This is a genomic window from Spiroplasma endosymbiont of Andrena trimmerana, assembly GCF_964019575.1.
GTDB lineage: Bacteria > Bacillota_I > Bacilli_A > Mycoplasmatales > VBWQ01 > Spiroplasma_E.
In genome coordinates this window covers 807402-922744 of sequence record NZ_OZ026455.1, presented here as the reverse complement: position 1 = coordinate 922744, position 115343 = coordinate 807402, and the positions used below count along the sequence as shown (strand labels likewise).

Here is a 115343-nt window from a genome sequence, read left to right as displayed (position 1 = left end):
AATCGAAAACAATCACATATTAGTTTTCATAAGTTTAAAAATAAGAATTTAGTAAAATATGTACAACAAAAATTACTATTAGGTTGATCACCTGAACAAATTTATGGCAGAATTAAAAATTTTCATAAAGAATGAGTTATTAGTTTTAAAACAATTTATACTTGAATTTATTTTGGAATGCTTGATAAAGTTACTAGTAAAAATTTAAGAAGAAAAGGTAAAAAACGAAAATCTAAAGAAAATCGTGGCAAGTTTAATGGTAAATCAATTAAAGAACGAGATATAAATGTTAATGATCGTATAACACTTGGTCATTGAGAAGGAGATACTATAGTATCATCACGAGGTAAAAGCAAATCATGTTTAATAACTTTAGTTGAAAGAGTATCACGATTTACTTTAGCAATATTAGTTAAAAACAGAACTACTAAAGTTATTAATAAAAATGTCAGTTATTATTTATCAATTCTTCCTAAAAACATTGTTAAAACTATTACTTTTGATCGTGGCAAAGAATTTTCAAATTGACAACAACTTGAAAAAAATTTAGATGTAAAAATTTATTTTGCCAATCCATATTCACCTTGACAAAGAGGTACTAATGAAAATACTAATGGTTTAATTAGAGAAAAATTTCCTAAAAAATTTATTTTTTCAAAAACTAATAAAAATGAAGTTCATAAATTTATATTGTCTTTAAATCAAAAACCGAGAAAAATACTAAATTATCTTTCACCAATCGAATATTTGGATAGAAAAATAATTTAGTTGCACTTACCTTTACAATTTAGCAAATTTAAAACAAGTAATATAGAAAATTCAAAAATTGAAGAAACTATTAAAAAAATGATTAAAGAACAACCACTATTTAAAGAACCAATTAATACAGGTGGTAAACAAGAAACAATATTAACAAATCAAGAAACTTCAATAAAAAGTAGTTTATTAGATTATAAAAAGAAAAATAATTTATAAAAGAAAGGAAAATTTAAAATGCCAAATCCAGTGCCATTTAAACAAAATTTAGATAATACTACAAAATTAGTAGAAACACCTGAATTTATAGAATTTTATAAACAATCAAATAGTCCATGAGCAAGTTTTTTTCCAATTGAAATGGTTAATTCTACAAAAATTGAATTTATAGTTAAAAAACCAAAAGACCCAACATTCAAAATACTTCATTGAAATGATAAAAGTAAAGGATTAGAAGTTGGTTATGTTGATACTGATAAAATTATTAAAGAAATTACAAAAGAAGCTAGTACAGGAGAAATGATTGGTGAAGTTGATTTATTTGCAGATAATGGGCAAAATTTACTAGAAAGTATGCAATATGAAGTTGCTAATGATTTAGCAGATTATTTAGCAAATAATGATACAAATACAATTCCTAAATCTGCCAAAAAAGTAATCATTACTGATACAACACCAGTAGGATATTTAAAATCAATGTTATCAGCATGAAATACTTTATTTCAATTAAGAAATAGTAATAATTGTAAATTTTTTATAACAAATAGTCTTTATGATACTTTAGTTTATTTAGCAGATAATAAAGGTTTAATTACTGATAATCAACTAGCACAACAATTAAGATTAAATGGAACAAATTTATATATTAAAGGTGTATTATGTCAAATTGTTATGGATGATTATATGACATTTAAAAATACTGAAAATAAAAATCAAATTATGAATTTTGTTTTAGCAACACCAAAAGCAATGAAAAGATATATGTTACAACAAACTAGTATATATGTTGAAGATATTAAAGATGGTAAAGTTCCAAAAAGATATTTAGTTGGTGGACAAGTAACAGGAGAATCTATTCCTTATATGTCAAACTCAGAAACAGAATCAAGATGAATGTTATGTGGTATTGTTAATAAAAAATATTTAAGTGAAGAAATTACAACATTAACAACTAATATTACTGCTGATACTACTAAAAAGAATAAATTATTAGATACAACAATTAAAAATACAACTGAACTAAATAATTTAAATCCAAATTTAACAACTCCAATTATTAATTATTTTAGTGATGCCCAAGGTCAAGTTGATGTAAGTAATCAAAACCAAAAAGCAGGAGATTTATATGTAGTAATCACTACTAATGACACTGATAAAAATTATCAAGGTTCAACAAATCCTATAAAAATAACTCTTAAATAAGGATAATTATTATGCCAATTGGTACAACTAGTACAGCAATACTTTTAAACATAAATAAACCAAAACATACTAGAACAAGTCAACAACAAGAACATAAAAGTTGATGATGAGAAATTTTAGAAATGATTGGTGTACAAGTAATAGCAGTAGCACTTGCTAGTATTAGTGCTGTTGGTGTAGAGTTTTTAACTGATTTTACTATTAATCAAGTTTATGATTATTTAAAAGGAAATGTTACACCATTAAATGCTTTTTTTAATATATTACCTGCATTTGCTGGACTTAATAGAATTAGTCGTGGTTATCGTACAACTAAATTTATTAGTTTAGCAGAAAAAACTAAAACATTAGAACAAATTGGTATTAAAAAAGCAAAAAATTTACAAGAAATCATTAGTCAAGTAAGTGAAAAACAATTTTTAACAGATAAAATTATTGGAAATAAACGTTATTTATTTAATTATAACCATGCTCCAAATCGCGAAACAATAATACAAAATTTAGGTTTTGTTGCTGAAAGACAATATAAAAATAATTTTGCAAAATTAGAAGTACAAGAATTAAAAAATTATTTATTATTACAAAATGAATTAATAAAGTTAAGTCCACAGTTAACTCCTAAATTTAAAATTAAAGATATTGATAAAGCAAACAATTTTTTACAAAAATATAATACTGATTTAAAAGAAGTATTAAAAATGAACCAACATGACTGATTAAATTTAGTTCATACAATACATGCAGAAAATAGATATGGAAAATCTTTAATTTTAGATTTACAAAAAATTCGTGCTAATGCAATTAAATTTAATTTTAAAAATAGTTCAATTCATAAATTAGTATTAAAAGCAAATCAAACTTTTAAATATTTTGATATTAAATTTTATTTTAAAAAAGGTTTAAATAAATTTTGAAAAGATACTTCATATTTTGAAAAAATAAGAATAAATATTTATAAATTACAAGAGAAATTCGAAAAATTAGAAAAACAAGCATTTGAAAAAATTAATAAATTAAAAGAAAAAACAATTGATGTATTTACAAGTGCTGAAAAGAAAGCAATTAAACACGCACAATTAATTCCATTAAATTCACCAGTATTTATGGCTTGTAAAATTCAACCTTTATCATTAGATAAATGTGGAATTACTATTTATCATCGTAATCCTAAATATAAACCAATTGTAGTTATTGATAGTATTATCAAAGCAGAAACTTTTGTTATTCAAATACATCCATTTCATTGATATAGATGATATAGCGGTTGATATATTGGATATGGAGTTAGTCAAAATAAATGATTAAAAAGTATTGCTTTTGCTCCACCAGTTGTACAACAAATGATTAAAGATAGTTTTAAAATTTATAGGCAAATATTAAGGACAATTAGAACTTATCATAAAGTAGTTAATGTTATTAATAATCCTATTGATAATGTCAATAAATCATTTAAAAGGGTGGGTTTAAAATTCTCAGTTAATACTGTATTTGGTACTGGATTGTTAAGACATTTAGAAAAATTTGCATATAATCAAGTTGTAAAAAAAGGAAAGAAAAAATTACAAAAAGAAATTATACATATATCACATAGAAAAACTAAATCAAAAACCAAACGTTATAAAAAAGCATTTTTTAAGGAATGATAAAATATGATTAATAAACTTTGAACTGGTGTCAGTTTAGAAAATTATAATAACTGATATCCATTAACTGGAACAATTACAGAAACACCACGACAATATATAAATACATGACCAAATGTTGATGATTGATTTAAAACATTTGCTATTCGTGCTCAAAATGATATTAATGCTTATCTTGATTTTATTTTATCTAAATTTCCTTTTGATAGTTTTAAAGATGAATTAATTAAAGAAACTTTAAGAGATATGGTTTATGTTATGGTTGAACATTGAGTATTTAATCGTACACCAATTGAATTTAATGTTGATGCTACTATTCAATTTAATAATGGTAATCAATTTAGTGCAAGTAGTACTCCTACGATTAATATTTGAGATTTAGCACCTAGTAGAATGAAAATATGAGCAAGATTAACAGAATTAAAACAAATATTTTCAAATTATAATAATGATGAAATAGATGTTGAAAAAATTGACTTAAAAGCATTTTATACTAGAAACCAAGTTAATGAATTAATTCAAGAACAAAAAGAATTTACATTATCAAAGCAAATAAAATTATATGATGATACCATTAATGGTAATAAAAATGAAACATATAGGGGACCAGTTACAAATTTAATAAATAAAGGTTATGTTGCAACAGAATATGATCCAAAAACTGAAACTATGATTTTAGATTGACCTAATGAAATTGGAACATTACCACCTGATGTTTTACAAAACAATCCACAAATTGGTGATTATACACATGCACCAACTTGTGATTTTTCTGCTAAACAACAAAAACGAATTACTACAAATGAAAATGAAATTACCAAATTAAATAGTGAATTAATTAAAACAAACGAAAATATTAATGATGTTAAAAATAATTGATTTAATATTGAAACTAGTCCCTTATGAAAAAAAGTTGAAAATAATAATATAGAAATATTTAAATGATATTTTATTAAAATCAGTTATCAATATTCAACAGAAAATAACTTTATGAAATTTTATAAAGTAATTAAAATTTATTTAAATAATGTTTTTAACGAATTTGAATTGTTAAATGTTGATTCCATGACTTATGGAGAACAAATACAAAATAAAAATATTTAAAATATTGGAACTATTTACTATAACAATAAAAAGAAACAATTTAGTGGTGGTGGTAATTCTTATCCTGAACTTGGAAAAATTAATTTAATTGGTGATATAGAAGAAATATATCAATATCAAGGAATAGATACACCAACTGAATTTATAGCAGAAGAAAATACTGAACATGATTATTATACAAAACTAGAAACAAATCAATTATTAGATAAAAAACAAGATAAGTTAATTGCTGGTGAAAATATTAAAATTGATGAAAATAATAAAATTAGTGCTACTTGCGGGAAAACTGATTTAACTGATTATTATAAAAAAGAAGAAGTAGATAAAAAATTAGACAATAAAATGGATAAAGACCAATTCAAATATGCTTTTTCTATAAATACTATTGGTACTGAAATTCCTAATTTAGAAACTACTGATAAAACTGTTGCTGGTGCTATTAATGAAATTATCAAAAAACAACCACAACCACAACCAATTCCTCCAAGTAGTTCAATTTGAAAAGAAGTAGGAATAAGAGAAAAAAATAAATGAGATAATTGACAAATTACTTATGATTTTATAGTTAATAAAAGATATAAAGTTTATTATTCTTGAAATATATATAATAATGTTTTTGCAATTAAAGAATTTATTATAACTAATACAAAAATAGCAGGTGTACCAATAGAAGTTTTTAACAATAATACTAATGTCTTAGTTTTATCAGTACAACACTCAAAATTTATTACTATTTATTCTTTAAAAGGTAGCGATAAAGGTAATACATGAAAATTAGAAGAATTACAGGAATAAAATTATGATTTGAAAAATTATAAAAATTATTTTAAGTTTAATTGGAGTTTTATTATCTTCTGCTGTTGCTGGTTTAATTATATTTATTATAGTAAAAATTGTCTTAAAAATTAATCAAATATTTTAGAAAGGAGAAAAAAATGAAACCTTTTTGACCAAGAAAAGATAAAACAAATATTAATAATAATGAAGAAAAATCTAAATTAATTTTTTTAGAAAATAAAAGTACACACACTTCTATTTTAAGTTATTTTGGTTTTAATGATTTTAATCATGAGACTTATTTTACTGATTTTGTTGCTGAAAATAATGCTAATTTATATAATGCTCCATTGGATATTAATAATGAAACTATTAAACAATATTTAATTAAACAAGAATTTTATAGAAAGAATTGAAATTCTATTTTTAAATTAAGCAAATTAGGAATTAGTGGTTATTTAATTTATATTGCTAATGATGATTTATATTTTCAAGTAGTAGATATACAGCAAAGAATTTATGATATTACTGGTAAATTAATTCAATGTACTATTTTTTATGATAGTTATCAACAAAATGCACAAACAGTAAGATTATTTGAAGTTTATAAATTAAATAATGAACAAGTAACTATTAATCGTGCAATTTATAGTATTAGTGATAATAAAAAACAATTTCCTTTACCTTTTAAACAATATAGTAATAATCCTAATTTACAACAAGAACAAACATTAAATATCAATTATATTCCAATAGCAATTATGAGAAATAAAGCAAATGAGTTAGCAGATTGTAATAAAGTAATGGATAAAATTAAAGCATTAGATGTTATTTATGAACAAATTGTTTTAGATACTATTTTAAACTCACCAAAATTTATTTTTGACCAAACTTATGGTAATGCTAAATCTACAATGGATGAAGCCGTAAGAATATTAGTTACTAACAATTATATTTGAAAAACTACTGGTGATAATAATGAAAAAAGTGAAAATATCAATATGACAAGTAGTAATTTTAAAGGTAAAAATTTAACTGATATATACGATTGAAATGTTAATGAAATATTTAAACGTTGTGGTATTCATATACCAAGTCAAAAAAAATCTGCACAACAATCAGTTCCCGAAAGTACAGCAGTAAATATTTCAACTATTAATTATATTGAACAAAAATTATGACAATTTAATATTGATATTCTTAAATTTATTCAAATATTAGTACGTTTAGATAAAGATTTATTAAATAGTAAAACATTTAATATTAATGATGAACAAGAAATTAATAACTTAACAGTTAAATTAAAATTATTTAATCCCGAAAATAACCAATTAATAGGAGAAAACAATGGAAAACAACAACAAAGCACAAACGAAGTTTCCACAGAAACAAACTAAACTTAATCAAACAGAAGTAGAAAATGATTATTTAATTGATAATATTCCTTATGATTTTACAAATATGATGGGTGCTACTAGTGACCCTGATATTAATAGAGCATATGATGAATTTAAAAAAAGAACAATTTATATTTATGAAATTGAACGTTTATTTAAAAATAATGAAAATAATAGTTTAAAATTTTCAGCAAATACTATTAAAATAGGTTTTATTGATATTGATAAAGTATTAACAACTACTGCTGTTGAAACATCTGATTTTACTATGCAATTAAATCAAAGAGCAAGTACTAATATTAATGATAATACTATTGAATATAGTATGACTGATATTAAAAACTTAATATTCCAAGAAATAAATTTATTAAATCAATTTAAATTATATGCTGTATCTATTAATGAACCTTTAACTGAAAATAATATTGATAATTTATATATCATTAATAATTATTCACAACCTTATCAAAATCCAAAAACAAGAAGTACTAAAAGTATTACTATTATTAAAATTAAAGATTTTAAAACAAGATATGGTTATCCAATCATTATTAAATTACAAAAACCATTAGATAAAGACACAAAAGTAATTGGTTTAAAAATTAAATCACCCAGAAGCATGATTTTTGGCAATATAAAGGTACTTGGTGAAGTTGATAATATGGAAGTATACCCAAAGTTATTTGTCAAAGATAAGATAGCATTTCCGCTATTATCAATGCCTATTGAAACTCAACCAAAAGTTAGAATATTACAACAATGATTTAGTGAACAAATTTTACCTTGAAAATTAGCAAAACAATTTATAGGGCAAGAAAAATCAGTTTTAGATTTAATTGCTATTGGTGGTGGTAGAGAAACAAGAAAAGAAATTATTAATAATGCCAGAGTAACTAATGCTTGATTAGGTTATTTTATAAGTTCTCATGATTTTGGACAATGACCATTAAAAGAAAAACGAGAACTGAAAGATAAAGAAGTATGAAAAATTCATGATGCATTAGGTACAACATATACAAGTATTGCTACAAATGATGAATTTAAAGATGTTGAATTAGAAATAAAAGATAAACCACCAGTTGATAGTTTACAAAAAGTATTATTAGATATGCTAACTTATACATATAATTATAATAGAAACTTTGATGGTGCTATATATGAAAATGGAAATCCTAAAAATAAAATAGCAGAATTAAGACAAAAATTTGAAGGACAAAAACCCGATGATGTTATTACTAATTTATTCAAACAATGAAAATTAGATTATCCAAATTATATTAACTTAGAGCAAGTAAAAATATTTAAACAATTAATAATTATGTTATCACATAATATTTATTCAAATATGTCAATTAATAAAGGTTTAAATGATGATAATAAAATTTTATTACCATATTATTTCGAATTAAAATCAAATCCTATACATACAAATAGTGGTGAAGTTTGAAATTTTAAAGATGCAAAAGTAACATTAAAATCTGCATATTTTGATTTTATAGATATCAATAATATTAAATTAAAAAATATTGATATTAGTCAAAATGAATTATTTAAATTAGATGATAATCAATTTAATTGATTATCTATTACAAATGAATTAGAAACTAATAATATACCGTCACTAATCCCAGCAGATTGAACATTAGGTAATGGTGAATATGGAAAATATTTTACAAGAGTAGTTATTGATAAAAGTAAAATTGAAAATTCTTTAAATTTATATGGTTCAAATAAATTTCAGTTATTTTCAAAATTAGAATTTTATAAAGAAATTTCACAAATTGATAATAATAATAACGAATTTGAATTGCAAATTGAAAATCCGATTAATAACTTAAATCGAATTGAAATTAGTGGAATATTTGGTGCTGGTAATTATGATTTAATTTTAATTACTGATAAACAAGAAATAAACTTACAAAATATTAATTTATTTGATAAATATAATAAAAATATTTCTTATATAAATCTAGAAATTTAATTACTAAAATATCCAGTAGTATAATTTCCATCTCATTTTACGTCTTCTTTATTAGTAGGTTTTCATGCAAAATATAATTCTGTTTTATTGGGGCTTATTGCTTTATTTCATCATATAATACTTGTTCCATATATTGCTTTTCCATCTGGTGTTAAATAATATTTAAGTTTAGTATTTTCATGGGTAAGCACCCCCCCATGATTAATCCTATTGTTCCGGTTGTAGCACCAGTTAGTGCTAATGCTAATGTTATTTTACTTAAATTTGTTTTTATTCATGTTTTCATATTAAATTACTCCTTTTTTCCTTGATTTTACTTATAAATTATACTATTTTTGATTATTTTTACAAGTATGCTTTTAAAAGCAAAATAACGCCTAAATTAAAGGTTTTTATTTTTTGATACCTATACTATTAATTGAATTGTATTTGTTTATTATATAGCAAATGTGAAGATACTTTTTTTCACAGTAGCATTATTTTTACCCCTAATTACATTTTTATATGGATACAGTGAATAAAACAAAGCATCATATGGGTCTTGATACATATTTTTGTCAGGAATATTAGTTTTTGTTTCATCATAACGTAATTCTTCTAAACATTGAGTTGTTTTTGGTAAATCATCTTTATTTGCATAAAAATTTCCATAACTCATAATATTTCTCATTCAAACCACTCTATTAGTTAATCCTGCTTCTTGATTTAAATTTGAAGCATGTTTAATAGCAGTTTGTGTTATTAGAATAGTATTATGTTCATCGATTAATTTTTGATTTAATCAATCAATGGCAGTTCGTGCTTTATCATCATAAAAATAAATTGCTTGTTCAAAATTTTCAAAATTATCCATTAATCCTAAAATTTCATTAACATAAGCATTAATTTTTTCATTTTCATTTATAAAGTCATTTGGTGTAACTACTAATTCACAAATAATATAAGCATCATAATAACCAGTATTATTATATTCTTTAAAACCAACTACCATAAATACAGTATGGTCTTTTGGTCCCGTAGCTCAATCAATACCAACACTATAAAAATCAAATTTATACATTTCTTTTTCTTGATTATAAAATTGTTTTAAATCATATGATTGTCAATATTTTACTGTTTTTTGAAATGGGAAAATTGTTGCATCGCTATCTAAAAATTCAAAACCATAATAAACAGTATTATATTCATCTGGATTACTTTTTTCCATTTCTAATAATGTTCTTTGTTGAATGTCAGGTAATTTATTTCAAAATGGTTGAATAGTAAATCTTAAAACAAATAAACCTAAACCACTAAACATATCTTTATTTTCATAATAAACTTTACCAACTTTTTTAAGATTTTTCATGACTTCATCATTTAATGGTAAAAATGGTGTACAGTATTTTAAATAAAATGGATGATATTTATCATAAGGATTACATGTAAAAGTAATGAAAAAACTTTTATAAAAATAACGAGTAATCTTTTGTCCAAAGGTAGAACTATATATATTTTTATCAATAAATGTTCAACTTCACTCTTTAATAGGTTTATTTGATACTTTAATACGATTATTTCTAAACATAGAGTTTTGTAAACGTTCATATCGATATGTTAATTGTTTTTCAGTTAATGTTTCTTTTTCTTCTGCCATAATAATTTCATCTGTTCTTGAACCTAAAAAACTTGACCCACCTGCTTCTTTTCCAAAAATCTTATTACCATTAGCATAACCAATAAAGTCAATTTGTTGATTACTTGGAAAGATAATACATCCCCCATCCTTAGTAATTTTTCATTTAATGCCATGTGGATTATTAGGTAATAAATTAATATTATATGTATCTAATTAAAACTTGACAAACATTCATTAAAGCACCAATTGTAGTTTCACTATGAGTATTTTCATATCTTCTTACTTCTTGAACACTACTATCTCTAAAATTACAACATATAAATAAATCAAATGCTAAACAGTTTCAAGTTTTTCTTGTTCCACGTGCTGTTGGAACAAAACGATAAAAACAATTAGTAGTAAAATATTCTGCTCATTCATCACCAACAAATTCTTTAAAAATATCTCAACTAAAACCATAATTATTATCACTAAAATTAAGATTATATTTTTTATTTAATTGTCCATAACTACTAATAAAAGCCATATTTACTCCTTATTTTTTAAAAAAAATTAAACTTAAATTATTAACAAACAAAAATTAGAAAGGAACATTAAAAATGTTTATATTACCATTCGCAAATCATTTTGATTGAGACAAACATGATTTTAATCAAGATGAATTAAGTTTAAAACAAACAGAAGAATTATTTGCAAAAATAGATGATTATTTATGAAGTATATGTGATAAATCTGAATATAAATCATATAGATTTAGACAACGAAAATTAAAAGCAAAAAAAGGTTTATTAACTTATAAACGACGTATTTGTACACATTATAACACAAAAACACAAAAAATGGAGTATGTATCATTATTAGATAATTATCTTGGTGTTAAAAAATATAGTAAACTTGCACCTAACGTTATTAAACAAATTTTAAAATATTTTGCTGATGGTAAAAAGTATCGTGATGTTTGTGATACTTTTATTGAAGATTTAATAAGTAATAGTAAGTTTGTAGAACATATCAAAAATTTGAATTACCAAAAGCAAATATTCCCAAAATACCATTACAACCAAATCAAAATTTATATGTAAATATTGATGATGGTCATCGAAAATTTAAGTTTAATGAAAAACGCAATACTAAAAATTGTAAAAAATGTTCGATGAGATTAATAGTAATGTGTACTGGTAAAAAGAAAAATGGAAAATTAATTAATAAAAGAGCTGTATGTAAAATAAGAGTTTCAAAAACAGAAATTGATGCTGAAAAAACCGCAAAATTAATAGAAAAATATGGTAATTTATTTTTTGAAAACTTTGACCAAGCAAATTTAATAGTTTGTGGAGATAGTGCAAAATGAATTAGAAAAACTGCTACAATTTTAAATGCTAAATTTATTTTAGATAAATTTCATGCTTTTCATGTTTTATTTCTTGGTATAATGGCAGGAAGAAGAAAAAATCAAATTGCTAAATTACACTATCAAAATGCAATAAATTTATTTGCCAAAGGTCAATATTATGAATTAATTGATTTTTTACAATCATTAACTTTACAATATAAAAAATTAAAAGTTGGTTATTTTATTAATGCAAAAGATGGTGTATTAAACCAAGCATTAGTTGAAAATATTGGTTGCTTTACTGAAACTAATATTAAACAAATTTTAAAGCATATGATTGGTGATAGAACTTATAACATTGATATGTATACAAAAATGGTTAATTTTAAATGTTATCAAATAAATACAATTATCCAGTTATTATAAATTAAAACTTAAATTTAAAAAATAAATAAAAATAAAATAAAACTTATTAAAGAAAACTTTAATAAGAATTTTTGAGTTATAAAAGTAAGTATTATTGTGTCAATATCGAGTGAAAATTTCCCAAAAATATTTATCAAAAAAAATAAAAAAGAAGTAAAATTTAACAAATAAAAGTTGCTTTGTTTTGAAAGTAAATATAAAAATATTTACTTTCAAAGGAGAACAAAATTATGAAATATTTTAGTCCAAGTTATTGATTTAAATTGTGAGTATTAACTGCTCCACTTTTAAATAATAAAATACAAGGTATTAATGGTAAGTCAATTGATAATTCAAATATTAAAAATTGAGTTAGAAAAAATACGACTAGTTTAGATTTAGTAAATCAACAATTAAATTTTGCAAGTAATAATCAAACAGATTTTATTATTAACAACCCAACAACAAATAGCAAAATAAATATGAATAAACATCGTCATGAAAAACACAGAAATCGATTAAAAAGAACATTAAATGGTAAAAACGAAATAAGGGGTAGTTGAGGTAAAGTAACTTGTTCATTTACACCAAAAACTTTTGAAGGAATAATAGCTGATTATCATTATTGAAAAGATAATCCTGCATGAGAACTTGGCGAAAAATTTAAAGAGGATATGATGCAACGATATAATTCTAATGATATTTCAATTACTGCAATTTTTCCATGAACATGAAAAGAAATACAACAAGTAGGTAAAACAATTTGAGATAATTTTTCAAAAATTGAAAAAGTATATACAGATAGTTCTAGAAAAGAACGTATAGAAATTGTACTTTATGAAAAACCATTTAATTGATTTGATTTTGAATCAGTAAGAATAATAACAGAAGATGAGAAATATTATCCAAATAATCGTCTTGATAATTTAGAAAATGATTTTCCAGATTGAAATAAAGATATAAAAATTAATTTAGGAAAAATTAATCATAACGTTGATAACGAAATTAAAAGTGCCATAAAGAAAAAATATCATAATTTTAAATTATCAGAAGTTTATTTATTGGATAAATCTAATTACTCACACTTTATTGGCTATTTTGAAAAAAAATAATTGTTGGTACTTTTAGTCCCTATTCTTATGGTTTGACAAAACCAACTTTTACCTATGTAACACAAGATAAATTTAATGAAATTTCAAATATTATAGCAAATGATTCAAAAGTTAAACAATGATTTGCACATATAAATGAATGAAATTCTACTTTACCACAAGCAATCAATAATTCTAAAACATTTAATCCTCAAGCATTATATAATTGAAAAAGACAAGAAAAAGAAATAATAAAAGGTTATATAAGAGATTGAAGTTATATTTCAACTTTAATTGAACATGAATTAAAGTTAGATGAATTAAACAAAAATATTCAAGGAATCAAAGCAGATTTTGAAACTTTAAAAAAACAAGTTAATGAACTTGACAACAGACTTCTAAATCTAGAAAATAAATCAAATTTAAATTGTGAAAACACATTAACTATTGTTAATGGTGCTTTAAATACTATTCCCATAATTGGTAATGTTGTTGGTGGTATTACAACAATGGCTTCTGGTGCTTGTGCTATTGGTGGTGTATAATTTTATTTTTTATATCTTTAAAATCAATTTTAAGGCATCAAATTTGCTGCTCGACAAACGATTTAAAATTTTATATAGTTAAGTATTCACAAAAATAATCTTTTATAAAAAGAATTTTATCTAATTTTAATTTGGTATTATTAGTATCCACATCTTCAAGGATGGTTTTTATTTGGTATATAAACCTTTTTAGTTTTTATCAAATCTTCTTTGATAATTGGTTTTGGTGCTATTTCTTTTAATTCATATATTACTAAGATATAACTCATTAATAAACGATTTAAGTACAATTACATCAGTTCTAGGTTGTATGTATTGAACTTTGCTATTTTTATAAGGAAAATACTTTTTACCATAATATGTTATAGTTGAACCACTATCCGTTTTTCTTTTAGAAAATCTTGAAAGATAAATATTTATTTCTTCTTGGTTTGGAGCTTTAATCATAGCAGATTTATTATTATCAATAGGTAAGGCAAATTGCTTATTAAAAATACTTATATATATTTTAAGAAATTGATTAGCTTCTTCTAAATTTTTAATTTTATTAAGTCTAAGTTCACTAATTAAGCGACTTTGAAGTGTTCCAAATAAGCGTTCGATTCTACCCTTAGCTTGTGGAATGGAAGTTCTAATAATTTCAACACCTAAATCATTACAAGACTTTTGGAATTGAGTATAAGTATCATTTTCCGTGTTTATTTTGCCAGCATCGATTTGTTTTTTATATCCAAAAACTGTTCTATTATCAGTATAAAATGTTTTTGGTATGCCATATTTAGTTAAAATTTGATAAAAAACATTATAATAACCATCTAATGTTTCTTGATGATCAAATCATAGTCCGACAATATTGCCTGTAGCATCATCAATTGCAGCATGTAAAAAAGCTTTTGGTTTATCCTTACCAAATCAATGATGATTACTTGCATCCATTTGAATTAATTCACCAAAATTTGTTCTTCGGTTTCTTGTAGGATGCAAGTTATTTTTCTTATTTTTATGTCTTTTTGGTGAAGTAATTTTTTCTTTAATTAATATAGTATAAAGTGTACTATATGAAATTTTAATTTTTTCTTCATTGTTTAATTTCTCATGGAAATGTTGAAAATTAAAATTATAATATTTGGTTTTATATAAATTTATAATCTTAATTTTGATTTCAAAATTTGTTGTTTTATTAGAAATTTTATTTCGGGATTTATGAATAAAACCAACTTTACCTTCTCTATTGAAAATTTGAATTAATTGGTTAATTCTTCTAATAGTTAGGTTAAGTTTATTCTTAGCTTGATGTTTAGATAATTTATTAATAATAATGTCATTTATAATATTAAACTTATATTTTTCTTTCATAGTCATGCTTCTTTCCATATTTATCACCAAGTATATTTAACTTTACTTTTGGGAAATTTTTGCTCGATAACTAATAGGAAATTATCACTAAATAATGACAAATAGTATTATTTTACTGTCAATATCGAGTGAAAATTTCCCAAAAATATTTATCAAAAAAAATAAAAAAGAAGTAAAATTTAACAAATAAAAGTTGCTTTGTTTTGAAAGTAAATATTTTTATATTTACTTTCAAAGGAGAACAAAATTATGAAATATTTTAGTCCAAGTTATTGATTTAAATTGTGAGTATTAACTGCTCCACTTTTAAATAATAAAATACAAGGTATTAATGGTAAGTCAATTGATAATTCAAATATTAAAAATTGAGTTAGAAAAAATACGACTAGTTTAGATTTAGTAAATCAACAATTAAATTTTGCAAGTAATAATCAAACAGATTTTATTATTAACAACCCAACAACAAATAGCAAAATAAATATGAATAAACATCGTCATGAAAAACACAGAAATCGATTAAAAAGAACATTAAATGGTAAAAACGAAATAAGGGGTAGTTGAGGTAAAGTAACTTGTTCATTTACACCAAAAACTTTTGAAGGAATAATAGCTGATTATCATTATTGAAAAGATAATCCTGCATGAGAACTTGGCGAAAAATTTAAAGAGGATATGATGCAACGATATAATTCTAATGATATTTCAATTACTGCAATTTTTCCATGAACATGAAAAGAAATACAACAAGTAGGTAAAACAATTTGAGATAATAACAGAAGATGAGAAATATTATCCAAATAATCGTCTTGATAATTTAGAAAATGATTTTCCAGATTGAAATAAAGATATAAAAATTAATTTAGGAAAAATTAATCATAACGTTGATAACGAAATTAAAAGTGCCATAAAGAAAAAATATCATAATTTTAAATTATCAGAAGTTTATTTATTGGATAAATCTAATTACTCACACTTTATTGGCTATTTTGAAAAAAAATAATTGTTGGTACTTTTAGTCCCTATTCTTATGGTTTGACAAAACCAACTTTTACCTATGTAACACAAGATAAATTTAATGAAATTTCAAATATTATAGCAAATGATTCAAAAGTTAAACAATGATTTGCACATATAAATGAATGAAATTCTACTTTACCACAAGCAATCAATAATTCTAAAACATTTAATCCTCAAGCATTATATAATTGAAAAAGACAAGAAAAAGAAATAATAAAAGGTTATATAAGAGATTGAAGTTATATTTCAACTTTAATTGAACATGAATTAAACAAAAATATTCAAGGAATCAAAGCAGATTTTGAAACTTTAAAAAAACAAGTTAATGAACTTGACAACAGACTTCTAAATCTAGAAAATAAATCAAATTTAAATTGTGAAAACACATTAACTATTGTTAATGGTGCTTTAAATACTATTCCCATAATTGGTAATGTTGTTGGTGGTATTACAACAATGGCTTCTGGTGCTTGTGCTATTGGTGGTGTATAATTTTATTTTTTATATCTTTAAAATCAATTTTAAGGCATCAAATTTGCTGCTCGACAAACGATTTAAAATTTTATATAGTTAAGTATTCACAAAAATAATCTTTTATAAAAAGAATTTTATCTAATTTTAATTTGGTATTATTAGTATCCATATCTTCAAGGATGGTTTTTATTTGGTATATAAACCTTTTTAGTTTTTATCAACTCTTCTTTGATAATTGGTTTTGGTGCTATTTCTTTTAATTCATATATTTGATGATTATAACTAAGATATAACTCATTAATAAACGATTTAAGTACAATTACATCAGTTCTAGGTTGTATGTATTGAACTTTGCTATTTTTATAAGGAAAATACTTTTTACCATAATATGTTATAGTTGAACCACTATCCGTTTTTCTTTTAGAAAATCTTGAAAGATAAATATTTATTTCTTCTTGGTTTGGAGCTTTAATCATAGCAGATTTATTATTATCAATAGGTAAGGCAAATTGCTTATTAAAAATACTTATATATATTTTAAGAAATTGATTAGCTTCTTCTAAATTTTTAATTTTATTAAGTCTAAGTTCACTAATTAAGCGACTTTGAAGTGTTCCAAATAAGCGTTCGATTCTACCCTTAGCTTGTGGAATGGAAGTTCTAATAATTTCAACACCTAAATCATTACAAGACTTTTGGAATTGAGTATAAGTATCATTTTCCGTGTTTATTTTGCCAGCATCGATTTGTTTTTTATATCCAAAAACTGTTCTATTATCAGTATAAAATGTTTTTGGTATGCCATATTTAGTTAAAATTTGATAAAAAACATTATAATAACCATCTAATGTTTCTTGATGATCAAATCATAGTCCGACAATATTTCCTGTAGCATCATCAATTGCAGCATGTAAAAAAGCTTTTGGTTTATCCTTACCAAATCAATGATGATTACTTGCATCCATTTGAATTAATTCACCAAAATTTGTTCTTCGGTTTCTTGTAGGATGCAAGTTATTTTTCTTATTTTTATGTCTTTTTGGTGAAGTAATTTTTTCTTTAATTAATATAGTATAAAGTGTACTATATGAAATTTTAATTTTTTCTTCATTGTTTAATTTCTCATGGAAATGTTGAAAATTAAAATTATAATATTTGGTTTTATATAAATTTATAATCTTAATTTTGATTTCAAAATTTGTTGTTTTATTAGAAATTTTATTTCGGGATTTATGAATAAAACCAACTTTACCTTCTCTATTGAAAATTTGAATTAATTGGTTAATTCTTCTAATAGTTAGGTTAAGTTTATTCTTAGCTTGATGTTTAGATAATTTATTAATAATAATGTCATTTATAATATTAAACTTATATTTTTCTTTCATAGTCATGCTTCTTTCCATATTTATCACCAAGTATATTTAACTTTACTTTTGGGAAATTTTCACTCGATAACTAATAGGAAATTATCACTAAATAATGACAAAAGTAAGTATTATTGTTGACTAATATTTTTGAAGTGTTAAGATTAACTACAATTGCATATTGAAGTCTAAATTATTCTCGTCTAAACTTATAATTTAAAGACAAATTTGAATATTATTGACAACATCTGTATGCTCCCATATTATTTTAAAACAAAAAATGAAGCAATCATATTTTTGAAAAAATACAAGAAAATCTATGAGCAACGAATAACAAAAACTAAAGAAAAATATGGAAAATCAATACCATTATTAAATGGTTTGCAACTTAATCAAGAACAAGCACTATTAAAAGAAACAAACTTAATAAGCACAATATCATTAAAAAATAACAATAATGTTTTAATAAAAATTAAATTAACTGAACAAATTGAAAATATATATACAAGTCTTTTCATAACAAATAATCAAAAAAGTGATACTACAAGTCTTTTAGAATTTGAAGATCGACAAGCAGACACGTTAACGCTACTTTCTGATATTTACTATGATAGCACACCAACCCAATCACAACAAAATTTAAGTTCTTTTATTATTGATACTAGTACAAACATTAAAGAACAAAGTCCTGAAGAAATAGAAGAAATAAAAGATGAAAAAAAATATGAGTTTCTTAATTCTGAAAACTCACAAATAGTAAAAAATAAACTAGCACAAAAAGTAGTATATAACATATAAAAACTTTTAAATAAATTAACTAATGTTATTCTTTTTTTAATTTAAAAGAATAACATTTTTAATAACAAATTAAAGATTGACTACTATCATTTAATTCTGAATTATTATCTCAATTATCCAACATATCATTAATTGCTCTAATTGAAATAGGATCAAATCTAATTAATTGATTATTAACATCAATAATTAAATTATCTACCATTCTTTCCAATTCTCAATGAAACATTAATGGTTTTTCTTTATTTTGTAATTCTTCTTTTTTATTGTTCAATTTTGTTAATATTTCCATTAAGCTAACTGTACTATTTTCATTTCAGTTATTATTTATATTTACAAAATCATTTCTTAAATTTTCAATTTCACTAATAGTTTTATTTATATACCTTGCTTCTGCTCTCTTTTCATATCATTCAGGAAATAATTTTTTGTGTACAAATGGCCCCATAATAAATAATACTAATAATGAACTAGTAGCAGCACCAATTAGCATTCGAATTGGTAATGAAAATAAATTTTCATTACTACCAAGTGCTTTAACAATTTTTTCATTACATAAATATGTTATACCAATTCCTGGTATTGTACTAAGCAAAAACCCACTACCAATAATACCCACTTTTTCTCATATATTTAATCCTTGATAATTATATATTAATTGTTGTCTACTATCTTCTGATATTCTTTCTTGTCTTATCATAATTTACTCCTATTTTTCTAATTTGAGTTAATAAAATTAATTATTAATATCTTAACATAAAAACTAACATTAATATTTTATTAAACAATTAATTAATATATTTAATATTCTAAAATAAGAATAATAAAAACTAATTAATGGAAATAAGTTTATTAAATATTAAAATAATTAAAGCTTCTTTTCATTATTAATATACTCTCATATATTATCCTTTCAAAGTTGCTAACATTACAGCTTTAATAGTATGTAAACAATTTTCTGATTGTTGAAATACCTTTGATGCAGAAGATCGAAATACTTCATCAGTAACTTCTAATTCACCTGTTCCACCATATTGTTTAACAATATCTTGAGTAATTTGTGTATTACCATCATGAAAACTTGGTAAAGAATGTAAAAATATAACATCTGATTTTGCAATTTTCATTTTTTCATCATTAACTTGATATGGCATTAATTCTTTAATTCGTTGTTTTAATAAAATTTTATCTTCACATACAGATGTTCAAACATCAGTAGCAACTACATCAGCATCTTTACTTGCTGTTTTATAATCTTCTGTTAAAATAATAGAACCACCCGTTTCTTGAGCAATTTCTTGACATTGTTTTAATAGTTGAGGATATGGTCATAAATTTTTATTAGTACAGATTACTAAATTCATTCCTAATTTTGCACTAATAATCATATAACTATTAGCCATATTAAAACGAGCATCTCCAAAATAAACAAATTTAATACCTTTAACATCTTTATTTTTTTTACACTCTTGAATTGTCATAATATCAGCTAGCATTTGTGTTGGATGATATAAGTCAGTTAAGCCATTTCATATCGGAACACCGGCATTTTCAGCTAATTCTTCAACATCAGTTTGTTTATATCCACGAAATTGAATACCATTATAAATTCTACCAAGAAATTTAGCGGTATCAATAATTGATTCTTTAACTCCTAATTTACTACTAGTTGGATCAAAATATGTTGAATGCATTCCTAAATCACAAGCAGCAACTTCAAACGCGCTTCTTGTTCTTAATGAATCTTTTCGATATAATAAAGCAACACTATAGCCTTTTAATGGCTGTTTTTCTATTCCTTTTTGTTTTGCAATTTTTAAAGTAGCAGCTAATTCTAATAAGTAATAAATTTCTTCTGAAGTAAAATCTAATAAACAAATAAAATTTCTGCCTTTTAAATTAATAGCCATGATATGTTTTCTTCCTTTCAGTTCCTAATATCTTTATTTAATTTAACATTAATATACAATATGGGCAACACTCTGGCCACATGACAATTCAGAATTAGTAATTTCATAAACATGGATATGTATTATTATATTTAATTTTTAACTCAAATTTATTAACAGCAAGTAATTATTTTGTTAATAAATTATTGAACTGAAAGTTGTTTTAAATATTTTTCTAGTGAAATAATATATTCTTTTTTAGAATTCCATTCTTTTAAAATTTGATTGATTAAGTAAGAACATATTTTTTTATCTTGGATAATACTCATTACAACAAACTTTTTAATATAAAATACTCCAATACCATTTCTGATAAAAATTTTAGCAAGTAATAAAACTATTTTTAATTTATTAATTTCTGAATATATATTAATAGCAGACTTACTTTGCATTCAGTATTCTCCTTAACTTAAAATATTCTTTTTTCTCTCTCATAGTTAACATTTAAAACCTTTTTTTATATTTTTGCAATAAATATACAAAAAATTACTAATGAATATGTATATATTAAATTAATAAGTGTATTTTATTGTATATTTAAAATTTAAAACTATCAAAATAAAATTTTAAATATACAATAATAAATGAAAATGAAAAATATTAGTTTAGTAATTAAATGTAAAATTAAAAAAACAAAACTTTAAAACTTACTAAAATAGAATATTTTATAAAAGTTTTGAAAATAATGTTTTATCAATAAAACTTAATATAATTTTAAATTTAAAATTTGTACCTATAATTTAGGTACAAATTTTTATTATTTCTCATTTTGCTGTGTGTACATCACAATACGTAAAATAAGTTGTAATATTTCATAAATCATACGAATCAAGTAATAAATAAACTTAATTTGGAAAATTCAACTAATAGCACGTATTTCTTTTTCATTTAAAATACCAACAAGATTTTGACAAATTTCTTTTCTTGATTTAGCATAAAAAATCATTTGCATTGAAGAAAAAAGAATTAATAAAATACTACCTAAAATTGATAAAACAATTGAAAGTATATTTGCGCTCGCTGCTGATAAAGTAATTCAAGAATTAGCAGGTGAAAGAGCAAATAGAATAGCAAGTGCAAAAGGAATTAAAACAAAAAATAATGTTATTTTACGAGAAAAATCTCATCAAAAAGTATTAAAACGACTACTATTTGAACTACTTACTGCCCAAGTACTTTCCATTGCCATTGCTAAAGTATAAATAGAACGACGGTGATAAGTTCATGGTAATAGTCTTAAAGTAAAATTACCATTATTAAATAAATATGGCCTTAAATAAAAAAACCTAGGTTCAACAGTAATACTATTAATATTACCAAATCCCTTAAATTTTATTCTTTTTGCATTAATACCGTATGTTTTTAAATATTTTTGAGATAACTCGCCACCAGTTAAATTAGCACTATTTTCACGATGGAATCAAGAATACTTAATTCAAGTGAAAAATCAAATCATAGTAACAACAAACAAAATCACACCAACAATAGCTAATAAGCTTGCTAAAACAATTAAACTAGTTGATCAAGTCTTTGGATCATTTGGATTAACTGAGGATAATAATAAATTAGTCATAATCTTCTCCTTTCTAACTATTTGAATAGAGTCTACAATATTATAACATAGTATTATTCCACCACGAAAAGAAAGTTATAAACTTCTTGATCACCATCAACAATTTCATATTCAATATCATAATCTTCATCTAAAATTTTTTTCATAAAATTAATTTGATCTTTTGAATAACCTTTACCTTTAAAAATAGTAATTATTTCTGCACCATCTCAAATTAATTTAGTAAACAATACTTTAATTACATTAAATAAATTTTCATTTGAAGCAATAATTTTTTCTTTACCATCTTTATTACGAAAACTAACAGCAGAAAAAAAGTGTTTTTTTCCAATTTTAATACCATCTATTTCAACATCACGATCAGCAACTGTTACATAACCAAAAGCAGCATATTTAATTTCACTTCACATATTTTTATTATTTTCTTTTGCACTTAATTCAGGATTGAAATTTAAAGCGGCACGCATACCTTGAGCAATATTTTTAGCAGGTAATACAAAAACTTTTGATTTTTTTTCTAATTTTCTTGCTTGTTCTGCTGCTAAAAATAAATTACTATCATTTGGCAAAATAAAGACATTTTTTGCATCGACAATTTCAATTGCCTTTAAAAAGTCATCTGTTGATGGATTAATTCTTTTTGAATACATAATAATATTGTTAACCTTTAATTCATCTCTAAAAAAGGTTTCAATTCCTCTACCAGGAACAGCAGCAATTAAAGCAAATTTATTATTTAATTTACGAATTGGTTTAATAGTTTGTGTATGTGCTTTTGCCTGTTCGGTCATATTTTCAATTTTTACTTTTAAAATTTCACCAAATTTCTGAAAATAATTTAAAATTTGACCTGGTTTTAAAGTATGAACATGAACTTTGATTAAATCTTCATCATCTACTAAAACTATTGATTGACCATCCATTGTTTCTAAATCAGTTCGTGTTTTGCTTAAATTAAAATCTAACTTACTAACTTTATTTAGTTTTACAATAACTTCTGAACAATAACCAAAGTTTTCTTGATTTAAAACCATTTCTAATTTTGCTGTATCTTGTTGTTCTAATTTTTTCTTTGGTGAAATAGCTTTACCATGCTTTAAACCATACACCATACCTTCAACAATATAAACTAAACCAGCACCACCCGAATCAACAACTCCTACTTTTTTTAAAATTGGCAATAAATCAGGTGTTCTTTTTAATGATTCATTCATTCCTTCTAGTAATTTTTCAAAAATATAAAGCGAATCTTTGCCTGTTATTTCTAATTCATTAATATAATTAGCACCATCTTTAATAATAGTAAGAATAGTACCTTCTACTGGTTTCATAACTGCACGATATGCATAATCTTGCGCACTTTTTCAAAATTTTAATAAATCCTCATTACTAATGAAATCATTTTTTAAATCTTTTGTTTTTATAGTTTGAAAAAAACCACGAAAAATTTGAGATAAAATAACTCCAGAATTACCACGCGCACCCATCATTAAACCACGAGAAAAAGTAGTAGCAAATGTTTTTAAACTATCATATTCTTTGCCATTTAATTCTTTTATACCATTCATCATTGTTAAATTCATATTTGTTCCAGTATCACCATCAGGTACTGGGAAAACATTTAATTTATCAACTTCAAAATGATGATTATAAAGATTATTAGCACCGCTAATAAGCATAACTTTTAAGGTTTTAATATCAATTTTTTTCATTTAATTTCACCTTATATTTTCTTTTATTCTTCAATTAAATCATGAACAAAAATGTTAAGTACTATATAGTCTTGATGTTTAATAATCTTTTCAACAATATATTTTAAATTTTTCTGAGTTTGATTCATAATATTTCAAATATTATTATTAAAAAAACAAACTATATTAATATCAATAATTCAACCTAAATCAGACTTGTTAACTTTAATTCCATAATTATTATCTTTTTCATAAATATTGGCAACACCTGGTACAGATAAAATACTTTCTGATAATGCTTTTTTAATAATGTTCATAATATCTTTATCTTTCTCCACATAATCACCCCTATTATATTAATAATAAATTAAATTTATATAAAATAAAATCTCTTATAATTTTTATAGTCTCTTATATTATACCTAATATAATATATCAAGACAATAATAATCTTAAAGATAAAGATATTATATATTGATAATGGTTTTTTCTATATAAAAACATAATTAAGAAAAACTAAACTACCTAATTATTAAATATAAAATACTATCTATAATTTTAAAAATTAATATTAATATTACTTTTAGTAAAGTAATACAATAATAATTAAATAATTACTTATTCTTAACTGTCTTATTTTTATACTTAAACATTATATAATAGAAAATAATAAAATTTAAAATATATAAAATACTAACTAACCAAAAGTATAATTAATAATTAAACTATACTTCAAAAATTTACTATATAAATTTTAGGAATTTTTGTGTTTTTAATCGTAATCTTATTTTTTGCAGAAATTTCAATTACAATTTTCATAATAACAATTACATATTTCAATAAATTACCTCCTATTTTATATAAAAAGATTATCACTTTTTAAAATAAAAATTAATTTAATGATAACGAAAATATATTAACTTCTTAATAACTAAATTTAATGTTCAACCACTTATTAACAATTGTAATTTTATATAATATAAGCTGAGTTATACTTGTAAGTGCAAGTAAATAAAATTGCAAAAAATTCTCATATAAAAATTTCATAATGCTAAATTTAGTTTAGAAAAAAGTAAGGAGTTTTTATATGAGTTATAAACATCTTGGCATAGATGAAAGAATTTATATTGAGAATCAATTGAAATTTAAATTTAAAATTAGTGAAATAGCTAAAAATCTTAATCGAAGTATTAGTACTATTATTCGAGAAATTAATAGAAATAAAGATAATAATCATTATTTTTCATTAATTGCACAAAATAAAGCTGAAAATCGAAAACAATCACATATTAGTTTTCATAAGTTTAAAAATAAGAATTTAGTAAAATATGTACAACAAAAATTACTATTAGGTTGATCACCTGAACAAATTTATGGCAGAATTAAAAATTTTCATAAAGAATGAGTTATTAGTTTTAAAACAATTTATACTTGAATTTATTTTGGAATGCTTGATAAAGTTACTAGTAAAAATTTAAGAAGAAAAGGTAAAAAACGAAAATCTAAAGAAAATCGTGGCAAGTTTAATGGTAAATCAATTAAAGAACGAGATATAAATGTTAATGATCGTATAACACTTGGTCATTGAGAAGGAGATACTATAGTATCATCACGAGGTAAAAGCAAATCATGTTTAATAACTTTAGTTGAAAGAGTATCACGATTTACTTTAGCAATATTAGTTAAAAACAGAACTACTAAAGTTATTAATAAAAATGTCAGTTATTATTTATCAATTCTTCCTAAAAACATTGTTAAAACTATTACTTTTGATCGTGGCAAAGAATTTTCAAATTGACAACAACTTGAAAAAAATTTAGATGTAAAAATTTATTTTGCCAATCCATATTCACCTTGACAAAGAGGTACTAATGAAAATACTAATGGTTTAATTAGAGAAAAATTTCCTAAAAAATTTATTTTTTCAAAAACTAATAAAAATGAAGTTCATAAATTTATATTGTCTTTAAATCAAAAACCGAGAAAAATACTAAATTATCTTTCACCAATCGAATATTTGGATAGAAAAATAATTTAGTTGCACTTACCTTTACAATTTAGCATAAAATAATATTTAATTGTTAATATTCAAAAGTGTTAACTATAATAAGTATTGAAATTTTATATACATAAAATTTAATGATTTTGAAAGGAACAATAATATGTTAAAAATATCTACTAATTATTTACCAGATCCCACTGAATATGCTAAAGTTTTTTGTGAATATATATTCAAAACTTTAATAGAAAAAATTATATATTTTTATACAACAGTCAATGGGTTTCTAGATCAAAAATTTATTACATTTTTGACTAATGAAAAAATTGCTAATGAATTTAATAAAACAAAAAATATGGATTTAGAAACATTAATAAAAGAATTTTATGATACACATCATAAAATTAAAATTCCACTAATAACAATAAATAAAAAATTAACAAAAGAAATTGAAAAAGAAGTAAGTGAAGTATTTAATAATACAACTACTTTAACTATAATTTTTTATAAAATTTGTATAAAAGATAACGCAACTAATAGTGATATTAGTGATTTTTTTATTGAAAAATATACAAAAAAATTATTAATACTTTTAAAAATCTCTATTATATTTTTTATTACTATAACTATATCAAACATTTTAGAATTAGAGATAACAAAAAAAAGAAACATATTTCAACAAAAAACTATCAAGATAATTTAAATATACAATTAATTAAAGAAATAAAAAAAAGTCTTGAATATGCCATTTTAATAATAAACAAAATGGATACAAATATTTATAAGCGAAATTTAAAAATAACACCAGAAGAAAATTTACAAAAAAAAGCACAAGATGCAGAAAATGAAAAATATGATGCATCATATTTACATAAAAAAACTAATGCTAATAATTGTATACTTTCATAAACGTTTTCTTTAATCTTTATTTTCTGTTACGTCAATAATAACTTCACTATTATCATCAAGAATTTCTTTAGTTATAAATTGACCAACGCTTTCAGCACCAGTTTTATCAGCAACCGTTTTTAAACGACTTAATTGTTTTTCCAACGGAACTAATGTTTTATTAATGCCAACATAAAGATCGTGATTTTCTACTAAACACTGTAAAAAATTATTATTTAATAACTGAATATGAACGGAAATATTATATGTATGATTACTATTTCTTTCAATACCAACTTTAGCAATCATATCTTTTTTAATATATTTAGAATACTTTTCTTGTAAATAATTAAAATTTTTATCAACAGCATTTTTAATTTCATAAGTAATATTAATATTTTTTCCATGGACAATAACTTGCATGATTAATTGCTCCTATCTTTTAATTATTATATACATTTTCCCATAAACAAATAAATTTTAAAAGATGATAGTGTAATTAAATTTAAATTATTAACAACTAAGCAAAATACCAATTATATTTATAATATGCTTAATATCATCTTCAGTTAAATTAATGATTAATACTCTATTTTTTATCTTTTCATGATTTTTGTTTTAAAAAATTTTGTTTTCCATTAAAAGTAATAGCTGTTTTTCAACGTGGATAATTATTACCTTTAGTAATAGCATTAGTATTATTCATTGGTTGTAAATTACTAATATCAGAAGTGCCTCCATGAAATAAAGGTCGTTGATGTATAATAGTTCAATTATAACTTTTAGGATCATCATTAAGTTTAACATTACTAATAAAGTTATTTTTAAACATTAGCGCACCCGCATAGTCTTTTCGATATAACTGTGGATTATAATCATCAATAATTTCTCCTTTATTTCATACTTCTTCAATTTGTTGTGGTGTTCAAGTTACTTCACTATTAACAACATTACTACTGTTATTACTACTGTTATTAGTTTGAACAGGATTTGGATTACTAGTTACTTGATTATCAAGTAATTTTGATTGTGGAAGTGCACCTCCACCAGTATTATTAATAACTATATTTATACCTTGTGTTGATTTATCATGTTCATTAAAAAATCGATCTGTAAATGATGGTCCAATAGTTTGTTCACCAAAAAGAGAATTTTGTTCAACACTTGCGGGTATTTCTGTTGCTGATAAAGCATTATTATTTGTCAATGATAATGCTTTTTTTGATTTATTTCTTAAATTAGCCATTATTAATCATAAAGAAAAAAGTACTAAAAAGAAACTACAAATTAATGCAAAGCCTCAAGGTAAAATAAAAAATAAAACATTAATAATTTTTTTGTCCATAACATAACTATAAATTTTTTTATAACCATAACTTATTAATAATCCTGAACCAATAAGTAAGACAAGCGAAATTACTACTACTATTAATGCTCATACTAAAGTTATTATTCCATATTTATTTAAAAAAATAAATGGAATTGTAATAAACACTAGAGTAATAACCGAAAAAATTAAAGTAAAAATTGTTAAAATCTGAAAAGTAAGAGTAAATGTAATGCCTTTACTATTAATTACTTCAGTTAAAATTGCTAAAATCTCATTAACATTAGTACGATAAAGTATAAGTCATAATACTCAACTTATAATCAAAGTTATTGCCATTAATCCCGAACTAACAATAATTCCTCAACGATTATGAGAATTAATGTTTCTATAATTCTCTGCTGACACTTCCATACTAAAACCTCACAACTCTAAAATCTCATATATTAAATTCTATCATAAATGATGATTAACATGTTTAACGACAATTATGAAATATAAATGAAAATATAACCTTTATAAAAATACTTCTTGAAAATTAAAATTTAGATTTAACTTAATAAAAATGTATCATAATATTTTTAATAAACTTTAAATTTGCAACTTTCTTGCAAATAATTTTTTGTTAAAGATTGTTGATTTTGTGATTCTGATTTATTAATTTTTTCAATATTTAATCTTTCATCTAATGATTCATCTTCAAAAATTTCCTTCTACTCTCTTTTTTTGCTAATCTATTTTTTTCTAAAATATCAAATAAACTTTCTACTTTTAATGTACCATTTAATTGAGATTGTACTAATGTTTTATCTGTTTCTAACGTGGTAGTCATTTCTAATTTTGCAAGGTCTAACTGCTTAGTTAAAATATCTTGTTGTACCCTACTTCTTTCTAGACTTAATTGTTCAAGTTCTTTTTCCCTAATCAAATTTTCTGCTTCTATCTTCCTTTTTTCTAATTCTATTTTTTTATATTCTATTTGTTTAGTTAAAATAATTAATTCTTTTTCATTTATTTCTAACTTTAATTGTTCAAGTTCTTCTTGCTTAATTAAATTTTCTGCTTCTAATCTTTCTTTTTGTATTTCTGATCTTATTTTACTAATTTCTAATTCCTTATTTAATTTTTTATTTCATTCTTGAAAAAATTTTTTGACATTTTTTCTTCTTTTTCTTTCTGCTCAAATTGAAAGTGTATTACCAATTATTACACTTCCAGAAAAAATAGATATTGGTACTAACCCAACACCACTTACAAACAAGCCAGTAATAGCAGCAGTACTTATAACAGCTTGAATACCAGTTTTTCAATAAAATTTTTTATTTTCTTTATCTAAAGTTTTTTTTTGCAATAACAACAGTTTCATTATTACAATCATTTAAATTTTACAATTCTGTTTTCATATCTTTTATCCTTTTCAATTGTTTATTTACATTTTTATATATATGTACTTATTTTTTTATGAATTGATAATGAACAATTATTACTTGTTTCTACATTTACTACTTTTGCTAAATTTAATTCTTGAGGGATCGGTGATGAAGTAATATTTAAACTAGTTATGTTATTAAGTTTTGCTAATTTTTCTCTTGCTTTAACTAATTCAAGTTCAACTTTAGTTCTTTCTAATTGTTTTTTAAGAATTTTTGCTCCTACTGTTTCTAATTGTAATTCTTCTAATTTTCTCTGAAGAATACTTGATTTTTCATTATTGTCATCTTCTAATTCTACTTTCTCTTGTTTATTTTGTTTAATCGTAGCTTTAATAACTGCACCCATCATAGCAGCAGATGTACCTGCACTAGCTGCTATTCCTAAATCAGAACATTGAAAGCCATCAATTCCACCAACCGCTAATGTTACTACTGTAGCAGTACCGGCAGTTATTATAGGTAAATTTTTTACAAAATTTTTTTTAAATTTCTTTCGAAAACTTTTTTTCTTGATAGTGAAGGTTTAACAACTTCCACTACATAATTATTTTCATCTTGCATTGAAGAAGCAAATGAAGATTTACTAATATCCATTTTTATTTCTCTCTTTCTAATCTATGAAAAATATCCTTCTGATTAATATAATTTAATAAAAAACTAATATAAATAAAAAATACTTATATTAGTAATGAACATATATTAAATTATTAATAATACTATCACAAATATTGATTTTAATAAAATTTAATATTTCATTTTATTACTAAAATAATTTCTTATAATAAATATTACAAATAAAGTAATTTCTCGTTTACAAAAAAATATTAGATATAATACTTGTAAACTAAAGATATAGTTTTTGACCTATTGTTTTATTTTTTAACAAATAGGTTTTTATTTTAAAAGGGGGACAAAATGAAAACAATTAAAAAAGAACAAATATTTACTAACAAAGCATATTTAATAAATTATGAAACTGTAGAAAAAATTAAAAAACAATTACTAAATTTAAAAGGAGAAAAAATAAAACTTATTGAAAAAAGTGAGAAAATTGAAAAAGAAATTAATAATTATCAAAAAACTATTCAATTTTGAATTAAACAAAATAAAGAAATAGAAGATAAAGTATTTCAATTTAATATTCAAATCTATAAATTAAAGGAACAAAAAATTAACAAAATTAAAAATTTTTTATTAATCGCTAAATTGTAAAGGTAAGTGCAACTAAATTATTTTTCTATCCAAATATTCGATTGGTGAAAGATAATTTAGTATTTTTCTCGGTTTTTGATTTAAAGACAATATAAATTTATGAACTTCATTTTTATTAGTTTTTGAAAAAATAAATTTTTTAGGAAATTTTTCTCTAATTAAACCATTAGTATTTTCATTAGTACCTCTTTGTCAAGGTGAATATGGATTGGCAAAATAAATTTTTACATCTAAATTTTTTTCAAGTTGTTGTCAATTTGAAAATTCTTTGCCACGATCAAAAGTAATAGTTTTAACAATGTTTTTAGGAAGAATTGATAAATAATAACTGACATTTTTATTAATAACTTTAGTAGTTCTGTTTTTAACTAATATTGCTAAAGTAAATCGTGATACTCTTTCAACTAAAGTTATTAAACATGATTTGCTTTTACCTCGTGATGATACTATAGTATCTCCTTCTCAATGACCAAGTGTTATACGATCATTAACATTTATATCTCGTTCTTTAATTGATTTACCATTAAACTTGCCACGATTTTCTTTAGATTTTCGTTTTTTACCTTTTCTTCTTAAATTTTTACTAGTAACTTTATCAAGCATTCCAAAATAAATTCAAGTATAAATTGTTTTAAAACTAATAACTCATTCTTTATGAAAATTTTTAATTCTGCCATAAATTTGTTCAGGTGATCAACCTAATAGTAATTTTTGTTGTACATATTTTACTAAATTCTTATTTTTAAACTTATGAAAACTAATATGTGATTGTTTTCGATTTTCAGCTTTATTTTGTGCAATTAATGAAAAATAATGATTATTATCTTTATTTCTATTAATTTCTCGAATAATAGTACTAATACTTCGATTAAGATTTTTAGCTATTTCACTAAATTTAAATTTCAATTGATTCTCAATATAAATTCTTTCATCTATGCCAAGATGTTTATAACTCATATAAAAACTCCTTACTTTTTTCTAAACTAAATTTAGCATTATGAAATTTTTATATGAGAATTTTTTGCAATTTTATTTACTTGCACTTACAAGTATAACTCAGCAATCTTTTTTCATTTGGAAAAATAAATAAAAATAAAAGTATTAATAATTTAATTGAAACAGAAGAAATAAATTGTGAATTATTTAAAAAAACAAAATTAAATAATCAACAAAAAATTAATATTTTAAATTCAAATTATATTGAAAAACAAACAAAATACGCAAATTTAATAACTAATATTAATCAAATAACTGAACATGAAAACAAATTATTAGAAGATAAAAATAATTTGTTAAATAATAATAATTTATTAATTGATTTAATAAATCAAAAAGAACAGCAAGAAAAAGAAACAATTGTCGAAGTCAATGAGCAAATGGTTGAACAATTTGAATTAGAAATATTTCAACTTAGTGAAAAAATTTGTGATTTGGAAAATCAATTATTATCTAACAGTAGTGATGAAGGCTTTAATTCAAAATCTACATCAACAGATTCTTTAAATTCAGATATTTCAGTACCTCTAAAATACAACCAAAACCACAAATATCTAACCCTATTAATAAACAAAAAGAAAAAGACATCCCTTGAGAACAAACACTACGTAAATATGAAAATGATATTCCAACAAAAAATTATAAGCAAAGAATAAAGCCAACTAATTCAAGAATAATAAAATTTTAAAAATTAAACATATTTAGAAATTAGCAATATCAACTTTATCTTTTGCTTTTGGTATATCAATTACTGGTGGAGATTCTGGATATACTTTATTCATACTACTTGCTAAATTTCTTACTCATTTACCACGATGATAAATAAATAAAGAAATAATCATTTTAATAACATCACAAGAACGCATAATAGCATAAATATAAACAATATCTAAAGGACTATAATGTACCTCAATAAATAAAATTAATATTGAAAAACATCAAGTAAAACAACTATCAACAAGTAAAACAGTAATTGCTAAGCCACCAGCACGAAATGCATAAATACAAGTATACAAAATAGTATAAGCACTAAAAACTATAGCATCAACACGCATCATTCAACTAGAAATTCGTAAGGCTTCTGTTGTTGCATTAAATAATAATTGTGGTAAAAAAAATGAAGATAAAACTAATAAGCCAGCAAAAAATAATGATACAAAAAAGCCTAACCTAATTAAATGTTTAGCATTATATTTAGCACCAATCAAATCATCGGCACCTAAACGATTGGCAATTAACACCGAAGAAGCAATACCAAATCCAATATATAAAGTATAGAGCATGGTATTAATCGTGGAAGCAATTGCCGAACCACTTAATGTTTCAAAGCTTCATTGCGAAATTAATCTAATAATCATTGTCGTAGCAACTGCAAATAATAAATCATTTAACATTAATGGCCATGTTTTAATTATAATTTTTTTAAATAAATCACCCCTAATCTTAAACATTTTCAAAACTTTTGGTTGAAATTCATATTTCTTTCATATAATAAAACTACTAATTAATGCCAACTGAGCAATTCTCGCTGTTAAAGTAGCAACTGCTGAACCTCGTGCTCCAATTCCTGCAACTGCACCAATACCATTAATTAATAATAAATTTAATAAAAAGTTAATAAATACTGAAACAAAAGCAAAGTTTATTCCTAACAATGGATAAGAAAAAACAATTCATTGATTATAATCAATACCTTGTGCTGTTGCTAAAGATGCTGAATGAAATTCATAATAACGTAAAATAATTTGTACAAATTGGGGATCGTTTTTATCAATATTATGAACATTCATAAAATTAATAAGTGAATTTTCATCAAAAGCATGATTATAATTTAAAATGTCCTTTAACTCATTAATATCATTAAGAGTTAATCCTTTAGCAGCACATAATTGATTAAATTTATCCAATGCACTACTAGGACTAGTAGTATAAGAAATTAAATATTCACCCACTGTATAAGATAAAATAATAACTATCACTCCAATTAAAAATCCAAAAATAATTCTCATTCTTACTGTTTGTCTTAAAGAACCATATCTTCCAGCTCCATAAAATTGAGCACCGTAACTCCCGAAACAGCAATTTGTCCTGCTGAATATTGCAAATGATAAAAATGTTCTAAACCATTATCTTTTCATCAACTTCAATTATCTCAAAGTCCTAATGAAGTAAAAATATCCCTAATATGTTCATTCATTGGCTTTAAATCACTAATAAAACTATCCTTTAATTCTCCAACCATAATATTATCTAGTAAATTCATTGATGCTGATAATATTTGTTGCAATACTGCCGGAATAATAATCATTAATGCTAATAAATACCATTTTTTAGTAGCAAAAAAATTACTAATTTTATGTGGATTTGCTCTATTATTAATTTTAAATCCACTAATTTTCATAATTTCACCCTTATCATTAATTTGCTCTATATTATAATAATAATTTTACATCATTTAAATAATGAGGTTTGAAATTTAATATATAAAAAATACTAAACTGCTAAGTAAAATCTCTACGATTAAATACTAATCATGAAGCACTCAATAAACCAATACCAAGCAAAACATACACAGTCAATAAAACTGGAAAATTAAGAATTTTACTATTAGTTGCTTTATTGGTATCAACTTGATAATTTGTGTTAACTTTATTAAAACTAACTAAATAAGGATCTGCTGTCATAGCATACTCACTTGGATAAGCAAAGATTGAACTTTGTTCAGTCGATATTCCATCTCAAATATATTTTAATTGATAAAAAATATTTAAATAACGCATTGCTTTAACTTGTGATGTCTTAGTATTAAGAGCATCATATTGTGATTGAGAAAGAGATGTATTTAAACCCGTAATCATAAGATTTACTGAATAATCAATATTATTGCTACCAACACCATTTGATCTTTTGGGACCAAGGTTATCTAGTCCAACTTTTTTACCTGTCATTAATTCTTCAAAACTTTGTTCTTTTCATTGACGAAAAGCATTACTAATATTGTAAATATGAGTAACTAAGTCCTTAGGAGCATCAGTAGTTGGTGGAGTACTAGTACTACCATTCTTAATTGCTAATACTATTGTTTGTTCTTTTTGATAATCATAATTATTAGGATACTTAACTTCTTTAATATATGTATCGTAAATACTAAACATAGCCTTTTGAATAGATTCAATAGTAGTTGTTGGGTCTTTTCTATATACGTCATTAATTCAATCAATATCAGTTTTATCTAATTTAGCTTTTACATTATTATAAACTGCTAATGACTGTGAAACAACATAATATGTAGGATCAAATGTTACTAAACTATTAATTAATGTCGCAAAAATATTGAATAAAGCAGCCATTCCAATCATAATTGCAACTAAAGCCTTAGCATTTAAAATTAATGAAAATAAAATAGCAATTGAAGAAATAATTAAATCAAAAATAATAGCAACACCAAATAAAATTCATAAATAAGGAAATACCGCATTATAAATAGTTGAGCTACCAATGCCAGGAATAGTAATAACAAAACTAGCAATAAAAATAGATAAAAATAAATATAAAATAATTACCACTTGTAAAGATAATAACTTTTCAGTTCAAATTCTAGTTCTACTAACTGGCTTTGATACTAAAATCAATAAAGTACCATCATCAATTTCATCACGAAAAACTTGTGTTGCTTTAACTGAAATAAATACAAAAATCATAATTGATAAAAGTACCGAGAACGATAATACTTTTCATTGTGGTACATAAAAATTTAATGCTTGATCATAAGTTAATTGTTTTATTGCTTCAGAACCCACAAATAACGAAATTAAAGACCAAGATAAAGCAAGAAAAATTAAAGTTATAATAAAAATAATTCAAGTTGAAGGAGTAGCAATCATCTTTTTAAAAGTATAACGAAATATTGGCATTATTTTTCTCCCTTCTTATTTTTATCATTAGCTTCCATAACAATTCGTTCATACATTGTTTGCAAATCAACAGTATATGGTTTTAAATAAGTAATGATGATATTAGCACTTAAAGCAATTGCTAATACTTCTGCAACTTGTGCTTCAGTTTTAATATTTACCAATAAACGATTTTCATTAACATCTACTGAAAATTTTTTATCTATTAATAACTTCATTAATTTATTATTGTTATTATTAGAACTTATTTCATATAATGAATCAGTTTTATTAACCAATCCTGTATAAACAACTTTACTATAATTTAAAACAGTAACTTCATCGGCTAAATTTTGTAATTCAGATAAAATATGTGATGAAATAAAAACAGTTTTACCTTGTTCACGAAGCTTTCTTAAATCATTAAACAGTTCTGTTCTTGCTGTTGGATCAAGATTAGCGGCTGGTTCATCTAAAATTAAGACATCTGGATTATTTAATAGTGATTGTGCTAATAACACCTTTTTCTTCATACCCGAAGAATAAGCATTAGGGTTGCGTTTTTTAAATTTCCATAAATCTAATTCCTTTAAAATCATTTCTGTCTTTTCCTTAGCAATTTTATATTTCAAACCACTAATTTGTCCCATTGAAATTAAATAATCATAAGTAGTAATTCGTTTAGGAAATCTTGCAGCTTCTGGAATATAACCTACTTGTTTTTTTGCTTCAACTGTTCATGAACGCTTACCATGAATAATTAAATCACCGTGTGTTTCAACCATAGCGCTAATTAAACACTTAATAGTAATAGTTTTACCTGATCCATTTGGACCAATAAAACCATGAATAGTACCTTTTTTAACTTTAATAATAGCATTATCAACAGCTTTAAATTTTTTAAACTGTTTAGTAAAATCACGAATTAAAACTGCATATTGAGCATCTTTGGGATTAACTATTACATTACGGTTATAATGATTACGTCAGTTTTTAAAATATGATTTAATAAAATTTAGAAATTTATGTTTTTCTTTTGATTTAGCATTAACATCATCTTCAACTAAAGAACTATTAATAACTGGTTTTAATATTTCTTGTTTTTTCATACTCATTCTCCTAACTACTTAAATATAATAATTACTATATGGTTAATATACTTAATACTAATATACTGATATATTATATATTAATTTATAATTCAAAAATAAAAAAAATTAATAATATAAAACATACTAAAAAAAATAACAATTACTAAAAACCTATCACTAATTAAAATATCTGATTAATCATAGGTTTTTAATATAACTTTTTATATTCTTAATAAATCAATTGATTTACATCTTTATTATAATTTTTAATTTGATTTAAATAAAAAAAATAAACAAAACTGTTTATTTCATAATTTCACATATAATGGTGGGACTAAATGGACTTGAACCATCGACCTCACGCTTATCAAGCGTGCGCTCTAACCAGCTGAGCTATAGTCCCAAAAAGAGCAACAGAGATATTATATATTTGTTCAAGCACGATTGCAATATATAATAACAATATTTTATTTAATTTTTATTTAATATTCTTATAATAAAAATTTATATTTTTAAAAGTAAAAAAAATTTTTTGTATAATTTATTCATACAAGGTTTTTTATTAAGAGGGGATTCAGAATGACAAAGATTAAAATACATATCTTAAAAATTGAAAAATGAAATCAAAATTTAGGAAAAGAAGCAACACTAAATGATGATGATATAAAAGATATAAATGAGAATGAGAATATAGAGAAAATTAATGATGATATTATTGCAAAATCACTTACGTTTTCATAATCATATTTTTATTGTATATTTATTAAAATTTTTTAATAAAAAATACTAAATATGAATTAAGTAAAATGATATAATTTATATATAATTTACTTGTTAAATTATATAAGTTTGAGAGGTAAAAAAATGAATGGCAATAAAAATGAAATGAAAATAAAACTCAAAGAAATTTATTTATTAAAATATAAAACAAATCAAAGTGATGACATAAAATATAAAGCATTTGAAACATTAGAATTAGCAACACTATTTCATCTAAGTTTTAAAGAAATAGTGACAAAATTTGGATATCCTAATCGCGAAATTATTCACTATGAAATTATTGTAATACCATTTAATTTAGATGCAAGTAGAATATTGAATCAAATTAATAAATCAAAATAATATTAAGAAAATATTTGAATATTTTCTTAATATTATTCATTTATATAATTAATTAAAACTTTGCTTATACAATCAATAATTGTAAAAACAATATAAATTTGTTATCATTTTTACATAAAATAATATAGTTCTTAACTTATTATTTTTATTATCTAAAAATGTTTTTTTTATATTTAAAGAGGTATCAAAATGAAAAAAGTTAAAATATTACAGTTAACAACTATAATATTATTTGCAATCACGGTTTTAATTACAATTACTGGTTTATACTTAATTTGATTTAGTAACTTTTATTTTAAATTCGATAATAAGGAACAATGTCATTCAAATTTTAAAGATGGATATACAATATTAAAACATTTTGGTTTAAATTATACTATTAGCACTTCGGCAAGTTCTTTCTGTAACTTAAATCATTTTCCTGATAATTACTATCCTTGAATTCAATTACAGATTGGAGTTATCTTTTGTATAATTATCGTTCCAATTTTATTATATACAGTATTTCTATTCATAGTAATTATTTTTATTTTTAAAATAAAAGAAAAAAATAATAATTTTTGAGATGCAATCGAAAATTGTGAAATTATTAATAATTACTATGTTCATTAATTTTTATTAATATACTTTATCTTATTAATAATTTAAAAACTAAATATTTTCTAAATATTATAATATTTTTATTATAATGTTTTTTATTTTTGCTAAATTGTAAAGGTAAGTGCAACTAAATTATTTTTCTATCCAAATATTCGATTGGTGAAAGATAATTTAGTATTTTTCTCGGTTTTTGATTTAAAGACAATATAAATTTATGAACTTCATTTTTATTAGTTTTTGAAAAAATAAATTTTTTAGGAAATTTTTCTCTAATTAAACCATTAGTATTTTCATTAGTACCTCTTTGTCAAGGTGAATATGGATTGGCAAAATAAATTTTTACATCTAAATTTTTTTCAAGTTGTTGTCAATTTGAAAATTCTTTGCCACGATCAAAAGTAATAGTTTTAACAATGTTTTTAGGAAGAATTGATAAATAATAACTGACATTTTTATTAATAACTTTAGTAGTTCTGTTTTTAACTAATATTGCTAAAGTAAATCGTGATACTCTTTCAACTAAAGTTATTAAACATGATTTGCTTTTACCTCGTGATGATACTATAGTATCTCCTTCTCAATGACCAAGTGTTATACGATCATTAACATTTATATCTCGTTCTTTAATTGATTTACCATTAAACTTGCCACGATTTTCTTTAGATTTTCGTTTTTTACCTTTTCTTCTTAAATTTTTACTAGTAACTTTATCAAGCATTCCAAAATAAATTCAAGTATAAATTGTTTTAAAACTAATAACTCATTCTTTATGAAAATTTTTAATTCTGCCATAAATTTGTTCAGGTGATCAACCTAATAGTAATTTTTGTTGTACATATTTTACTAAATTCTTATTTTTAAACTTATGAAAACTAATATGTGATTGTTTTCGATTTTCAGCTTTATTTTGTGCAATTAATGAAAAATAATGATTATTATCTTTATTTCTATTAATTTCTCGAATAATAGTACTAATACTTCGATTAAGATTTTTAGCTATTTCACTAATTTTAAATTTAAATTTCAATTGATTCTCAATATAAATTCTTTCATCTATGCCAAGATGTTTATAACTCATATAAAAACTCCTTACTTTTTTCTAAACTAAATTTAGCATTATGAAATTTTTATATGAGAATTTTTTGCAATTTTATTTACTTGCACTTACAAGTATAACTCAGCATTTTTTAATAATTTTATTTTATTCTTTTAAAAAATAACTTCCCTTGATAATTTTGATTAGTTTTATCACTATAGTTTTTGCTTCCAATATATAAATTATTATCTGCAAGTAATAAACTTACTACCGCACCATAATCTTTATTTCAACCAAATACTTCAGTAAAAGTAATACCACCATCAGATGACTTATATAATCCACCTTTAAAAAATTTATTATCAATAACTTGAACTCTACTTCCAACATATAAATCATTATTAACAACAGCTAAACTTCAAATCTCACCATAATTTTTATTATTTCTTCAACCAATAGTTTCTGTTATTTTTTCTCCTTTAAGAGAAAGTTTAAATAGTCTACTTTCATATAGTTGATTTCTACTTCCAATATATAAATCATTACCAAAAACTATTAAACTCCAAACTTCACCATTATTTTGATTTCATTTTTTTAACAATTCTAATATTCCATTAGGCTTAAATATTAATAAATTTCCAGTATATGTACCAGTTTTAGTACCAATATACAAATCATTATCAATAACCGCTAAACTTCTAACTTCACCATATGTTTCAATTCAATCCTTAATTTCTGATACTTTTTTATTAGATTCAATCATAAATAACTTACCATAACAATCAGAAGTTCTTGTTCCAACATATACATTATTACCCATAGCTACTAAACTATAAACTTCTCCTGTTATTTCTGATATTTGTGTCAAAATATTTTGTTCAGGAGAATATCTAAAAAGTCCATTAGCAAAAGTTGCTACATAAACAGTTCCATCATTAGTAACAACTAAACTAGAAATATAACCATTAATACCACTAATTGGTGTTATTATTTTGTCTTTTGTATTACTTGCATTATCTTTAATTTTATATACACCATTACTAGTTCCGACATATAAATCATTATTTATATTTAATAAAGTTGATATTGCACCATAAGATTCAGGTCAATTAAAAATATTTAATTTTTCTTGATATACCCCCTCATTTTGAACTAATATTTCAGAAATTGCTATAATACCCCCGATTAATCCACCAGCCAAAACTGCCCCACCAACCATTCCTACAATAACTTTTCTTTTTCTTTTAATTTCTTTTGGCATAAATTAAAATCTCTCCTTAATTTTATTAAATTTTTTGTAAATTAATTTTACATTATTATTAAAACAAATTATTGATATTCTTATTTTACACATATATAGTGTTTATAATAAAAACACCTCTAATTTATTTAAAGAAATACAAATTTTAAAAAAAAGAAAGTTATATAAATAAAAAAGTAAATTATAAACAAAAATAATATATAAAATTCTAGTAATACTATAATAATAAAAAAATATTAGATAATAGTAATAAAAAAAGAGTCTGAGACTCTTTTTTTATTATATTAACGTTTTGAAAACTGCGGTGCTTTTCTGGCTGCTTTTAAACCATATTTTTTACGTTCTTTTTTACGTGCATCACGAGTTAATAATCCAAATTGTCTTAATAATACTCGATAATCTTCTGACACCTTAACTAAAACATTAGATAAAGCTAAACGTGCTGCACCAGCTTGACCAGTTCTTCCGCCACCTTCAACTTTGATATTAATTTCAAAGTTTTCTAACGTATTAGTTACTTTTAAAGGTAATAACATATCTTGAACTAAGATTTCTTGTTCTAAATATTTTAAAGGCTCAAAACCATTAATTAATATTTTTGATTGACCAGTATTTTTTAAATGAACACGGGCAGTTGACGTTTTACGGCCGCCTGAACTTGAATAAGTTACGGGTTTATTAGATGTTGTCATAAAAGTCTACTCCTATTGGCCTAATATTAAAACTTCGGGGTTTTGGGCTTGAAGTTGATGTTGATCATGGTTATAAACATGAAGATGTGTAAATTGCTTACGACCTAAGGTAGTATTTGGTAGCATACCTTTAATCGCTATCTCTACTAATTCAGAAGCATCTTTAGCAATCATACTTTGTGCATTACGTACACGTAATCCACCAGGATATTGTGAATGGTTATAATACTTCTTATCTTGTAATTTATTACCTGTTAATTTAATTTTGTTTGCATTAATAATAATGATATAATCTCCACAATCTAAATGTGGTGTAAATGAAGGTTTATTTTTACCACGCAATATCATTGCAACTTTAGTTGCAAGACGTCCTAAAATTAAACCACTGGCATCAATAACATATCACTTTTTTTCAATGTTACTGAAATTCATTGTTGTTTGACGCATTTTTTTCTCCTTACAGTGTAATTTTTACCGGGACTACATTGCTTAAAGCATTAATAATTATATAGAAACTTATTTAAAAAAACAAGTATTATCAAAGATTTAATAATTATTTTTACACAAAATTATCGATTACAAAATAAATAATTAAAAGTTATAACTAACTCTTATAAAAATATTTATTTTTTAAAAATAATTACATTAAACATTTTTTTATTATATATTATTTTTTTCAATTATAAACTTAAATTAAGACTTATTTAAAATACTTTTTAAATAAGTCTTAATTTAATTCTACAAAAATACAAATTAAAAAATATATACGCTAAATTGTAAAGGTAAGTGCAACTAAATTATTTTTCTATCCAAATATTCGATTGGTGAAAGATAATTTAGTATTTTTCTCGGTTTTTGATTTAAAGACAATATAAATTTATGAACTTCATTTTTATTAGTTTTTGAAAAAATAAATTTTTTAGGAAATTTTTCTCTAATTAAACCATTAGTATTTTCATTAGTACCTCTTTGTCAAGGTGAATATGGATTGGCAAAATAAATTTTTACATCTAAATTTTTTTCAAGTTGTTGTCAATTTGAAAATTCTTTGCCACGATCAAAAGTAATAGTTTTAACAATGTTTTTAGGAAGAATTGATAAATAATAACTGACATTTTTATTAATAACTTTAGTAGTTCTGTTTTTAACTAATATTGCTAAAGTAAATCGTGATACTCTTTCAACTAAAGTTATTAAACATGATTTGCTTTTACCTCGTGATGATACTATAGTATCTCCTTCTCAATGACCAAGTGTTATACGATCATTAACATTTATATCTCGTTCTTTAATTGATTTACCATTAAACTTGCCACGATTTTCTTTAGATTTTCGTTTTTTACCTTTTCTTCTTAAATTTTTACTAGTAACTTTATCAAGCATTCCAAAATAAATTCAAGTATAAATTGTTTTAAAACTAATAACTCATTCTTTATGAAAATTTTTAATTCTGCCATAAATTTGTTCAGGTGATCAACCTAATAGTAATTTTTGTTGTACATATTTTACTAAATTCTTATTTTTAAACTTATGAAAACTAATATGTGATTGTTTTCGATTTTCAGCTTTATTTTGTGCAATTAATGAAAAATAATGATTATTATCTTTATTTCTATTAATTTCTCGAATAATAGTACTAATACTTCGATTAAGATTTTTAGCTATTTCACTAATTTTAAATTTAAATTTCAATTGATTCTCAATATAAATTCTTTCATCTATGCCAAGATGTTTATAACTCATATAAAAACTCCTTACTTTTTTCTAAACTAAATTTAGCATTATGAAATTTTTATATGAGAATTTTTTGCAATTTTATTTACTTGCACTTACAAGTATAACTCAGCATACCAAAATATATCATTATTTAAACAATAAATTAAAAACTAAAAATAAATTAAAAGGAGAATAAATAACTATGAAAAATTTAATAAAACTAATGACAACATGTTCTTTATTAATGACAAACATAATCTCAACATTAAGTAATGCAAATTATAATACAAGTAATTTTCAAAATAATTTTTATACTTTAGGAGACAGTTTATCAGATGTAGGAGCATTGGTTGGTGCAGGAAGTCAATTTTTTCAAAATATTCCCCTCCCAGAGGAACTTATGAAATCTCATGATGTACAATTAAAACCTCCTTATTATCAAAATCGATCTTGATGTAATGGCCCTGTTGCAACCGAATTAATTAGTAAAAAATTAAAACAAAAAGTTACAGCTGGATGAGACTTTATAGCATTAAATGGTCAACATTTTTCACAAATAGGTACTAACTACGCTGTTGGTGGAACATTTATAGAAAAAGTTTATGGTCTTGAAGGTTTATTTTTAAATAAATTTTCACTTGATGAGCAAATAAAATCATTAATAAAACAACATAGTGATTTTTATAATGATGATTTAGTTTTTATAAACATTGGAACTAATGATTTAATGTGAATAATTGATCATAACATTACTGATATTGATAATGCTATTAATAAAATTATTAATAAACTTGATGAAGATTTAACAGAATTAATTAATAAAAATATTAAAAAAATAGTTATAACAAATATTGCTGATATGGGATTAATTCTTAACTATAAAGAAACTATTAATCAACAACCAATGACAAATCTTGTAAATAAATTTAACTTAAAATTAACTGAAGAAATTAAAAAAGCAAATAAAAACTTTGAAAAAACAAATATTAAAGAGTATGATGTTTTTTCAAAATTTAATAAACTATTTGAACAATTCAAAAATAGAGGAAGTCAATACCAAGATTCAAATGCTACTAAAATTGATATAAATACTCTTGGAAAAAATGGAATATTACAAACTCAATATGTTTCTGGTGCAAACTCACAAAATATTGATAACTATTTTTTTTAGATCAATTTCATCCAACAAAATGAGTTCAAGAACAAATTGCTAATGATTTATACAAATTTTTATACAAATTTAATAATAAAAATCTATTTGAAGTAGATTATCGTCCTGCTGCACATGATTGAATAAAAGTAAAAATTAGTTATGATAACTTTTTACATATCCAAAATATCTATAATACTGAAAAACAAGAAAATTTTAAACAATTATTTTTTAAAATTATCAATAAATTTGCAAAAGAAGACGATACTGGATTGGGTGGTAGTATAAGTCAAGATGATATTTATACAACAATAAAAGTTATTATTGATCATTTTCAAGAAATAAATAATTTTTTTAAAAGACTACCAGAAGATCAAGGAATAAGGCTTGTTACAAATAGAATTGGTTCATGAGATAAAAATGATAGTATGGGTGTTTTTAGTCAATAAATAAAAAATGGTATTAAAAATAAATAATTAAAAATTTTAATCAAGTTTACTCATAATAATTAACATTAAATATTTTTTATTGTATATTAATTTTTTCACATATAAACTTTAATTAAGATTTATCAAAACTATATTGCTTATCTTTAATATCATAATTATGAACTTAAATAAAAATATTATTATAAATTAAAAGTAAATATTTTTAAATAAATCTTAAGATAATAATAAAAAGTTATATAAATTCATAAATATAAGTTTAAAATAATAAGTCTATCAATTATATTTATCTAAAAAATATTAAAAGTAAATAAAAAGGGGGTTTTATTAATGAAAATATTATTAAAAACATACAAAACACAACAAGATACAATTTACAAAAATAAAAATGGAGAAGAAATAAAAACTAATATAGAAGATTTGTCAAATATAGAAAGTAAAGAGGTTGTTCAAATTGGTTTTTATAAAAATCAACAAGGTGAAATTCAAGTGGTTAAAATGCCAAGAATAATTGAAAAAGTACCTGACAAACTACCATCAGAAATAACATCATTGCAAGAAATGTTTTCTGGTAGCTCAAAATTCAACCAAGACATTTCAAACTGAGACACTTCAAAAGTGACAAACATGACATCAATGTTTTCTCTTACACAATCATTCAATCAAAATATTTCAAAATGAAATGTTTCAAATGTAACAACTATGCATAATATGTTTGGTGGTGCTTCAAAATTCAATCAAGATCTTTCAAAGTGAAATACTTCTAATGTAACAAATATTAGTTACATGTTTTACTATGCAAAATACTTTAATGGAAATATTTCAAACTGAAATACTTCTAAAGTAACAGATATGAGTTACATGTTTTGTAACGCTCTTGAATTTGATAAAGAGCTTTCAACATGAAATGTAGAAAAAGTCATAGAATATATTGACTTTTTCTGGAATTCAGGAATAACTGATGACAAAAAATACCAAAATTCAATAACTAACTTTTTTAAATTAAATACTAAATTTTATTATATAAATTTAAATTATTTTTTAAAAAAATAATAACTAAAATTTAATGATATTTAATTGCAAAAATGAAAAATAATATTTGACAAATAACATTACTTATCCTATAATTAACAAGCATTCACGAAAGCAGCAAATAAGTATTATTAAGTTGCAAATAGTTTACCCTCAAAGATTATTCTTTTTATTAGTAGAATTTTCTATTAATCTTAATAGTAACCAGTGCTGTTCTGGCGAATTGTAAACTATCTTAATGAGAACTTATTAAAGTCTCTTTGTGTTTGTATACATTCCAAGGAGGTTTTTATTATGTCAAGATATACTGGTCCGGTTTTTAGAAAATCAAGAAGATTAAACTTCTCAATTCTTGAATCTGGTAAAGAATTTGCAAAAGGAAAAAAGCGAACATTCGCTCCTGGACAACACGGTCAAAAAAGAATTAAACTTTCTAACTATGGATTACAATTACAAGAAAAACAAAAAATTCGTTTCACTTATGGTTTAAATGCTCGTCAAATGAAAAATTTATTTGATGAATCAAAAAAAACTCATGGTGTTACTGGTACTAACTTGTTGGTATTCTTAGAATCAAGATTAGATAATATTGTTTTTCGTTTAGGTTTATCTTTAACAAGAAAAGGTGCTCGTCAATTAGTAAATCATGGTCATGTTTTAGTTAATGGTAAAAAAGTTAATATTCCTTCATATCGTGTTAAAATAGGAGATAAAATTACTATTACTGAAAAAGCACAAAAAAATGCAAAAATTATTGAAGCATTAAGCGCTAATGCTTCAACATTACCATTTATTGAATTCAATAAAAAAACATTTATTGGTACATATGTACGTCATCCACTACGTGACGAACTAAATACTGATATTAATGAAGCATTAGTTGTTGAATCATATGGACGTGCTTAAAATTAATAATTAATTTAAAATCTGTTATCAATTGATAACAGATTTATTTTTTAGATGGTAAATATCAATAAAAGCATTTATTATTTTTTTTATTTTTGAAAAAATAAAATATAAATTAATTATCTATTAATCAATTTCCTTAAAACAAAAGTAACAATTAATTTTCTACAACTACTATGTCAATTAAATTAAATGATATAATGTTAATTATAGATGAGTAAAGGAAGAATAAAAATGATTAAAAATGAAATTTCTGAAAAAATAGTTAGTATTACTTTTGTGATAGCTGTTATGATAACAGCTATTGGCTGATTAGGAATTAGTAAAAACAAAAAGAAATATTTAATTTTATGAATAGCTATAATTCCTTTAATTTTTAGTAACATATTTTCATTTTTTACTAAAAATTATTATGATAATATTTTACTAATATCAGTATTAACGATATCTTATTTAATTTATATAGGTTTTTTAATCATTAGTACTTATCGATTTATTAAGACAAAAGACAAAAAAGAAAGTAATAATAAACAAGTAGAAAATACTATTGATTTAATAAAAAATAAAATATTGTAAAAGTTACCCCAAAGGGTAACTTTTATATGTTCTCTATAAATAATGAACTTAATATAGGTTCATATTATATAACATTATGAAAACTATTTGAACCATTACCATTATTAGGAATATGTTCTTGATTTGCTGCATCAATAAAATTTTGTTGTCTTGTTAATGGACCATTTTCTAAAATTTGATTAATTCTTGTTTGTAAGTCAGGATTATTAGGTTCTTTATATTTATTAGCATTCTTTCATCTTGAATTTGGTGTTTCAATTTCTTCTTTTCTAGTAACTAATTCTTTATATATTTCTTCTAATTTTTTAAACTTTTCTAATTCATCAACATTATTAAGAGCATTTACTATTTCTTTTAATAGTTGGATATTAATTCGATGTTGAAGTGACATATAAAAAGGATTATAAGAAACAGAATATCCTGCTTTACTTTCTGCATTATAAATTTTCTCTTCAACGTCTATATAGTCATTAATATTATTAATTAATTTACCTATATTTATTCTGAAACTGTCAATCATATTTTTCTTATATTCTTTAGGTGTGTTTTCTAATGTTTTTCTTAATAAATCATCTAACATATTCTTTATCTTCCTTTGCTTATTAAAATTAACTTAATAAAAATCCTAATATAGAAAATATCTATACTAGGAAAGAACATTTATTAAATTACTAGGTAATAATATCATATTTTTTTTAAAACACAAAGAAAAATTACTACTCCAGTTATAAGTAAAAATTAAATTCCTCAACTATTTTTTTATTTTTGCTAAATTGTAAAGGTAAGTGCAACTAAATTATTTTTCTATCCAAATATTCGATTGGTGAAAGATAATTTAGTATTTTTCTCGGTTTTTGATTTAAAGACAATATAAATTTATGAACTTCATTTTTATTAGTTTTTGAAAAAATAAATTTTTTAGGAAATTTTTCTCTAATTAAACCATTAGTATTTTCATTAGTACCTCTTTGTCAAGGTGAATATGGATTGGCAAAATAAATTTTTACATCTAAATTTTTTTCAAGTTGTTGTCAATTTGAAAATTCTTTGCCACGATCAAAAGTAATAGTTTTAACAATGTTTTTAGGAAGAATTGATAAATAATAACTGACATTTTTATTAATAACTTTAGTAGTTCTGTTTTTAACTAATATTGCTAAAGTAAATCGTGATACTCTTTCAACTAAAGTTATTAAACATGATTTGCTTTTACCTCGTGATGATACTATAGTATCTCCTTCTCAATGACCAAGTGTTATACGATCATTAACATTTATATCTCGTTCTTTAATTGATTTACCATTAAACTTGCCACGATTTTCTTTAGATTTTCGTTTTTTACCTTTTCTTCTTAAATTTTTACTAGTAACTTTATCAAGCATTCCAAAATAAATTCAAGTATAAATTGTTTTAAAACTAATAACTCATTCTTTATGAAAATTTTTAATTCTGCCATAAATTTGTTCAGGTGATCAACCTAATAGTAATTTTTGTTGTACATATTTTACTAAATTCTTATTTTTAAACTTATGAAAACTAATATGTGATTGTTTTCGATTTTCAGCTTTATTTTGTGCAATTAATGAAAAATAATGATTATTATCTTTATTTCTATTAATTTCTCGAATAATAGTACTAATACTTCGATTAAGATTTTTAGCTATTTCACTAATTTTAAATTTAAATTTCAATTGATTCTCAATATAAATTCTTTCATCTATGCCAAGATGTTTATAACTCATATAAAAACTCCTTACTTTTTTCTAAACTAAATTTAGCATTATGAAATTTTTATATGAGAATTTTTTGCAATTTTATTTACTTGCACTTACAAGTATAACTCAGCTTTTATTAAAACGGATTATAAATATTTTTTAAATTTTGAATAATATGTTCTCTTACTATTACATCTTTAATTGAATTAGTAAAAGCAGAAATTTTAGGCTTTAAAAGATTATAACGACCCATATTTTTTGGAAGTGTAGTATCTATTCTTGGCATATCTTTTAAATTATTATCAAATACTTGTACTACTTCCGAATATAAATTAAGTATATTAGCATAAGCATTAAAAACTAATACCATATAATTAACATCTAAAAAATTATCAACTCCGTGTTGTTGCAAGAGTTCTATAATTATTTTTTTATTAGCATTGATATCACCTGTTGATTCCATTTCTTTTAGAGCATTAGCAATTTTATCGGTTTCATCTACTCTTAATATACCTATCATTTTTAACTTTTCAACAGTACTGTAACATTCCTCATAAGTTGTATTATTTTTTAATTCATTTATACTCTGCTTTAATGTTTCACTATTTTGATATAAATCAATAACAGTGTTAATGTCTGTTACATTAACATTTAAAAAAGGAAGATTATTATCAATACTACTAAATATTTTATGAGTAACAGAAGTTGTTGGTATTTCATTTTTAATAACACCATAACTTAATAATTTATTACCGAAAACACTAGTACCCATCATAATTATTATGATACTACCTAAAATACTCATTCTAATAAAATTAATTAAAATTCCCGCTGTAGCATTTATTGCTTTGTGTTCAATTTTATTTTTATTAAAAAGTACAAAATATAAAATAATATAGATTATTCAAAATAAAATATTAATACCAATAATTCAAACAATAGCATATATCAAAAATCCAATATTATCAGTTAATAAATTCTTAAATGAAGCAAAACTACCGCTAAGGTCACTAAACCATGGTGATACCATATTTTTAAAAGAATCTATTAACATTGGTTTAAATGCCAACATTAAACCAATACTAAGTAAATTACCAGCGCTAATAAATGTTAATGCTCTTCCCCCAATAAAAAAGCCAGTAACAATACCAAAAATAATAATAGCAAAAATAATAATATCCCATAATAATGGAGAAACATTAATAAATATCATATTTAAATACCCTTCCTTATTTATGAACAACTATAAAATAATGACGCTTACCTTTTTTAATAACTGTTACTTGATTATTAATTGCGTTTTTTTTACTAATAAGAAAATTTATATTGGTAATTTTTTCACCATTAACAACAATTGAACCTTGAATAATTAGTTCTCTTGCTATTCTTTTTGAATTACAAATTTGATTATTAACTAAAAAATCAATTATTTGTTCATTATGATTAAGATTAAAATGTGGTACATCTTTTAAAACCTGTAAAATCTCAGATGATTTCATTTGATGAATCCGGTCGTGGAAAAAAGCATTAGTAATATTAATAGCACTAAAATATCCATTTAATTTATGAATAAATACTGTTAATAAAGCTGCTAAAATCTTTTGTCCATAATGTTGCTTAACATCACTGTTATGAATTACTAAAATTTTTGCTATTTGTTCTTCACTAAATAAAGTTAAAGAATTAAAAAAAGTAGGCAAATCTTTATCTTCTTGATTAAATAAAAATTGATATAACTCATAAGGCGAAGTTTTTTCACTATTTAAAAATATAGCACCTTTTTCGCTTTTACCAAATTTTTCACCATTAGATTTAGTTAATAAATTAATAGTAATACCGGCAGCATGATGTTCATCACCTTTTTGTTTTCTAATTAAATCTAAACCGGAAGTAATATTTCCTCATTGATCACTACCACCAGATTGAATATAACATTGCTCTTTTTCATATAAATGATAAAAATCATACGCTTGTAATACCATATAAGAAAATTCAGTATAAGAAATTCCAGAATTTAAACGATTAGCAATCATTTCTTTGCCTAACATTTGATTAACATTAAAATGCTTACCAATATCACGCAAAAAAGTTGTAATTGTTAGTGGGCCTAATCATGTTTGATTATTAATAATTTTAATTGGTTTAATTTTATTGTTTAATGTTCCCAATGGTAATTTTAAAAATGTAATTCAAGTTTCTACATAACTATCACAATAATTTAACAATTGTTTAAAGGAAAGATTATTTAAATCACTTTTCATAGTAATTCACTTTTGATCAAAATTACAAATTTCATATAAAGTTTTTAGTAATGATGCTGATAATCCTAATTCTTCTCAAGGTAAGGGCAATGTTTTTAAAATACTACTTAAAGTCTGTTGATATTGATTATTTGGATTAATACTTTTAATAATCATCTCTAATGTTTCATATTCTTTATCATTTAATAAATTACATGTTTTAATTAATTCTAATGATGTTAAATTATCAATATTTTCATAACTTAATAATGTCACTAACTGCTCTTTTATTTTTCTAACATTAGTTTGTAACACATTTTCATCTAATAAATTACGTTCTTTATTTTTACCACTTGGATCACCAATCATTGCCGTTGTACCACCAATAACAGCAATTGGTTGAAAACCAAATATAGCAAAACGATGCAATAAAATAATTTGTAGTAAATTACCCAAATGTAATGAATCATTACTTGGATCAAAACCACAATATATTCCTTTTCCTAATTTTCCTGCATTAATTACTTTATCTATGCTACTAATATCTTTTAAGATATTACGTCATTTTAATTCGTCAATAATATTGGATTTTATTATATTATTCATAGCATCTCCTATTTATTTTCATCTAAAATATCATCAACTAACAAATCAATAGTTGTAATAACTGTATCGTTATTATTACTTGCATTATTGTAATTAATAGATGTAGTTTCTTTAAATATTTTATCGCGAAATTCTAGATAGCGCGATGGTAAACTATCATATATTTGTTGTTGTTCTCTATTTTTTTTAATTTGTGCAATTCTAGTATTATCAAGATTACTAGAATTATTATACGCTACTTCTTTTTCACGAAAAATATTTTCTTTAGTTTTTTTATCAACATATTGCTCAATAGTGCTAGAACTGCTATCAGCTTTTTTAATATTAATTGGAATCGTAGTTATTTTTTGATGATTAAGACCAAATATAGGTGAAATAATACTACTTAACTGATAAGGTTCTTTTTTAGCATTATCAACATTAGTAGTAACATTTTCAATTTCAACTTCTGTATTTTCTATTGTCATAATAACTCCTTAATGATAATCAATAATTAAATTATAACATTTTAATGATTAATTATTCCTAATATAAAGTGAATAATTTTCATAATCTTCATTAAGATAAAAAAATTACTAGTGAATATCAATTAATTTTATAAAAAGTACTAATACTTTTCTCAAATTTATTTTTAATAAAAAATAAAATAATAAAAAAGTAGTACTTATTTATAAAGTACTACTAAAAGTGTATTAAATTGATTTTATTCAACACTAAATGTGTCATATAAATTTGAAGTATCAATATTATCAAACCCTACAGCAAAAAACTCACTAATAGATGAATCCAACCCATTAATTATTTTTAAGATTGCAACTAAAGATACGTTTCTTGTTCCTCTTTCAGCATCAGAAATATAATTACGATGTAGGCCGCTTGCTTCTCCAAGTTTCTCTTGTGAAAATTTTCTACCTTTTTGATTACGTAAAGTTTTCATTCGTTTTCCAAAAGCATTCAATAAATCTTGACGACCTTTGCTTAAAATTTCTTTCTTTTTCATTGTATGGCCTCCTCTTATACTTTTTATTATTAACTTACAATGTTTCTTGATACTTTTTCTTAATTTCGCGAATTAAATGATTAACCCCAGACTTAGTAATGACAAAATCAGTTTCTTGATAGTAAAGTTCACCCAATTCTGAAAGTGATGCTTCAGGATTTTTTAATCTTAAATTTGAAATAATTTGAGCTTTTAATGACAACGCTTTGAAAAGTTTTTTATCCTTTAAAACAGAAATCATTATAACTTGCTGGTCTCCAGCATTTAAAATTTTTTGTTGATTAGAAATATCAATATTATTAAAACGATTAATATTATTAAATAATTCTCGTGAAATGCGTTTATCTTCAAAAGCGAAAACTGCTTGTGGACAATCAATTATTTTTAAAAAGTCAGAAATTACATTAGATTTTTTTAGATAAAGCACCGTTTTATTACGACGTTTTATTGTTTTAAAGTTTAATTTAAAAATTTGTAATAAAATATTTTTAATTTTTTTAGCCAACATATCATTATGAAATTGTAATTCCAAATGGTAGTTAGGTGTTGAAGGAGAATTGATACTGCCAACTACAAGGAAGATTCCTGCGATATACGCTCTTATACAATGCTCTTTTATTATATGCTGGTGCATAGCTTCTTTCTCAATAAAAAGATATTTATCTTGAAGCATTAAATCATTAATAATAAAATTGATTTTATTATTAATACGAATATTATACACCTTTGGACGCTCAAATTTATTTAAAACATCCACCATAACTATCAATTTTACATCTTTATATTGATTTTTTAAAAATTTATATATTAACCTAGTGGTTTTGTTATGAAAACTATGAATAATAATCTCATTATTTATTTTATCTGAATTTGTAATCTTACCATTAATAAGCGAATATGCTGATAGCAAAGATTTCTGACAACAATTTTTAAAACTTTTTTGACAGATTTCATCTTTTACACTTGTTGTAAATGATATCATTACTATCACCTCAATTGTACACTTTATTCATTAAAATTATCAATAAAATTTATTAAATATTGTGCTGCAATCGCTCCATCGTTAACAGCAGTTACTATTTGTCTTAAATTTTTAGCAATTACATCACCAGCTGCATATAATCCTGGGATTTTAGTTTGACACTTATCATTAACTATAATATAACCATTGCTATCACAAATATCTAAATCTTTAACAAATTTTGTAACAGGATCAGAACCAATATAAGGAAATAAGGCATCAGTAGTAATTTCACTAATTTCCTTAGTTTTAATATTTTGAATTTCTAATTTACCTACTTTTTTCTTATCCTCAGTACCTAATACTTTTAATACAACATGATCAGTTATTAAATTAATATTTTCATTATTTTTAACTTTATTAACGGTTTTATCATCAGCACGAAATTGATCACGACGATGAATAAGATTAACTTTATTAGTAAATCTTGTTAAATATAAAGATTCTTCACAAGCAGCATAACCACCGCCAACTACACTAATAATTTTATTCTTAAATAAAGCACCATCACAAACAGCACAATAAGAAACACCACGATTAGCATATTCTTCTTCACCAGGAACACCAATTTTACGTTCTAATGAACCAGTAGCTATAATTACTCCTTTAGCAATAAGAACATCACCACTACTTAAAAGGACTGTTTTAATTTTATGATTTTCACTATCTGTAATTTTAATAACCTCATCAGTAACAAATTCAACTTGTAGTTTCTCAACTTGCTTTTGCATTTTTTCTGATAATTCAGGCCCTAAAATATAATCATAACCTGGATAATTTTCAATTTCAGAAGTTTTAATCATTTTTCCACCAACAATATATTTTTCAATAATCACAGTTTTAAGATTTGCTCTTTGTGCATAAATAGCAGCTGTCATTCCTGCTGGACCACCACCAATAACTACTAAATCATAATCATATTTATTTTCTTTATTAGTATGATTTTTCATATAATCATTCTCCTTTACGAAATCTTGATGGTGCAATAATTTGTGCAAATATTACTAAAATAACACCTAAAATAATTCACATTCCAGAAACTATCATTGAAGTTGAAACATTGGCTATTTTCATAATGTCTCTATTATCACGAAGTGGTTCTAAAATCATTCTAATAATACCATAAAAGACAAAGTATAAACTACCTGATACTCCTGCATACGTTACTCGATAATTATTAGGATTATACATAGTATTTAAAGATTTAGAATGTGGTTGCATATTATATTTAATCTTTAAATATCATTTTTTTATCTTTGATTTAACTTTTGAATGTGTTTTAACATCTTTTCAAGGTATTTTTTCAACACTTTTAACACTATTCTTATTGGGTGTAAAATCAAAATATGCTTGTTTTCAACTTTCATATTTAAATTTACGATATCCATGAATTTTTTTAATAACCGTTCAAGGTTTTAAAAAATCTTTTCCAACAATTGGATTAGTCTTTAAAGGCGAAATAAATTGCGAAGAATCTAATTTTCATGGTTTTTTACTAAATATTTGTCCTGTTTTTGGTACAAAAAACGTTAAAAAGAATCAACCAAATAATGAAGATAATGACTCATATAAAAATAAAGGTTGACGATAAACAGCAACAGGATCTCGATTATCGCTATTAAAACCATAATGTAAATGATTATTTATTCATGTTGGTAATCAACTGAAAGGATGACCAACATCAGTTCCTAGTAATTCTTGATTAAAAAAATTACCTCATCTACCAATCGCTTGACCTAATAAAATATTTGGAACAATACAATCAATAAAAACTCACATTGAAATTTGTAACTGTTTTGAAGTACGATAAAAAATAAAGAACCCTACTATCATTCCAACTGTAACGCCTCCTTCAATTGCCATACCACCTCTTCAAACGGCAACTACATCAAGTGCATTTTCAATTGTGCTAGTATTATTAAGAACATATCATGCTCTTGCTCCTATTAATCCTGCTAATGCAATAACTAATGTTCCTCATTCTAAAGTTTTAGTTGGAATATTACGACAATATAATTTTATTCATGAAGCAATGACAGCAGTTAAAAAACCTATTGCCATTAATACTGAATAAATATGAATTCCCGTTCCCGGAATATCGGTAATTAAACTATTGTATCCATCATCATTAATCATATTTTTTCCTTTTTGATAATTTAATAATTAAATTATTTCTTTTTTGTTAAATTTCTAATTATTTGTTTTTGAAAACTAGCAGTAGCGTCTTGACCTTCATCTTTTAACTTTAAACTAATAACTGCTGCTTCAATTAAATCAGCTAAATTTCTTCCTGGACTAACAGGAATAATTATTTTAGGCACTTTAATTTCAAAAAAAACATCAAAGTTATTATGTTCACCAAGTCGATCAACTTTAGTTCAACCATCATTTTCAATTCTAATTAAATTAATAATTAAATTTACTTGACTCTCATGCATTATAACATGATATCCATACATTTTGGTAATATCTAGGATACCTATTCCTCTAATTTCAATTAAATTTTTAATAATCGGATTAACTTTTCCTACAATTTTATTGTTGACTTTTAAAATATCAATACTATCATCGCCAACAAATAAGTGCCCATTACGTAATAAATCTAATGTTGTTTCTGATTTACCAATACCACTTTCACCTGTAATTAGGACACCATAACCAAAAATATTTACTAGAGTACCATGTAAACGTTTAGATTCAGATAAACGTTCAACAATATACGTAGAAACTGTTGCTGCAAATTCAGAAGTAAAAAATAATACTTCAATAATTGGAACTGTTGAATTAATCGCTTTAGCACAGTCACATAATTCTTTTTTAAATTTAAAATTAGGTGTTACAAAAATAGCAGGAATATGATCTTCTAAAATATTACTAAAATGGTTCTTAAATTCTGTTTTTGGTAAAGAAGAAATATATTCGCTTTCTTTACTGCTTAATAAAATTATACGACGACTACGTGAGATTTGTTTAGTTTTAAATCCTGTTAACTCTAAACCACCACGATTAGTACCAATATTAGTAATAATTCTTTTTTCAATTGGAATTTTGGGATTAATATATAAAATTGTTAAATTAAATTTTGTTATTATTTCGCCAACACTAAGGTTTTCCATACTTAATTTCCTACCTTTTATAATTAAAATTTTTGATTAATTTTAAACATAATATAATTATATATAATATATCAACAGAAAGTTTATTATTAACAAAAAATATACATAAGTTTCTAAAAACATTAAAAAAACTATTGAATAATATAATAAAAAATTATTAAACATTTCATTATCAAATAAAATTATTATGATATAATTTTTTAAAAATTGTTAAAAATTAAAATATTAGAAATTGGTGTTAACTTTTTATGAATAGCAACTATATTCCTTTTGAATTAGTATTAAAAAATATTATCTCATCATCTATCAATCAAAATTTAAATCATATTTATGAAACTATTGATAAAAATAAAAATGAAAAAAATACTGGTGATTTAGTTTCTGAAAAATGAGATTATCATTTTATTAATTATTTAGGACAACTAAGTCCAATTGGAAGTGGTACGCCTCCACAATTACCACCAAGAAATAAAATATAAATAAATATTACTAGTTAATATTATCTAAAATTTGAATAATAGTTTTAACTATCTTTGCAGCATTTTTTTCATTCTTAAGAACATGTAAATAATCTTTTAAATATTTAAAATTTTCTATATCATTTTCTATTTTTATAAATATTTCTTTAGCAGCATAACCAGTTGAAGCTATAGGAATTATTATTTTATTTTTATTTCTAGCAATTTCAAATTCATTTAATACACCTTTTGATAAAACAATATTATTATTTTCATCCATTTTATTACCAAAAATAAATAGTACAATGTCTGCTTTATCTATTAACTGATTACGATATTCTGGTCAACTTTTTTTAAGTTGTTGCGGAAATGGTCATACATCAAGAATTTTATCCAAAACAATACTATTTTCTTTAGCATACTTAACAGCACCACTTACTATTTCATCACCAACGCCGATTCCAAATGCATTTATTATTTTCTTATTTTCTTTACATAAGAAATTTGATAAATCAAATACAAATTTTTTACTTTTCTTTATAGTACCAAATTCTTCATAATTATTAGCTATACCCGAAATAAAAATATTTCTCTTCAAATTATTATTAGTTGCAGAATTAAATATTTCTGCTTTTGAATCGCAATAATTGTTTAATGCTGAATTATACTTGTAAGTGCAAGTAAATAAAATTGCAAAAAATTCTCATATAAAAATTTCATAATGCTAAATTTAGTTTAGAAAAAAGTAAGGAGTTTTTATATGAGTTATAAACATCTTGGCATAGATGAAAGGATTTATATTGAGAATCAATTGAAATTTAAATTTAAAATTATTGAAATAGCTAAAAATCTTAATCGAAGTATTAGTACTATTATTCGAGAAATTAATAGAAATAAAGATAATAATCATTATTTTTCATTAATTGCACAAAATAAAGCTGAAAATCGAAAACAATCACATATTAGTTTTCATAAGTTTAAAAATAAGAATTTAGTAAAATATGTACAACAAAAATTACTATTAGGTTGATCACCTGAACAAATTTATGGCAGAATTAAAAATTTTCATAAAGAATGAGTTATTAGTTTTAAAACAATTTATACTTGAATTTATTTTGGAATGCTTGATAAAGTTACTAGTAAAAATTTAAGAAGAAAAGGTAAAAAACGAAAATCTAAAGAAAATCGTGGCAAGTTTAATGGTAAATCAATTAAAGAACGAGATATAAATGTTAATGATCGTATAACACTTGGTCATTGAGAAGGAGATACTATAGTATCATCACGAGGTAAAAGCAAATCATGTTTAATAACTTTAGTTGAAAGAGTATCACGATTTACTTTAGCAATATTAGTTAAAAACAGAACTACTAAAGTTATTAATAAAAATGTCAGTTATTATTTATCAATTCTTCCTAAAAACATTGTTAAAACTATTACTTTTGATCGTGGCAAAGAATTTTCAAATTGACAACAACTTGAAAAAAATTTAGATGTAAAAATTTATTTTGCCAATCCATATTCACCTTGACAAAGAGGTACTAATGAAAATACTAATGGTTTAATTAGAGAAAAATTTCCTAAAAAATTTATTTTTTCAAAAACTAATAAAAATGAAGTTCATAAATTTATATTGTCTTTAAATCAAAAACCGAGAAAAATACTAAATTATCTTTCACCAATCGAATATTTGGATAGAAAAATAATTTAGTTGCACTTACCTTTACAATTTAGCTGCTGAGTTATACTTGTAAGTGCAAGTAAATAAAATTGCAAAAAATTCTCATATAAAAATTTCATAATGCTAAATTTAGTTTAGAAAAAAGTAAGGAGTTTTTATATGAGTTATAAACATCTTGGCATAGATGAAAGAATTTATATTGAGAATCAATTGAAATTTAAATTTAAAATTAGTGAAATAGCTAAAAATCTTAATCGAAGTATTAGTACTATTATTCGAGAAATTAATAGAAATAAAGATAATAATCATTATTTTTCATTAATTGCACAAAATAAAGCTGAAAATCGAAAACAATCACATATTAGTTTTCATAAGTTTAAAAATAAGAATTTAGTAAAATATGTACAACAAAAATTACTATTAGGTTGATCACCTGAACAAATTTATGGCAGAATTAAAAATTTTCATAAAGAATGAGTTATTAGTTTTAAAACAATTTATACTTGAATTTATTTTGGAATGCTTGATAAAGTTACTAGTAAAAATTTAAGAAGAAAAGGTAAAAAACGAAAATCTAAAGAAAATCGTGGCAAGTTTAATGGTAAATCAATTAAAGAACGAGATATAAATGTTAATGATCGTATAACACTTGGTCATTGAGAAGGAGATACTATAGTATCATCACGAGGTAAAAGCAAATCATGTTTAATAACTTTAGTTGAAAGAGTATCACGATTTACTTTAGCAATATTAGTTAAAAACAGAACTACTAAAGTTATTAATAAAAATGTCAGTTATTATTTATCAATTCTTCCTAAAAACATTGTTAAAACTATTACTTTTGATCGTGGCAAAGAATTTTCAAATTGACAACAACTTGAAAAAAATTTAGATGTAAAAATTTATTTTGCCAATCCATATTCACCTTGACAAAGAGGTACTAATGAAAATACTAATGGTTTAATTAGAGAAAAATTTCCTAAAAAATTTATTTTTTCAAAAACTAATAAAAATGAAGTTCATAAATTTATATTGTCTTTAAATCAAAAACCGAGAAAAATACTAAATTATCTTTCACCAATCGAATATTTGGATAGAAAAATAATTTAGTTGCACTTACCTTTACAATTTAGCATCCAAATTAAGTGCAGTTAAATCAATTGCATAATAATATCATACTTTAGTGCTTATTTTTGAAGCATAATGAGTACCTAAAAAGTAAATAGGTGTATCTTTTGTTAAAAAATACCAGTTTCTTCTCTCATTTCATTATAAACTGTTTCCAAAGGATTATTATTTTCCACTCCACCAGTAATTGAACTATATTTACCCAACTTATTTTTATTAAATAAAGGATTACTCTCACATGTTTGCATAAAATAACGACTACCATCATCTTCAATTATAAATGGTAATATTGCAACACCTTTGTTATTACATCAAGGTTCTTCAACACCATGCATAAAGTCTACTTTAATTAATTTAACTCATTCTTTTTTCATATTTATTTTTTTTCCTTTATAACAAAATTATAACTCTTATAAATAAATATTTCTAATTAATTCTTATTATCATTTATTAATTTAATTAATTCTTGAGCCATAATATTATGTGCTCATTTATTAGGGTGAATGCTATCAAAAAAGAAATAATTATTAATATTTTCTTCATTAACACCTTCATTGAAATGAGGAACAATAATACCATTATTAATTATTTCACTAAAATCAGTAGTAACTGCTGCATCAATAATATTGTTATTAATATTCAAACTTTTAAACTTATTAATAGCATTTGTTATCGCTGCAAACATATCATATTTAATAATATTTTTTTTATTTTTATTTAATTCTTCAATAACACTATCTAACATTTTATTAAAATTAGTAGTTAAATTTAAAATACGTTCCTTATCTTTTTCTTTATTTTTAAATAAAGGGATAATACTCATATTAGGAACATTACATAATAAAATACGTTGAGCACCCTTATTTATCAATTTAGTTAAAGCATTTTTTATTAACTCAACTGCTTTATTAATAATTTCTTCTTGGTCGTTTAATAATGATTGAATGATTGTTTAAAAGCATATAAAATATCATTACCACCAAACTCTACTAAAATTATATCATTGCTATTAATATGATGCTGACTAATTAAAGCATCTACTTGATGAATAATATCAAAATGATTAATAACAAAACTTTCTACTGTTAATTCTTTTTTTCTACTAGCTAAAGCTCCACTAACTGCATAATTATTACCAATTTGCTCATCAGCAAATAAAAAAAGGTCAAATCTTCAAGCAAAAGTTAAATTTATATGCAAATAATCAGCAATAATTTGTGCTGCCACAGGACCATTAGAAAAAGAATTTTTATAAAATGGTGGTAACATTTTAACTATTTTAGGTATTTTTAAATGCTTAAAAAGAGCTGTAAAACACTTACTAATGCTCCTGTGTCTGATAAACTATCTCCTAGAACATAAAAATTACCTTTTATTTTTTCATTATCATTCATGACTTCTCCTTCTAACAATAAACTTAAACTGAAAATATCTTAACATAATTGATTTAGCTTGTCATAGTACAAAAAATAATTATGCTAAAAGTGGACATTATCATATTTAAATAATAGAATTTCCTCTTTGTTTATAATCTTTAATAATATTAATAGTAATTAATGTTGCCATTAAACAAGTAATACAACTAATAATATTTAAAACAACAGCAACAATAGTAATTTGATATGAAAAAACTTTATTATCATTAAATTGAGGTAAAAGCACAATAACACTAATAATTTCGCAACTTGTTCCAATAATACCTAAACAAAAACTAATAAAATCAAGCGAAATACTAAATTGATCTTTTCTATATAATTTCATATTTTGTTTTATCAAAGTTTTCTTTAATCTAATTAAACGGAACATTAAGAAAAAAGGTAGAAAAGCTAAAGTAAAACTAGTAATATCAAAAAAAATTGCAACAACAGTTATTCAAAGTGATGCTTTATCATTATCTCAAAAAGGTTGTAATGCTAAAATACTTAGAATTCCCAAAAAAATACCTATTAAACCAGTTCCAAAACTTATTAAATCCATTTTAAGAATTTTTTTATTAAACTTTAAAAAATATACTCTTTTTTCCAAAGTGACAAATCCTTTCATGTCTATATATAAGTAAGATTTTATCATATAAATGGAAATAATTTTCTCCAATTTTAGATTACAAATAAAAAGAATAACTATAGTTGTGTTATTAATCTATTGTTTGTTGAAATTTCAGTATTTTGTACATTAATTGAATTTATTTCCTTAACAAGAGAGACAATATTTTCTTTAAATAAATTAAGTCTTTGTCTTTTTTTTCTAATTTTTATTTCAACTTTATTCAAACTTTTTTTGATATTACAAATTTTTAATCCAATTTTATAAAGTTGCTCTTTTTGATTATTTAAAACAACTTTTTCACATTCTATTCTATTAACTAATCTTATTTCAAAATTATAATAACCAAAAGTGAAAAACTTAACTAATTTACTTTTAAATTTAAAAATCTTACTTGTTTTCTGTTTTTGAAAAACTTCTAATTTTTTAAGACTATTATTATGAAAATTTAAAATAATTTCTTGTTGATTATTAATTTTATATAATTTTTCTTTTAATTCTCATTTTTTACTACTTAATTTACAATTTAATTCTATTTTTAATGCTGTAATTTTATCAATAAGTTTACCCTTTTCCTTCTGTTTTTGTTCCTCTCACATTAAAGTAAATTCAAGTAATTCAAACTCTAGTTCTTTATCTCATGGAAAAAAATTTTCTTTTTCAAACTTAAAAGAAAGAAATTCAAGTTCTTTTCTTTCATCATTAAATACTTCATCTTTTACTTTCACTAAAAATTTTTGCATTCATTGATACTGTTTTTCCATTATTTTTAAATTTTAAAAAAAATCTTTTTCAAAAAAAATAAATCAATATTCTAAGTATTGTATATTAGAAGAAGTACTAAAAACTTCTTTTAACTTTATTATATTACTTTTAACATTTTGTATAGTTGAATTTATAAGTATTTCTTTTAAATTTGGTACTACTTCTAAAGACATTTTATTTCTCCACTTCTTTTGTTAAAATTCAAGAATACTACAGAAAATATTTTAATTATTTTCTATTCAAATCGCGATTAATAACTGCTTTTAAATATTGTCCAGTATAAGACTTAGGATTTGTTATTACTTGTTCTGGTGTTCCTGTAGCAATGATTTCACCACCAAATTTTCCACCCTCAGGTCCTAGATCAATAATGTAATCAGCAACTTTAATAACTTCTAAGTTATGTTCAATTACAACAACAGTATCACCATGATTAACAATTTTATTTAAAACTTCAATTAACCTTTTAATATCATCAACGTGTAAACCAGTAGTTGGTTCATCTAAAATATACATAGTTTTGCCAGTAGCACGTTTTTGTAATTCTTTAGCTAGTTTCACTCTTTGTGCTTCACCACCAGATAATTCAGTAGCGGGTTGTCCTAATTTTACATATCCTAATCCCACTTCTTGTATCATTGCTAACTTTTTATGGATTTTTGGATGATTAGCAAAAAAAGTTAATGCTAAATCAACAGGCAGTTCTAGTACATCATAAATATTTTTACCTTTATATTTAACTTGTAATGTTTCACTATTATAACGTTTTCCTTCACAAATTTCGCAAGTTACATAAACATCAGGTAAAAAATGCATCGCAATTTTAATAACACCATCACCAGAACAACGTTCACATCTTCCTCCCGGTACATTAAATGAAAATCTACCTTTAGCATATCCTCTAATTTTTGCTTCTGGTGTTTGTGTAAATAAATCACGAATATCATCAAAAACTGAAGTATAAGTAGCAGGATTACTCCTTGGTGTTCTGCCAATCGGTTCTTGCGAAATAGCAACAATTTTATCAATAAATTCAGTCCCTTTTATTGCTTTATGTTTTCCTGGTCGTTGTCCCTTTAAACCTAAATACTTTTGAATACTAGTATATAAAATATCATTAACAAGCGTTGATTTACCACTTCCTGAAACACCAGTAACACAAATAAATTTACCTAAAGGTAATTTAACATTTATTTTACGTAAATTATTAGCTTGTGCTTCTTGAATTTCAATAACTTTGCCATTACCACTTCTTCTTGATTTAGGTAATGCAATAAATTTTTCACCATTTAAATATTGTCCAGTAATTGAATTAGGATTATTAGCAACTTGCTGTGGTGTACCTTCAGCAATTACTTCACCACCATAAATTCCGGCTTTTGGACCAATATCAATTAATCAATCTGCTGCTCACATTGTATCTTCATCGTGTTCTACTACTAATAATGTATTATCAAGATCTCGCATTTGTTTTAAAGTTTCAATTAACTTAACATTATCACGTTGATGTAAACCAATTGAAGGTTCATCAAGAACATACAATACTCCCGTTAATTGTGAACCAATTTGAGTTGCTAATCGAATTCGTTGTGATTCACCACCAGATAAAGTTTGTGCCATTCGTGATAAGTTTAAATAACCTAAACCAACATTAGTTAAAAAACTTAAACGATTAATGATTTCTACTAATATTAATTTAGCAATTTCTTGTTGATAAGGTAATAATTTAATATTTAACATAAATGTTAAACTTTCTTCGATGTCTAAATTAGTATATTGACTAATATTCATTTCTTTATTATTTTCATCTTTAATTTTAACTGCTAGTGCAAATTCATTTAATCTTGTTCCTTGACAAGTTAAACAAGTACGTTCACTCATAAATTTACGATAATAATCACGGGCAAAATCACTAGTTGTTTCTAAAAAACGTCTTTCAATTAAAGTGGCAATGCCTTCAATATAATCATGATTAGGATATTTACGACCATTTGCCGAAGTAATACTAAAAGTAATGGCTTCATCACTACCACGCATAATATAATTAAGTTGTGTTTTTGTTAAATTTTTTAATGGTTGATTCAAATCAATTAAATAATGATAACAAAGAACTTTTAATTTTTGTCATTCTAAATTACTAGTACCAACTAAGTTTTTATAATACTCAATGCCACCATCATTAATTGATAATTTTAAATCTGGCATTAATAATTCTTCGTCAACTTCTAATTTTACTCCCAAGCCTTTACAATCAAAACACGCTCCACTTGGTGCATTAAAAGAAAATAAACGCGGTTCTAAACTGGGAATTGAAAATCCACAAATTTTACAAGCATATTTTTGAGAAAATAATCACGTTTCATTTGTTTGCGATAAAATAACCTTTGCTAAACCATTACTATGATTTAAAGCAACTTCTAAAGCATCATGAATTCGTGAAATAGTATTATCATCATTGGTAAATTTAATACGATCAATAACAATATCAATATCATGACGTAATGATTTATTCAATTCAATTGGTTCATCTAAACTATATATTTTATTATTAATTTTAACTCGCAAAAAATTTTCTTGTTTTAATTTTGCTAATAAATCTTGATGACTACCTTTTTTAGCATTAATAACTGGTGCTAAAATTTCAATATTAGTATTATCTTCTAACGTTTTAATTTTATTAACCATTTCTTTTAAAGTTTGCGTGCTAATTGGACCATGACCCTTATTACAATAAGGATTTCCAATCCGTGCATAAAGTAAACGCAAATAATCATAAATTTCAGTAACAGTACCAACAGTACTGCGAGGATTATTACTTGTAGTTTTTTGATCAATAGAAATTGCTGGTGCTAAACCATCAATAGCATCAACATCAGGTTTTTCACTGTTTCCTAAAAATTGACGAGCATAGGCTGAAAGTGATTCAACATATCTTCGCCTTCCTTCTGCATAAATTGTATTAAAAGCTAATGATGATTTACCACTTCCTGAGACACCAGTAATAACTACTAACTTATACTTTGGAATTTTAATATTAACATTTTTTAAATTATGTTCACGTGCACCTTTAACAGTAATATATTTTTGATTATCTGTCATTTATTCCTCCACTTATATGCTCTTTCTAATTAATTATATACTATATATAGTTAACTTTAATAGCATTATTGCTAATTAATACTAAAGAATATCAATTATAATTAGTTTAAAATATTGCTGAGTTATACTTGTAAGTGCAAGTAAATAAAATTGCAAAAAATTCTCATATAAAAATTTCATAATGCTAAATTTAGTTTAGAAAAAAGTAAGGAGTTTTTATATGAGTTATAAACATCTTGGCATAGATGAAAGAATTTATATTGAGAATCAATTGAAATTTAAATTTAAAATTAGTGAAATAGCTAAAAATCTTAATCGAAGTATTAGTACAAGAATATCTAGTATTTCTAATGCTTGTTCTCCTGAATCTGGTTGTGTAATTAATAAACGACTAATATCAACACCTAATTTTTGACTATACTGACGATCTAATGCATGTTCAGCATCTATAAATGCTATTCTACCATTTTGTTTTTGAACTTCTGCTAAAGCCATTAATGCTAATGTAGTTTTACCTGCCGATTCTGGTCCATAAACTTCAATAATACGACCTTTTGGAAAACCTTTAACACCTAAAATATCATCTAATAATATACTTCCTGAACTAATAACTTCAATATCGCCAATACTACTATCACTTAGTAACATAATAGCACCTTTGCCAAATTCTTTTTCAATTTGCTTAATGGCCTTTTCTAATAATTGCTCTTTTTCTTTAATGTTTATTTCCATAAAATCACCCTACAAAATATTAATAACTCTGTAAGATAATTCCTTTTTAAAATTTAAAAACTTAATAAAATTTTTTTTAAAATAACTACTGCTTTTGCTACTATAGTTGATCTAATTTCGTTTCTATTACCTGAAATATTTAACACTTCACATCAAACATTATCATTGATAACAATACCTACATATACTAAACCAACCGGTTTATTTTCTAGAGCATTAGGTCCTGCATTTCCAGTAAAACTAATAGCAATATTTGTTTTTAAAATTTTTTGTGTATTTAAAGCCATTTCTATAGCACATTGTTTACTTATTACACCATATTTTTCAATGGTTGTTTTTTAATTTTAACAATATTGATTTTTGATTCATTAGTATACGTTATAAAACCACCACTAAAATATTTAGAAGCACCAGCAATACTAGTAATCTCTTGAGCAAAAAGTCCACCAGTAATACTTTCACAACAACTAATTCTAAAATTAAATTTATCTAATAAAACTAAAAGTTCAGTCATTTTTAAACCTTCAATCAAATAATTTACAATACAAAAAAAGAATAAAAAAATCATAAGCCACGTTCTGTTCTTGCTTCTTGCAAGTGCTAACCATTTATCTACTATTGTAAACAATAGTTCGGTTTATTATTCATTTCTAATAAACCAATGCCCCTACCTAAATTTGGGTTTCTCGCTTGTGGGGTTTATCTCGTTCCAGCTTTTAAGTTTCCTTAAAACTCGTCTCTATGACACTTTTATAGACTAGAACCTTATTTAATAAAAAACTTAGGTTTTTGTCAGCCGTCAGAATTACTGCTTAGAGTTATTGTTTTCTCTAACACAAACATTACTTTCATCACAGAAAGTGCGAGCGTGGACTTTCCTCTACATACTAATGCAGCGATTAGCTCATTTTTTATTCTTTTAGAAAAAAATTATAACATATTTATTCTTCATGTACAATACTTTCTAATTTGCTTAACCTCGTAATAATATCAACATTTTCTACACCTTTTTCTTCTAATTTTTGTTTTTCTTGTTTTAAAACTAAAATTTGTGTTTTTAAAACATCAATTTCTTTAAGTAACTTGTAATTATTATTTTCTAAAATTGCATTTTGCTTTTTTAGTTTATTTACAAATTCTTCTAGTATTTCATAATTAGTAGCTACTAAATCAAGAAATAAATCTACTTCTTTAGAATCATAGCCTTTATAATCAACAGTAAATTCTTTATCTATAATATCCTTTTTACAAATATTCATACTTATACCTCCTTTAATTAAAAGGAAAACTATTCCAAAGTTAGTAATATTCTATATGTAAGGGGGAATTAAAATAATGTTTTATGCTAACCGTGGAATGTTTCTTGAAACTATAATTAATTATACTATTGAAATTATAAATAATGAAAAACAAGCACTAATTTTTAAACAAAATCCATCAATTTTATATCAAAACAATAAAATTTTTAAAGAAAAAAGTAATGTTGATTATCATGGAGTTTATCATGGTAAATATTTGTGTTTTGAAGCAAAAAGTACTAAGTCTTTAACATTACCATGAAATAATTTTAAAAAACATCAACTTGAATACTTAGAAAATGCTTTTTATCTTAATGCTATTAGTTTTGTTATTATTTATTTTTCAGAACATAATGCCTTTTTTTTAGTTTTTTGAGAAAAATTAAAATTTTTAAAAATTCAAAAAAAAGCACTGACATATAAAAAAGTAGAACAAAATGGATATATAATTTCTAATTTATATCCATTTTATCTTGATTTTTTAAAATTTTTAATTTAAGAAGCTAAAGTTTCTGTTTGTTGATTAGTATGTTTTTTAAATTCAGAACTCGCTTTAAATTTAGGTGCTTTAGAAGCACTAATTACAATAGATTCACCAGTTTGGGGATTACGACCTGTTCTTGCTTCACGAATAATAGTTTCAAATATTCCAAATTTTGGTATATTAATTTTACCACCATTTGCAACTTCAACTTTTATCTCTTCAAAAAATAAATCAATAATATTAGTCGCTAAGGCAATTGTGACGTCAGACTTTTGCGCCACTATCTTAATAATTTCTGTCTTTGTTTTAGAATTACTTTTTGCCATAAAAATTTCCTCCTAATGTTTTAAGAATTATAATTATAATGTCTATTATAGATATTATTATAACTACGTTATCTTCAAACCAATTTAAAAATGTTACTGGTCTGTAATCAAATTATATAGTAACATTTTATAAAGTGAACCATAAAATGTATTTTTTTTCTAAAAAAATGATAAAATTATTTGAATAATATTTTTTTTACACTTATAAAGGTTAAAAAATAAAAATAAAATTTAATTTTCAATACTGATAATAAAATATTAAATAAATATTTAATTAAAATTAAAATGAAAAATAATTATTAAAAAAATGAAAAGAAAAACATGTAAAATATATTTATAGTTGTTCAAGTTTTAATAATTAATGATGCTAATTTTATATTACTAATTAATTATTTAATACCACGTAAATAACTTAAAAATAACGCTACATTTTACTAATATATTCAATGATGCAAAAACATAATAATTTTAGAAAGAGTGATAAACTATGAAAAATATTATCCATACGCCTAATGCTCCTGCTGCTATTGGGCCATATAGTCAAGCAATAATTGCAGGTGACCTTTTATATATTTCTGGACAATTACCAATTAATAGTAAAACAGGTGAATTTATTGGCACTGACATTTCTTCACAAACTAAGCAAAGTTTATTAAATATTAAAGCAATTTGTGAAGCTGCTAATATTACTTTAAATAATATTGTAAAAGTTAATATTTTCTTAAAAGACTTAAATCACTTTGTTGAAATGAATAAAGTTTATGAAGAAATATTTGGTACACACGCTCCAGCAAGAGCAGCAGTTCAAGTTGCTAGAATTCCCAAAGATGCATTAATTGAAATTGAAGCAATTGCTTATTTAAAATAATTTTTCTAATTTTATTTTTTTATTGCATATCTAAATTTTTAACTATAAAATTAAGTCAAGATTTATTTAGAAAAAGTACTTTAAAATTTAAAAAGTTTTATTCATATAATAATGATACATTATTACACTTTCCAATTTAATATTCTTACTACAATTTCACACTTTTCTCAAAATTCTAAATATTTTATACTTAAAACAATAATAAAATACATTCTAAATAAATCTTAATTTTAAAAATAATATTCAATATTACTTAAACTATAAATAAAATAATAATTGAATTTAAAATATAAATTTAAAGATTACTAGTAAAAAGTAACCTTTTTTATTGACAAAACATTTTTTGTTATGCTAAATTGTAAAGGTAAGTGCAACTAAATTATTTTTCTATCCAAATATTCGATTGGTGAAAGATAATTTAGTATTTTTCTCGGTTTTTGATTTAAAGACAATATAAATTTATGAACTTCATTTTTATTAGTTTTTGAAAAAATAAATTTTTTAGGAAATTTTTCTCTAATTAAACCATTAGTATTTTCATTAGTACCTCTTTGTCAAGGTGAATATGGATTGGCAAAATAAATTTTTACATCTAAATTTTTTTCAAGTTGTTGTCAATTTGAAAATTCTTTGCCACGATCAAAAGTAATAGTTTTAACAATGTTTTTAGGAAGAATTGATAAATAATAACTGACATTTTTATTAATAACTTTAGTAGTTCTGTTTTTAACTAATATTGCTAAAGTAAATCGTGATACTCTTTCAACTAAAGTTATTAAACATGATTTGCTTTTACCTCGTGATGATACTATAGTATCTCCTTCTCAATGACCAAGTGTTATACGATCATTAACATTTATATCTCGTTCTTTAATTGATTTACCATTAAACTTGCCACGATTTTCTTTAGATTTTCGTTTTTTACCTTTTCTTCTTAAATTTTTACTAGTAACTTTATCAAGCATTCCAAAATAAATTCAAGTATAAATTGTTTTAAAACTAATAACTCATTCTTTATGAAAATTTTTAATTCTGCCATAAATTTGTTCAGGTGATCAACCTAATAGTAATTTTTGTTGTACATATTTTACTAAATTCTTATTTTTAAACTTATGAAAACTAATATGTGATTGTTTTCGATTTTCAGCTTTATTTTGTGCAATTAATGAAAAATAATGATTATTATCTTTATTTCTATTAATTTCTCGAATAATAGTACTAATACTTCGATTAAGATTTTTAGCTATTTCACTAATTTTAAATTTAAATTTCAATTGATTCTCAATATAAATTCTTTCATCTATGCCAAGATGTTTATAACTCATATAAAAACTCCTTACTTTTTTCTAAACTAAATTTAGCATTATGAAATTTTTATATGAGAATTTTTTGCAATTTTATTTACTTGCACTTACAAGTATAACTCAGCTTATAAAAAACTAAAAATATTGTAGTACTTTCATATAAATTAAAAATTATAAGTAAAAAATAAAGTTTTAATTGTTTATGGCATACTAAAATTTCTAATAATAAAATTAATTTAAGATTTTATTAATATAACCTTTCATTTGTAAGTTAAAATAACTACTAGAAAAAATATTAATAAAGTCTTAAAAAATTATTAAAAGAAAGAAGACATATTATGTTAAACAAAAAAATAAAAGCAAATGCTATTTCAAATAACATTTCTTTTCAATGAAATAGTGAACAATCTATACCAGTTTATGGATTACAAGCAATATCAAAAATTAATGATAAAATATTTGGTGTTATTATTAAAGACAATATTATTGGTTTTTATACAATTGATAAAGAGAATAATCTAATTTTATTAGCAGACTATGAACAAGACAGAGCATATCCAATTGAAAATGGTTCAGGAATTGCTTTTACTAATGAAGAAGATAATAAAAAATGGGACAAAAAAATTTATTATCAATTTTTAATAAGTGATGGAAAAAATACTGCACAAACACAATTTTTTATTTTAGACTTAAGTGATGAAGCTAAACCAGAAGTTAGTGCAACAACAGTTTATCGCTTAACTGGAAGTAATAATCCATTTTTAAATAACTATAATAATCGTCATGTATACCTATACGAACATTATATAATTGTTACTCATTCCGCAATGTGAGAGAAAAGTTCAGTAGCAATTATATTAGATTTAAAAGAAGACAATGTAACAATAAAACAATCTGCTGATGATAATCTTTATATGACATTTAATGAAAAAAGTGGGTATTTATATTTTGTTGATAATTATAAACAATTTACTGCATATAAAGTTAATAATAAAAATACATTAACATTAAAAAATAAATCTGACTTAATATTTTCAAAAATGTTTACAAATGGTTCAAATAGTTATGTTATTAGTAAAAATAATGACTATACAATTGAACAAATATTTATTACTAGTTTAGATGATATTGTAACTTTATTTCCAGTCATTAAAGATAGCAAAGCTGCTATTATACTTGATGCTTATAAAATTAAAAATAATTTTTATTTTTATGGAATAAATTATAATACAGAAACTTCAATTAAAACTGCATTTATTTACAAATTAATTATTAAAGAAAAGCAGTTAGAAGAAATAGGAAAATATAATTTTGTAAAAACTGATGAAAATGAAACAGTATATCATAATTTTAATGAAGAATATTTATATGTTAATCGTGGGGAAGAATTTATACGTATTAATATCGTAACAAAAAACAATGAAATCTTAAATATTGGTCTTATAAAAAGTAATGAACTTTTAAGTATAGTTTATGATAAAAATAAAACTTATTTAGGAGTTAGTAAACAATCTACACCTAAAATATCAAATATCTCTTTAATTGAAATCATTTGATAGCAATTTTTCAGATATTCTTTAGTTCTAAAATAAAAAAATTTACTTTACACAATTAAAATTATAGTAAAATACAATAATATCAAAATTAACAAATAAATTAAAAAAATAATCAAGTTAAAAGATAATTATAAAATTAAACTTTCTAGGAATTAGTATAACTTAATTTTACAAAGCATTAGTTTAAAATAATTCTATCTTTAAAATTTACAAAAATGAACAACTGTAATATTTTAATTTTAAATAAACATAGTTCATTTTTGTTATATTTTCAAAATTGAAAAATTAAATGTTTTAAAACTAATGTATCATTAGAATTTTTTTTCTGATAAATTTTTATAATTGCTGAGTTATACTTGTAAGTGCAAGTAAATAAAATTGCAAAAAATTCTCATATAAAAATTTCATAATGCTAAATTTAGTTTAGAAAAAAGTAAGGAGTTTTTATATGAGTTATAAACATCTTGGCATAGATGAAAGAATTTATATTGAGAATCAATTGAAATTTAAATTTAAAATTAGTGAAATAGCTAAAAATCTTAATCGAAGTATTAGTACTATTATTCGAGAAATTAATAGAAATAAAGATAATAATCATTATTTTTCATTAATTGCACAAAATAAAGCTGAAAATCGAAAACAATCACATATTAGTTTTCATAAGTTTAAAAATAAGAATTTAGTAAAATATGTACAACAAAAATTACTATTAGGTTGATCACCTGAACAAATTTATGGCAGAATTAAAAATTTTCATAAAGAATGAGTTATTAGTTTTAAAACAATTTATACTTGAATTTATTTTGGAATGCTTGATAAAGTTACTAGTAAAAATTTAAGAAGAAAAGGTAAAAAACGAAAATCTAAAGAAAATCGTGGCAAGTTTAATGGTAAATCAATTAAAGAACGAGATATAAATGTTAATGATCGTATAACACTTGGTCATTGAGAAGGAGATACTATAGTATCATCACGAGGTAAAAGCAAATCATGTTTAATAACTTTAGTTGAAAGAGTATCACGATTTACTTTAGCAATATTAGTTAAAAACAGAACTACTAAAGTTATTAATAAAAATGTCAGTTATTATTTATCAATTCTTCCTAAAAACATTGTTAAAACTATTACTTTTGATCGTGGCAAAGAATTTTCAAATTGACAACAACTTGAAAAAAATTTAGATGTAAAAATTTATTTTGCCAATCCATATTCACCTTGACAAAGAGGTACTAATGAAAATACTAATGGTTTAATTAGAGAAAAATTTCCTAAAAAATTTATTTTTTCAAAAACTAATAAAAATGAAGTTCATAAATTTATATTGTCTTTAAATCAAAAACCGAGAAAAATACTAAATTATCTTTCACCAATCGAATATTTGGATAGAAAAATAATTTAGTTGCACTTACCTTTACAATTTAGCAATTTATTATTAAAATATATTTAAAATTTTTATAATAAAATGAAAAACTAATAATCATTTGTAAACTAATATTTAATTTTCTTTTACAATTTTTGTATTCCAATTGATAATTAAATTTTAATACATATAATATAGATTTTAATTATAATAAATTATTTTTTTAACATAAAAATATTTATTGCATATGTAAACTTTTGAATATAAAATTAAATCAAGATTTATTTAGAAAAAGTACTTTAAAATTTAAAAAGTTTTATTCATATAATAATGATACATTACTACACTTTCCAATTTAATATTCTTACTACAATTTCACACTTTTCTCAAAATTCTAAATATTTTATACTTAAAACAATAATAAAATACATTCTAAATAAATCTTAATCTATATAAAATATCAATAATAAACTAAAATTATGTTAATTAATAAAAACTATAATAAGTATTGAATTTAAAATATGAATTTAAAGATTACTAGTAAAAAGGTAACCTTTTTTATTAAAAAAAATTACTATAAAATAACAAAAAGATATTGTAGTATTTTCATATAAAAATTGAATATTAGATTATAACTACTTTTTTAAAACAGGATTGTTAACATTAATCTAAGATATTTATATACTTTAATATAAACTTGCTACCTTTATTTATATAAAAGGTAGTTTTAAAATACAAATTAAATGGAAATAACATAAAAATAAAATAAATTTATATCTATAAGGAGATAATTATGACAAAAATTAAAAAAAATAAAAATAATTACCACATTGCAACTAAATTAGTTCATTGTGGTAATTATAATGATAAATTTGGAGCCGCTCTACCTCTTATTTATCTATCAACAACTTTTGCTTTTGATAGTGCCGAACAAGGTGGTAGGATATTTAATTTACAAGAAGAAGGATATGTTTATACAAGAATTGGTAATCCAACAACAACTGTTTTAGAAAAACGAATGGCACATTTAGAAGGATCAGAAGAAGCAATTGCTTTCTCATCGGGTATGGGGGCCATTGCATCTACTTTTTGAACATTATTGAATGCTACTGACCATTTATTATCATCAAAAACAATTTATGGTGGTACTCATTCACTTATTGAAAAAGGAATATCACGCTTTCAAATTGAAGTTGATTTTGCTGATTTTACTAAACTTGATGAAATTAAAAAAAATTTAAAACCAAATACTAAAGTTGTTTTTTTCGAAACACCAGCTAATCCTACTTTAGAAATTTTAGATATTAAAGCAATTAGTGATATTGTCCATCAATATAATCCGCAAATTCAAGTAATTGTTGATAATACTTTTTCTACACCAATCATTACTAAACCATTAATTTTTGGTGCTGATATTGTTATCCATTCAGCAACAAAATATATTAACGGTCATTCTGATGTTATGGCCGGAATTGTTTGTGGTAAAAGTACTTTAATAAATAAAATTCGTTTTGAAGGATTAAAAGATTTAACAGGAGCTGTATTATCACCTCATGATGCCTTTCTTGTTTTAAGAGGACTATCAACTTTAGAATTACGATTATGAAGAGCTTGCAAAAATGCAAGAATAATTGCAGCAAGATTAAAAGAACATCCTAAGATTAAAAAAGTATTTTATCCTGGACTAACTAATTCAGCAACAGAACAAGTACTTTATGAACAACAAATGAAATTACCAGGAGCAATGATTAGTTTCGAATTAAAATGTGGATATGATGGAGGAATCAAACTATTAAATAATTTAAAATTAATAATTTTGGCAGTTTCTTTAGGTGGAGTTGAGTCATTGATTGAACATCCTGCTTCAATGACACATTCTACTTATAATGCACAAGAATTAGCAGATGCAAATATTTCAGAAGGTCTTGTTCGTCTTTCAATTGGTATTGAATATGTTGAAGATTTGTGAAATGATTTGGAACAAGCATTAAAAAAACTATAATAATTATTTATTAGCAATATGCAACCATCAACAACATATTACCACTTAAACAAAAATCAGTATAACCATTTGGTAAAATAAATGAGTCACCTTTTTTAATACTAGTATCATCAATTATACCATTACCATCCAATACTGAGATTTGCAATCATCTAGTATTAGGATAACTATAATGGTTAATTCCCTCATTAATTAATTTAATTAACTTAAAAAACTTGTTATCAACTAAATAATTATCATGACCATTAGCTTCACTACTATTTAAATCAGGAGCTAAAACAATAGTTGATGCTTCTTTCAAATGCAAATTTCGTAAATTACCAAGTTCATCTTTACGATCATAATCATATAAACGATATGTAATATCTGATGATTGTTGTAATTCAAAAACCATAGTATGTGCCAATAAACCATGAATTTTTAGAGAAGGAACATAAATAAATTGATCTTTTTTAATTGGTATATATTTTAATAGTTTATGTCATTGTTCTTTTGCCAATCATTGATTAAACTGATCTTTGGTTTTAGCATTATGACCCAAAATAACTCTACCTTTGGGTAAACATTCTAATATATACCAACATTCAGTTTTTCCTAAACATTGATGATTTTTTTCTGCGAATTTATCATCAGGGTGAATTTGAACGCTTAAACTATCATTTGCGTCTAAAATTTTTGTTAACAATGGATATTCTTTATTAATCACACTACCTGAACTATCAAGATTAGCAAATAAACTAGGTTGCTGTTTAAACAATTCTGCTAAACTTAATCCTTTATACTCGCCATTTAAAACATAACTCATTCCATTGGGATGAGCACTAACTAATCATGCTTCACCAATTGGTGTATTTTTAGGTAAATCAAAATTAAATTTGTGTGCTAATTTTTGACTACCTCACAATTTGCGAATAAAAGCAGGTTTTAAAAAAATTATTTGTGATGTGCTATTATTCATATTCACTCTCCTAAACTTTGATTATTTGTTCAATTAAACTTTATTTTTACTATTTTTAGATTTAGTTTTTTTACTATTAAATATTTTCATGATTCTTTCATTCATTAATTTAAAAACCTTAATATTACGTGATTGAATAATTAATAATCCACCATATACTAAACAAGTAACAATACTTCCAACAATAATGGCTAAAAAGAATAAAAGAATACTTACCCAAAGCACATAATTAACTGAACTAACTGCACCTAAGATAGCAACAATAGGACCACCATGACCAGCAGCATCAGTTAATAAGAAAGCACCAGCAATACTACCAGCAACAGCACTACCAATAATATTACTAATAATAGCACGTTTTGGATCTCTTACTGCAAAAGGAATCGCACCTTCAGAAATACCAATACACCCCATTAACATTGCTGTTAAACCTAATGTACGTTCACTTTCATTAAAGAATTTACGAAAAATCAAAGTTGTTAAACCCATTCCAAGTGGTGCAACAGGAATAGCTGCAGCTACTGCTCCCATAAATAATTGTGAACTAGGATCAGCAGTTATAGTTGTTGAGGCTGCTAAAAAAGCAACTTTGTTAATTGGACCACCCATATCAAATCCAATCATGGCTCCTAGCAACATTCCAATTGCTGCCATTGCTTCACGTGGCATGTGGGTTAACCCATTTTGAAATTGTTCCATTATTCAACCAATTGGAGCTCCAATTGCATAAATAAAAGTGAAACTAATTAAAAATGTTACTACAATAGGAATAAAGAAAATTGGCATAATTGGAGCAATAGTCTTTGGTACTTTTCAAGTAATAATTCATCTTACTAAATATCCAACACTTGGACCAATTAATAATGCTCCTAAAAATCCAGCAGAAACCTTTGGCTCTAAACCAGCAATTGGATAAACTAATCCTGCTGTATTAGCAACATATGCACTTACCATTGCCGGAACCAAGGCAGCACGTCCTGCAATTGAATTAGCGATAAAACCAGCTAAAATTGGAATCATTAATGTAAAAGCAATACTTCCAGCTTGATTCATAAAATAAAGAAAATGATTATGTGGTAACTTGGAAATATCAAAGCCAACACCATAAACTGCTTTAGCAATACCAATTGATAATGCTAACATAATTCCACCAAAAACAACAAATGGAACCATATAGCCAACACCAGCCATAATATGTTTCATAATTCCCTGTTTATCAGTAGTAAATAAATCATTTGACTTATTTTCTTTTTCCGCTTTTTGTCCCGATTCTGACTTGTTTATTTCATAAGGTTTTGCGTTAGCAAAAGCATCATTAACAATACTTTCAGGATTTTTAATAACTTTGCTAATTTCTACTTTATATAATGGTTTATTATTAAAACGTTCTAATTTTAAATCTGCAACACCGGCCGATACTGCAATAATAACTAAATCAGCGTTGGCAATATCAGTTGCTGTAAAAGCACCTTTAATACCAATACTACCATGAGTTTCAACTTTAATATTATAACCTAAATTTTTTGCAGCAATTTCTAATTTATCTTGTGCAATATAAGTATGTGCTACCCCAACTGGACAAGCAGTAATTGCTATAATATTTTTAGTTTTTTTTGAAGAACCTTTCATATCTTCACTAATAGTTTTACTACTAGTTTCAACATTAGATTTATTATTAATATTTAGTGATTGAATAATTACTTTTTTATCTTTTGAATTAAATAATATTGATTGAAATTCCGGTTTTGTTAATCTTTGTGCCACTTTTGATAAAATTTCCAAGTGCTCATTACCAGCACTTTTTAGTGGCACAATTAAAGCAATAATTGCTTTAACGGGTTGTTCATCTAGTGCTTTCCAAGGAATTGGCTGTTTAAAACGCATAATAAAAATTCCTGATTTAACAATATCTTCATTACGAGCATGTGGCACAGCAACACCACCACCAAAACCAGTAGTTCCTTCTCCTTCTCTTTGTAGAAAACTATTAACTACTGATTTTTCACTAATATTTTTTTTCAAAAAACCTAATTTTTTAGCAGAAGTTGCTATTTCTTGAAAAGCTTCTGCTTGTGTTTTACAATCAGATTCAAGAAAAACGTGTTCTACTGTCAAAATATCATCTTGTTTAGACAACATACTTCATCTCCTTACTTAATAAATATTCATGACATAATATTAAATTATTATTTTAAAAAAAACAGTTTTTTTATTTAAAAAATTAATTAAATTTTTTAATTACTTTATTAGTTTTAATTCTATTTTCTAAATATCAATCTTTATGCTTTGATTTTAATAAATATGTTGTTACTAAATCATTAAAATAAGTAATAGCAAATAATGGAGAAATAAATATTTCTTGTGCTTCATAAAGTCCTGAAGAAACAATATTAAATGTTCAATCAGCATAAGTCACTAATTCAGTTTTATCTTGTGATGTAACAACTGCAATTTTAGCATTATTCTTTTTAGCAAGTTTAGCTGCTTCAACAATAGTAGCGGTTTTACCTGATAATGAAAAAAGAATTATTACATCTTCTGGAATAATTAAAGAAGCATGCATTAAAATACTATCATCATCTTTATTTAAACAGATTGATCGTAAACCAAACCGATATAATTTATTTGATAAATCCTCCGCACCTAAACCAGAATAACCAATGCCTGCTAAATAAATACAAGCTTTACGATTATCATCTATTCAATTAATAAATCTTTGTAATTCCTCATAATTAATCGTTGAATCATTTAAATCCATTAGTTTTTTATAATGTTCTTTTAAAACACTACGATCACCAAAAAACTCACGATTTAAAGCTTTGAAAGTAGTTTCTTGCGCAGCTAAACTAATGATAAATTCACGATAACCTTTAAATCCCAATTTCTTAATTAAATTATAAACAACACTATAACCAACAGTATTTTCTTTAGCCAAAGAACTAATAGTAACTTGATCCATTTTTTGACTATTCTTATTAATATAGTTAATAAGAACTTTTTCTTTTTTTGTGAAATTATTTTCTTCCTTTGATACTCTAGATCAAAAATTATCATTGATAAGCATGTAAAAACTCCTTTTTAAACTAATGTAAAATATTTAAATATTATTATTTTTTAATTATGTGATGAAAATGGATCATTAATATAATATGGTTGCAAATCTTCCATGTTTTCTACTTCGATAAAATATGGTGACAACTTTTGAAAATTTTCCACAATATTACACTTTTCTAAATTTTCAATTATTTTATAATCTAGTAAATCACTAATAATACCAATTTTAGCATTTTCATCTACTAATTGCGGCTGAATAATTATTTTTCCATTATCACATACTGCCAAATAACTTTTATTATTGTATGCTGACAAAACACTTATTGATTTTATTAATCCTGCCTGTAATAATAAACTATTAATAGTAAAAACCGTTAAAAAACTATTCAAAACTTTAAGTGTTTTGACAAAAGTAATTGCTACTCTAATTCCAGTATAACTGCCAGGACCATTTGCAATAACTACTTTTGAAATATCTTTTAATTTTATTTTACATTTTACAAGTAAATTAGTAATAGTTGGAATTGCCAATTCTGTTTGTTTTTGTCAAGCAATAAATGATGAACTTGCTAAAATTTTATTAGCTTGCAAAATCACCACTGTTAATTTGTTATTTGTTGTATCTAAATATAATTGATACATAACATCACCTTATTATTTCATTTAGTTGCTATTAATAATTTTCTAATATCTTACATACTTATTATAATATCATGTATAATGTAATTAAAATAGAAAAAATATAGAATTGTGAGTTGATCCATATGGGAATAGGAAAAAATATAGGATTTAAAAGTAAATTTTCTGATTTTTTACTTTGATCTGGACTAATTATTGCTGTTATAGGTCTAATAATGCAATTTGCAATAGTTTTAATTGAGTATAAACCAATAACAGTTGGAACACCTAATCCTCATAATTTATGAACTCCAGATGGCCCATGAGTTGGTATTTGAACAATGATTTCTACCTTTACTATTCAGTCAAATTTTTTAGTTTTTCTTTTCTTTTGTTTTGTATTAACAAATCGTTTTCATGACAATCGCGCACAATTTGTTTTTGGGCGCTTTTCATTAGCAATTACTGTTTATATTACCGTAACTCTTATCGTATTTTTTGCTGTATTATTTAAACCAATGATAAATAATTTAGATAGTAGTAATAGTATTAGCATATTAAATTTTATAAATACATTTTTATTACATTTAATAGTACCAGTGATAGTGATTTTATATTTTATGTTTTCTGCTGGTAAATACTACTGAAAACTTGGAAAACAAACATATCTTTGAATACCAATTATTTCTATTTACATGTTTGTATATTTAGGTTATGCACTTGCTAAAGGAAATTTTGTTGGTTTTTTAAGAAAAGGAACAACAGAAATTGATTATTCATTTCCATATCCATTTTTAGATTTTCATAAAAGTTTAACTACTTTCTTTATTTATATCTTTGCAATTTTAATCTTATACATAATTTTGATGTTACTTTTTACTCTTTATAATAATATCCTTTATAAAAAAAAATAATAAACCAATAGCGGCTTTAAGAGATACAAATTTTTAATGTAAAATAATTTATAAATAAAGTGTACTAATTTATAAACTAGTACACTTTATTACTATTATTTATTATTTAAAAAATATTGAAAAATAATTGTAGGGAGGAATATATATTTGTGAAAAGTAAAAATTTGAAATTGTATTATTTTTTTTAAATATTATTTTGTTATTTTTTGCCTCCTTTTTCTTAATATATTTTATTTTAAAATTATATAAAAACTCCTTGTATAGCATATATAGTATACAAGGACTTAAAGTCAAATATAAAATTAAAACCGGCATTACCTAAATATTTTCTAAACATTTATAACTGCCATTTTTATTGTAACTCACTAAAAAGAAAAAACAAGTAATAACATTTTTTACACTTATCATTTTATATTTTTATATAAAATATTGTTTTTTAACAAGTACTACTTAAAAATAATAAACTTTATTTTAAATATTTCTTTTTACGAATAATAACAACAACTATTGGAATTATAGTTAAAAAACTAATAATGAAGCCACAAATGATAATAATATTTCAATTATTAACTAACATCTTAGTTGTTAATGATATATTAACATCTCAGGGACGATCTGAATTATTACTTTGTAAATAATTAACATAATTTTGTTTAGTAATATCACCTTGATATTGAATAAATCATGATAAAAACTCACCAGCAGCATTATTTTTTAAATCTTCAATTTTAATACTATTATTAGTAGCACTAGTTAAATATTGTTGAAAACCCGCTAATAAATTATTAGTTTTTTCAAAAAAATCAGTACAATTTGGAAAATTAGGTATTTTTGTATTGCTTCTATAAACAGTAATATATTGTTCAGAAGCAGCTTGACGTTGTAAGTCAGATGTATCTAAACCTATACAATAAACTTGAAAATTACTTCCTTGATTAAGAGTTAAATTATCACCATCTTTAATAGGTGTTCCCAAATCATTTTTTGCTTTTTGTAAAGTTTGTGAATCAACTTTTCATTTTAGTCAATGTTGTTGTGAATCACTAATATTTACTTTAGCTTTCTCAATGGCTTTATTCATAACTATTAATGTATTTTTATTATCTTGTGAATTATTTTGAACTAAATATTGAGGTACAATTACAGGATTTTCTTTAACTTTTTCATCACTAATAGTACTAAATTGAATATTTGAACTATTATTTGTTAACTTAATAGTTTTACTATAACCACTATCTTTAACACTAACATTAAAACTAGTTGATTTTAAATGATCATCTGGTTTATGATTTAATATTGCATAACTAATTGAATCATTATCAACAACTTCATCCTTTTTATCATTTATTAATAATTGTTCATTCTTATCATTTTTATTTTTTGCTAAAATAGCTAACATTGGTTGATTAGTATCATTGGGATTACCATTATTAAGTGGTAAAATTGCTAACCGATCTTGAACACTTTTATGACTATTTAAAAAATCATCGCTCGGTTTAATCATATAAGGAATACTAAAATAATTATTAAAATCTGCCCTAGGATTTACCGTTGCAAAAATACCATTGTTAATCTGCGCTGGTAAACTATTATCATGGTAACCAACATAAACATAGCCAAAACTAACAATATCATTAAAACTTTGTTTAGCAACACTACGACCAATAACTTTATCAGTAAAATATTTAATACCATTATCTGGCAAGATATTATTAGCTTTGTTTTCAATTTGTTCCTTAAATTTCTTATTAACATCTTTACTAATATCATCATTTGGATTATTATTAACCTTATTAATAAGGTCTGATCAATCATTAAATTGTTCTGTTATTACTTCTTTATGCAATCTAATAAAATCTTCATAATTATTATTAATTGAATTTCAAGTATTAGCTTCACTAATTAAATTTTTATTATTTTCCTTAACAGTAATATGAAACCCAGAAAGTTTGTTACTCTCATTAACAGTACTAATATTAGATTGATGATTAGTAACTATCATTAAACTACTAGTAAGAGATAATGCCAAAGCCAAACTTATTGTTTTAAAACTTTTAGTTTTAAAAAAACTAAAAGATAAGAAATTTGTCATTATGATTACTCCTTTTTTACCTATTATTTGTGTTTATAATTATAATATTAAATTAAGCATATTTAATTAAATACTTAAAATCTTAGTTTTAATAAAATAAAACTAAGGATATATAATCAATTATTAAACTTTTTGTTAAATCAACATATATAATTTTAATGAATATATAATTACTTATATATTCATTAAAATTATAAGGATAAAAATTATATCCTTAACATTAATAATAAACTTTATTAGCAAAAAATCAAGATTAAATAATTAATAAGTTAATTTTTTTTAACTTATTAGGTGTTTTAAATAATCAGTTAGTAAATATTAATAGTGATAAGGAAAAACTTGATATACTAAATAAGTAGCATATTCAATCATAATAAAAAATTAAATTTAATTCTAATATAAATAGGAGAAAAAATATGAATTGAAAAAATAGTAGTGAATACCGATTAAAAAAAAGAAATCTTATTAAATTTATTTGACGTTTATTTGGTCTACTTATTATTTCTTTATTCTTAATTTTTGATTTAATAATTACTATTAATTATCCCAATGCTTTCATTGTTCCTAATGTTGATAAACCAACTGAAAGATTAGCAATTTATTATTTTTATTTTACAACTCAAACTAATTATTTAGTACTCATTTATTTATTTGCTTTTTTATTTGAAAGTAAATTTAAAGAAAATTCAAAACCAAGTTTTTATATTTTATTAAGCATTACTATTTATATTACAATTACAATGTTAGTATTTTGAATAGGTATCATTAGTAATAGCCAAGAAAGAAGTAAATATGGAACTGATATTTATTTATGATTTAAAACAATAATTCTAAATCTAATTATGCCAATTGTTATGATTTTAAATTTTGCTTTATCATGTGGACGTGATTTTTATTCACTAAAAAATCATCATAAACTTTATATGTGATTTATCTTATTTTATCCTTGTTTTTATGTAGTAATGGTAATGGTTCGTGGTGTACTACGTGTTAAACAAGGAGAAAATATTAATACTTGTTATCCTTACTTTTTTTTCAACTACCAAAAATATGGTGTAGGAGTATTAGTTACTGCTATTATTTTTCTGTTAATTATTAGTATTGGTTTACAATACCTTTATTTATGAATTAATAATATACAATATAAAAAAAAGCATGATGATGATAAACCAAATTTTCCAATCATTACTTATCCTTATGGTTTTAAATTATAAAAAAATAAAATAAGGCTTTTAATTTCTAAAGCCTTATTTATATAATTTATTAAATATTTTTAATTATTCATTTACCATAGAAACTACTTCTTCTGGTTTATTAGTAACTGGAAGATATTTACCAATAATTAATAATACACCTGAAGCAATATTAAGTCCTAAAAAAATAATATTAATACCACTAATAAAATTAAAATGTGATGAAAACATAGCTATTAAAGAAAAACCTGCTAAAACTAAAGTTACAATTCCAACAGCTAAACCACTATTAGCATTTCCTTTTAAAACATTATTGCACATGATAATTATTGCAATTGAAAATCCAATAGCAATTAAAAGTCCAAAAATCAATCCAACAATAAATATTGTACTAACTCCTGATGTTAATGAAGTGTGATCATATTTTGTAAAACTGTTAAAAATGACACTACTTGCTGTAGCTAAAATAATTGTAATAATTACACTTCAAATAATACTTATAATATTTGTTATGAATCCAATTTTAGCTCCAATGTATAATTTTTTATCTAATTTCTTTTCAACCTTATCCATTTTTTCTCCTTTTTTCTTAAAATCTTTTTTACATTTTAATATTCTCAATCTTAACATAAAAAAAATTTAAATTTGCTGAGTTATACTTGTAAGTGCAAGTAAATAAAAATGAAAAAAATTCTCATATAAAAATTTCATAATGCTAAATTTAGTTTAGAAAAAAGTAAGGAGTTTTTATATGAGTTATAAACATCTTGGCATAGATGAAAGAATTTATATTGAGAATCAATTGAAATTTAAATTTAAAATTAGTGAAATAGCTAAAAATCTTAATCGAAGTATTAGTACTATTATTCGAGAAATTAATAGAAATAAAGATAATAATCATTATTTTTCATTAATTGCACAAAATAAAGCTGAAAATCGAAAACAATCACATATTAGTTTTCATAAGTTTAAAAATAAGAATTTAGTAAAATATGTACAACAAAAATTACTATTAGGTTGATCACCTGAACAAATTTATGGCAGAATTAAAAATTTTCATAAAGAATGAGTTATTAGTTTTAAAACAATTTATACTTGAATTTATTTTGGAATGCTTGATAAAGTTACTAGTAAAAATTTAAGAAGAAAAGGTAAAAAACGAAAATCTAAAGAAAATCGTGGCAAGTTTAATGGTAAATCAATTAAAGAACGAGATATAAATGTTAATGATCGTATAACACTTGGTCATTGAGAAGGAGATACTATAGTATCATCACGAGGTAAAAGCAAATCATGTTTAATAACTTTAGTTGAAAGAGTATCACGATTTACTTTAGCAATATTAGTTAAAAACAGAACTACTAAAGTTATTAATAAAAATGTCAGTTATTATTTATCAATTCTTCCTAAAAACATTGTTAAAACTATTACTTTTGATCGTGGCAAAGAATTTTCAAATTGACAACAACTTGAAAAAAATTTAGATGTAAAAATTTATTTTGCCAATCCATATTCACCTTGACAAAGAGGTACTAATGAAAATACTAATGGTTTAATTAGAGAAAAATTTCCTAAAAAATTTATTTTTTCAAAAACTAATAAAAATGAAGTTCATAAATTTATATTGTCTTTAAATCAAAAACCGAGAAAAATACTAAATTATCTTTCACCAATCGAATATTTGGATAGAAAAATAATTTAGTTGCACTTACCTTTACAATTTAGCATTTTAAATTAAATATTAACACAATAAAAAAAATTTGGCATCGTGCTATTTTCCCATTGCTGGTATTTTCGCCGCTGGAGTGCTTAACTGCTGTGTTCGAGATGGGAACAGGTGTGACCACTCCGCCATGGACACCAAATAGTTTAGCAATTGCTCCCTAAAAACTAGAAACAGACATCTTTAAATTTGATTACTTTTGATTTGCAATAGAGAATATATTCTTCAATAAATCCTCGATCTATTAGTATCAGTAAGCTGAACATATCACTATGCTTACACACCTGACCTATCAACCTTGTAGTATTCAAGGGATCTTACTTCTTTCGAATGAGAAATCTCATCTTGGAACTGACTTCGCGCTTAGATGCTTTCAGCGCTTATTCATGCCCTACATAGCTACCCAGCTGTGCCACTGGCGTGACAACTGGTGCACCAGTGGTAGGTCCATTCCGGTCCTCTCGTACTAGGAACAGCTTTCCTCAAATTTCTTGCGCCCACGACAGATAGGGACCAAACTGTCTCACGACGTTCTGAACCCAGCTCGCGTACCGCTTTAATGGGCGAACAGCCCAACCCTTGGAAGCGACTACACCTCCAGGATGCGATGAGCCGACATCGAGGTGCCAAACCTCCCCGTCTATATGAACTATTGGGAGAGATTAGCCTGTTATCCCCGGGGTAACTTTTATCCGTTGAGCGACGGCCTTTCCACACAGCACCGCCGGATCACTAAGCCCAACTTTCGTTCCTGCTCGACTTGTATGTCTCGCAGTCAAGCACCCTTTTACCTTTGCGCTCTACATATGATTTCCATTCATATTGAGGGTACCTTTGGGCGCCTCCGTTACTTTTTAGGAGGCGACCGCCCCAGTCAAACTACCCACCAGACACTGTCCTTAGACCAGATTATGGTCTCAAGTTAGAATTTCAATATAGCAAGGGTGGTATCCCAATGGTGACTCCATGCCTACTAGCGTCTGCATATCAACGTCTCCCACCTATGCTGTACAAACTACACCAAAATTCAATATCAAGTTGTAGTAAAGCTCCACGGGGTCTTTCCGTCTAATCGCGGGTAACCTGCATCTTCACAGGTACTAAGATTTCACCGAGTCTATAGCCGAGACAGCGTCCGGATCGTTACGCCTTTCGTGCGGGTCAGAACTTACCTGACAAGGAATTTCGCTACCTTAGGACCGTTATAGTTACGGCCGCCGTTCACTGGGGCTTCAATTCAAAGCTTCGCTTACGCTAACAAATCTCTTTAACCTTCCAGCACTGGGCAGGCGTCACCCCCTATACATCGTCTTACGACTTAGCAGAGAGCTGTGTTTTTGCTAAACAGTCGCCCGGACCTCTTCACTGCGACTCATATTGCTATGAGCTCCCCTTCTCGCTAACTTACGGGGTTATTTTGCAGAGTTCCTTAGCTATAGTTATCTCGCTTGCCTTAGGATATTCTCCTTGACCACGTGTGTCCGTTCTCGGTACAGGCACCATGGTGATGTCTTTAGAAACTTTTCTTGGAAGTATGGCATCAAATGCTTCGTTACTAAGCGAACCGTTCACTCCCCATCGTACTTCAAGGTTAACGCTGTGCGGATTTGCCTACACAACCCTCTTTGTACTTAGCCCAGCACTACCAATCACTGGGACATTTTAGCCTTCTCCGTCATTCCATCAGTCACCATTGTGGTACAGGAATATCAACCTGTTATCCATCGACTACGCCTTTCGGCCTCGCCTTAGGTCCTGACTAACCCTGGGTGGACGAACCTAGCCCAGGAAACCTTGGTCAATCGGCATGAAGGATTCTCACCTTCAATCGTTACTCACGCCGGCATTCTCACTTCTAAACACTCCACTAGTCCTTCCGGTCTAACTTCGTCGCAGATTAGAACGCTCCCCTACCGCCCACAATATATGTAAACATATATATAGACCCATAGCTTCGGTACAATGCTTAGCCCCGGTACATTTTCCGCGCAGAATCATTCGACTAGTGAGCTGTTACGCACTCTTTAAAGGATGGCTGCTTCTAAGCCAACCTCCTAGCTGTCTGAACAATTCCACATCGTTTTCCACTTAGCATTGATTTGGGGACCTTAGCTGATGATCTGGGCTGTTTCCCTCACGTCCATGGACCTTATCACCCATAGACTGACTGCCAGATATGTAACAATGGCATTCGCAGTTTAATTGCATTCAGTACCCCGAGGTGGGGCCATCATACATTCAGAGCTTTACCTCCATTGCACTAATTCTGACGCTAGTCCTAAAACTATATCGGGGAGAACCAGCTATCTCCAGGTTCGATTGGAATTTCACCGCTAGCCACAAGTCATCCACGGTCTTTTCAACGAACGTTGGTTCGGTCCTCCATTAACTGTTACATTAACTTCAACCTGCTCATGGCTAGATCACCTGGTTTCGGGTCTACGACCACATACTAAACGCCCTATTCAGGCTCGCTTTCACTTCGGCTCCGTCTTTTCAACTTAACCTTGCATGTAATCGTAACTCGCCGGCTCATTCTACAAAAGGCACGCCGTCACCCATTAACGGGCTCCGACTTGTTGTAAGCATATGGTTTCAGAAACTATTTCACTCCCCTCTCGGGGTACTTTTCACCTTTCCCTCACGGTACTGGTTCACTATCGGTAATTGGTTAGTATTTAGCCTTACGCAGTGGTCTGCGCAAATTCCGACAAGGTTCCACGTGCCTCGCCGTACTCAGGATACTGTCAAGAGATTTATACATTTCGCATACTGGGCTTTCACCATCTATGGCGTTGCTTCCCAACAACTTCTGCTATATATAAATTTTGTAACTCTTCATAGGTCGAACCTAATAGACAGTCCTATAACCCCAGTCTGACGACTGGTTTAGGCTGCTCCCTTTTCGCTCGCCGCTACTAAGGGAATCGCATTCGCTTTCTTTTCCTCTAGGTACTAAGATGTTTCAATTCTCTAGGTATCACTCTGCACAACTATGAATTCATTGTACAGTACTATCTGATTAAAGATAGTGGGTTTCCCCATTCGGACATCTCCGGATCAAAGCTTATTTCCAGCTCCCCGAAGCTTATCGCAGGTAATCGCGTCCTTCATCGTCTTCCAATTCCAAGGCATCCACCATACGCTCTTAATAATTTATTTTTAGAATATCCTATTGCAAGATAAAAATTATCTTATTTTTTTTAAAAGATGTCTATTATCCAGTTTTTAAAGAACAATTGCTCAGAGAAAACAATCCCTGAAAACTAAACAGAACAAAAGAAGTAATCCAATAAATCATCCATCTATTTTTTCTTGTTGTCTTGGTTTCTTATTAGAAACTAAACTCCATAGAAAGGAGGTGATCCATCCCCACCTTCCGGTAGGGATACCTTGTTACGACTTAACCCCAATCATCAACCCTGCCTTTGGCAGCTCCCTCCTTACGGTTAGGACACCGACTTCTGGCATTGCCAACTCTCGTGGTTTGACGGGCGGTGTGTACAAGACCCGAGAACGTATTCACCGCGACATTGCTGATTCGCGATTACTAGCGATTCCGACTTCATGAAGTCGAGTTGCAGACTTCAATCCGGACTGAGACTGACTTTTTGAGATTTGCTTGACCTCGCGGTTTAGCGACTCTTTGTATCAGCCATTGTAGCACGTGTGTAGCCCAGGTCATAAGGGGCATGATGATTTGACGTCGTCCCCACCTTCCTCTAGCTTACACTAGCAGTCTCCTTAGAGTCCCCAACTTAATGCTGGCAACTAAGGACAAGGGTTGCGTTCGTTGCTGAACTTAACCAAACATCTCACGACACGAACTGACGACAACCATGCACCACCTGTATCCTTGTTAACCTCTACTATATCTCTATAGCTTCGCAAGGTATGTCAAGACCTGGTAAGGTTCTTCGCGTTGCTTCGAATTAAACCACATGCTCCACCGCTTGTGCGGGTCCCCGTCAATTCCTTTGAGTTTCACTCTTGCGAGCATACTACTCAGGCGGAGTACTTAATGCGTTAGCTACAGCACTGCCTCATGGCAACACTTAGTACTCATCGTTTACGGCGTGGACTACTAGGGTATCTAATCCTATTTGCTCCCCACGCTTTCGTGCCACAACGTCAGTAATATGCCAGTTAGCCGCCTTCGCCACTGGTGTTCCTTCATATATCTACGCATTCCACCGCTACACATGAAATTCCACTAACCTCTCCTATACTCTAGTAATGTAGTTTCCAAGGCGGTTAGGGGTTGAGCCCCTAAATTTAACCTCAGACTTGCAAAACCGTCTACGCACGCTTTACGCCCAATAAATCCGGATAACGCTTGCCACCTATGTATTACCGCGGCTGCTGGCACATAGTTAGCCATGGCTTTCTGGTAAGGTATGGTCGATACTAAAATCATTTCCTATTCTAGCACTTCTTCCCTTACAACAGACCTTTACAATCCGAAGACCTTCATCAGTCACGCGGCATTGCTCCATCAGGCTTTCGCCCATTGTGAAAAATTCCCTACTGCTGCCTTCCGTAGAAGTTTGGGCCGTGTCTCAGTCCCAATGTGGCCGTTCATCCTCTCAGATCGGCTACGCATCGTTACCTTGGTAAGCCATTACCTTACCAACTAGTTAATGCGCCGCATCCCCATCAATTAGCGAAGCAAATGCTCCTTTCATTATTTATCATTGCAAATAAATAACATATGCGGTATTAGCTGTCGTTTCCAACAGTTATTCCCCACTAAATGGTAGGTTAGATACGTGTTACTCACCCGTTCGCCACTAAAGTATTGCTACTTTCGTTCGACTTGCATGTATTAGGCATGCCGCCAGCGTTAATCCTGAGCCAGGATCAAACTCTCAATAAAATTGTTTTTGTTAAAAGATGATGTCTGACTTATTTAATTTTTAATAAAAAATTGACGGATTAATTCTTGTTCTATTTAGTTTTCAAAGATCGTTTTTTCTAGTTTGTAACCCATTTATTTTTGGGACAATAACAATAGTACAACATGCCATAATTATTGTCAACCTAATTATCATAAAAAAGCATTATTTTTTTAAAATTAAAAAAATAAAATATTATTTATTCTACTAAAAATTTAATAGTAATATAATCACTTTTAATTGTTAATTGATATTGACCAATACCAATAAAGTCATACAACTTTAAAGCAAGATTTTTAAATTTTTTATTACAATCATTATTTAAAAATAATATTTTTTCAATATTATTATTTTGTAAATCTTTCACTAACTTTGAATTAATCGTTTTATTTTCTGGTATTGATCAGTAATATTCTTTTGTTAATTTATTATAACTAGTTAATTTACCATAATTTGTTCCATCAATATCTGCAAAAATTACTGATTTATTTTCATTAAATGTCAAATGACCCGCTTGAAAGGCAATAATTTTTAAAGGTCCAAGTTTTTTATTAAAATTAACACGATTAATTGCACATAGTGCCTGATGCACAGTAAATGTTGATTGATAAGATAATAAAGGGTAATCTTGATTAAAATGTTCATTAAGTAATAATGTTTCATAATCTAGTTTATATTTAAGAATAATTTTTAGTTCATTAACAACTAATTTGTTATTTTCAATGAAATTTGTAACTAAACATGGTATTTCATTAAAATTTGGAAAAATACGATTAAATACTTTATTACTTGTAACCTCATATAATAATGATGCTATTAATAAATTGTCATAATGATAATTAATTAATTTAGTATCTAATTCTTGACTTAATCTTAAATAAAAATAATTAACTATTTGATAATCATTTAAAAATAAGAATTGTTTTAAGATATTTTGATTACGATTAGTATCATTATCATGGGTTTGATAATTTTTTATTTTTTTTGCTATTCGTAAATAAAAATCATTTAAAAAATTATAAAATTCTTGAATTGTCAAATCATAATCAATTAATATTTTAAAAATAGCATTATCATTATAAAGTTGATAGTATGATTGAATTACCAAATAAATTTTTTTTCGCGATTGATATCATTGCTTTAAATTAGTTAAAATGACGTTTTGACTTCTTGGTTCTAAAGTAATAGTACATCCATAAGGTAAATTAAAACTATTAGGTAATTGTTTATTAACATTGATAATATGTGAATTTGAAAGATTTTTAATACCAATCGTTATGTCATATTTTTTATCAATATTAGCAATTAAATCATAAACCTCTAAACAATGTTTAGTTTCTGTTTTTCTCAATCCTCTTCCTAATTGTTGCAAATATACTGTTTTTGAATTAGTTGGTCGTAATAAAATAATAGTATCAATTTCAGGAATATCAATTCCTTCATTAAAAATATTTACTACACATAAATAATTAATAATTCTATTTTTAAAATCATTAATTATTTTACTACGATTAGTTTGATTTTTACTTGTTAAAAAGTCTGCTTTTAAGCCCTGATTTTGCAAAAATCTAGCAACAATTTGTGCATGAGTAATGTTAATACAAAAAATTAAACAAATCCGATTACTATAAAATCCAATATAGTCATTAATTACATCTAATAATAACTTATTTCTTGCTTCAGTATTTAATTTTTTAAATAATTGCTGATCATTATTTAAATCAATACCAGTTAAATCAGCAGTAATGTCATCAATACAATAATAATCAAATGGTGATAAAAGTTTTTCATTAATTGCATCTCACAATCGTAATTCATGTGCAAACTCATTATCAAAATAATTAATAATGTTTTTATTATCTTCTCGTTCTGGTGTTGCTGTTAAACCAATAATTTGTTTAGGATGAAAATAATTAAAAATTGTCTGAAAAGTTTTGGCAGCCAAATGATGAGCTTCATCAAAAATAATAATATCAAATTGTTGATGTTTAAACTTATTTAGATGTCTATGTACAGTTTGTACTGTTGCAAATAAATATTGTTCTTGAAAATTATTTTGTTTACTATTTAAAATAGTTGCAAATTTTTTATCATTTATTACTTTTCGAAAAGTAATAATTGCTTGTTCAATAATTTCTCTTTGATGTGCTAAAAATAAAATTGAAGGTTTTTGATTATTATTTTCTTTGATTTGATTTAAATAGTCGAAAGCAGATACTACTGTTTTACCAACACCTGTTGCCATGACAATTAAATGTTTTGTTTTTTTAAGTTTTCTTCTTAACTTTAATTTATTAATTAAGGCAATTTGAAAATCATAAAGAAAATAATTAGTTGCTAATCATTGTTCATCTTTTTTATTACAAGCAATCGATTATATTCAATTCGCGATAGTAATTGTAATCGTTGTTGTTCATTATTTAAATCAACTAAATTATCATTTCATAATTTATAATACTGATTTAAAATATTTTGATATAGTTGCTTATTATCAAATTCATTAATTTTAATATTTCATTCACGACCACTAGTTAAACCTTTTTGCGTTAAATTTGATGAACCAATTATTGCTGAAGAAAAACCTGAATTTCGTTTAAAGATGGCAGCTTTAATATGAATTCTTTCACTACGTTTTTCTAAATTATTTTCAACTTTAACTTTAATATTAGGATACTTTTTTATTATTTTAACTAATGCATATAAATTAACAAATAAAGCCATATCATCAAAAGTAGTAGTAATAAAATTAATAGTAATATTATGATTTAGAGCATAAGTAAATGATGAACGTAACTTATTAATAATTGAATTTGATATAAAAGGATAAATAAAGTATACTTCATCACAAGTTCTGATTTCCTGATTTAAATGATTAATTAATACTTGTTGGTTTTCATTAGTAAATAGAAAATTGTCACTTAATCTAATATTAGAAGTTAAAGGATTATCAATTATACTATCATTTACTTGTAATAAAATGTTATTACTAAATTTATTAGTAGTAAAATTACTTATGATTTGATTTAAAAAATTAATTTTTGCTTCTGGTAATTTAATCGTTTTTAATTGTTCAATTAAAATATTATTTAATTGTTTAACTAAATAATGATCAATGTCTTTAATTAATTCTTTTTCATCATTAATATGTGATGTTTGGAAATTATTGGTAATATCATCACTAATCTTTAATAATAAATCATAATAGCCCTTATTTTTCATACTCTACACTTCCTAATAATAAATAGTGTCTATTTTAATAAATTATAATCTATATTTTAATAAATTATTAACTATTATAAAATAATTTTGTAAAGTAAAAAACCTCTAATATTTAAAATATTATTTTAAATAAATAAGAGGAAGGTAATCTAAGATAAGATATATTCATATTTTATTTTTTTTCTGTTGATGATGTTTTTTCTGCTTGTAATGGATTAGTAATACTTACACCTTTGTATGCCTTGCATTTCATACAGGCATGATGTGGTTTAGTAATTGCTCCACAATTTAAACAGTTAGTTGTAGTTGTTGCAGATAAACTATCATGGGCACGACGTGTATTTTTACGCATTTTTGACGTTCTTCTTGCTGGTACTGCCATAGTCTGTTGCCTCCTTACTTTCGTATCTCATAAATTATATATTGATTTATCAGAAAAATCTATTTTTTTTGATAAGTTTTTCAAATTTTTGGAAATAAAATACTAATAAATCAAATATTTTAATTATTTTATAATCCTAAAATAAGTTATTTATAATCGTGTTACATATTTATATTGAAAAGAATTATCTATATTTCAGTCTTTTATATCAATTTCTTTTTGAACTTCAGTTAGTTCATTATGTAAGTAATTAATTTCAGCTTTTACTTGTTCAAACATTCTTTCATAAATTTCCAAAATAACATCTTTATTTATATTTTCTATTTTTAATATTTTATTTTCATATTTGGCTAATTCTCTTTTTCTTTTTTAACATTTTTTAATTTGACTAACAGTTGTATTATCAACTTTGATAATTTTTCCTTTAACATAAAATGGAGAAATAAAATCATTCTTATTTATATTTTAAATATTATCACCTTTAATTATACTATTTTCGATTAAAAAAATTTTAATACTATATTTATTAATGTTACTTAAATAAATTTAGATAAAAAAATTGTAACTTTCATTAGTAACTTTTATTGTATATGATTTTTTTAAATTATAAAATTTAATTCAGATTTACTTAGATAAAGTTATCTTATTTAAATTAATATTATAATTTAATATATTTTTTAAAAAAATCATATACAATAAAAAAAGTTATTTTAAGTAAATCTGAATTAAATTTTATAAATTAAAAATTAACAAGGAGTAAAAACAATTATGTCACAACAAAATAAAAACGAACAAAATACTTTCAATCAAAATGAAAAGCAATATTCATCAAAATGAAAAGATGAGATTCCCAATTGTTTAGCATTTGAAGTAGAGTATAGGATGACGAAAGCAAATTATATAAAAATTTGAATTGATTATTTTACATTTAAAAATTTGATAGATATTTATGTTTCAAATGTTTCTACAGAAGCTCGTCTTTTTGAAGAACTAAGAAGGTTTCCACGAATTGATAATACTAAATCAAATATTTGACTTACAGATATAGAAACAGGTTTTAACATTCTTTATAAAAACTTTCCAGAAATAAGAAATTTTTGAACAAAATTACCAACAGATGGATCACAAGGTTTAGTAGTCAAAACAAATAGAGATGGCGATTGAAATAAATGAGATTTTACAGTACACTATCAAAGCAAAGATCTCTAAATAAAAGAATGAAAGAGGTTTTTTAGAAACCTGTACATATTTGTTTTGCAAAGTACTAATTCAGATTAATTCTATCTTTAAATTTATTATAAATTGAACAATTCCTATTCAAAATTGAAATGAATTGTTCAATTTTTGTTATATTTTAATTACTAAGTAAAATATTTTGAAAAACTGCCATATCATTAAGAAAGACTTTTTTATTTCTGATGACTTTTTGTAATTGATGATTAATTATCTTTGCTTAGTAAATTCAATGTTAAATATTTTTAAACAGTATTATTTTCAATAATTTTCCTATCAAAATCAATCATTTTTAAAAAATAATATAAGCATTTTTCAAAAATAATTTTGTCTATTAAAGAAAAAACTTCTTTAAAAACAATCCTTAAATATCAATTTTTATCAAAATTATTAGTTTTCATAAATTGATTTTAATTATTTAAAGATAATAAATAAATGAAGTTAATGATTATTGTTTTCTCATTTTCTGTTTTAGATATTTTGTTCTTTCTTTTATATTTAGTATATAATTGTTGATTTACATTAATTAATAACCACCCTTAGTTTCTTGTCCTGAAATAATAGCAACACCATTACTAGTACCAATTCTAGTAGCACCAGCATTAATCATCGCCATTGCATCATCTTGATTTTTAATACCACCAGAAGCTTTAATTGCAACATGAGGACCAATATTTGCTTTCATTAATTTAATATCAGCAACCGTTGCACCACCATTAGCAAAACCAGTTGAAGTTTTAATAAAATCTGCTTTTACTTTAGTTACTAACTGACAAGCAATAATTTTTTGTTCTGTTGTTAATAAACTACACTCAATTATTACTTTTAAAATAATATTTTGTGGACATGCATTACGAACTGCTTGTAGATCTTGCAATACAAGTTTTTGATCATTATCCTTTAATGCACCAATATTAATAACAACATCAATTTCTTGAGCACCATCTTTAATCGCATTAATTGTTTCTGCTACTTTAGTTTGTTTAGTATTGGCACCCAATGGAAAACCAACCACTGTACATACTTTAACATTACTATTTTTTAATAAAGTAACAGCACGATTAACATAAAATGGATTAATACAAACTGCTTTAAAATAATAAGTTTTAGCTTCTTTACATAATGTATCAATCATTGATAATGTTGCTTCTGGTTTTAATAATGTATGATCAATATATTCATTTAAATTAATATTACTTTTCATAAACTTCAACTCCTAATTCATTTTCACTTTTAATAATTGCTTCAATAACTTCAAGATTCATTAAACTATGATTTAATCAATAATCTCGACTTAAATAATCTTTATTTTTAATCATTTTTACAAAATCATTTAATTCATATGTCATTAAACTTTCTTCATTAGTATTATCTGCGATTTCTTTTATTCCGTTTTTAGTATAAACCTTAATTCCACTTAATGGATGAACTTGTGATAAAACAAGACTACTATTATGACCTATAAATTCACTTTGTGCATAAGAGGTTACTCCTTTACTACAAGTAATAGTAGTAATAGTTCCATTTTCATGCTTCAAAATAACATGATTACTTAAATTAACACCATTAGGTAATTTAATTGCCATCGCTTTAACTGTTTTTACTTTACCTAATAAATACAATACTAATTGTAATGGATATACTAAACTATCATAAGTTGCACCTTTACCAAAATCTTTATCAAAAACAGAATCATATATTCCTTTTTCAACTGATGGCATTCTTGAAGAAATACGATTAAAATTAAGGTTAACTACTTCTGGATTTATTTCATGAACTAATTTTTTTAATTTAGAAAAAATAGGTAAATGAACAGTAACATAAGCTTCTAATAAAATTATTTTTTTACTTCTTGCTAAAGAAATTAGGTCTTTAACTTCTTCAACTGTAAAAGTAATAGTTTTTTCTACTAAAACATGAATATTATTATTTAAAAATAATTTACTTTGTTCGTAATGCAAACCATTTGGTGAAGCAATATAAATAGCGTCAATATGTTCTATCATTTTATTTAAATCATCAGTACTATGGGCAATATTATATTTTTTTGCTCATGTTTCTGCTTTATCTAAACTTCTTGAATATATACAAGTTATTTTAACTTTTTTATTAGTTAACGCTTGCTTTATAAATCTTTGAACAATTTTTCCAGTTCCAATAATACCAATTCTAATCATCTTGAACTGCTTTAACTTTTTAAACTTGTTTCATAATTAATGATTGACATTAAAAATAAAGGTGCAGTTTCGGCACGTAAAATTAATTTTCCTAAACTAATATTACTAAAATTAAGTTGTGTTAAAGTTGCAATTTCTTCCTTAGTGATTCCTCCTTCGGGTCCAACTATAATTGTTATTGATGATAATTTATTATTTATTTGACTAATCCAACTAGTTTCTGATGAATTTTCATATGCAACCAAATTAAGATGAGACCGATATCGTTCTAATTGTTTTAAATCAAAAACAACGGGTGTAACAATCGGAATTAAATTGCGATTTGATTGTTTGGCAGCAGCTTTTGCAATATTTTGTCAACGTAAAACTTTCTGTTCTGCTTTTGTTCTCGTTAAAATACTAACACATCGTTTTAACTGCAATGGCACAATTTGATAAACTCCCAATTCTACTGCTTTTTGAATGACTAAATCAAATTTTTGTTCTTTTAATAACGATATTACTAATGTGATTTTACATCTTAATTCTGAATTACTATTTGGCACTGTTTTTATAATTTCGCATTTAATAACTGATGTAATTTCAATAATTTTTGTTAAATATTTTTGTTCTTGATGAATAATAACTATTTCATCATTAATTTTATGACGTAATACTTTAATTAGATGTTTACTATCTTCTTCATCTAATATTAAAATATTATTAGTTTTATGGTTAGTAAAGAGCATTCCATAGTCCACCTCTAATTTGATTATAACATAAGGTAAAACTCAAATTAACAAGTTTTAACTATCATCTTTAATTTCTAAAATATAAAATTTCTTTTTTCTTTTATCATGAAACTAAATTAAAAACTACTTAATTAATTAAGTAGTTTTTAATTATTTATAAAATAATACATTTTGCAACTTTAGTAGTAGCATTATTATCTATGTTTACTAAAGGTTTATCATTTATTATGTTCTTATTTTTATTACTTTCTTCGAATGTAGCAGCAACTTTTCCTCGTCTTTCTCTTTCTTTTTCTTTTCCAAAACTATTATTTACTTCATCTAATTTTTTTGCAAGTGAATCTTTATCTTTTGTACTTCATTTTTCATATGGTTCTCATGGCATATTTTTTTACTTCCTTTATTATTTTTTGAATATTTTTTCTACCCTTTAAATACTCAGTAAAATTATATATTTTTTATAAATGTAAATATAAAAAATATATAATTTTACTCTTTTTAACAAAACTATTAAAATTATTTTTAAAACAATATTTTATATTGAATAACTTCGTTGTTTTGTTACTGGACTAATTGGGGGTTGTATATCAGAAGAATTAACTATAACACTTAAATCAAAATTTTTAGCAACAGGATTAGTAACTGTTGGTTTTGCTTTATCTGGATTTTCTCACGTTATTTTATTACTTAATAGTTTATTTATTTTTTGCTTTTTCCTATTATCTAATTCTTGTTTTAAAATATTAAATTGTCTTTCTAATTGAGTTTCTACTTTATCACTTGTCAAGTCTCTAATTATTGTTTTAAATTCTTTTTTATCTTTTTCAATTTTTTCTTGATTTTTAAACATTTTATTATAAATTCATGAATCAACTTTTTTTATTGCAGTTGAAACTGTTGTTGCAGCAGTTTTAATAAATAAGCCAAGCGTAATTGAAATTAAACCAACTATAAGTTTGTCTTTTAATTCTGTTGCAATTTCCCTCCTTACAAAGGGTAAACAAGAAATCAATATTGGAACACCAACAGAAAGTACTGAAATAACACCCCACATTGTGAATTCCGCTATAGATGGTTTTTCTTTACATTCTGTTTGTTCTTTTATAAACTCTTTGATTGGTATTCTATCAAAATTATTATTATTATTTATTAATAAAAGATCATTTTTGTATTGACTTAAATTTTTATATTGTTTTGTTTGCGTTAATATTTGTATATTATCATTATCAAAGTTGTGAAAAAACATTATTTTTTCTGAAATTGATTGATTATTATGTATAAAAGTTGTTATATAATAACAATTATTATTTATTGTCAAAATTTCTTCATATATTTGTTTAACTTTTTTACCATTTTCAATTTTTTCTTGTTTAATTTCGTTTTCTAATTTTAATATTTTATTTTCATATTTTAATTCTTTTTGTAGAATGTTAATTTTATTAAGTTTAATTTTTAGTTTTTTTATTTTTTTTCTATTTTTTGTTAATATTTTGGTTTTGTTCTTTTCATCATTATTTAAAAATTGTTTAATATCATTTTTTAATTCATTTTGGATATTGCTATTTATCTTTTGATATTCATTTAATTGTTCTTTTCTTTGTTTTAATTTCCTTAACCTAGTTGTTTTTTCTTTAATTTCATGTTCATATTTGGCTAATTCTCTTTTTCTTTTCTTTAACGTTTTTTTACCAAATAATTGACCACTAACTATTGCATTTTTAATTTTTTCTAAATTTTCCTTTGCTTTTTTTAATTCAAATTCAATTTTTAAAGTTTCATCATTATTTTCTTTTTGTAAATTTAATATTCTGTGTGCTCTTGCTTCTTCAATTATTATTTTCTTTGCTATTTGTTTATCAAGATCTAAAATTGTTACAGAATTATATCTATACTTTTGTGATCCATTTTCAATTATTTTAGTTTGTGATATTTGACTTGAATTAAAAGAACTAGTAAATTCAGTATTATTTATATTTTTTTTATTTTTTTCAAATCTTATTGTTAAGCCCCCATGTCTTGCTTTTATAGCAATTTCTGACTTATTTAAAATATCATTTATTCTTTGTTGTTTAATGATTTGATGAAATGTTTGCAAATTTGTTTTATCAGCCATTCTTTTTTCTCCTTTTTTTAAACAAAAACCCATTTACTTTAATTTAAAGTAATGGGTGATATAAACTCAATAATAATTATATGTTATCAAATTTTGTCTTTTTTACAACAAATTTCCATAATTTTGTCATTATTTAGTGATAATTTCCTATTAGTTATCGAGCAAAAATTTCCCAAAAGTAAAGTTAAATATACTTGGTGATAAATATGGAAAGAAGCATGACTATGAAAGAAAAATATAAGTTTAATATTATAAATGACATTATTATTAATAAATTATCTAAACATCAAGCTAAGAATAAACTTAACCTAACTATTAGAAGAATTAACCAATTAATTCAAATTTTCAATAGAGAAGGTAAAGTTGGTTTTATTCATAAATCCCGAAATAAAATTTCTAATAAAACAACAAATTTTGAAATCAAAATTAAGATTATAAATTTATATAAAACCAAATATTATAATTTTAATTTTCAACATTTCCATGAGAAATTAAACAATGAAGAAAAAATTAAAATTTCATATAGTACACTTTATACTATATTAATTAAAGAAAAAATTACTTCACCAAAAAGACATAAAAATAAGAAAAATAACTTGCATCCTACAAGAAACCGAAGAACAAATTTTGGTGAATTAATTCAAATGGATGCAAGTAATCATCATTGATTTGGTAAGGATAAACCAAAAGCTTTTTTACATGCTGCAATTGATGATGCTACAGGCAATATTGTCGGACTATGATTTGATCATCAAGAAACATTAGATGGTTATTATAATGTTTTTTATCAAATTTTAACTAAATATGGCATACCAAAAACATTTTATACTGATAATAGAACAGTTTTTGGATATAAAAAACAAATCGATGCTGGCAAAATAAACACGGAAAATGATACTTATACTCAATTCCAAAAGTCTTGTAATGATTTAGGTGTTGAAATTATTAGAACTTCCATTCCACAAGCTAAGGGTAGAATCGAACGCTTATTTGGAACACTTCAAAGTCGCTTAATTAGTGAACTTAGACTTAATAAAATTAAAAATTTAGAAGAAGCTAATCAATTTCTTAAAATATATATAAGTATTTTTAATAAGCAATTTGCCTTACCTATTGATAATAATAAATCTGCTATGATTAAAGCTCCAAACCAAGAAGAAATAAATATTTATCTTTCAAGATTTTCTAAAAGAAAAACGGATAGTGGTTCAACTATAACATATTATGGTAAAAAGTATTTTCCTTATAAAAATAGCAAAGTTCAATACATACAACCTAGAACTGATGTAATTGTACTTAAATCGTTTATTAATGAGTTATATCTTAGTTATAATCATCAAATATATGAATTAAAAGAAATAGCACCAAAACCAATTATCAAAGAAGATTTGATAAAAACTAAAAAGGTTTATATACCAAATAAAAACCATCCTTGAAGATATGGATACTAATAATACCAAATTAAAATTAGATAAAATTCTTTTTATGGGAATAGTATTTAAAGCACCATTAACAATAGTTAATGTGTTTTCACAATTTAAATTTGATTTATTTTCTAGATTTAGAAGTCTGTTGTCAAGTTCATTAACTTGTTTTTTTAAAGTTTCAAAATCTGCTTTGATTCCTTGAATATTTTTGTTTAATTCATCTAACTTTAATTCATGTTCAATTAAAGTTGAAATATAACTTCAATCTCTTATATAACCTTTTATTATTTCTTTTTCTTGTCTTTTTCAATTATATAATGCTTGAGGATTAAATGTTTTAGAATTATTGATTGCTTGTGGTAAAGTAGAATTTCATTCATTTATATGTGCAAATCATTGTTTAACTTTTGAATCATTTGCTATAATATTTGAAATTTCATTAAATTTATCTTGTGTTACATAGGTAAAAGTTGGTTTTGTCAAACCATAAGAATAGGGACTAAAAGTACCAACAATTATTTTTTTTCAAAATAGCCAATAAAGTGTGAGTAATTAGATTTATCCAATAAATAAACTTCTGATAATTTAAAATTATGATATTTTTTCTTTATGGCACTTTTAATTTCGTTATCAACGTTATGATTAATTTTTCCTAAATTAATTTTTATATCTTTGCTGAGTTATACTTGTAAGTGCAAGTAAATAAAATTGCAAAAAATTCTCATATAAAAATTTCATAATGCTAAATTTAGTTTAGAAAAAAGTAAGGAGTTTTTATATGAGTTATAAACATCTTGGCATAGATGAAAGAATTTATATTGAGAATCAATTGAAATTTAAATTTAAAATTAGTGAAATAGCTAAAAATCTTAATCGAAGTATTAGTACTATTATTCGAGAAATTAATAGAAATAAAGATAATAATCATTATTTTTCATTAATTGCACAAAATAAAGCTGAAAATCGAAAACAATCACATATTAGTTTTCATAAGTTTAAAAATAAGAATTTAGTAAAATATGTACAACAAAAATTACTATTAGGTTGATCACCTGAACAAATTTATGGCAGAATTAAAAATTTTCATAAAGAATGAGTTATTAGTTTTAAAACAATTTATACTTGAATTTATTTTGGAATGCTTGATAAAGTTACTAGTAAAAATTTAAGAAGAAAAGGTAAAAAACGAAAATCTAAAGAAAATCGTGGCAAGTTTAATGGTAAATCAATTAAAGAACGAGATATAAATGTTAATGATCGTATAACACTTGGTCATTGAGAAGGAGATACTATAGTATCATCACGAGGTAAAAGCAAATCATGTTTAATAACTTTAGTTGAAAGAGTATCACGATTTACTTTAGCAATATTAGTTAAAAACAGAACTACTAAAGTTATTAATAAAAATGTCAGTTATTATTTATCAATTCTTCCTAAAAACATTGTTAAAACTATTACTTTTGATCGTGGCAAAGAATTTTCAAATTGACAACAACTTGAAAAAAATTTAGATGTAAAAATTTATTTTGCCAATCCATATTCACCTTGACAAAGAGGTACTAATGAAAATACTAATGGTTTAATTAGAGAAAAATTTCCTAAAAAATTTATTTTTTCAAAAACTAATAAAAATGAAGTTCATAAATTTATATTGTCTTTAAATCAAAAACCGAGAAAAATACTAAATTATCTTTCACCAATCGAATATTTGGATAGAAAAATAATTTAGTTGCACTTACCTTTACAATTTAGCAGTTAAAAATGAATTTAAAAAGTTATTATTTAAAATAACTTTTTATTTTTATATATTAAATATAATTAATTATCAATGATATTATTGGCAATTAAATATAATAAATAAGTAACATTATGTACTTATTTATTTCAATGTTATAATTATTTTAAGATTAAATTTAAAAATATATAATTAGATTGGAAGTAAAAAATGATTCCCGAATATCGATTATTTAACCATCTTTTGCTTTTAAAAAGTAATTATTTTTTTAAGCGCGAAATTAAAAAAAAATTAGGTCATTTAAAAGCAAAAGATTATCGTAATACTTATAACTTAATATTTAATAGTAATCAAAATTTAATGTTTATGAAAATAGTAAGTGTTTATTTATATTTTAATAAAATTTCTTATAAAGAATATTTAAGATTAGTTGCAAATTTTATATTAACTATTTCTGCTTTAATTCCTACTTTTAAGCGTCAAGAAAAACAGTTAGATGATTATCAAAATGCCAAGGAACTTTTATTATTACTTGGATGTAAAGACCAAATAAAAGTTTGGTTTGATGATACTTCAAAAGTAGTATTACCTGATTTTTTGGTAAATAATTCTAATTTGAAAAAAGAAAGTTTGCTCATAATTAAAAGATTGGTAAATATTAGTGGTAATATTTTTATTAATTTAACTAAGAATGAAACAAACATAAAAAATAATTATGAGTTTGGAAGTTTATTAATGTTATTTTACTTGTTGGATTTAGAAACTAGAAAAACATTGCTGACAAAAGATAGTACTGATTTAAATTTAAAAGCTTTTTTTTCATATGAAACTTTATTTACTAATAAGTTGATAATTTTAGATGAATTGGTTAAATGTGCTATGCGCTTAGAACAAACTAATTTTAATTTTTATATTAGAATAATGAATTATTCTTTGTTAGGAAATTATCAATAAATTAAGGAGAAAAAATATGAATAATTATGATATAAAAGTTGAAAATATTAAAAGTAAATTTTTAAACATTAATAAAGATATTATTATTGCTTTACCTTCTATTTATGATCAAAATATTGCTTATGAAGTTTATTTAGTTTTTGATGGTAAAGATATGTTACTTAATAGTAATAGTAATATTTTATTTGAAAATAATAGTAATTGTATTTTTATTGGTATTGGTAGTACCAATAATATGACTCGTTTTAATGATTTAGCAACTTATACCAATGATGATGTAAAAATATTAATGACAAAATATTTTCCTGAATTAAAAAAAAGTAACATTGATTTTCTTGGTGGTAATGGTAAAAATTACTTAGAATTTATTATTAATGAGGTTATACCATTTGTTATTAAAAAGTTTAATTTAAAAATTAAAAATTTAAATGCCATTGGTTGTTCTTTGGGAGCATATTTTTGTTTACAAATGTTATATTTATCAAAATTACAATTTACAAAATTATTATTATTTTCGCCAGCAATTTGATTTAATTCACAAATTATTGAAGATTTAAAAACTAAAGTTTTAAATAATAATCAACCTTTAATAGTTGAACTATGGGTAGGAAAAAAAGAACCAAAGTTTTTTGAAGGCAAATTAGTAACAAATTATGAAAGTAATACTATTGAATTAAAAAAAATATTAACTAATAGAAAAATTACTACTAATTTAGTAATTGATGAAAATGGTAGTCATGGTTTTAAATGATGAATTAAATATATTAATGAAAATCCTTTAATTCTTATTACCTAATTGAAACTATGGTTTTTCTTTTTTTCTAAAAATATTATTAATTTTTAGAATTAAAATAATACTTGCAAAAAATAATACAATAGTATTAGTTGTAATAATAGCAGGTTGATTAGACAATATTGCAAAAATAATTCATGTTATTGCTGATAGTACAAAAATAATATACATATATAATGATAATGATTTTGTATCTCTGGTGCGAATTATTTTAAAACTTTGAGGAATTAAAACAATACTAGTTAAAATTGCTCCAATCCAAGATAAAATATTAATTGTAAGTTCCATATCTTTCTCTCCTAAATTCTTACTATATTTTAGTATTCTAAATGTTATTATAAGATATTAATGGTTAAGTTGATAGTAAAAATAATAATTTTAAGTATAATTATTTTAATAAATTAATATATGGGAGGAAAAATGAGCAGAAATAATAGTATTATAAAGTTTAATGAGAATGAATTAAAAATTATTAAAGAAAATATACATTCAATTTATAACAAGATTTTAAATACTTCCTTTAAGCGAATGTTTATAAGCAATGTATATAAAATTATTGCTTATATTATTTTGGCATTAGGTTTTTTTACTATTATGTTAGGGATAATTTTTCTGAGTAGTTTATTACCTGAAAAAGTGTCTAGCACATTTTATTTAGTAATAGTTATTATTGGTATTATTTTTATTTTAGTTGGAACATTGTTAGTAACAGTTGGACAAACTTTTTCTAAAAAAATAAAACGAGAATTTTTAGAATATAATATTAATTATTTAAAAATGGCAGTTAATTCTACTTTTAAAGCAGTTGAAATTACTAATGTTACTAATAATTTTACCATTGTACCACAAAAATTCTTAGTTATTGGTAGTGATTTTAATCATCGTGTTTGAACTGAAAAAGTTATTATTGGTAGTATTAATGATAAAAATTTTAATTGTGGAACAACCTTAGAAAAGATTACTAGAACTTACAAGACAGGAAAAACTACAACTACTAGTACTACATATAATCGATATCTTTATAAAGAATATAAATTTTTAACCCTTTACTTTATTTTTGAAAGTAAGTGGTTTTTTTATCTCTAAAAAGAAAGGACAGTATATATTATGAAAATTTTGGGAGCGTACCGAAGATGTCAATAAGATTTAAATTTGTCTGAAAATTATAAAGTTAGACGAGAATAATTTTGACTTCAATATGCAATTGTATGTTAATCTTAACACTTGAAAAATATTAGTCAACAATAATACTTACTTTTATAACTCAAAAATTCTTATTAAAATTTTTTTAATAAGTGCTAAATTGTAAAGGTAAGTGCAACTAAATTATTTTTCTATCCAAATATTCGATTGGTGAAAGATAATTTAGTATTTTTCTCGGTTTTTGATTTAAAGACAATATAAATTTATGAACTTCATTTTTATTAGTTTTTGAAAAAATAAATTTTTTAGGAAATTTTTCTCTAATTAAACCATTAGTATTTTCATTAGTACCTCTTTGTCAAGGTGAATATGGATTGGCAAAATAAATTTTTACATCTAAATTTTTTTCAAGTTGTTGTCAATTTGAAAATTCTTTGCCACGATCAAAAGTAATAGTTTTAACAATGTTTTTAGGAAGAATTGATAAATAATAACTGACATTTTTATTAATAACTTTAGTAGTTCTGTTTTTAACTAATATTGCTAAAGTAAATCGTGATACTCTTTCAACTAAAGTTATTAAACATGATTTGCTTTTACCTCGTGATGATACTATAGTATCTCCTTCTCAATGACCAAGTGTTATACGATCATTAACATTTATATCTCGTTCTTTAATTGATTTACCATTAAACTTGCCACGATTTTCTTTAGATTTTCGTTTTTTACCTTTTCTTCTTAAATTTTTACTAGTAACTTTATCAAGCATTCCAAAATAAATTCAAGTATAAATTGTTTTAAAACTAATAACTCATTCTTTATGAAAATTTTTAATTCTGCCATAAATTTGTTCAGGTGATCAACCTAATAGTAATTTTTGTTGTACATATTTTACTAAATTCTTATTTTTAAACTTATGAAAACTAATATGTGATTGTTTTCGATTTTCAGCTTTATTTTGTGCAATTAATGAAAAATAATGATTATTATCTTTATTTCTATTAATTTCTCGAATAATAGTACTAATACTTCGATTAAGATTTTTAGCTATTTCACTAATTTTAAATTTAAATTTCAATTGATTCTCAATATAAATTCTTTCATCTATGCCAAGATGTTTATAACTCATATAAAAACTCCTTACTTTTTTCTAAACTAAATTTAGCATTATGAAATTTTTATATGAGAATTTTTTGCAATTTTATTTACTTGCACTTACAAGTATAACTCAGCAAGTTTTATTTTATTTTTGGTTTTTTAAAATCTTTAATTTTAATTTATAATAACTGGATGGCAGTATTTATTTGATAGCATTTAAAATTAACCATTTTTGTATACATATCAATGTTATAGGTTCTATCACCAATCATTTTCTTTAAAATTTGTTTAATATTAGTTTCAGTAAAGCAACCAATATTTTCAACTAATGCTTGGTTTAATACACCATCTTTTGCATTAATAAAATAACCAACTTTTAATTTTTTATATTGTAAAGTTAATGATTGTAAAAAATCAATTAATTCATAATATTGACCTTTTTCAAATAAATTTATTGCATTTTGATAGTGTAATTTAGCAATTTGATTTTTTCTTCTTCCTGCCATTATACCAAGAAATAAAACATGAAAAGCATGAAATTTATCTAAAATAAATTTAGCATTTAAAATTGTAGCAGTTTTTCTAATTCATTTAGCACTATCACCACAAACTATTAAATTTGCTTGATCAAAGTTTTCAAAAAATAAATTACCATATTTTTCAATTAATTTTGCAGTTTTTTCAGCACCAATTTCTGTTTTTGATACTCTTATTTGACATGCAGCTCTTTTATTAATTAATTTTCCATTTTTCTTTTTACCAGTACAAAATACTATTAATCTCATAGAACATTTTTTACAATTTTTAGTATTGTGTTTTTCATTAAATTTAAATTTTCGATGTCCATCATCAATATTAATATATAATGTTTGATTTGGTTGTAATACAATTTTAGGAATATTAACTTTTGGTAATTCAAATTTTTGATATGTTCTACAAACTGTACTAGTACTTATTAAGTCTTCAATAAAAGTATCGCAAACATCACGATATTTTTTATCATCAGCAAAATATTTTAAAATTTGTTTAATAACATTTGGTGCAAGTTTGCTATATTTTTTAACACCAAGATAATTCTCTAATAAAGATACGTATTCAATTTTTTGTGTTTTTTTGTTATAATGTGTACAAATACGTCGTTTATAAGTTAATAAACCTTTTTTTGCTTTTAATTTTCTTTTTCTAAATCTATATGATTTATATTCAGATTTATCACATATACTTCATAAATAATCATCTATTTTTGCAAATAGTTCTTCTGTTTGTTTTAAACTTAATTCATCTTGAATAAAATCGTGTTTGTCTCAATCAAAATGATTGGGAAATGGTAATATAAACATTTTTAATGTTCCTTTCTAAATTTTTGTTTGTTAATAATTTAATTTTAATTTTTTTTAAAAATAAGGAGTAAATATGGCTTTTATTAGTAGTTATGCACAATTAAATAAAAAATATAATCTTAATTTTAGTGATAATAATTATGGTTTTAGTTGAGATATTTTTAAAAAATTTGTTGGTGATGAATGAGCAGAATTTTTTACAACTAATTGTTTTTATCGTTTTGTACCAACAGCACGAGGAACAAGAAAAACTTGAAACTGTTTAGCATTTGATTTATTTATATGTTGTAATTTTAGTGATAGTAGTGTCCAAGAAGTAAGACGCTATGAAAATACTCATAATGAAACTACAATTGGTGCTTTAATGAATGTTTGTCAAGTTTTACTAGATACATATAATCTTAATTTATTACCTAATAATCCACATGGCATTAAATGAAAAATTACTAAGGATGGGGGATGTATTATATTTCCAAATAATCAACAAATTGATTTTATTGGTTATGCTAATGGTAATAAATTTTTTGGAAAAGAAGCAGGTGGGTCAAGTTTTTTAGGTTCAAGAACAGATGAAATAATCATGGCAGAAGAAAAAGAAACACTTACTGATAAAGAATTAACATATCGCTATGAGAGATTAGAAATATCTATGTTTAGAAGTAACAGAATTAAAGTTTCAAAAAAACCAATTAAAGAGTGAAGTTGAACATTTATTGATAAAAATATATATAGTCCTACTTTTGGACAAAAGATTACTCGTTATTTTTATAAATACTTTTTTATGACTTTTACATGTAATCCTTATGATAAATATCATCCATTTTATTTAAAATACTGTACGCCATTTTTACCATTAAATGATGAAGTCATGGGAAATCTTAAAAAAGTTGGTAAAGTTTATTATGAAAATAAAGATATGTTTAGTGGTTTAGGTTTATTTGTTTTAAGATTTACTATTCAACCATTTTGAGATAAGTTAATTGATATTCAAAAAAGAAAATTATTAGAAATGAAAAAAAGTAATCCTGATGAATTTAATACTGTTTTTTATGGTTTTGAATTTTTAGATAGTGATGCAACAATTTTTCCATTTCAAAAAACAGTAAAATATTGACAACCATATGATTTAAAACAATTTTATAATAAAGAAAAAGATATGTATAAATTTGATTTTTATTCTGTTGGTGTTGATTGAGCAACTGGACATAAAGACCATACTGTATTTATGGTCATTGGTTTTAAAGAATATAATAATACTGGTTATTATGATGCTTATATTATTTGTGAATTAGTAGTTACTGCAAATGATTTTATCAATGAAAATGAAAAAATTAATGCTTATGTTAATGAAATTTTAGGATTAATGGATAATTTTGAAAATTTTGAACAAGTAATTTATTTTTATGATGATAAAGCACGAACAGCAATAGATTGATTAAATCAAAAATTAATCGATGAATATAATACTATTTTAATAACACAAACTGCTATTAAACATGCTTCAAATTTAAATCAAGAAGCAGGATTAACTAATAGAGTAGTATGAATGAGAAATATTATGAGTTATGGAAACTTTTATGCAAATAAAGATGATTTGCCAAAAACTACTCAATGTTTAGAAGAATTACGTTATGATGAAACAAAAACTAACATTCCTGACAAAAATATGTATCAAGACCCTTACGATGCATTATTTTATGCACTATATCCATATAAAAATGTCATTCGTGGTAAAAATAATGCTACTGTGAAAAAAAGTATCTTCACATTTGCTATATAACAAACAAGTACAATATAATTAATAGTCTAGGTCTCATGAAATAAACTTCTTTAATTTAGGCGTTATTTTTTGTTTTAAAGTATACTTGTAAAAATAATGAAAAATCAGTACAATTTAAAAGTAAAATTAAGAAATAAGGAGTATTTTAATATGAGTGAATTTGAAAAACAAAAAGTAGAACAATCTATTAAAGATTTTAAAGAAAATGTAGAAAATTGTTATGTAAAAATTTCTTCTTTAGAAAATAAAAAAATATGAAGTATTGATTTTTATGATTGAAATAAAGAAATAAATTCTAAAATAAAATTACAAAATAATATAATAGAACATTTTAATGAAAAAATATCAAAAAATAAAGAATTATTATTAAAATTTAAAACTAAAAATATAAAACCTTTTTTCAAAAAAGGGATAAATAATTATGATAAAAAAATAGAAAAAAGTAAACTCACTAATATTAATAAAGGTCAAAAAATAAAACCAGAAATATTATTATAGAAAGGAAAATAAAAAATGAAAACATGAATAAAAATAAATTTAGGTAGAATAACATTAGTATTGGTTACTTTAACATTAATTATCGCTACAACTGGTTTAATACTTGGTGCAAAGTCTAATAGCAAAACAAGCGAATTATCTTATTATTTAGATTATGATTATGAAGCTCACTGGGGGGGGCTCCTATTTGAGCAGAAAAAGTTAGTAATTATCATAAAATAAAATTGTATTTTGGAATTAAACCATCAAAACAAGACGATATAAAATGAAATGGTATTTATCCTGATGGATATTTTGATAAGTAAAATAAATTTTAAGGATTTTGAACTATGATTGATGAAAAATTTTTAATTAAAAAAATACAAGAAAAAATTAGAAACAATAGTAAATTTTTTAAATTTTTAGAAACAGAACTTGAAAAAGAAGAATGTAAAAAAAAATCCTGATGAAAACTTTATTTTTAATACAATGCAAATGATGGCACGTGCTGAAGTGACAATTGCTGTCTATAAAGATGTAATTAAAATAATTAAAAATAAAGAATTTGATAATAATGATTTGATTAATTAGAAATATTTTATATATAATTTAAATTATATTTCAATATTGATATAAGAAGTGTTTTCGATATATTTATCAAATAAATTTATATTAGTTAATTTTATATTTTGTTTATTTGTTATTAAAGTTAATTCATAATTTCCAGAACCAAATATGCCACTTATTTCAATCCGGTTTAAGTTATAAATCGGATTTTCGATTTGTAATTCAAATTCACTATTATTATCAATTTGTGAAATTTCTTTATAAAATTCTAATTTTGAAAATAATTGTGATTTATTTGAACCATATAAATTTAAAGCATTTTCAATTTTATTAGTAAAAATAATTGCTCTTGTAAAGTATTTTCCATATTCACCATTACCCAATGTTCAATCAACAGGAATTAATGATGTATATTATTACTTTCTAATTCATTTGTAATAGATAATCAGTTAAATTGATTGTCATCTAGTTTAAATAATTGATTTTGACTAATATCATTATTTTTTAACTTAATATTATTTATATCTGTAAAATCAAAATATTCAGATTTTAATACAACTTTTACATTTTTAAATTCTCAAACTTTATCAGATGTAGAATGTATAGGATTTGATTTTAATTCAAAATAATAAGGCAATAATAATTTATAATCATCATTTAAACCTTTATTAATAGATAGCGTTGAATAAATATATTTAGATAACATAACAACTACTTTTTTAAATGTCTTAACTTGTGGAAAATTTATATAATTTGGATAATCTAATTCTCATTGTTTAAATAAATTAGTAATAACATCAGTTGGTTTTTGATTTTCAAATTTAGCACGAAGTTTAGCAATATCTCAATCTACATTTTTTGGGTCAAATGATACACCATCAAAGTTTCTATTGTAAGTATATGTATAAGTTAGCATATCTAATAATACTTTTTGTAAACTATCAATTGGTGGTTTATCGTTTATTTCAATTTCAATATCATGAAATTTATTAGTTGTAGCAATATTTAAAACAAAATCAGCAGTTAATCAAGGTAAATGTCATACTTCATTATCTTTTAATTCTTTTTCTTCACTTAATGGTCATTCTTGTAGACTATTATTAACTTTATAACCTAATTTGGTATATGTAACTCTTGCATTATTAATAATTTCTTTTCTTGTTTCAGTTCCACCACCAATAGCAATTAAATCTAAAACTGATTTTTCTTGTCCAATAAATTGTTTTGCTAAATTTCAAGGTAATATTTGTTCACTAAATCATTGTTGTAATATTCTAACTTTTGGTTGAGTTTCAATAGGCATTGATAACAGCGGAAATGCTATCTTATCTTTAACAAATAAATTCGGGTATACTTCCATATTGTCAACTTCACCAAGTACCTTTATATTGCCAAAAATCATGCTTCTAGGTGCTTTAATTTTTAAACCAATTACTTTGGTATTTTTATCTAATGGTTTTTGTAATTTAATAATGATTGGATAACCATCTCTTGTTTTAAAATCTTTAATTTTAATAATAGTTATACTTTTAGTACTTCTTGTTTTTGGATTTTGATAAGGTTGTGAATAGTTATTAATGATATATAAATTATCAATATTATTTTCATTTAATGGTTCATTTATACTAACTGCATATAACTTAAATTGATTTAATAAATTTATTTCTTGAAAAATTAAATTTTTAATATCAGTCATACTATATTCGATTGTATTATCATTAATATTAGTACTTGCTCTTTGATTTAACTGCATAGTAAAGTCTGATGTTTCAACAGCAGTAGTTTTTAATACTTTATCAATATCAATAAAACCTATTTTAATAGTATTTGCTGAAAATCTTAAACTATTATTTTCATTATTTTTAAATAAACGTTCAATTTCATAAATATAAATTGTTCTTTTTTTAAATTCATCGTATGCTCTATTAATATCTGGGTCACTAGTAGCACCCATCATATTTGTAAAATCATAAGGAATATTATCAATTAAATAATCGTTTTCTACTTCTGCTTGATTAAGTTTAGTTTGTTTCTGTGGAAACTTCGTTTGTGGTTTGTTGTTGTCTTCCATTGTTATCTCCTATTAATTGGTTATTTTCGGGGTTAAATAATCTTAATTTAACAGTTAAATTATTAATTTCTTGGTCATCATCAATATTAAATGTTTTACTATTTAATAAATCTTTATCTACACTTACTAATATTTGAATAAATTTAAGCATATCAATATTAAATTGTCATAATTTTTGTTCAATATA

Annotated in this window: 117 protein-coding genes, 1 tRNA gene, 3 rRNA genes, 1 other RNA gene and 3 pseudogenes (2 of these 125 cut by a window edge); 50 read left to right on the top strand and 75 right to left on the bottom strand. The window is 23.9% G+C overall.

All coding sequences use genetic code 4. The features are described 5' to 3' along the window. From AACL03_RS05370 to AACL03_RS05330, 9 genes are all read left to right on the top strand, one after another. A protein-coding gene (locus tag AACL03_RS05370; protein ID WP_339038665.1) for an IS30 family transposase crosses the window boundary here: on the top strand, nt 1–768 show its 3' portion. Its footprint begins 183 nt before the window's first position; the window shows 768 of its 951 coding nt (coding positions 184–951); the start codon falls outside the window, past its left edge; the stop codon is at nt 766–768. After that, on the top strand, nt 769–975 hold the full coding sequence (locus AACL03_RS05365) for a hypothetical protein (protein ID WP_339039741.1): 207 nt from the start codon (nt 769–771) through the stop codon (nt 973–975). Between the two features lie 18 nt (nt 976–993). Then, a complete protein-coding gene (locus AACL03_RS05360) occupies nt 994–2178 on the top strand; it encodes a hypothetical protein (RefSeq protein ID WP_339039739.1) in 1185 nt (394 codons plus the stop codon). 11 nt (nt 2179–2189) lie between these two features. Then, nucleotides 2190–3824 (top strand): hypothetical protein, encoded by a 1635-nt coding sequence (locus tag AACL03_RS05355; RefSeq protein ID WP_339039738.1) that lies wholly within the window; start codon nt 2190–2192, stop codon nt 3822–3824. Nucleotides 3825–3827: 3 nt separating this feature from the next. Further along, nucleotides 3828–4925 carry a hypothetical protein gene (locus AACL03_RS05350; RefSeq protein WP_339039736.1) on the top strand — a complete coding sequence of 366 codons (1098 nt, stop codon included), beginning with the start codon at nt 3828–3830 and terminating at the stop codon, nt 4923–4925. A 342-nt stretch (nt 4926–5267) separates the two neighbouring features. Further along, complete coding sequence (locus tag AACL03_RS05345) at nt 5268–5720, top strand: hypothetical protein (protein WP_339039734.1); 453 nt, start codon at nt 5268–5270, stop codon at nt 5718–5720. A gap of 4 nt (nt 5721–5724) precedes the next feature. Next, entirely contained in the window at nt 5725–5847 is a 123-nt protein-coding gene (locus AACL03_RS05340) for a hypothetical protein (protein ID WP_338957828.1), read from the top strand. Nucleotides 5848–5860: 13 nt separating this feature from the next. Then, nucleotides 5861–7099: a hypothetical protein gene (locus AACL03_RS05335; protein ID WP_338958832.1), complete on the top strand. Its 1239-nt coding sequence runs from the start codon at nt 5861–5863 to the stop codon at nt 7097–7099. Further along, nucleotides 7050–9080, top strand: coding sequence for a hypothetical protein (locus tag AACL03_RS05330; RefSeq protein WP_339039731.1), 2031 nt, complete (start codon nt 7050–7052; stop codon nt 9078–9080). Before AACL03_RS05335 ends, AACL03_RS05330 begins: the two co-directional genes overlap by 50 nt. On the opposite strand, the gene AACL03_RS05325 is transcribed toward AACL03_RS05330, so the two are convergent. From AACL03_RS05325 to AACL03_RS05310, 4 genes are all read right to left on the bottom strand, one after another. Further along, on the bottom strand, nt 9077–9271 hold the full coding sequence (locus tag AACL03_RS05325) for a hypothetical protein (RefSeq protein ID WP_338957845.1): 195 nt from the start codon (nt 9269–9271) through the stop codon (nt 9077–9079). The genes AACL03_RS05330 and AACL03_RS05325 overlap by 4 nt on opposite strands. Further along, complete coding sequence (locus tag AACL03_RS05320) at nt 9232–9366, bottom strand: hypothetical protein (RefSeq protein WP_338957848.1); 135 nt, start codon at nt 9364–9366, stop codon at nt 9232–9234. Before AACL03_RS05320 ends, AACL03_RS05325 begins: the two co-directional genes overlap by 40 nt. Before the next feature lie 150 nt (nt 9367–9516). Further along, the gene (locus AACL03_RS05315; RefSeq protein ID WP_339039729.1) at nt 9517–10716 is read right to left on the bottom strand and encodes a hypothetical protein; all 1200 of its coding nucleotides are present in this window, start codon (nt 10714–10716) and stop codon (nt 9517–9519) included. A 181-nt stretch (nt 10717–10897) separates the two neighbouring features. Continuing rightward, nucleotides 10898–11224 carry a hypothetical protein gene (locus AACL03_RS05310; RefSeq protein ID WP_339039728.1) on the bottom strand — a complete coding sequence of 109 codons (327 nt, stop codon included), beginning with the start codon at nt 11222–11224 and terminating at the stop codon, nt 10898–10900. Nucleotides 11225–11297: 73 nt separating this feature from the next. On the opposite strand from AACL03_RS05310, the gene AACL03_RS05305 reads away from it, so the two are divergent. The 4 genes from AACL03_RS05305 to AACL03_RS05290 all read left to right on the top strand — a co-directional run bounded on the left by AACL03_RS05305 (nt 11298) and on the right by AACL03_RS05290 (nt 14072). Next, nucleotides 11298–11780 (top strand): hypothetical protein, encoded by a 483-nt coding sequence (locus AACL03_RS05305; RefSeq protein ID WP_339039726.1) that lies wholly within the window; start codon nt 11298–11300, stop codon nt 11778–11780. A 71-nt stretch (nt 11781–11851) separates the two neighbouring features. After that, entirely contained in the window at nt 11852–12457 is a 606-nt protein-coding gene (locus tag AACL03_RS05300) for a hypothetical protein (RefSeq protein ID WP_339039724.1), read from the top strand. Between the two features lie 230 nt (nt 12458–12687). Beyond that, complete coding sequence (locus tag AACL03_RS05295; RefSeq protein ID WP_339038780.1) at nt 12688–13548, top strand: hypothetical protein; 861 nt, start codon at nt 12688–12690, stop codon at nt 13546–13548. 32 nt (nt 13549–13580) lie between these two features. Continuing rightward, the gene (locus AACL03_RS05290) at nt 13581–14072 is read left to right on the top strand and encodes a hypothetical protein (protein WP_338980346.1); all 492 of its coding nucleotides are present in this window, start codon (nt 13581–13583) and stop codon (nt 14070–14072) included. A gap of 140 nt (nt 14073–14212) precedes the next feature. On the opposite strand, the pseudogene AACL03_RS05285 reads toward AACL03_RS05290, so the two are convergent. Beyond that, nucleotides 14213–15446: pseudogene (locus AACL03_RS05285) on the bottom strand (ISNCY family transposase). 231 nt (nt 15447–15677) lie between these two features. Here AACL03_RS05285 and AACL03_RS05280 point away from each other — a divergent pair. Further along, entirely contained in the window at nt 15678–16229 is a 552-nt protein-coding gene (locus AACL03_RS05280; protein ID WP_339038839.1) for a hypothetical protein, read from the top strand. Nucleotides 16230–16460: 231 nt separating this feature from the next. Continuing rightward, entirely contained in the window at nt 16461–16937 is a 477-nt protein-coding gene (locus AACL03_RS05275) for a hypothetical protein (protein ID WP_339038835.1), read from the top strand. Nucleotides 16938–17077: 140 nt separating this feature from the next. Here AACL03_RS05275 and AACL03_RS05270 read toward each other — a convergent pair whose 3' ends face one another. After that, nucleotides 17078–18322 (bottom strand): ISNCY family transposase, encoded by a 1245-nt coding sequence (locus AACL03_RS05270; RefSeq protein WP_339038837.1) that lies wholly within the window; start codon nt 18320–18322, stop codon nt 17078–17080. A 258-nt stretch (nt 18323–18580) separates the two neighbouring features. Between AACL03_RS05270 and AACL03_RS05265 the strand changes: the two genes are divergently transcribed. Then, nucleotides 18581–19081 (top strand): hypothetical protein, encoded by a 501-nt coding sequence (locus AACL03_RS05265; protein WP_339039720.1) that lies wholly within the window; start codon nt 18581–18583, stop codon nt 19079–19081. 58 nt (nt 19082–19139) lie between these two features. Here the strand turns inward: AACL03_RS05265 and AACL03_RS05260 are convergent, their stop codons facing one another. The 6 genes from AACL03_RS05260 to AACL03_RS05235 form a co-directional block, all read right to left on the bottom strand. Beyond that, entirely contained in the window at nt 19140–19778 is a 639-nt protein-coding gene (locus AACL03_RS05260; RefSeq protein WP_339039718.1) for a hypothetical protein, read from the bottom strand. Between the two features lie 205 nt (nt 19779–19983). Continuing rightward, nucleotides 19984–20988: an ornithine carbamoyltransferase gene (gene argF / locus AACL03_RS05255; RefSeq protein ID WP_339039716.1), complete on the bottom strand. Its 1005-nt coding sequence runs from the start codon at nt 20986–20988 to the stop codon at nt 19984–19986. A 182-nt stretch (nt 20989–21170) separates the two neighbouring features. Beyond that, nucleotides 21171–21419 (bottom strand): hypothetical protein, encoded by a 249-nt coding sequence (locus tag AACL03_RS05250; protein ID WP_174481147.1) that lies wholly within the window; start codon nt 21417–21419, stop codon nt 21171–21173. Between the two features lie 365 nt (nt 21420–21784). Continuing rightward, on the bottom strand, nt 21785–22600 hold the full coding sequence (locus tag AACL03_RS05245) for a hypothetical protein (protein ID WP_338959007.1): 816 nt from the start codon (nt 22598–22600) through the stop codon (nt 21785–21787). A 53-nt stretch (nt 22601–22653) separates the two neighbouring features. Then, nucleotides 22654–24312: a DAK2 domain-containing protein gene (locus AACL03_RS05240; RefSeq protein ID WP_339039713.1), complete on the bottom strand. Its 1659-nt coding sequence runs from the start codon at nt 24310–24312 to the stop codon at nt 22654–22656. 23 nt (nt 24313–24335) lie between these two features. Further along, nucleotides 24336–24629, bottom strand: a complete 294-nt coding sequence (locus AACL03_RS05235; RefSeq protein ID WP_174481144.1) for a hypothetical protein — start codon at nt 24627–24629, stop codon at nt 24336–24338. Nucleotides 24630–25378: 749 nt separating this feature from the next. Here AACL03_RS05235 and AACL03_RS05230 point away from each other — a divergent pair. The 3 genes from AACL03_RS05230 to AACL03_RS05220 all read left to right on the top strand — a co-directional run bounded on the left by AACL03_RS05230 (nt 25379) and on the right by AACL03_RS05220 (nt 27199). Continuing rightward, nucleotides 25379–26329 carry an IS30 family transposase gene (locus tag AACL03_RS05230; protein ID WP_339038665.1) on the top strand — a complete coding sequence of 317 codons (951 nt, stop codon included), beginning with the start codon at nt 25379–25381 and terminating at the stop codon, nt 26327–26329. Nucleotides 26330–26453: 124 nt separating this feature from the next. Next, entirely contained in the window at nt 26454–26993 is a 540-nt protein-coding gene (locus AACL03_RS05225) for a hypothetical protein (protein ID WP_339039711.1), read from the top strand. Between the two features lie 62 nt (nt 26994–27055). Further along, entirely contained in the window at nt 27056–27199 is a 144-nt protein-coding gene (locus tag AACL03_RS05220; RefSeq protein ID WP_174480839.1) for a hypothetical protein, read from the top strand. A 9-nt stretch (nt 27200–27208) separates the two neighbouring features. On the opposite strand, the gene hpf is transcribed toward AACL03_RS05220, so the two are convergent. The 4 genes from hpf to AACL03_RS05200 form a co-directional block, all read right to left on the bottom strand. Further along, nucleotides 27209–27601, bottom strand: a complete 393-nt coding sequence (hpf, locus tag AACL03_RS05215; RefSeq protein ID WP_174480838.1) for a ribosome hibernation-promoting factor, HPF/YfiA family — start codon at nt 27599–27601, stop codon at nt 27209–27211. Between the two features lie 166 nt (nt 27602–27767). Then, nucleotides 27768–28919 (bottom strand): hypothetical protein, encoded by a 1152-nt coding sequence (locus tag AACL03_RS05210; RefSeq protein ID WP_339039708.1) that lies wholly within the window; start codon nt 28917–28919, stop codon nt 27768–27770. 271 nt (nt 28920–29190) lie between these two features. Then, nucleotides 29191–29856, bottom strand: a complete 666-nt coding sequence (locus AACL03_RS05205) for a hypothetical protein (RefSeq protein WP_339039706.1) — start codon at nt 29854–29856, stop codon at nt 29191–29193. Nucleotides 29857–29942: 86 nt separating this feature from the next. Beyond that, entirely contained in the window at nt 29943–30287 is a 345-nt protein-coding gene (locus AACL03_RS05200; protein WP_339039704.1) for a hypothetical protein, read from the bottom strand. 566 nt (nt 30288–30853) lie between these two features. Here AACL03_RS05200 and AACL03_RS05195 point away from each other — a divergent pair. Further along, nucleotides 30854–31150 (top strand): hypothetical protein, encoded by a 297-nt coding sequence (locus AACL03_RS05195; RefSeq protein WP_339039702.1) that lies wholly within the window; start codon nt 30854–30856, stop codon nt 31148–31150. A 12-nt stretch (nt 31151–31162) separates the two neighbouring features. On the opposite strand, the gene AACL03_RS05190 is transcribed toward AACL03_RS05195, so the two are convergent. After that, on the bottom strand, nt 31163–32107 hold the full coding sequence (locus AACL03_RS05190) for an IS30 family transposase (protein WP_339039701.1): 945 nt from the start codon (nt 32105–32107) through the stop codon (nt 31163–31165). A 332-nt stretch (nt 32108–32439) separates the two neighbouring features. On the opposite strand from AACL03_RS05190, the gene AACL03_RS05185 reads away from it, so the two are divergent. Next, the gene (locus AACL03_RS05185; protein WP_339039699.1) at nt 32440–32802 is read left to right on the top strand and encodes a hypothetical protein; all 363 of its coding nucleotides are present in this window, start codon (nt 32440–32442) and stop codon (nt 32800–32802) included. A gap of 45 nt (nt 32803–32847) precedes the next feature. On the opposite strand, the gene AACL03_RS05180 is transcribed toward AACL03_RS05185, so the two are convergent. The 5 genes from AACL03_RS05180 to AACL03_RS05160 all read right to left on the bottom strand — a co-directional run bounded on the left by AACL03_RS05180 (nt 32848) and on the right by AACL03_RS05160 (nt 37533). After that, a complete protein-coding gene (locus AACL03_RS05180; protein ID WP_339040167.1) occupies nt 32848–34245 on the bottom strand; it encodes an MATE family efflux transporter in 1398 nt (465 codons plus the stop codon). Next, nucleotides 34170–34547, bottom strand: coding sequence for a hypothetical protein (locus tag AACL03_RS05175; RefSeq protein ID WP_339039697.1), 378 nt, complete (start codon nt 34545–34547; stop codon nt 34170–34172). Before AACL03_RS05175 ends, AACL03_RS05180 begins: the two co-directional genes overlap by 76 nt. A gap of 100 nt (nt 34548–34647) precedes the next feature. Further along, nucleotides 34648–36060, bottom strand: coding sequence for an ABC transporter permease (locus AACL03_RS05170; RefSeq protein WP_339039696.1), 1413 nt, complete (start codon nt 36058–36060; stop codon nt 34648–34650). Then, a complete protein-coding gene (locus tag AACL03_RS05165) occupies nt 36060–37148 on the bottom strand; it encodes an ABC transporter ATP-binding protein (RefSeq protein WP_339039695.1) in 1089 nt (362 codons plus the stop codon). Before AACL03_RS05165 ends, AACL03_RS05170 begins: the two co-directional genes overlap by 1 nt. A gap of 308 nt (nt 37149–37456) precedes the next feature. Beyond that, nucleotides 37457–37533, bottom strand: a tRNA-Ile gene (locus AACL03_RS05160). Between the two features lie 176 nt (nt 37534–37709). Here AACL03_RS05160 and AACL03_RS05155 point away from each other — a divergent pair. The 3 genes from AACL03_RS05155 (at nt 37710) to AACL03_RS05145 (ending at nt 38864) form a co-directional block, all read left to right on the top strand. Continuing rightward, nucleotides 37710–37871: a hypothetical protein gene (locus AACL03_RS05155; protein ID WP_339039693.1), complete on the top strand. Its 162-nt coding sequence runs from the start codon at nt 37710–37712 to the stop codon at nt 37869–37871. Between the two features lie 144 nt (nt 37872–38015). After that, on the top strand, nt 38016–38252 hold the full coding sequence (locus AACL03_RS05150; RefSeq protein ID WP_339039691.1) for a hypothetical protein: 237 nt from the start codon (nt 38016–38018) through the stop codon (nt 38250–38252). Between the two features lie 189 nt (nt 38253–38441). Then, nucleotides 38442–38864 (top strand): hypothetical protein, encoded by a 423-nt coding sequence (locus AACL03_RS05145; protein WP_338958986.1) that lies wholly within the window; start codon nt 38442–38444, stop codon nt 38862–38864. A gap of 115 nt (nt 38865–38979) precedes the next feature. Here the strand turns inward: AACL03_RS05145 and AACL03_RS05140 are convergent, their stop codons facing one another. The 5 genes from AACL03_RS05140 to AACL03_RS05120 form a co-directional block, all read right to left on the bottom strand. After that, a complete protein-coding gene (locus AACL03_RS05140; RefSeq protein ID WP_339038665.1) occupies nt 38980–39930 on the bottom strand; it encodes an IS30 family transposase in 951 nt (316 codons plus the stop codon). A 118-nt stretch (nt 39931–40048) separates the two neighbouring features. Next, the gene (locus tag AACL03_RS05135) at nt 40049–41149 is read right to left on the bottom strand and encodes a hypothetical protein (protein WP_339039689.1); all 1101 of its coding nucleotides are present in this window, start codon (nt 41147–41149) and stop codon (nt 40049–40051) included. Nucleotides 41150–41433: 284 nt separating this feature from the next. Then, a complete protein-coding gene (rpsI, locus tag AACL03_RS05130) occupies nt 41434–41841 on the bottom strand; it encodes a 30S ribosomal protein S9 (protein WP_252319874.1) in 408 nt (135 codons plus the stop codon). 12 nt (nt 41842–41853) lie between these two features. Further along, nucleotides 41854–42288, bottom strand: coding sequence for a 50S ribosomal protein L13 (gene rplM, locus AACL03_RS05125; RefSeq protein WP_339039686.1), 435 nt, complete (start codon nt 42286–42288; stop codon nt 41854–41856). Between the two features lie 345 nt (nt 42289–42633). Further along, complete coding sequence (locus AACL03_RS05120; RefSeq protein ID WP_339038665.1) at nt 42634–43584, bottom strand: IS30 family transposase; 951 nt, start codon at nt 43582–43584, stop codon at nt 42634–42636. A 175-nt stretch (nt 43585–43759) separates the two neighbouring features. Between AACL03_RS05120 and AACL03_RS05115 the strand changes: the two genes are divergently transcribed. The 5 genes from AACL03_RS05115 (at nt 43760) to AACL03_RS05095 (ending at nt 47667) form a co-directional block, all read left to right on the top strand. Continuing rightward, nucleotides 43760–44728 (top strand): SGNH/GDSL hydrolase family protein, encoded by a 969-nt coding sequence (locus tag AACL03_RS05115; RefSeq protein ID WP_339039684.1) that lies wholly within the window; start codon nt 43760–43762, stop codon nt 44726–44728. A gap of 251 nt (nt 44729–44979) precedes the next feature. Then, a complete protein-coding gene (locus AACL03_RS05110) occupies nt 44980–45156 on the top strand; it encodes a hypothetical protein (protein WP_338958979.1) in 177 nt (58 codons plus the stop codon). Nucleotides 45157–45483: 327 nt separating this feature from the next. Beyond that, on the top strand, nt 45484–46206 hold the full coding sequence (locus AACL03_RS05105) for a BspA family leucine-rich repeat surface protein (protein ID WP_339039682.1): 723 nt from the start codon (nt 45484–45486) through the stop codon (nt 46204–46206). 273 nt (nt 46207–46479) lie between these two features. Then, on the top strand, nt 46480–47091 hold the full coding sequence (gene rpsD, locus AACL03_RS05100; RefSeq protein WP_174480874.1) for a 30S ribosomal protein S4: 612 nt from the start codon (nt 46480–46482) through the stop codon (nt 47089–47091). Between the two features lie 234 nt (nt 47092–47325). Then, entirely contained in the window at nt 47326–47667 is a 342-nt protein-coding gene (locus AACL03_RS05095; RefSeq protein ID WP_338958972.1) for a hypothetical protein, read from the top strand. 64 nt (nt 47668–47731) lie between these two features. Here AACL03_RS05095 and AACL03_RS05090 read toward each other — a convergent pair whose 3' ends face one another. The 10 genes from AACL03_RS05090 to hprK form a co-directional block, all read right to left on the bottom strand. Beyond that, nucleotides 47732–48247 (bottom strand): hypothetical protein, encoded by a 516-nt coding sequence (locus tag AACL03_RS05090; protein ID WP_339039679.1) that lies wholly within the window; start codon nt 48245–48247, stop codon nt 47732–47734. Nucleotides 48248–48458: 211 nt separating this feature from the next. Continuing rightward, nucleotides 48459–49409, bottom strand: a complete 951-nt coding sequence (locus AACL03_RS05085) for an IS30 family transposase (RefSeq protein ID WP_339038665.1) — start codon at nt 49407–49409, stop codon at nt 48459–48461. A 109-nt stretch (nt 49410–49518) separates the two neighbouring features. Further along, nucleotides 49519–50595 carry a hypothetical protein gene (locus AACL03_RS05080; RefSeq protein WP_339039677.1) on the bottom strand — a complete coding sequence of 359 codons (1077 nt, stop codon included), beginning with the start codon at nt 50593–50595 and terminating at the stop codon, nt 49519–49521. 16 nt (nt 50596–50611) lie between these two features. Next, entirely contained in the window at nt 50612–52228 is a 1617-nt protein-coding gene (tyrS, locus tag AACL03_RS05075; RefSeq protein ID WP_338958964.1) for a tyrosine--tRNA ligase, read from the bottom strand. Nucleotides 52229–52236: 8 nt separating this feature from the next. Next, nucleotides 52237–52695 carry a hypothetical protein gene (locus tag AACL03_RS05070; RefSeq protein ID WP_338958961.1) on the bottom strand — a complete coding sequence of 153 codons (459 nt, stop codon included), beginning with the start codon at nt 52693–52695 and terminating at the stop codon, nt 52237–52239. Nucleotides 52696–52931: 236 nt separating this feature from the next. Continuing rightward, nucleotides 52932–53228 (bottom strand): helix-turn-helix domain-containing protein, encoded by a 297-nt coding sequence (locus AACL03_RS05065; protein ID WP_252319896.1) that lies wholly within the window; start codon nt 53226–53228, stop codon nt 52932–52934. 34 nt (nt 53229–53262) lie between these two features. Continuing rightward, nucleotides 53263–54210 carry a DNA-binding protein WhiA gene (gene whiA / locus AACL03_RS05060; protein ID WP_339039674.1) on the bottom strand — a complete coding sequence of 316 codons (948 nt, stop codon included), beginning with the start codon at nt 54208–54210 and terminating at the stop codon, nt 53263–53265. Between the two features lie 23 nt (nt 54211–54233). Beyond that, a complete protein-coding gene (gene trxB, locus AACL03_RS05055) occupies nt 54234–55199 on the bottom strand; it encodes a thioredoxin-disulfide reductase (protein WP_252319900.1) in 966 nt (321 codons plus the stop codon). Further along, a complete protein-coding gene (locus AACL03_RS05050) occupies nt 55183–56385 on the bottom strand; it encodes a prolipoprotein diacylglyceryl transferase (RefSeq protein ID WP_339039672.1) in 1203 nt (400 codons plus the stop codon). Before AACL03_RS05050 ends, trxB begins: the two co-directional genes overlap by 17 nt. Nucleotides 56386–56417: 32 nt before the next feature. Then, nucleotides 56418–57365, bottom strand: a complete 948-nt coding sequence (hprK, locus tag AACL03_RS05045; protein ID WP_339039670.1) for an HPr(Ser) kinase/phosphatase — start codon at nt 57363–57365, stop codon at nt 56418–56420. 248 nt (nt 57366–57613) lie between these two features. Here hprK and AACL03_RS05040 point away from each other — a divergent pair, with 248 nt between their 5' ends. Then, the gene (locus tag AACL03_RS05040; RefSeq protein WP_338980027.1) at nt 57614–57844 is read left to right on the top strand and encodes a hypothetical protein; all 231 of its coding nucleotides are present in this window, start codon (nt 57614–57616) and stop codon (nt 57842–57844) included. A gap of 10 nt (nt 57845–57854) precedes the next feature. Here AACL03_RS05040 and AACL03_RS05035 read toward each other — a convergent pair whose 3' ends face one another. Then, on the bottom strand, nt 57855–58448 hold the full coding sequence (locus AACL03_RS05035; RefSeq protein WP_339040166.1) for a hypothetical protein: 594 nt from the start codon (nt 58446–58448) through the stop codon (nt 57855–57857). 135 nt (nt 58449–58583) lie between these two features. Between AACL03_RS05035 and AACL03_RS05030 the strand changes: the two genes are divergently transcribed. Next, nucleotides 58584–59534: an IS30 family transposase gene (locus AACL03_RS05030; protein ID WP_339038813.1), complete on the top strand. Its 951-nt coding sequence runs from the start codon at nt 58584–58586 to the stop codon at nt 59532–59534. Between the two features lie 129 nt (nt 59535–59663). Beyond that, nucleotides 59664–60614: an IS30 family transposase gene (locus AACL03_RS05025; RefSeq protein ID WP_339038665.1), complete on the top strand. Its 951-nt coding sequence runs from the start codon at nt 59664–59666 to the stop codon at nt 60612–60614. Between the two features lie 128 nt (nt 60615–60742). Here AACL03_RS05025 and AACL03_RS05020 read toward each other — a convergent pair whose 3' ends face one another. The 10 genes and pseudogenes from AACL03_RS05020 to AACL03_RS04975 all read right to left on the bottom strand — a co-directional run bounded on the left by AACL03_RS05020 (nt 60743) and on the right by AACL03_RS04975 (nt 68530). Further along, the gene (locus AACL03_RS05020; protein ID WP_339039667.1) at nt 60743–61006 is read right to left on the bottom strand and encodes a hypothetical protein; all 264 of its coding nucleotides are present in this window, start codon (nt 61004–61006) and stop codon (nt 60743–60745) included. A gap of 56 nt (nt 61007–61062) precedes the next feature. Next, complete coding sequence (locus AACL03_RS05015; protein WP_339040165.1) at nt 61063–61512, bottom strand: SGNH/GDSL hydrolase family protein; 450 nt, start codon at nt 61510–61512, stop codon at nt 61063–61065. Between the two features lie 50 nt (nt 61513–61562). Then, the gene (locus tag AACL03_RS05010; RefSeq protein WP_339039665.1) at nt 61563–61901 is read right to left on the bottom strand and encodes an SGNH/GDSL hydrolase family protein; all 339 of its coding nucleotides are present in this window, start codon (nt 61899–61901) and stop codon (nt 61563–61565) included. 231 nt (nt 61902–62132) lie between these two features. Further along, a complete protein-coding gene (locus AACL03_RS05005; RefSeq protein ID WP_338958732.1) occupies nt 62133–62657 on the bottom strand; it encodes a hypothetical protein in 525 nt (174 codons plus the stop codon). A gap of 95 nt (nt 62658–62752) precedes the next feature. Beyond that, entirely contained in the window at nt 62753–63418 is a 666-nt protein-coding gene (locus AACL03_RS05000) for a hypothetical protein (RefSeq protein WP_338958734.1), read from the bottom strand. 250 nt (nt 63419–63668) lie between these two features. Continuing rightward, entirely contained in the window at nt 63669–66539 is a 2871-nt protein-coding gene (gene uvrA, locus AACL03_RS04995) for an excinuclease ABC subunit UvrA (protein WP_339039663.1), read from the bottom strand. 327 nt (nt 66540–66866) lie between these two features. Next, nucleotides 66867–67271, bottom strand: a pseudogene (locus AACL03_RS04990) (DNA recombination/repair protein RecA); the annotation flags it as partial. 53 nt (nt 67272–67324) lie between these two features. Beyond that, a pseudogene (locus AACL03_RS04985) lies at nt 67325–67785 on the bottom strand (CinA family protein). A 48-nt stretch (nt 67786–67833) separates the two neighbouring features. Then, nucleotides 67834–68183: RNase P RNA component class B (gene rnpB, locus AACL03_RS04980), an RNA gene on the bottom strand. A 29-nt stretch (nt 68184–68212) separates the two neighbouring features. Then, on the bottom strand, nt 68213–68530 hold the full coding sequence (locus AACL03_RS04975) for a DivIVA domain-containing protein (protein ID WP_338959370.1): 318 nt from the start codon (nt 68528–68530) through the stop codon (nt 68213–68215). 76 nt (nt 68531–68606) lie between these two features. Between AACL03_RS04975 and AACL03_RS04970 the strand changes: the two genes are divergently transcribed. Further along, the gene (locus AACL03_RS04970) at nt 68607–69068 is read left to right on the top strand and encodes a Holliday junction resolvase RecU (protein WP_339039661.1); all 462 of its coding nucleotides are present in this window, start codon (nt 68607–68609) and stop codon (nt 69066–69068) included. Here the strand turns inward: AACL03_RS04970 and AACL03_RS04965 are convergent. Next, nucleotides 69065–69379, bottom strand: coding sequence for an HU family DNA-binding protein (locus tag AACL03_RS04965; protein ID WP_252320859.1), 315 nt, complete (start codon nt 69377–69379; stop codon nt 69065–69067). The genes AACL03_RS04970 and AACL03_RS04965 overlap by 4 nt on opposite strands. Before the next feature lie 487 nt (nt 69380–69866). On the opposite strand from AACL03_RS04965, the gene AACL03_RS04960 reads away from it, so the two are divergent. Then, nucleotides 69867–70247: a RidA family protein gene (locus AACL03_RS04960; RefSeq protein ID WP_339039659.1), complete on the top strand. Its 381-nt coding sequence runs from the start codon at nt 69867–69869 to the stop codon at nt 70245–70247. A 374-nt stretch (nt 70248–70621) separates the two neighbouring features. Here AACL03_RS04960 and AACL03_RS04955 read toward each other — a convergent pair whose 3' ends face one another. Further along, nucleotides 70622–71572: an IS30 family transposase gene (locus tag AACL03_RS04955; protein WP_339038665.1), complete on the bottom strand. Its 951-nt coding sequence runs from the start codon at nt 71570–71572 to the stop codon at nt 70622–70624. A 317-nt stretch (nt 71573–71889) separates the two neighbouring features. Here AACL03_RS04955 and AACL03_RS04950 point away from each other — a divergent pair, with 317 nt between their 5' ends. From AACL03_RS04950 to AACL03_RS04940, 3 genes are all read left to right on the top strand, one after another. Continuing rightward, a complete protein-coding gene (locus tag AACL03_RS04950; protein WP_339039657.1) occupies nt 71890–73110 on the top strand; it encodes a hypothetical protein in 1221 nt (406 codons plus the stop codon). 445 nt (nt 73111–73555) lie between these two features. Then, entirely contained in the window at nt 73556–74506 is a 951-nt protein-coding gene (locus AACL03_RS04945; RefSeq protein WP_339038665.1) for an IS30 family transposase, read from the top strand. Nucleotides 74507–75260: 754 nt separating this feature from the next. After that, on the top strand, nt 75261–76469 hold the full coding sequence (locus tag AACL03_RS04940) for a trans-sulfuration enzyme family protein (protein ID WP_339039655.1): 1209 nt from the start codon (nt 75261–75263) through the stop codon (nt 76467–76469). Between the two features lie 10 nt (nt 76470–76479). Here the strand turns inward: AACL03_RS04940 and AACL03_RS04935 are convergent, their stop codons facing one another. The 4 genes from AACL03_RS04935 to tsaB form a co-directional block, all read right to left on the bottom strand. Then, the gene (locus AACL03_RS04935; RefSeq protein ID WP_338959366.1) at nt 76480–77427 is read right to left on the bottom strand and encodes a type I phosphomannose isomerase catalytic subunit; all 948 of its coding nucleotides are present in this window, start codon (nt 77425–77427) and stop codon (nt 76480–76482) included. Between the two features lie 33 nt (nt 77428–77460). After that, nucleotides 77461–79566, bottom strand: coding sequence for a fructose-specific PTS transporter subunit EIIC (locus AACL03_RS04930; RefSeq protein WP_339039652.1), 2106 nt, complete (start codon nt 79564–79566; stop codon nt 77461–77463). A gap of 82 nt (nt 79567–79648) precedes the next feature. Then, complete coding sequence (locus AACL03_RS04925; RefSeq protein WP_338980799.1) at nt 79649–80491, bottom strand: MurR/RpiR family transcriptional regulator; 843 nt, start codon at nt 80489–80491, stop codon at nt 79649–79651. 50 nt (nt 80492–80541) lie between these two features. Then, nucleotides 80542–81123: a tRNA (adenosine(37)-N6)-threonylcarbamoyltransferase complex dimerization subunit type 1 TsaB gene (gene tsaB / locus AACL03_RS04920; protein ID WP_339039650.1), complete on the bottom strand. Its 582-nt coding sequence runs from the start codon at nt 81121–81123 to the stop codon at nt 80542–80544. 212 nt (nt 81124–81335) lie between these two features. Between tsaB and AACL03_RS04915 the strand changes: the two genes are divergently transcribed. Next, nucleotides 81336–82013: a hypothetical protein gene (locus tag AACL03_RS04915; RefSeq protein ID WP_339039648.1), complete on the top strand. Its 678-nt coding sequence runs from the start codon at nt 81336–81338 to the stop codon at nt 82011–82013. A 466-nt stretch (nt 82014–82479) separates the two neighbouring features. On the opposite strand, the gene AACL03_RS04910 is transcribed toward AACL03_RS04915, so the two are convergent. Beyond that, the gene (locus AACL03_RS04910) at nt 82480–84105 is read right to left on the bottom strand and encodes a hypothetical protein (RefSeq protein ID WP_339039646.1); all 1626 of its coding nucleotides are present in this window, start codon (nt 84103–84105) and stop codon (nt 82480–82482) included. A 416-nt stretch (nt 84106–84521) separates the two neighbouring features. On the opposite strand from AACL03_RS04910, the gene AACL03_RS04905 reads away from it, so the two are divergent. Beyond that, nucleotides 84522–85319 (top strand): Pr6Pr family membrane protein, encoded by a 798-nt coding sequence (locus tag AACL03_RS04905; RefSeq protein ID WP_338979046.1) that lies wholly within the window; start codon nt 84522–84524, stop codon nt 85317–85319. Between the two features lie 63 nt (nt 85320–85382). On the opposite strand, the gene AACL03_RS04900 is transcribed toward AACL03_RS04905, so the two are convergent. Continuing rightward, the gene (locus tag AACL03_RS04900) at nt 85383–85871 is read right to left on the bottom strand and encodes a hypothetical protein (RefSeq protein ID WP_339039644.1); all 489 of its coding nucleotides are present in this window, start codon (nt 85869–85871) and stop codon (nt 85383–85385) included. Nucleotides 85872–86049: 178 nt separating this feature from the next. Here AACL03_RS04900 and AACL03_RS04895 point away from each other — a divergent pair, with 178 nt between their 5' ends. After that, on the top strand, nt 86050–87000 hold the full coding sequence (locus AACL03_RS04895; RefSeq protein WP_339038665.1) for an IS30 family transposase: 951 nt from the start codon (nt 86050–86052) through the stop codon (nt 86998–87000). A gap of 56 nt (nt 87001–87056) precedes the next feature. Here the strand turns inward: AACL03_RS04895 and rrf are convergent. From rrf to AACL03_RS04860, 7 genes are all read right to left on the bottom strand, one after another. After that, nucleotides 87057–87163 (bottom strand): 5S ribosomal RNA (gene rrf / locus AACL03_RS04890). 82 nt (nt 87164–87245) lie between these two features. Then, nucleotides 87246–90183, bottom strand: a 23S ribosomal RNA gene (locus AACL03_RS04885). A 192-nt stretch (nt 90184–90375) separates the two neighbouring features. Next, nucleotides 90376–91897, bottom strand: a 16S ribosomal RNA gene (locus tag AACL03_RS04880). Together the 16S, 23S and 5S rRNA genes form the textbook arrangement of a ribosomal RNA operon. Nucleotides 91898–92115: 218 nt before the next feature. Beyond that, a complete protein-coding gene (locus AACL03_RS04875) occupies nt 92116–94200 on the bottom strand; it encodes a DEAD/DEAH box helicase (RefSeq protein ID WP_339040164.1) in 2085 nt (694 codons plus the stop codon). A gap of 53 nt (nt 94201–94253) precedes the next feature. Beyond that, nucleotides 94254–95135: a restriction endonuclease PLD domain-containing protein gene (locus tag AACL03_RS04870; RefSeq protein ID WP_339039642.1), complete on the bottom strand. Its 882-nt coding sequence runs from the start codon at nt 95133–95135 to the stop codon at nt 94254–94256. A gap of 172 nt (nt 95136–95307) precedes the next feature. Further along, nucleotides 95308–95517 (bottom strand): 50S ribosomal protein L32, encoded by a 210-nt coding sequence (gene rpmF, locus AACL03_RS04865; RefSeq protein ID WP_338959609.1) that lies wholly within the window; start codon nt 95515–95517, stop codon nt 95308–95310. 150 nt (nt 95518–95667) lie between these two features. Next, complete coding sequence (locus AACL03_RS04860; protein WP_338959612.1) at nt 95668–95814, bottom strand: hypothetical protein; 147 nt, start codon at nt 95812–95814, stop codon at nt 95668–95670. Nucleotides 95815–96285: 471 nt separating this feature from the next. Between AACL03_RS04860 and AACL03_RS04855 the strand changes: the two genes are divergently transcribed. Continuing rightward, entirely contained in the window at nt 96286–96726 is a 441-nt protein-coding gene (locus AACL03_RS04855; RefSeq protein WP_338959615.1) for a hypothetical protein, read from the top strand. Between the two features lie 550 nt (nt 96727–97276). Here the strand turns inward: AACL03_RS04855 and deoC are convergent. The 5 genes from deoC to AACL03_RS04830 form a co-directional block, all read right to left on the bottom strand. Beyond that, complete coding sequence (gene deoC, locus AACL03_RS04850; RefSeq protein WP_339039639.1) at nt 97277–97954, bottom strand: deoxyribose-phosphate aldolase; 678 nt, start codon at nt 97952–97954, stop codon at nt 97277–97279. After that, nucleotides 97944–98927, bottom strand: a complete 984-nt coding sequence (locus AACL03_RS04845; RefSeq protein WP_339039637.1) for a Gfo/Idh/MocA family oxidoreductase — start codon at nt 98925–98927, stop codon at nt 97944–97946. Before AACL03_RS04845 ends, deoC begins: the two co-directional genes overlap by 11 nt. Nucleotides 98928–98938: 11 nt before the next feature. After that, the gene (locus AACL03_RS04840; RefSeq protein WP_339039635.1) at nt 98939–99655 is read right to left on the bottom strand and encodes an RsmE family RNA methyltransferase; all 717 of its coding nucleotides are present in this window, start codon (nt 99653–99655) and stop codon (nt 98939–98941) included. A 157-nt stretch (nt 99656–99812) separates the two neighbouring features. Beyond that, nucleotides 99813–100043 (bottom strand): hypothetical protein, encoded by a 231-nt coding sequence (locus tag AACL03_RS04835; protein ID WP_338959629.1) that lies wholly within the window; start codon nt 100041–100043, stop codon nt 99813–99815. 150 nt (nt 100044–100193) lie between these two features. Beyond that, complete coding sequence (locus AACL03_RS04830) at nt 100194–101771, bottom strand: hypothetical protein (RefSeq protein WP_338980771.1); 1578 nt, start codon at nt 101769–101771, stop codon at nt 100194–100196. Between the two features lie 206 nt (nt 101772–101977). Here AACL03_RS04830 and AACL03_RS04825 point away from each other — a divergent pair, with 206 nt between their 5' ends. Then, nucleotides 101978–103222 carry an ISNCY family transposase gene (locus AACL03_RS04825; protein WP_339038937.1) on the top strand — a complete coding sequence of 415 codons (1245 nt, stop codon included), beginning with the start codon at nt 101978–101980 and terminating at the stop codon, nt 103220–103222. Here the strand turns inward: AACL03_RS04825 and AACL03_RS04820 are convergent. Next, on the bottom strand, nt 103121–103681 hold the full coding sequence (locus AACL03_RS04820) for a hypothetical protein (protein WP_339039633.1): 561 nt from the start codon (nt 103679–103681) through the stop codon (nt 103121–103123). The two genes, AACL03_RS04825 and AACL03_RS04820, sit on opposite strands and share 102 nt — an antisense overlap. Before the next feature lie 295 nt (nt 103682–103976). Between AACL03_RS04820 and AACL03_RS04815 the strand changes: the two genes are divergently transcribed. From AACL03_RS04815 to AACL03_RS04805, 3 genes are all read left to right on the top strand, one after another. Further along, entirely contained in the window at nt 103977–104927 is a 951-nt protein-coding gene (locus tag AACL03_RS04815; RefSeq protein ID WP_339038665.1) for an IS30 family transposase, read from the top strand. Nucleotides 104928–105143: 216 nt separating this feature from the next. Continuing rightward, a complete protein-coding gene (locus AACL03_RS04810) occupies nt 105144–105887 on the top strand; it encodes a hypothetical protein (RefSeq protein ID WP_338959250.1) in 744 nt (247 codons plus the stop codon). A 16-nt stretch (nt 105888–105903) separates the two neighbouring features. Continuing rightward, nucleotides 105904–106683 carry an alpha/beta hydrolase-fold protein gene (locus tag AACL03_RS04805; RefSeq protein ID WP_339039631.1) on the top strand — a complete coding sequence of 260 codons (780 nt, stop codon included), beginning with the start codon at nt 105904–105906 and terminating at the stop codon, nt 106681–106683. 6 nt (nt 106684–106689) lie between these two features. Here the strand turns inward: AACL03_RS04805 and AACL03_RS04800 are convergent, their stop codons facing one another. Then, entirely contained in the window at nt 106690–106968 is a 279-nt protein-coding gene (locus AACL03_RS04800) for a SemiSWEET family sugar transporter (RefSeq protein WP_286641432.1), read from the bottom strand. 132 nt (nt 106969–107100) lie between these two features. On the opposite strand from AACL03_RS04800, the gene AACL03_RS04795 reads away from it, so the two are divergent. After that, nucleotides 107101–107766 (top strand): hypothetical protein, encoded by a 666-nt coding sequence (locus AACL03_RS04795; protein WP_339039628.1) that lies wholly within the window; start codon nt 107101–107103, stop codon nt 107764–107766. A 235-nt stretch (nt 107767–108001) separates the two neighbouring features. Here the strand turns inward: AACL03_RS04795 and AACL03_RS04790 are convergent, their stop codons facing one another. Beyond that, entirely contained in the window at nt 108002–108952 is a 951-nt protein-coding gene (locus AACL03_RS04790; protein WP_339038665.1) for an IS30 family transposase, read from the bottom strand. A 148-nt stretch (nt 108953–109100) separates the two neighbouring features. Next, nucleotides 109101–110261 (bottom strand): Mbov_0401 family ICE element transposase-like protein, encoded by a 1161-nt coding sequence (locus AACL03_RS04785; protein WP_339039626.1) that lies wholly within the window; start codon nt 110259–110261, stop codon nt 109101–109103. A 73-nt stretch (nt 110262–110334) separates the two neighbouring features. Between AACL03_RS04785 and AACL03_RS04780 the strand changes: the two genes are divergently transcribed. The 4 genes from AACL03_RS04780 (at nt 110335) to AACL03_RS04765 (ending at nt 113109) form a co-directional block, all read left to right on the top strand. Continuing rightward, complete coding sequence (locus AACL03_RS04780) at nt 110335–112041, top strand: hypothetical protein (protein WP_339039624.1); 1707 nt, start codon at nt 110335–110337, stop codon at nt 112039–112041. A gap of 150 nt (nt 112042–112191) precedes the next feature. Continuing rightward, nucleotides 112192–112539, top strand: a complete 348-nt coding sequence (locus AACL03_RS04775; RefSeq protein ID WP_338980898.1) for a hypothetical protein — start codon at nt 112192–112194, stop codon at nt 112537–112539. Between the two features lie 15 nt (nt 112540–112554). Next, complete coding sequence (locus AACL03_RS04770) at nt 112555–112761, top strand: hypothetical protein (protein WP_339039622.1); 207 nt, start codon at nt 112555–112557, stop codon at nt 112759–112761. A 192-nt stretch (nt 112762–112953) separates the two neighbouring features. Beyond that, the gene (locus AACL03_RS04765) at nt 112954–113109 is read left to right on the top strand and encodes a hypothetical protein (RefSeq protein ID WP_339039620.1); all 156 of its coding nucleotides are present in this window, start codon (nt 112954–112956) and stop codon (nt 113107–113109) included. Nucleotides 113110–113132: 23 nt separating this feature from the next. Here AACL03_RS04765 and AACL03_RS04760 read toward each other — a convergent pair whose 3' ends face one another. The 3 genes in view from AACL03_RS04760 to AACL03_RS04750 are tightly spaced (at most 17 nt apart) and all read right to left on the bottom strand, a layout consistent with a single transcriptional unit that may run on beyond the window. Then, the gene (locus AACL03_RS04760) at nt 113133–113468 is read right to left on the bottom strand and encodes a hypothetical protein (RefSeq protein WP_339039618.1); all 336 of its coding nucleotides are present in this window, start codon (nt 113466–113468) and stop codon (nt 113133–113135) included. A 17-nt stretch (nt 113469–113485) separates the two neighbouring features. After that, entirely contained in the window at nt 113486–115156 is a 1671-nt protein-coding gene (locus tag AACL03_RS04755; RefSeq protein WP_339039616.1) for a hypothetical protein, read from the bottom strand. Then, nucleotides 115107–115343: the final stretch of a hypothetical protein gene (locus tag AACL03_RS04750; protein WP_339039614.1), read on the bottom strand. 1002 nt of this gene lie beyond the right edge of the window; the window shows 237 of its 1239 coding nt (coding positions 1003–1239); its start codon lies off the right edge, out of view; the stop codon is at nt 115107–115109. Before AACL03_RS04750 ends, AACL03_RS04755 begins: the two co-directional genes overlap by 50 nt.